We start from the raw sequence: 115,343 nt of genomic DNA, 5'->3' as shown, positions 1-115,343 counted from the left end.
CATTGCCTCGCCGCGCGCGACACTGGATACGGCCGATGTCTCCGGGCGGTATACCATCTCTTCTTGCTCACTCGATGAGCAATGAACGCAGCCAGCGTGATGCCCGCTCCGTCGATGAACATGTCGAAGATCCGTCCGTCCCGGCCGAAGAACGGCTGCAGCAGTTCCGTAAGGACAGCATACCCGGCCGCTAAAGCCACGCCCCGCCAGAACGCCCGCGGCGTACGGACTCCCGTTGCAGCAAGCAGCGTCAGGCCGAAGAAGCCGGAGAAATGGCCGATCTTCTGAATCAGGAAGGTCGGACGCTCATAGTAGCGAAAATCGCTGAGCAGCAGCAGATCGCTCATCTTCGGATGGCTGTGCCACTCAAAATGAACCATATGCTGCCGAAGCAGCAAGCTGAAGTTGGCCGTATTAATGCAGACGAACAGCCCGGCGCACCACAGCAATACAAGGACAATTCTCAATTTCAATTTGAACCTGCTTTCCGATTCGGTCCGCCGTCCAACACGCAACGCCAACTAGCCGAATCTCTTGCCTTTGTTACTATATATCCCCGTTTCAGACCGTTCCCAAACCAAGATCGAGCACGCAATCCGGCGCTTCGTACCGTTCGTCCACGACAGCGCTCGTCACGGGATAAGCGCGCAGCTGGAACGGCTCCAGCGGCTGTACGAACGTGCGCACTTGATTGTAATCCGCAAGCTCGGGATTAAGCCACGCCTCGACACCTTCCTCATCCAAGATGACCGGCAGCCGCTGCTGCCATGCCGCCATCGGTCCCGATGCGGGCATCGTCAAGATCGTGAAGGCGCGCTCCTCCACGCCTTTGGGATTGGTCCACGCGTCATAGATGCCGGCCATGCCGAACAGCGGCCGCCGGTCGACGACGATATGCATCGCGCTTGGCTCCTTGACCGATTCCTCTTGCTTCCATCCGAAAAATCCGGTGCACGGCACAACACAGCGGCGGCTGTTCAGCATCCGGTTGAAATACCGCTTCGAGCCTACCCGCTCGCCGTCTGCATTAATCGAGTCCTTCGCCCAGAACGGATAAAGCCCCCAACGCGCCTCTTCAATCGCACGCTGACGGAGCCGGTCATTCATTATAATCGTTACCGATTGCGTCGGCGCGATATTGAGACGGCTCGATACTTGCTTCTTAATCGCCCATACTTTGAATTGGTCCGCGACTTGCGTAATGTCCGACTTCAATGCGAATCTGTCCATCTCTAAGCCCCTGCCTTCTGGTCATGATACGGTAGCATTGGCAGAAACAGGAACAATTATGCATTGTAGAAGCTTCGCAAGAAGCAGCCGCCCGCATCTTACTTAAATGGTGAACCGCTTGCGGAACCGAAGCGGCGACAACCCCGTATGCTCCGCGAACAGACGGGAGAAGTGCGGCGTCTGCCGGAAGCCCGTTTCCTCGGCAACGCGCGCGATCGGCCAGTCCGTCTTAATAAGCAGCAGCTTCGATTGATCCAGACGATAATAGAGCAGAAATTGTTGCGGCGTGCAGCCGAACACTTCGGTCATGCAACGCGAAATATAGTTGGAATGGAGCCGAAGCGCTTCGCTGAGCATCGTATTGCTGACCGATGTCCGGTAATTCAGCTTCAAATAAGCAGCCGCCCGCTCTGCAACGGACACGGCCGCCTTCGCTTCATCCGAACGCCAGCCTTCGTCCAGCATCTGCAGCAGATGAAGAAACCGCTGCTGCCGTTCCCAGAACGCAGCATGCGAAGATCCGCTTGCCGCCTCGTGCAGGCCGGCGAACATCGCTCTCGCCTCGTCGGGGTAAGACACGGTCATATACTTCGGCAGACGAATCGCGTAATTGTAATAGTCGCCCCGCAGCGAACCCGGGTGCGTCCCCTCGGTCTCCTCCCATTGGCCAGGTGCTTGAAAATGCGTCCAGTCGAACACCGTCTCCTCCTCGCAAGGCTTGACGGAGTAATGCCAACGGTCGGGACGGAGAATTAGAATTTGGCCTGGACCCAACGACCATTGCCGGTCCTCTTCGCCAATGTGAAGGGTTCCGCTATGTACATAGAGCATGTCGAATACGCCGATATTCGCCCGGTTCGGGTGCTCCTCCCCAACCAAATATGTGACGCGGTTGGACTCGATAAAATAAGGAAGCGGCGGCGACAGAAAGGTAAGCAGTTGCTGATTCGTCATGTGTGAGCCGTCCTCTCCAAGTGTGTAAATATGCAAAAATAGCATTGCATAATTCGCTATTTTCCTACTATTCTATCAAATAAAATAGTGATGTAAAGGAATGATTTCTGCAAAATAACGCCGATTCCAAGAAGGAGAGCAGCTATTATGTCGACGAACCCGTCTTTTGCCGCTTCAAAGGCAGTGCCGCTCAGCAACGTCTCCATTCACGACCCGTTCTGGACCTATTACGCCGATCTGGCGCGCAATGTTGTCATCCCCTATCAATGGGAGGCGCTGAACGACCGCGTGGAAGGCGCAGAGCCTAGCCGGGCAATCCGCAATTTGCGGATTGCCGCCGGCTTGGAGCAAGGAGAATTCCAAGGCTTCGTCTTCCAGGACAGCGACATGTACAAGTGGCTCGAAGCCGTGAGCTACCGGCTTGCGACGCATCCGGATGCCAAGTGGGAAGCCGTAGCCGACGAGGCGATCGAGCTGCTGGAAGCCGCACAGCTGCCGGACGGCTATTTGAATTCGTATTACCAGATCAAGAACATCGACAAGCGCTGGACGAATCTATTGGATGCCCATGAGCTGTATTGCGCCGGACATCTAATCGAAGCGGCCGTCGCTTATGCAGCTGCGACGGGCAAGCGCAAGCTGCTCGACATTGCCTGCCGGTTCGTTCATCATATCGAGGAAGTGTTCGGAACGGGTACGGGGCAGATTCGCGGATACTGCGGCCATCAAGAGATCGAGCTGGCGCTGGTGAAGCTGTATCAGGCAACCGGCAGCGACCGCTATTTGAAGCTGGCGTCGTACTTCATCGACGAACGCGGCGCCGATACGTCATTCTTCATTCGCGAAGCGGAGAAACGCGGGTACACGTCGATCTGGTCGGAGCACCCCGATCTGCCTCATCCGGGCCGTAAGATCGACTTAAGCTATTTTCAAGCGCATGAACCGGTACGGCAGCAGAAGACGGCGGTCGGTCATTCCGTCCGCGCCGTCTATATGTATACGGCGATGGCCGATCTCGCCCGCTTGAACGACGATAAGCCGATGCTCGACGCGTGCCGAAATTTATGGAACGATATGACCCGCAAGCAAATGTACGTCACCGGGGGCATCGGCTCGACCCATCACGGCGAAGCCTTTTCCGCCAGCTATGATTTGCCTAACGATACCGCCTATGCGGAAACATGCGCATCGGTCGGCCTCGTCTTCTTCGCGAACCGAATGCTCCAACTGGAAGCCAAATCGGAATATGCGGACGTGCTGGAGCGTGCGCTCTATAACACGGTTATCGCCGGCATGGCGCTCGACGGCCGGAGCTATTTCTACGTCAATCCGCTCGAGGTATGGCCTCACGCCTGCCGCTGCAATCCGGGCAAGCACCACGTGAAGCCCGTCCGCCAGCAATGGTTCGGCTGCTCCTGCTGCCCGCCGAACGTCGCACGCCTGTTGACCTCGCTCGGTTCGTATATCTATACAACAGCCGAATCGAATCAAACGGTGTATACGCATCTCTATATCGGCAGCGAGGCAAACCTGCGGATCGCAGGTCAATCGTTCAAGCTGACGCAGACGTCCAGCTTGCCTTGGAGCGGTGCCGCCTCCTTCGCCGTCAGCGGGCTGGAGACGCACACTGCTTTCACGCTAGCCTTCCGCCTGCCGGCATGGTCGCAGGGCCAGCTGCCAACCGTCCTGCTGAACGGACAGCCGTATTCCTTCGATAAGGCGGACATTCACAACGGGTATATAAGAATCGAGCGCGAATGGAGTGCCGGCGATACGGTAGAGCTAGCCTTCGCCATGCCCGTCCTTCGTCTGCGGTCGCATGCCGAGCTGCGCTACAATGCGGGACGGCTCGCGCTTCAGCGCGGTCCGTTCGTCTACTGCTTCGAGCAGGAGGACAACGGCAACAACCTCGCCTCGCTGTCTATCGCAGCCGCAGGCGAGATAACACTCGAGCGGAACGATAAATTGCTTCCCGGCGTTATCACATTGTGCAGCGAAGGCTATCGCGATACGGCTGCCGTTGCCGACAACGAACTGTACAGCATGACGAATTTCGCAGAGCCGGAACGTACGATCATTCGTGCAGTGCCATACGCCCTCTGGGGCAATAGAACGCCGGGCGAAATGTCGGTCTGGCTTCGTTATCAACGCTAGCGCTATATCCGAACGAAAAAAAAGAGCCTGCCGGCAGACCCGGCAGGCAAGGCCGCAGCATGGCACACCGTGCCGCGGTCTTCTCATGAAAGGGGGTTGTATGACAAGAAACGCGATGCCCGTCGGTGATGCTGTCCCATGGCTCCCGCTACGACGCACTCGCCGTTGAATGGGCGGCCGTCCGCAAGCTCGGCATCATGAGCCAGAGCGGACAGTACCCGCCATTATTGTCGTATCCGGGCGGACAGGTGCAGCGCTTAGCCGCACTCCCGATTCGCTTACCCGGGCTCTCGAACCGTTGGAGACGAGAGCCGAATCCGCATGAATCTCCGACGCACACACGGCTGCGGCGTCGGGCTTGCTATCGTTGCGACTGGCCTTACTTAATAAGAAGACAGCTTCATCTGCTGAATGCCTTCGAACAGCGTCGCCATGTATAGATGCTCGCCGTCCGAGTCGATATCGGTTACCGGGAAGCCTGTCTTCACGGAGAACAACGTCATCTGTCCCTGCAAGAGGCCGATCCGGTATAAGCCTTTGTCCGTGCACGCGAACACGCTGCTGCCATGTCTCACAAGCGTGAACACGAGCCGGTTGCCGAACGTGACGACTTCGAAGCCGCCCCGCCTATTGCCGACGATCAGCTCTCCGCCCGCTCCGGCACCAAGCAAATGGCCCTTGTACACCGCAAGCGACGTCACTTCGGCCTTCAACGAGAACTCGCTCCATTCATCGACGAACCGGTCATACATCGCGATTCCGTGCTCGTGGCCGACAATCAGAAATTGCGGCAAATTAATAAAGTCATACACTTTACGGTCCGGGCATGCAACTCTGTGCCAGTCGTCTCCGCAGCTGTGATACAGTCCATAGTCGGTCGCCGCGAAGCTGCATGTGCCATACGTTTTATATTGATAGCAAGAGACCGCCAGCTCCGGCAGCTCCCACTTGCCGTCCTCATACTTATACAAGCCGTCATTCGTGCAAGCGTGCAGCTTGCCTTCCGCCGCGTGAAGCCGGTTCACGACGACATTGCCGCCGAGCTCCCCGCTTATATGCGTCCAGTCTCCTCCGCCGGCGCTCTGGTAGATCCCATTGCCTGGCGAAGCCGCGTATAGGATATCCTCGTCCATCCGGATCGATGAGAACGGGAACAGCATCCAATTCCACGGTTTATGCTTACTGGACGTTTCTTCACCATTCATTGTTTCTGCCTCCCGTCAGCCGACTGCCCTCAGTCGTATACCCCCTGCACTTTGATAATGGTTATCAATTAACTACTTTGAATGATAACGATTATCAATATCATTGTCAACCCCTCTATTGGAAAGCGTACCCCAGACAAAAAAATAACCGCTCTTGTCATCGGATTCTTCATCCGAACATGAACGGTAATAAGGGCTTTCATCTGCTATACTGTCGGCTGCCATACCGGGCATCCTCGTTATTCTACCGCGATATTCCCGATAGCGGCGCCGATCTTCGCGGCAATGTGCGTCAATAGCGGCACGACGAAGCCTGGCTCATGCATGACGTCGAACGAAATATCGAGGTATCCGATAATTCGGTTCGTATTGCCCGCGCGAACCGGGCAGCATACGCAGTTCCAGAGAGAGAACAAATTAATCGTGTGTTCTTCCCCCCGTACGACGACCGTCCGTCCCGTCGATTCTGCGAGCGATACCGCATTCAGTCCAAGCACCTTCTTCTCCATCAGCAATCCGGGTACAATGCCCGACCGCTGCGTAATCTCTACCATTGAAGGCGGACAAGCGGTAGCAAGCAGCATGCCCTTCACATCCGTCCAAATAAACAGATAGGGATGCGAGAACGAGCTTTCCAGCGATTCGGTCTCATTGCGGAATGCGCCAAGGAACGGAATATTGTCGACAAGAGCTTTCTCGAACCGGCTCTTATCCGCATAGGCGCCGGAATGGTTGCCGATGCCGGTCGGGTCCGGGACGAAGTCACCGTCAATCGCAGAGCTGTGAAAATGTAAAATATCTAACGGCTCCAAATCGGAAACTTCCATCCAACTACGGTTTAATCGTATACCGCGAAACAATTGATTTACCCCTCATCTCTGCGTCAAAGCCGACGCGTGCCTTCCATCTATGAGAGATTTTATCATATTCATCACAAAAGAACAGTAGTCTCTCTTCTGAAAATTAGCTGAGAGAAGCCATGGCCATAATACCTAGCCTCGCCATACGTAAGTCCCAACGGCGTGAGCCGGAAGAACCGCGCTGAATTGCCGGCCCTCGCACAGAATGCGGAATGGCTGCTCCGCTTCCGTCTGATTGATGATAACCGCTACAAGGCTGCCGTCCGGGTTGCGGAATGCGACGTTCGTCACCGTATCCGCCGAACCGTACGTGCTCTCGATTCGGAAAGCGCCGGCTTGAACGAATTTCGCGTATTGCCCGAGCAGGTAATACTCCGGCAACGTCCAGTACTGGTTCGGCTCCGCCGCATCCTGTACGAACATCGTCGGTCCCGGCGTGCCGACCCATTGATGCGTGCCGATCCGGCTGTCCAGCATCGTCACCCAAGCGTTATAGCTGCTGGCATAGTTGCGGAAATATTGAGCCATCCGGTCGGCTCCCGCCGTCCCCCATACTGCCCGCTCGGTCAAATAGATCGGTTTATCCGGATACGCCGCAGCCAGCTCGCTCATAATGGACGGCGGTCCCTCATAATCGTGCAGCGCCAGCCCGTCTACGACGGAGCGGCCTTCCGCATCTTTCATGATCGGCGAAATATACGACCAGGCATCGCTGAAATTATGATCGAAGATCCACAGCTTCGTCTTCAGCCCATGCGCCTCGAATTCCCGTTTAAGCGCAGCCGCAAGCTCCTTCTGCCTTGCCGGAGACATGTAGCAGCTCGGATAATCGATCTCGAGCAGCGGCTCGTTCTGCAGCGTCATTGCGTAGACCGGAATGCCATGCTGCTCATACGCTTGAATGGCCAGACGGTAATACTTTGCCAGCGCCTCGGTGTATTCGGCCCCTTCCTTCAAGCTTCCGCGCTTCAAGCTGCCGCTTGTCTTCATCCAAGCGGGCGGACTCCACGGCGAAGCGAAGAACACCGTATCCGGCGCCGCATGAATAAGCTCGCGAACCGTCGAGATGATGTTCAGATCGATATCTTTCTGAATCGAGAACCGCTTCATGTCGAAGTCGGTCTCGCCTTCCTCCAGATCGTTGTACGTATAGAACGGCTGCGCCGTGAAATCCGACGTTCCGATCGTGAGGCGGAACAAGTTGAAGCCGATCCCGCTCTCGCGGTCGGTAAGCTGGCGAATAATAGCTGCACGCTGCTCCGCGTCCATCTTCGACAGATTATAGATCGTCGTCTCTTCGAGCGATGTTCCGATACCGAGCATTTGCTGATACGTGTGGCCCGGCTTCACGATAATCGTCGTCGCCTCCGAAGGCTCAGGAGCCGCCAGCGCCAGATTCGGCTGCTGAGTCAGCGCATATTCGAGCGCATGCGGTCCTTCAAACCAGCTGCTTCCGCCAGGGGTAAGCTCAGAGCTTACCCATGCCTGAACTTCCTGCTGTTGCTGCAGCTGCGGTAATGAAGCAGATTTCGTCGTCGCCATTTGTTACCCTCCCAATCGATTCTAACCGGTTATTCGCCTGCATGGGCAGACAGGACGAACGTCGCTGCCGCTCCTGCGGGCAGCTTATAGGAGAACGACTTCTCTCCTAACGAGGCGCGAAGCTCCCGTTCTTCTGCTGCGCTGTTCATCGCGACCAACACAATCGAGCCGTCCGGGTTCTGGAACGCGACCTGCTCGATGCCTTCGCTGTCCGACGGGCCGGATTCAATCCGGTAGGCGCCGGAGCGAACGAACTTGCTTGCATGGCCGAACGAGTAATACTCCGTGTTATACGTCACATCGCCCGTCTGCTGATTGATCGTCACGACGCCGGTGCAATCCTGGCAGCCGCCGATCGTCGGGCCGTAGTTCTCGTCGAGCGCCATGTTCCACTTCAGAACGACCTTCGCCCAGTTGCGCGTCGCTCCGATGATCAAGTTATGCATATCCCACTTCAGATTGCCGCCGAACTCGGTGGCCCAGGCGCCGCCGGTGCTTTCGGTGAAATACAAGTTCTTGTCGGGATGCAGGTCGTGAACTTGGGACTGGCTGCCCACTTCGCCGGCATAGCCGTGGAACGCCGTTCCATCGATATACTTTCTCGCATCAAGATCGTTGAGCACAGTGATCGGATAATAAGGCTCATCCCAGTTATGGTCCCAGATGACGATCTTCGTCTTGATGCCGTTCTTCTCGAAGGCCGGTCCGAGATTGTTCTTAATAAATTCCGCTTGCTCGTAAGGCTCCATCCGCATGCCCGGGTAATTATCCGGCACGTAATGCGGTTCATTCTGCGGCGTAATGGCATCGAATGGAACGCCCTCCGCTTCGAACGCCTGAATCGTTTTCGTAAAGTAATCCGCATAAGGCCCGTATGCTTCTTGCTTCAAGCTGCCGCCGATCATCGAATCGCTCGTCTTCATCCATCCCGGCGCGCTCCAAGGACTGCCCATCAGCTTCAGGTCCGGATTAACTGCAAGCGCTTGTTTCAGCGTCGGGATAAGAAACTCCTTGTCGTGGTCGATTGAGAATTTCCCCAGCGATTCGTCGGTCTCGCCCGCCGGCATCTCATCATACGAGTACTGCGTCCGGGCAAAATCCGACGCACCGAGCGGAATGCGCATATAGCTGATGCCGATTCCCTGCTCGTGGTCGAACAGCTTGTTCATGAGCGTCATCCGCTGCTCCTCGCTAAGCTTGCTGCCGATCAGATAAGCCGACGAATCGGTCATCGAGGCGCCGAAGCCGTCCATCTGCTGATATTGCGTATTCGCGTCGAGGACGATATCTTCTTCGCCGCTCCCTTTGCTTGCCGTAAGCTTCACGTTCTCTTCCTGCGACAGCAGCTTGCTCTTATCCGCCGTCGTCAGCCACACCTGTACTTGATCTGCGCCCGACTTCGCCGAATCGCCTGCGTTCCCGCCGCTGCACGCCGCCGTCAATACCAGCAGCGCGCCAGCCAGCAGTCCGCTAACGGCTCTCTTCATAAAGCCCTCCTTGCCGCAGCTTGATGACGCCGCCATTCGCTCCCGTGATCGAGCCATAGTCAGAACGGATCTGCGCCGCGACCTGCTTCTCCGTCGCCCGGTCCATCTGGACGATGCCGAACGTATCGATCCAATTGTTGTGATTCACGTACCAATCATACATAATCCAAAAATCGATGCCCGCAACATAGCCTTCCGGTCTCCATGCGCCTGATTCCGTCACCGTCGCTTGCTCCATCAACGCCCGCATGGTGTCCTTGTATGTCTCCTCCTGCTTCTCTTCCTCCGAGTTCGCCCCAGCCGTCCAATGGCCGAACTCCGTATTCAGGACCGGTTTATCCGGATATATCCGGTGAGCTTCCTCCAGAAAATCACGCGTTCCTTCATAATAAGTACCGCCGTGAAAAATGCCGAAGTACATCGTCCATGCCGCCACGTCAAGCGGCGCCATCGACGGGTCGTGCGGCCCCGGTTGGTCTGCAGCCGAGCTTTGCGTAAGCAGACGCCCATCGTCATAGCTGCCGCGAAGGTCGGCAACCAGCCGCTCGTTATAGGCGAGGCGTTGCCAGACGTCCTTCGATTCATTCTGCGTGCTCCACATGATGACCGACGGCCGGTTGTATTGAGAGAACACCATTTCGCGCCACATTTGATCCGCCAGCCGCTTCTCGTTCTGTGCCTCATAATGTTCCGTCTCGAATTGCCACAGCGGGATCTCGCTCATCGCGAGCATTCCAAGCCGGTCGAGCAGCACATACGTATGAAGATGGTTCGGGTAATGGCCCGTTCTCACCATGTTGGCATTGAGCGCCTTGATCTGCTCCAGATCGGCGCGAATCCGGTCCCACGATGCCGTACGTCCGGTCTCCGGCCATTCCTCGTGACGGGCGATGCCAGCCAGGAAGACGGGAGACTCGTTCAGCATGATTTGCGTCCCTAGCGTCCGTATCGTCCGGATGCCGAACTGCGTGCATAACGTATCCTTCGTTGCTGCCGCGATTCTGCCCGTTGAAGCAATCAACTCGAACGACGCGACATACAGGTTCGGCTGCCACGCAGACCACAGCTTCGGATGGAGCACCGTAACCTCGAAGCGAACTACCCTTACTTGGCCCGGCTGCAGTGTAAGCGCGCTGCTTATGCCCCCCGTCGTTGCCGCTGGGATATCCGCTATTGTCGAGGCGATTGGCGACATGAGAAAATAGTCCGATTGCGAATCTGCTTCGAAGAAGCTGCCGTCCAGACGCACTTCCGCCGCCTCTTGGCCCCGGTTGTGAAGGACAACCGTCACCTGGAGCTTGCCGCTGGTATCAAGCGGCACGATGTCCGCCCGTATGATCGACGCCTTCGGCGCCGCCTCGATCCATAGATCTTGAATGATGCCCGTATAATTGAAGAAGTCCGTGCCGGCAACAGCCGGAATCGTATCCGCTCGGCTGCCCCATGGCGGATTATCCACTCGAATGCGAATGTCGTTCTCGCCTTCCCTCAACCATTCGGTCACCTCGAAGGCAAACGGCGTAAAGCCGCCTTCGTGATAGCCGATCCAGTGGCTGTTCACCCAAACGTCCGCAATGTAGCTGATCCCTAGCGCCTTGAACGTATACGCCAGAGTTCCGTCCAACCGGTCCAATTCGAATGTTCTTCGGTACCAGACCCCGTCCTCATACGTCTCGGCCGCCTTCGCAAGCGCGAGACCGCTAAGCTTGTTCTCCGGCAGCGGTACAGAGTGCGTCAACCATTGGTCAGCTCCGTCTCCCGATACATACTCTCCTTCCCGCTCGCTCAGCTCGCGCAGCCATTGTTCGCCGCGCGGGGCGAGCGAGAATGCGTGATCCATTGCTAGACGCTTCTTCTTCCATTCTCCATTCAATCGGATGACCGCCCGTTCCTGATCCTCGAATGACGGCACCGGCCCTCCATTCTGGAAGGGAATGCTCACGCCGTCTATCGTATTCAGACTCAATGTCGTTTTCAGCATGATTGCTCCCCTTTCGATTGAAAACAAACAGGAGGATGAGGACGCGCGCGCTGGCCCCTAATCGAGCAGCCGGCGCGCAAGTCTCTGAACATCCCCCTGGAGTTAGCAGCTTATCGCTTATTGAATTCCTTGTTCGTCGAAGCTTTTGTTCGCTTGTTCTTTGATGTAGTCCAATACGTCGTTCACGCCAGCTGATTCAAGCTGCTTGCGGTACGTTGCGATCGCTTTGTCTACGTCTGGAACAAGGCCCATCATGATGGGTTGGCCGTACTGCTGGATGACCGAGTTGACTGCCGCTTGCTGCGACTTCACTGGAGCATAATCCATCAGAACGCCTGCGAAAATGTTCGGTTTGCTTTGCGCTTTGAACTCTGTGAGCAGGCTGTCGAACTCCGGCCAGCCAGATGCTTGCTTCACGCGCTCCATCGACTCGACGCGGTAGCCCCAGCTTGCGATGCCGTAAGACGTATGAACTTTATCGTCTTTCGGCGTGCCTGCCGGCGGTTGAACGATATACTTGCTGTCCGCAGTGTCAACGGAGTAGTTCGTGCCTTCCAGACCATAGCTCATCAGGTCGTAGTACTTCGGATCGTTGCGCAGTTTGTCCAGAACCATCAGGGAACGCTCTGGATTCGGTGCGCTCTTCGGAATTGCCATAGCGTTGTTGACCGACAGCGTCGGCATCGTCAGGTTGTGGAAACGGCTGTACGGGAAGTAACCCATCTTGATGTCCGGATTCGTCGTTTTCAGACCCATGATGTAACCGCCTGCTCCTGGAGCGTTACGCCAGTACACGGCACCTTGGCCCGTCTTGATCGCGTCGCCAGCTTCTTTCTGGTTAGACAGCGTATCGGAATTCCAGAAGCCTTTGTCTTTCCATTCTTTCATTTTATGAGCCCATTGCTCGAACTCCGGCGTGAACGGATATGCGACAATATCGCGCGGCGTGTCGTACGATTTCGATACAACGACACCGCTGTCGCCGCCGATTTGTTGGAAGTTGTTAAACGCTTTGAACATCGTGAAAATTTCGTTGTACGCTTTACCGTTGATCGGCGTAATTTTCTTTCCGTTCTTGACGCCTTCGAGGTATGCTTCGATCGAATCGATGTCTGTGATTTGCGGCAGACCGAGCTCTTCTCTCCAGTCTTCGCGGTACACGATACCGTCCGGCGTATATTCCGGATACGTAGCCGGTACAGCATAGATGTTGCCTTTTACAGTCGCTTCTTTCCAATCTTGCTCCGGAACGCTCTTCCACGTTTCTGGCGCGTACGTCGGCAGCAAGTCGTTAAGCGGCAGGAATGCGCCTTGGTTCGCGAATTTGAAGTAATCCGCCCATGAGGAGGCGAAGATCATATCGATTTTCTCGCCGGAAGCGAGCAGCAGGTTGTACTTCGTCGTCCAGTCCGTCCACGTCGTGAAGTTCAGCTTCACCGTAACGTTGAGGTCCTTCTCCAGCATTTTGTTCCACTCTTCGACGACTTTAGGTGTGTCTTTATGCGCATCGCCGAGCAAATACCAGTTCAGTTGCACTTTCTTCGACGTGTCCGGCTTGCCGGCATCGGCCGTTTGCTCTTCGCCGCCCGTCTCCGTCTTCGTTTCCGTACCCGTATCGGACGACGTCTCTTTCTTGTCTGAACCGCCGCCTCCGCAAGCTGCAAGAATCGTAACCATCATCATGATTGCGACAAGCAGCGTGCTGAACGATCTTATCTGTCTCTTCATGCCCTTGACTCCTCCTTATAATAAGAAAGCATCTATGTTAGCCGGCTATGCCGGTTCTAACCTTTGACTGCGCCAATCGTAAGACCTTTAACGAAGAACCGTTGGACGAACGGATACAAGAAGATGATTGGGCCCGTTGCGATAACGGCAGCAGCCATTTTAAGCGTTTCGGCTGGTGCCTGGAAGTCCGGAGACAGGTTCCCGGCCACGCTCGTCTTAAGGACGGCTGCGCTGGCCAATATTTTATAGAGCAGGAACTGGAGCGGATATTTGTCTCCCGATGTGATGAACAGATTCGCAAGGAACCATTCGTTCCAGTAGCCCAGCGCCATGAACAAGCCGATTGTGGCCAGACCCGGCGTCGAGAGAGGAAGAATCAGCTTCAAGTAGATGGTGAACTCGCCTGCTCCATCGATCTTCGCCGATTCGGTGATCGACTCTGGAATCGATTTCATGAAGTTCTTCATAAGGATGATGTTCCAAGCGCTGAGAAGCCCAGGTAACAGCAGCGCAAGGTACGAGTCTTTCATGTCCAAATATTTGACCATCATGATATACCAAGGAATCAGGCCGCCGCTGAACAGAGTCGTGAAGTAGATGAAGAACGACAGCTTATCCCGATATTTAAAATCTTTGCGCGACAGGACGAAGCCTGCCATCGAAGTAAGGAATAAACCAAACAGCGTACCGATTAACGTGACGAGAACCGTCACCTTGTAGCCGTCCAAGATTTGCTTCGGATTGCTGAACGCCGCTTCATAGGCATCCAACGAGAACTTCTTCGGTATTAGCTTGAACCCTTCCGCGATAATCTCCATCTCTGACGTGAACGAGCCGGATACGATCAACAGGAAAGGCAGCAAGCACAGCAAGGCAAGGATCGTAATGATGATATAGCCGATCGCGTTAAAGACGACTGTCGATTTCTCCATTCTGATTTTCATGCCGATTCCCCCTAAGATTTTGCGGCAGCCGCACACACAGACTTACGGTGTGATGTGCAACACAAGCCGCATCGAAAGCATACGCTTAGAACAGCGCGTAATCACTGCGCACCTTCCGAATGATGTAGTTGACCGTAATGATAAGCACGAAGCCGAAGAACGATTGATAGAGACCGGCTGCCGTACCCATGCCGATATCGAAGTTAACAGCGAGCGAGCGGTATACGTACGTATCGATAATGTCCGTCGAGTTGTATAGAAGGCCGTTGTTGCCGATGACTTGGTAGAACAGGTCGAACTGGCCTTTCAGAATGCCGCCGAGGCTGAGCAGAATGAGCAGGATGAACGTCGGTACAAGCATTGGCATAATGATATGTCTGACGCGTTGGAAGATGTTCGCTCCGTCGATCTTCGCTGCCTCATGGTACTCGTCGCTAATGCTCATGATAGCCGCCAAGTAAATGACCGTACCGTATCCGAGACCTTTCCAGACGTGGAAGAAGACGATGATGTATTTCCATGGCGCCGTATGCACGTAGAAGTCATAAGTCGGCAAGCCCAGTTGAGACAGCATCGTGTTGACGACCCCGTTGTCGGAGTTGAACAAGTTGAACACGAAAGCGCCTACAAGGACGAACGAGACGAAGAACGGCAGGAACATGATCGACTGCGTCGTCTTCCTGAACAGCTTGCCCGGCAGCTCGCTTAAGAAAATCGCGCAAAGCAGCTGCAGGATGTTGCTGATGAGAATGAAGGCGATGTTGTAGAGCACCGTATTTTTGGTCAAGTTCCAGAGCACGCCTGAGTTGAACAGAAACTCAAAGTTTTTCATGCCGATGAATTCGCTGCCGAACAATCCCCCGTCAAAGCTGAACCGGGTAAAGGCGTAGTAGACGCCCACCATCGGAATGTATGAGAACACGATAAAGAATAATAAGGTTGGCGCAATCATGAGGAATAGAACTTTGTTCCGATTCATTTCCTGCAAGAAGCTTTTCATACCCGCACACCTCCGTAACGTCTCGTTAGAAATGTAATCGATTACTTTTTGCTTTCAAAAAAAAGGTTTACCCTGGTTCTGCACGTTCTTGCGTTTGACGCTCCCGCAAATGCGAGGATGATTCCCGGATAAGCAGCTTGGATTCGACTTTGAAATACCGTTTGTCCCCGAATTCGTTGTTGTTCATCTGGTCGATCAGCTTCTCTGTCAATAATGCACCCATCGTATACTTCGGCTGCTCTACCGTACTAAGACTCGGCGTTATGAATCTTGTGATCCGGATGTTGTCGACGCCGACGACTGCTATGTGGTCCGGCACTTGGATCGCCAATTCCTTGCAAGCCTTGTATACGCCAAGCGCCATCTCGTCGTTCGCAGCGAACACCGCTGTCAGATCGGCGTTGCGCCCGTGCAGCCTCAGAAACCCCCGGTAACCGCCCGACTCATTGAAGTCGCCGTTATCGATCAATTCAGGAATAAAAGGCATCCCTGCATCTCTAAGTGCTTTCATGTACCCTTCTAGCCGTTCATAGCTGTCGGTCGCATCCGCATAGCCGCTTAGAAACGCGATCTTCTCATGCCCTTGCTCGATCAAATGACTCACGACATCTTTGCCGATCTTCACGTTGTCGGTGAATGCGCACGGGATCTGCTCATGCTCGATGAACCGTCCGATGACCGCAACGCTGTAACCGTCTTCAACAAGCGCGATAATCTCTTTGTTCGTCATGACCGGCGTGACGAATATCATGCCGTCTACCGTCCGGTTCTGCAGCAGCGACACGTATTCAAGCTCTTTCGCCTTCTGGTTCTGCGCATCGCAGATGATGATGTTGTAATCCAGCGAATTGGCCATGTTCTCGATGCCTTTGACGATCTCCGCATAGTAGGATACTTCGATGTCTGCGACCACGACGCCAATCTTCATCGTTCTCTTGGACCGCAAGTTCTTCGCCATCGCGTTCGGCGTATAATTCATTTCCTCAATCGCTTGCTGGACCCGCTTCTTCGTCTTCTCTCGGACGAGGCCGCTCTGGTTCAGCACTCTGGACACCGTCGCAACGGAGACGCCTGCCCTCTTCGCTACGTCGATAATCTTACTGTCGCTCATCGCATCACTTTCTTTAGCCCGAATTTATACTCTGATATTAGCAACAACTGAAATCGATTTCAATAGCCAATTTCAAAAAATCTTCTTAGCGTTGTAGAAAACCTCTTTATTCAGTGCAAATAAAGCGGTTACACCAGGTATTCGACACAAGTTTAGGTTTTGCATTTATGAAATCGATACCATTTATAGTCGGATAAGGCGGATATCACACAACTCCTGTCGAGTGATTCGTACCGCGTCAAACGGCAGCCCCACGAGCCACTCTACCGCTATTACATCCCCCCGTCTCACACAGTTGCTTCGTCGCAGACACTAGGCGGCCGCTCTAACGAATCGTTGAAGCTCTATTTGGCTCAAAATCGGCATTTTCCAGCGCTAACGAATCCTATAAGCGCTATCTGACCGTAAATGGTGTGTCCTCACTCCGAATCGCCCAAATAAGGCTCGTGGAGTTCGTTAGCCGCAAATACAGGTTATTTTAGCTCAAATAACGCTTCTCAGGTTCTTTAGCGCTTCGAGCCGATACGGATGTTTGTTAGCGCGTCGTGCGAATTGATGCTGCTAAAGATCGGCAGCCGTACGTCCCACGATAGAGTAACTAACAGACCTCGTTCCACCAGTCCTCCGGAATGGCAGCAGCCGCATAACAAGAACTGCCGCCCCAGCCGGGACGGCAGTTTCCTCTTAACTATGTACGTTTGCGAGAATAGTTGGATGAGTCACGAATGATAAGTCTCGCATCGATTACGTATTTCGTCTGCCCGCTCTCCGACTGATCATTCAACTGATCGATCAGTTTCTCCGCGAGACACACTCCCATCTCGTACTTCGGCTGCTCTACTGTGCTAAGCGGGGGCAGCAAATATTGCGTAATCCGGTTATTGTCGACGCCGACTACAGACAGCTCCTCTGGAATGCGGATTCCCCGCTCCCGGCACGCCCGATAGACGCCCAGCGCCATCTCATCATTGGCCGAATAGACAGCCGTGAATGGCTCCTGGCGATCGAACAGCCGAATTGCCGCCGCATAGCCGCCGGCTTCCTCGAAATAACCGGAATCGATCAAGCCCGGCTTGAACGGAATCCGATTATCCTTCAGCGCCTTCAAATACCCTTCCATCCGCTCATAGTTCTCCATCGAATCGGAATAGCCGCCGATATAAGCAATCTGCTTGTGCCCTTGCTCGATCAGATGGCGAACGGCCATCTCCGAGAACTCCACGTTGTTCGTCTTGCAGCTAAGAATAGACTCGTTCTCGACTGCCCTGCCGATGACGCCGAGCGCGTACCCTTTCTGCGCATACTCCTCGATCACGTCGTCGCTGACGAGCGGTGTAACGAGAATCATGCCGTCGACCGTCCGGTTCGACAGCAGTCCGAGATACTCCATTTCCTTCTCCATCTCGTTGTCCGAGTCGCAGATGATGACTTTATACTTGCGCGCATACGCCGCATTCTCGACCCCTTTAATGATCTCCGAGAAGTACGAGACGATAATATCGGGCACGATAATGCCGATCGTCATTGTCCGTTGGGAACGCAAGTGCTTGGCCGCCGCGTTCGGATGATAGTCCATCTCTTCGATTGTTTTGAGCACCTTTTGTTTCGTTTTCTCCGACACAAGGCTGCTGTCGTTCAACACACGCGATACGGTAGCAGCCGAAACACCGGCCTTCTTGGCGACATCTACGATTTTATTGTCCACGATATGATCAACCTTGTCGTTTTTTCTAAATTATAGGCCTAAAATCTAGTGATATCAACATAGAGTCCCCAGACGGCCTGCTATTCACCCCCGGTACAACAAACGAGGGATTGCCACTTACGATTGACTCTTGCAGTGTATGGCGACCCATGATACACTGTTTCCATGATTTAGTGTATGGTCCGTAACCATACACACCAGACATTGTAGGACGAGGTGATTCGATGCCCCCCGACATCATATGGAACTTACAAGACTTTCAGATCGATCCCTCCCGTCCTCTGTATGAGCAATTCGTCGAGCAGATTAGAGCCATGATTGCCAAGGGACAGCTCGCTCCCGGCACTCGGCTGCCTTCGGTCAGAGAAACGGCCGCTTCCCTCCGGGTCAACCCGACGACGGTCATGAAAGCCTACCAGGAGCTGGAACGGCTGCGGCTCACCATTACGCACCGCGGCCAAGGCACTTTCGTCACCGACGAGGCGGACGCGATCCGGCAGTCGCGCCGGGAGCTGGCAAGAGGGGCAGTACGAAGAATGGAAGAGCTCGCCTCATCCATCGGCTTAACGCTTGAGGAATTGATCGCATTGGCGAATGAGGAGGAATGACCCATGAAGCAAATGCTTAATAGCTATGCCGACGCCGCGCATACACTGTCCGCCGACTCGGCACAACTGGCCGTCCGCTGCCGCGAGGTCAGCATGTCATTCAAGAAGAAGAACGTGCTGCACGGCGTCTCGTTCGAGATCAAGAGAGGTTCAATCGTTGGATTGCTCGGCCCGAACGGTGCCGGCAAGTCGACCTTAATGCGCATTCTGACCGGGTTGATGGAGCCGAGTGCAGGATCTGTCGAAGTGCTCGGCAGTAAGCCCTCGGTCGATACGCTCCGCGATCTTTCTTTTCTGCCGGACCGAGGACAGCTGCCGAACTGGCTGACCGCCGAGCAATGGCTCGGCTACGCGTCAGGCATTTACCCCGATTGGGACCGCTCGTTAGAAAATCAGTGGGTGCGCAAGTTGGAAGTCGATGTTTCACTGCGCATCGCCACACTCTCGCGGGGCCAAGAGGCTAGACTGCAGCTTCTCACCTGCCTGTCCCGGCGCGCGCCGCTCGTCATTCTTGACGAGCCTTTCACCGGTGTCGATCTGTTGTCCCGCGAGAACATTTCCTCTGCCATCGCCGACGAAGCTGCGGCCGGCGACCGGACGTTCTTGATCGCGACGCACGATATTCGGGAGATGGAATCGCTGTTCGACCGGATCCTGCTAATCGGCGACGGAACGATCAAGGGTGTCTATGATACAGAAGCTTTAAGGGCGCAAGGCCAATCCGTCGAATCCTGCTACAGGGAAGTGTTCGCATGAACCAGTACGAACGAAGCCGGCCTGGTCATTCCTTCGACGATCCATTGCTGAAGATGGAGATGCGGGCCTTCACCTCTTATATGCCGACATCGAAAAATTCGGCGGGCATCTGGGCCATTGGCACGCTTCTTGCCATTATCGTCTGCCGCCTTGCGTTTGCCGACCGGTATACGCCGGAGCAAATCTACCTTCTTGGCGCCGTATTGTTATGGATCGCCGCTTTTACGATTACCTTTACGCGCATCCTGATGCTGCCGCAAAATGCATTTCGTGAGTGGTGGCTGACGCTTCCGGTTCCGCGCGAGACGCTTGTTCATGCACGAATGCTGGGATCGCTGCCATTGACTGGCTGCTTCGCGGCCGCATTATGGCTGGTCGCGACCGTTCATAGCGTCCTCACGTCCGCTATCACCGATTCTCCGTTATATGCGGACGGCGACCGGATCATCGGGGCAGCGTTGGCCTATGCGGCGCTGTACGCCGCAATTACGATCTTGATTACGTTTATCGCGATGCTCGTCATGATCGCCATGCAAGGCTGGCGCCAATGGCTTTTGCCATTATTTTTCTCGATATGGTGCATCCCTACAGTCGGACTCGGTGTCCTATATATTACGCATCCGGATAGCCCTTGGCTTGCTGCCGGACGCGTATGGCTCTATTCGGCAGGTGCCTTCCTGCTTATCCCGCTCGTCCGCCGGCTATGTCTGAATCTGATTCCGAAATACGGGTTCGACTGGATTATCGCCAAGCGGTCGCTGCTGGGAGGACACGCCCTTCGAGCATCGTTCTTGTCATCCCGTACGAAAGCGCAGCGCCCGAATGCCCGCGGCTTCAAGAGTCTGTACGCGCTCGAGCGGTCCGTATTCCGCAACATCTCGGCCATTCGCTGGGTACGTATGGTATACGGCATCTTAGTGCTCGGCACGACGGCAGGCGGATTCATCACGCTGGAGGACGACAATTGGGTCCAACTGATCCGGGCACTCATCGTTATCCCAGGCATCTTCACAGTGACGATGCTCACCCTTCGCTTCAATCTTGATATTAACAAACGAAGGCTGGAGTGGGTGCTCACTTTCCCTTACAGCCGGCTCACCGTCATGCTGTCCCGGTTGCTGGCAGCTTGGGCAACGTCCGGCATCTGGCTCGGCGGCCTGGCCGGAGGGATGGCACTCGGTGCGGCAGCGCGCTACTTGTTCGTCCGCCCTGAGCATTTTGGCTCGCATACAGCCGTTCTATGCGGTGTGTATATGATCGCGATGTACTTCGTATACATCATCTCCAGCAGCCTTGCCAGCACGTTGACCTACGGATACGGAAACCGGCAATGGCTTGCATACGTCTCCATCCCGATCCTAATGTTGGCTTATATGGGTCCGATGCTTTTCAACCAATTCATCATGCCCGAATCGCTCATTCAGAGCGGCATTTCCGAGTCCAGATGGGTCGGATTGGCCCTATATGCCGTTATTGGCCTGCCTTTATCATGGGGAGCGTTCGTTCTCGGATCAAAAGGAATTGCCACTACCTTGTACATGATACAAGCGAGACAACGCAAACAAGGCATCAAAACGTTCGAATAACGGTACAGCAAGCTTGCGGGTTCAGCATGAGGACCGCAGGCTTGCCGGTTTCGAGCGGGACAGAGTTTTCGGACTTGACATCAGACTGCCGCCGCATGTATAACTTAAATATTCCGAAATTTCGATCAAATTCTATGACGGGAACAAGCTGCCCGCCCGCGCATTCCACAGAGAGTCGGCATACCGCTGCAAGCCGATGTGTGCGCCCGGAGATTAAGCATCCTCCCTGAGAAGACGCGCTGAGCCGCCGAATGGCGAGAACGGTAAGCGCGGACGGCTGTCCACCGTTACATGGAACGCGTATGAACACGTACGCGATAGAGCGCCGTCCCGGTCGGCGCGCAGTCCGCTTATGACGTCGAGCAGGCTGCGCAGGCAGATGATGCGGGCGGAATAAGGGTGGTAACGCGAGTACAAATCTCGTCCCTGTGAGGGACGGGATTTTTTTGTGTACAATGAAACTAGGAGTGCCTAGGAAAGAAAGGATGACTGCACATGACAATAGTTAATGGCTACGAGTCGCGACGCATCACACTCGAAGAAATCATGCAAGCCCACCTCCATCTGAAGGAGGTTGTCAACCGCACTCCGCTGCAGCACAGCCGTGTTTTATCCGAGAGATACGAATGCGAAGTGTACTTGAAACGAGAAGATCTCCAGATCGTCCGTTCGTTCAAAATACGCGGCGCCTACCATATGATCCGGTCGTTATCGCCTGAGCAGGTCGCGCAAGGCGTCATCTGCGCCAGCGCCGGCAACCACGCGCAAGGCGTTGCCTATTCGTGCCAGACGCTCGGCATTCCGGGCAAAATCTACATGCCGAGCACAACGCCTCGCCAGAAGGTCAAGCAAGTGAATTTCTTCGGCGGCGATCAAGTAGAGGTCGTCCTCGTCGGCGATACGTTCGACGACGCTTATGCTCAAGCGATCGCAGAGAGCAAGCGGACCGGCATGACATTCATTCATCCGTTCGACGATCCGAAGATCGTCGCCGGCAATGGCACGATCGGCCAAGAAATTATGGCAGCGGCAGAGAGCTCGCCGGACTATATTTTCCTCACGGTCGGCGGCGGCGGACTGGCTGCTGGTGTCGCCTCTTACGTGAAGGCAGTATCGCCAAACACGCGCATCATCGGCATTGAGCCGAAGGGCGCCCCTTCCCTTCGCCGGTCGCTCGACGAAGGCAAAGTGGTGGCGCTGGACGAAATCGACAAGTTCGTCGACGGCGCAGCGGTGAAACGGATCGGCGACCTGACCTTCGAGATATGCCGCGAGCTATTGGATGACGTGCTGCTTGTTCCGGAAGGCAAAGTATGCACGACGCTGCTTGATTTGTATAATGAGAATGCGATCGTAGCGGAGCCGGCAGGCGCGCTGCCGATTGCCGCACTCGACCTGTACCGGGACCAGATCAAAGGCAAGAGCGTCGTATGCATCGTCAGCGGCGGCAATAACGACGTCGACCGGATGCAGGAAATTAAAGAACGTTCGCTCATCTACGAAGGGCTTAAACACTATTTCATGGTTAATTTCCCACAGCGCGCCGGCGCTCTGCGCGAGTTTCTCGACGACGTGCTCGGCCCGAACGACGATATAACAAGATTCGAATATACGAAGCAGCACAACAAGGATAACGGGCCTGCGCTCGTCGGCATCGAGCTGAAGCAACGGGCCGACTACGCCCCGCTGATGGAGCGGATGTATGCCAAAGGACTGACGTTCTATGAACTGAACAAGGACCCGCTGCTGTTCAATCTGTTGATTTAATACGCAAGGAGGCGATGGCATGGCCTTAGACGATAACGGGCAGCACCGGGAGCAGCAGCCGTGCGAAGAACATGAGCGGCGGCAAAAGGCTGCTGGCTTCAGTGCGGCGGGCAATGTAACTAGCAGCGATTCAGCTAGCAATGCGGCGGACAGCGACAGGCTTGGGCAAGCTGCAGCGTACGCTGAGACCGCAGAGGACGCTGGCGTCTGCTGCGCGGCGGACTCCGCATGCATTGCCCTCGCGCCAGATGCTGATATCGACTGCTCGGCAGAAGCAGCTTCAAATGAAGCGAGCGCGCAGGACGCCTCAGGCGGCGGACTCGCGAATGCTTGCGCAGGCGGCGATACCGTCATCGCTCATCCCATTGGCGATGCGCACGGCCATCAGGAGTGTGAGGCCGCGCTTAAGGAAGGTGCGCTATCGAACTCCTCCGTCTCCGCTGCATTAATGGTGCCGAAGCATCGCGTTCAGGAGATGATTCTGCTCAAAATCATTGCTGAGACGCTGAATCAATCGAATGAGCTCTCCACTATGCTCCAGTCGGTGCTGGAGAAGCTAATGGAGCTTAGCGGACTGACGACCGGATGGATCTTCTTGTCGGAAAGCTATATGGACTTCTGCTCTGTCGCCGAGCAGAACCTCCCTCCCGCCTTGACCGGCAACGGCGGCAAACGAATGAACCACGGCTCCTGTTGGTGCCTGGACCGGTTCTGGGACGGACGGCTCGTCAATGCCATCAATATTTTGAATTGCAAACGGCTGGAAGATGCCGCAACTTTCCGCTGGGGCGATACTTACGGCATTACGCATCACGCCACCGTGCCGCTGCGAACGGGCAAGAAGCTCGTCGGTATTTTGAACGTCGCGGCGCCGGGCAAGACGCATTTTACGGACGATGAGCTGGCGCTTCTCCAATCGGTCGCCTTCCAGATCGGCGGCGCGATCGAGCGGATCCGGCTGTATGCGGCTGAGCAGCGTCGGGCCGAGCTGTTCGCGCGATTGGACGAATTCAGCCGGGCGCTCGGTTCACACAACGACGATTCCAGTGCCGAGCCGCTAATCGACTACGCGCTGCGGCTGATCAGCACGCTGTTCGCTTGGCCGGCTGCAGCGCTTTACGACGTGTCGGGCAATGAGCTTGCGCTGCGGGCCGTCTACTATAGCGATGAAGCTTGCACGATTCAGCAGCGTATTTCGTTAAAGCATGCAAGATGGTTAAGAGAAACCGCCCTGCGCCGGCAAGTGTCCGCCGCGACGCCCGAAGAGGCCGGCTGCCTGGCATTCAGCGACCGTACGCGCGGCAGTTCCAAAGCCCCTTATAAGCTGAGGACCGCTGCTGCCGTTCCGCTGCCGTTCGGCCGAACCGGCCTTGTGCTTGTCGTGGCCAGCGGCAAGCGCGATGCGATTACGCAAGCGGATTGGCCCGTGCTAGAAGCGATGGCCGAACATATCGCCGGAGCTCTCGACAGCGCGCTGCTGGCCGAACACCGCAGAGAGCTTGCCCGGATCGAGGAGCGCAACCGGCTGGCCCGCGATCTGCACGATTCCGTCAGCCAGTTGCTGTTCTCGCTGTCCATGACATCGCGGGGCGTCGAAGGCCTGCTGAGCGGCCCTTCGCCCGACACCGATGCGGCGCTCGCTGCCGTACGCGATATGCAGAGCCTGTCGCAGAGCGCGCTGAAAGAAATGCGGTCTCTCATTTTGCAGCTCCGCCCTTCCGATCTGCAGGCTGGTCTCGTGACCGCGCTGCGCGAGTATGGCGAGAAGCTTGGCCTTCGCGTTCTGACGAGTGTCGAAGGTGTCCGCGAGCTTCCCCGCGCGGCCGAGGATGCGCTGTGGCGCATCGGACAAGAGGCGCTTAACAATGTCAGCAAGCATTCCGGCATGAACTCGGCGGACATCTCGCTGACGTTATCGGACGGCGAAGCGGTGCTGCGCGTCAGCGACAACGGCAAAGGAATGCCGTCCGGCGCCTCGAAGAACCGGACTTCGGCTCCTCCGTCTTTCGGATTGTCCACGATGCGCGAGCGCGCGGAAGCGCTGGGCGGCACATTTTCGGCAACGGGCAGAAGAGCGGGCGGTACGCTCATCGAAGTGGTGATCCCGCTCCCTTCCGCTGCTATACGAACTGAGGTGAATTTGGAACGATGACGATCCGATTGCTGCTTGCCGATGATCACGCGATGGTGCGCAAAGGGCTGCAAATGTTTCTATCCATGCAAGCCGACCTTCAGGTAATCGGCGAAGCCTCGAACGGACAAGAGGCAATCGAGCGCACCGCAGAATTGTCGCCGGATATGATTTTGATGGATCTGCATATGCCTGTACTCGATGGCATTGAGGTAACGAGACGGCTGAAGCAGTCTCACCCTGACGTCAAGGTCATCGTGCTCACCTCGTTCTCGGACGAGGATCATGTCCTGCCTGCGATTCGGGCCGGAGCCAAAGGCTACCTGCTCAAAGATATCGAGCCCGACGAGCTCGTCCGCGCCATCAAGCGCGTGTGGCAAGGACAGGTCGAGCTCCATCCCGACGCCGCCGGCCGGTTGATGAGCCTGCTCGCCGCGCCGGAAGCAGCCGCTAAGCCTGACGCTCAGGACCCGGCCTCCCGGCTGTCCGATCTGACTAGGCGCGAGCTCGAGGTGCTGCGGCTCATTGCGTCTGGCATGAGCAACAAAGAAATCGGCGATTCGCTGACCATTACGGAGAAAACGGTCAAAACCCATGTCAGCCATGTGCTCGACAAGCTCGGATTCGCCGACCGGACGCAAGCGGCTATATTCGCAGTCAAGCACGGATTGGATCAGGCGACGTAATAGCTGGTGTATACAGAGCTGTTGGCTGCTCCTCGAACCTTAGGGTTGGGGAGCAGCCTTTTTTGTGCCCGCAAGCGTCCCCCGCTACAACTACAACCAAAGTCGTAGACCATCTGCAACCGAAGTCGAACATTCCAATTTTGTAAAATCCTCCTTATTCCCGACGAATTTCCTCTGTGATTTCGTTACGATTAAATCAACAAATTCAACTACACCCGCAACGAACAACAAACACCATTCAGCTATGACCCGCAAAAGCAAACGAATGCCATCCCTGGCAGTGCCCATATGAAGAAGGAGGCGTTTTATGATGAAAATTACAATTATCGCAGGCAGCAACCGGAAAGATGCTACGAGCACCCGCGCCGCGGAGTACGCAGCAGGCAGATTGACGCGGCAAGGCCATACCGTTCAATTGTTCGATCTCTACAAACAGCCGCTGCCAATGTACTCGCCGGACGCCGGGGCGGATGATTCTGCAGTGAAGCTGCAGCGCGCTATGCAAGAAGCGGATGCCGTTATTTTAACGACTCCCGAGTATCATGGCAGCATCTCCGGCGCTTTGAAAAATGCGCTCGACTACCTCGGCCAGTCTCATTTCAGCGGCAAAGCAGTGTTGTCCATCAGCTCGGCAGGCGGTCCGATTGGCGTCAGCTCGCTCCAGCAGTTGCAGGCGATTGTTCGCAACTTGCACGGGATCAATAGTCCGGAATGGATATCGATCGGCGGTGCTCAGCGCAGCCTATTCGAACAAAAGCCCGCCGATTATGAGCACAACAGCGGCATAACGGACCGCATTCACCGTGCTCTGGACGTATTCAGCGAGCTGGCCTCGCGTTTAACGGTTCCGCACCCGGCGCGCACGTCATAAATAGGTGCTTTCCGGCACCTATTCGGCTGCTTTCGCTCGCTTCAGGATTAAATAGGTGCTTTTTGGCACCTATTCGGCCGCTTTCGCTCGCTTCAGGCTTAAATAGGTGCTTTTCGGCACCTATTCGGCTACTTCTGCTCGCTTCAGGCTTAAATAGGTGCTTTCCGGCACCTATTGGGCTGTTCTTGCCCGCTCCCCTGCATCACAAAAAGCGCCCCATTTGCTGTATCAACAGCAAATGGGGCGCTTCATTACATCAAACGACCTTACCAAGCGTACGCTTTCGGTGCGGAGCCGCCCGGGCCCGGGAAAATTTCGTCGAGACGCTTCAGAGCCGCCTCGTCGAGCTTCACTTCTACCGCGCGCAGCGAGCGCTCGAACTGTTCAAGCGTCCGCACGCCGATGATCGGCGCGGTAACCGCCGGCTGCGCGAGCAGCCACGCGAGCGCCACGATATCTTCGCGCTCGCCGAGCTCGTCGCACAAGCCGCCGAACGCTTCAAGCTGAGCGGCGTGTTGCTCGAGCCGCTTCGCATCGCCGCTGCGCTTGCCGCCGCCTCCGCGGCGGGCGTTGCCGGCGAGCAGACCGCCGTCAAGAGGGCTCCATGGAATGATGCCGAGGCCGAGCGATTGTGCTGCCGGCAGCACTTCAAGCTCAGGCAGACGGCACAGCAAGTTATATTTGTGCTGCTCGCAGACGAGGCCGATGTTGCCGCGGGCTTTCGCCTCGCCTTGCGCAACGGCAATATCCCAGCCTGCGAAGTTGCTGGAGCCGACGTAGCCGATTTTGCCTTGCGCCGCTGCGATTTCGAATGCGCCCCACAGCTCGACCCAGCCTACGCTGCGGTCGATATGGTGCATTTGGTAAAGCTCGATATGATCCGTCTGCAGCCTTCTGAGCGAACCCTCGAGATGGCGGCGGATTTTATAAGCGGACAAGCCCGCTTCGCCGTTCGGACCGTCGAGCGGATCGCTCATGTCGCCATACATTTTGGTAGCAAGCACCGTGCGTTCGCGGCGGCCGCCGCCTTGCGCGAACCAGCGGCCGATAATTTCTTCGGTCCGCCCCGCATTTTCGCCCCAACCGTAAATATTAGCCGTGTCGAAGAAGTTGATGCCCGCATCAAGCGCAGCATCCATAATACGAAATGATTCCTGTTCATCCGTATCAACGCCAAAATTCATCGTGCCAAGGCACAAACGGCTGACACGCAGTCCGGACTTGCCAAGCTTGGTATATTCCATCGTCATTTCCTTCTCCCTTCAATCTACAAGACTATGATAGCTTGTACCGCCCTCTTACTTTATCACAGCAACGATACAAATCCATTACATCCTTGCATTCATGAAGTAATCATGAAGAGCATCTTGGATGCTCCAATGGCCCTTGTTCCTTAATGCTCCGATGACAAATGCACGCTATACTTCCGGGCAGGAGGTGTGTCGCATGCATTCCCCACAAATTCGGAAGCCTGGTCTAATCCGTGCCGCAGCGTCAGAGACATCCGTCCGGCGGGACCCGAAGCTGCTCATTATTTATGCATCTTACGGCGACGGGCATCTGCAAGCGGCGCGGGCAATCCGCGAAGCGCTGGAGCTGCAAGGGGTTCCAAGCCATTGCGTGAAACTCATCGACATTATGGCGAAGGCCAGTCCTCTTCTCAATGAGGTAACGAGACGCTTTTACACGCGCAGCTATTCGATGATGCCTTCTCTATACGGATGGGTGTACGACCGCACCCGGCCGATGAAGCATGACTCGCTGTTCGGCGGATGGCTTCATTCATTCGGCAAGGATACGATGCGGCGCTTGCTGCTCGCAGAGCAGCCGGATGCCGTCATTTATACGTTCCCGGCCTTCGCCGCTCCTTCCAATAGACGGCGCAGCCGGCTGCCCCGCGTTCCGGCAATGGCTGTCGTGACCGACTTCGATCTCCACTGCCGCTGGGTTCACCCGCATGTCGACCGCTACTATGTCGCGACGAACGACCTGAAGGCTGAACTCGTCAAGCTAGGCGTTGCCAGCCGTCGCATCATTGTGAGCGGTATTCCGGTCAAACGCGGCTTTACCCATTTTGCTGCCGATCATGCCTTGCTGCCAAGCCGCGACTTGAGCCTTCCTCCTAAGCCAATAACCGATCTTTACCGCCAATACAACATTCCCGAAGACCGTCCTCTCGTGCTCATCATGGCCGGAGCCCAGGGCGTCATGCCTGATGTTTCCGCCATTTGCAGCGCATTGCTTCGCCATCCCGATCTATCCATCGCATTAGTATGCGGCCGCAATACAGCTCTAGCAGATATGATGAGGGAGCGCTTCCTCTCCTCCCCGTCTGCGGAGAACGGCTTCGACCGTCTGCACATCTTCGGCTTTGTCGAGCCGATTCACGAACTGATGGCGCTGGCCGACTGCCTCATAACCAAGCCCGGTGGCATTACATTGTCAGAAGGGCTGGCAGCCGGACTTCCATTATTCATATATCGTCCAGTTCCCGGCCAAGAACGAAATAACGCGTTATACTTGCAGTCTCAAAGCGCTGCCTTCATTACCCATCATCCCGAAGAACTGAGCAACGCCGTCCAATCGCTGTTGTCCAACCCCGAACGCCTTCAATTCACTCAGGCTGCTTCAGCCGCGTTAGGACGGTCCGGCGCTGCCGATTCGATCGCTTTGGATATTTTGAGCCAATGCCCTATAATGGAACTGGAAGAGACATCCTCCACATCGCACATCGAAGGAGCTAACTGCCGTGACCGATAAAATCTTCCGGTGGTTCGAAGCGGAGACCGTTCTGTTCTCCGTCATTCTGTTTCTGGTTGAGTTCATTAGGGGCGCAGGCGTCATCAGTTTCATGCCCGTTTACGGCGAGAAATCGCTCGGCTTATCGCTGGACGTCATCGGCATTGCCGTCACCGCCCACTATTTAACGGATACCGCGCTCAAAATGATTATCGGCTACTTGCTCGACCGCATGTCTGCCCGTATCGTCGTGCAAGCCGGCTTGTTCCTGACGACAGCCGGAATCGCGATTCTGCCCTATGGGCAAAGCCCATGGCTGTTCATTACCGCTTCTGCCTTGTTCGGCATCGGCATCTCGCCGATCTGGATCGTCTGTCTGACCCGGGTGTCGAACGAACGGCGCGCGACGCAGATGGGATACTTGTATACGATATGGTTCGTCGGGCTTGGCGCCGGGCCGATCGCCGCGAACATTGTGCTCGATTACAGCATGTCGTGGACTTTTCTGCTGCTGCTGGTCATGTCTCTTGTTGCGTTCGCGCTATCGCTTTTTATGAAGCGCGGACGCGCGACAGGCGTTGCGACCATCCCCATCCAGCAGCAGTTGATCATTCTCCGGGAGAAGCTGCGCCAAATGCGGCTTCTCCTGCCCGGCATGATTCTGCAGACGACAGGTGCCAGCATGTTGGTGCCCGTGCTGCCCAGCTTCGCTTCCGATTCGCTCGGACTGACGGGAGCGCAGTATTCGCTGCTGCTCCTCGTAGGCGGAGGTTTCACCGTAGCCGCTCTCATGCCGCTCGGCCGGCTGTCTGACAAGCTCGGCGGCAAGAAATGGTTTCTCGTCTTCGGCTTCGCCGTCTTCGCGGTCACGCTGTACTCGCTAGCACTCGCGCCTCCCTTCGGCAGCTGTCTGCTGCTGGCAGCCGCGCTTGGCTTGTCGTACGCAGCCGTACTGCCAGCTTGGAACGCCCTGCTCGCGTCGTATGTACCGCCGAAGCAGCAAGGTCTTGGCTGGGGAATATTCTCCACTGTCGAAGGCATAGGCGTCATGATCGGCCCTGTCGTCGGAGGCATTATCGCCTCTAGGCTCGGACAGCCCTCCGTCGTCTGGTACAGCGCTGCGCTGTTCGGATTGATCGGATTGTTTTATCTATGGTTTCCGTTCCATAGTTTTACCGAGCATCGACCCCAATCCCGCCAGAAAGGCTAAGGTGAGCTTGCACGGATGAATGAATGGCAAGACTGGATACAGCAGCTCAAGTCGCTCGATCTGGACCATATCGAACGCACTTTGCGCAGTTACAAACAATTTGGCCCGCTTCCCGGGCTGCTCATGCCGATTGCGGAGGCGCTTATTCCAGCGCTTCCGCTTATCGTCATTGTCGCCGCCAACGCGAACATTTACGGCCTCTGGTACGGCTTCCTGCTGTCTTGGCTCGGCGCGACGATCGGCGCATCGATCGTATTCTGGATTGCCCGCAAACTTGGCGGAAGGCTCGGCCAATGGTTCCGGAAGCGTATTCCGCAGGCGCAAAAATTTTTCGACTGGATCGAAAACAAAGGCTTTACGCCTTTGTTTCTGCTCGCCTGCTTTCCATTCACCCCATCGGCACTCATCAACGTTGTCGCAGGATTGAGCTCGCTACGGTTCCGAACCTTTCTTATTGCAACGCTGCTCGGCAAATCCGTCATGATATTCAGCATCTCGATCGTCAGTGCGGACATTTCGAATCTCGCTCAGCAGCCTTGGCGCATTCTCGTGCTTGTGACCGTTCTAGCTGTTATGTGGCTCGGCGGCAAGCAGTTAGAGAACCGTTACCAACTTAAATAACTGGAGGCGCATCCTTTCATGGCGATGAGCATCAACTGGTATTCGACAGGAGCAACCGTCTTCGTCCTGCTCCTTGCATTCGCGCTGGTGGGAGCCATGTTCTTATTCGTCAAGCTGACGACCGACGATTCCGACCGGTTCAAGGAGCTGAAGGAAATGGTGGAGACCATCTTCGGCACGCCGGCGCATCTTCGCTCAAGCCCCCCTCCCGACAAATCAGCAGACGGCCTTAAAGAAACCGCTGCTCAATCGGCAGCAGCTCTCGAGGCTTTTGCAGAGCCTTGTCCGGCTTGCAGCGAAACGGTCACCGAGCAGCACCAGAATTGTCCTTCCTGCGGCCTTCGGCTCTTATAATTCAACCGCTCATAACATGACGCATTTCGTGGCAAACTGTTGAGGCAGCTTTGCGCATAGCCGGAACGACCGGCAGTGCCATCATGGAAGGAGATCATTGCGACATGGCCGAGAAAAATCCATCCAACAAACAAATCACAGCGAGCAAGCAGCAATCGCTCGCAGACCGTGGCCGCGCAAGCAAATCGGCAGCGAGCGAGCTTCAATCCGATGCCGACCGCGCGGCCGTGCCGAAGCACGGGCTGTGAATTACGCCCTGCGTATACTCGCCAAGCTGGTCGCGAGACTCTATGTGAGCGAGTAGCCGCATAACCGCGGCCCGCTAACCGGCTTTCATGCAGCATGAAGGAGGACAACCGTGTGAGCCCTGACAACAAGCATAATGAGATGGACCCGATATCCGGCGAGCAGGTCGAAGTAGAAGGCGTATACCGTAACGAATGGGGCCGTGAGGAGAAGATGGAGCGCGGTCAACTATTCCCGTCCGATCCGATACTTGGCAGCACCGAATGGGAACTGGTCGAGCTTGACTTTGACAATCATCACAAAGGCCATACCGACCCGCGTCTCGTGCCGCATGACGATGACGATAACCCGGAAGCGCATATGCAGCATCCTCGCCGCCATCCCGAAGATACGCGGACCGAGAAATAGCGGTGTACAAGCACATCTGCTTGTTCCGATGAACCGCAACTACAACAATAGCCCCGAACTTTCGCTCTGCCGATCTGCAGAACCGAATGTCCGGGGCTATTGCTATTATATTTATTACGCCCTTTACGCCTTTACGCTCTCGATGCTTTTGACTCTCTTGACGCTTTTGACGTTCTTACGCTCTCGATGCCTTTATGCTCTTGACGACTTGGACGCCCTTGACGCTTTTGACGCTTTTGACGCTTTTGACGCTTTTGACGCTTTTGACGCTTTTGACGCTTTGGACGCTCTTTACGCCCTTACGCTTTTGGTGCATTTATGCACAGTACTTAGTGCACGGGCGAAGCGCCGCGGCCACCGCTTTCGGATCGGACGTTCCCGCAGGGAACCGATCCCACGAAAGCGGTCCAGTCCGTCCTAATCATCGTGCGAGAAGCGATTGAACGCATGATTCCCATCTTGCCAACCACGCCAGCACGAGGCCGCTCCAACGCTCGAACCGCCAACCCCCTAAGGAAGTCGCATGCACGCTGTAGAGCGTGTACGATACAGGCGCGTTCCCGTATCGACGGGAACGCTGCCTATATCGTACGAAAGCGGCTCATAAACACCCATCTTCACACGAGTGCGCACCATTTCGAGGCCTCCAGGTGTCCAGAGGGCGGAGCCCTTTGGGGTCCCCCTTCCTGGGGGAAGGGGGATTTAGGGGGATAGGCGATTTACCGCCTCGCGCTGCAGCACTTGATCGATCAGCTTCTCCAGCCTTCGCAAGTGATAGGCATACTCGAACATCGCCGAGGCGACGAACATAAGCCTCTTGCGGCTGTCATCGGACTCTCCGAAGTAAACGGCGAACTGCGATGCGAGCCTTGCCTCTCTCGCTTCCTCCGGCTCGATGTCCGCGTTCGGCTTCATCTTTCCTTCGGACTTCAGCAATATTTGCTCATGATACTTCGTCAAATCCTCGATATGCCGGTCGAACCGGTGTGCCCATTCCTCTGCTTCCGGAGCGGCAAAATAATGCTCCTCTACCGCATCGAGCAGATCGCCGCCCTTTTGCAACACTTTAATCATCTGCTTCGATACGACAAGCTGCCGCACCCGGTTCGTTTTGCGCTGCGGCAGCACCGCACGTTCCTCTTCAAAGACGTTAAACCGGTCCTCCAGCTTGCGGAGCGTTGCTGCAAGCCGCTCCTTCTCGCTGTTGAACACCTGCTCCTTCATCTCGTTGGAGATCGCCGTCCGAAGCAGCAGCGACAGCTGATCGAACGCCTGATGCACCTGCTCCGAGAACTGCTTGCGGGGACGCGGCGGGAATACGGCGACATTGACGACGAACGCCGAACCCATGCCTGTCAGCACCATCAGGAACCGGTCCAGCGCGACCGTAAACCCTGCATTGTGCGCTTCCATAATCGCCACGACAGTGACCAGCGTCAGTCCTATTGTGCTCTCCATCTTCAGCTTAATGCTAAGAAGAATGACAAGTATACAGACGAGTCCGACCGCTATCGGCGTATGGCCGAACAGACGGACGGCCGCAAGCGCCACAGCAGCTCCGAGAATGTTCGTCTGCAATTGATCGCTTATTTGTTGCCAAGAGCGGTAAATAGAAGGTTGTATCGTAAATATTGAAGCCACCGCCGCAATAAGCGGCGAAGCGAAGCCGAGCAGCCCGCTGACGTATATCGCCAGCGCAACCGCCATGCCCGTCTTCAGTACGCGCGCGCCGATTGTCATCGGTTGCCCACCCCTTCGGCCGCTTGCAGCATGATTGACGTCGCAGCCATCTCCGCACCGTTAATCCATAATGCTATGCGATGCTCGCCTGGGAACAGCTTGCGGGTCGACAGCTCCCTCCATGCGTGCCGCTTCGAGCCTTGCAGCCGGAGCGTTCCCGCCGTGACGGGCTTGTCCGCCAGCAGAAACCGTTTATGAGACCGCTTGCCTGTCGGCCTTACATAATCGATGCTGTATTCCAGCCTTACGCGGTCTCCAGCGCCTTCCTGCGGAAGCTGAACGTCATAGCGCAGCAGTGTCTCGTCGCCGATGGCCGATTCCTTCCGGTTCGGCTCGAATTGATGAACATGCGCCGCCAGCGACTTCGAAGCAGTCCCCTCTTCTCCGCCTTCCTCACCGTAACCGAACAATGCCATCACGCCTGGCTCCGCTTGCTTCACAAGTGTCCGGCAGCCCTTCCGGACGATCCAATCGGTCAGCGGATGTGTCCCGAACCATCGCTTCGCGATGGCGACAACTACTGCAGGATTATCTTTGCTAATATCATTCAGATGATTGGCGACGCTCTTGCGCACATACAGCGATTTGTCCTGCCGCAGCTTCTCCAGAATCGGCAGCACTGGCGACGGATCGCGCTTCAGCAGCGGCAGCGCAGGCGCCCACGGCAGACGAGGACGGCAGCCTTCGCTTGCCAGGCGGCGCACATGCTCATCCTCGCTGTCCGCCCACTCCAGCATTGCCGCAAGCGTACGCTCCGATTGCTCAAGAATAAACGGCCGAATTGCGAACTCCGACGTCGAGCGGCTTGTGAACCGCTGCAGCATGCTCATCGACAGCTCCCAATGCGCCTCGTCTCTTCCGTACACCTCAATAAAATCCGGAAAGAACAAATACGCCAATCCGGTACACGGCTCGTCGATAGCACACAACACATCAAGCGCCTGTTCGTAACGCTCCGGCAGCGTGCGGCCAAGCGACAGCGTAATGCGTCTCATCCGGCCCTTAAGCTCTAGCTGCTCCCATCCGTCGCCGGTTACAAGATGTGTGAACCGGTCCGCGTCGAAAGAAGACCATGCGGATTGAACAAGCAACCCGAATTTATAAACAAAATCGCCGTCGTAAATATTTTTCAACGGCTCTGCCATGCGTAAATCCCCCTGCCTCTTAGCACCCATTTCATAGGAATGAACGCCCTGATTGTGATTCCGATTATACCGAACAATCGTTCCCTATGCAAAGCTATATCTGCTGCCCGGAACATAACAAAGCCCGGTTCGCTATAGAAGCGTACCGGGCTTGCAGCCAGCTTGCAAACACTAGCTGTAACGAGCGATAAGGTCTGCCAATTGATGTGCGATGGCATCCGGCCCTGCACTCAGCTGTGCGTTCGAGAACGTCACGCGGACGAACGTTTCGTCTGCATCCATCGCTTCAGCCAACCAGCCGCCGAACCCGCGCGCTTTGCGGTCGACCTGCAGCAGCAGCTCCAACTCATGGCCGCGGTTGAAGAACGTCAGCTCCAGCTCATCAAGACGTCCCCGGAATTGGCCGCCGGACGGAACGAATTCGAACTCTTGTACGAATGGCAGACGTCCGCCCAGACGCGAAGCATATTGGCATTCCGCCTCCCGGAGTCTGAACCCAAGCCGCGAGATCGCCTCCAACACTGTATGCTGTCCTTGCGATGGAGCCACTTCGATCCGGTCATTATCGCTAGGATCAACCGCATTGCGCACTTCGAGCTCCGTCTTAATCCACACCGGCGCACGGCCGATCGTCAGCGGCGTTTCGTTCGGAAGCAGGAACGAGAACGGCACTTCTTGGCGCTCATTCGGCTGCAGCGTGAACGGTCTTGTCACATGATAGCGGCCGATCTCCGCATGATGGCGGTGTTTATGATCATCTGTTTCTCGAATATACTCCGTCATAACGCTCAGTTCGATCGTCTCCACTTGTTGAGCTACGCTGCCGCCCTGCATTCTGACGACGCCGCGCACTTCTTCACCCGGTGAATAACGGGACTTCTCCAGAACTGTATCAATCTTCGCATTGCCGATCCCAATACTGGCCAAAAAACGGTTAAACATCAATACCGCCCTCCATTAACATCGATTATAGATTGTCATTACGAAGCGAAGCTGTATTCCGTTTCGAGAAATGTTTAAGAATTCCGCATCCGGGCATTCATTCCTGCCGTATCCCACGTAACGGACCGAAGTACGACGCCCGTAGCGGCTTGAGCCCTTCCGGCCAGCTTCTTCTCTTCGGAGCGGTCCGGCTTCGACGGAGCTGAATAAGGGAACGATATCGTGAACGTCGTCCCTTGACCGATCTCGCTGCTTGCATGAATTCTTCCCTGATGGTTATCTATAATTTTGTACGTCACCATAAGACCGAGCCCCGTTCCCTTGTCCTTCGTCGTATAGAACGGCTGGCCCATCTTGGCCATCTGTTCCTTCGGAATGCCGGGACCCTCGTCTGTAATGCGGGTTACGACATATTCGCCTTCCCGCAAGCTGTTAACCGTTATCGTACCGCCGTCGACCATGGCTTCGATCGCATTTTTCAAAACGTTGATGAATACTTGCTTGATCTGGTTCTCAACGCCGAATACCCATAGCGGCTCCTCGGCCGCATCGATGACGATCTCCGTATTATGCAGCGAAGCTTGCGCTTCCAGCAATATGACAATATCATCGAGCACGCGTCTTGCGTCATGGTACGTCAATTCATAAATTTGCGGCTTGGAGAGCATCAGCAGCTCACTAACAATGGATTCTATGCGGGTGAGCTCGGATTTCATGATTTCGTAATAATTTCTGCCGTTGCTTCTGCCGGACGAAATAAGCTGCAGAAAGCCTTTCAGCGACGTCAGCGGATTCCGGATCTCATGCGCGATTCCGGCTGCCAACTGACCGGCGACGTACAATTTCTCTGAGTTGATAAGCAGCTCCTCGTTCTTCTTCCGCTCCGAGATGTCGCGGACGATGATTTGAAAAGCCGGCCTGCCGGATAACGTCGTCGGTGCCAAGATGCCCTCGGTGTAAATCTTCTTCCCATCCACCGTGTACCACTCTAGTTCCACCGGACCATAAGTCTGGCCGGATTCAAGCGAATCAATCTGAAGGGCCATCTCTTCATGATGCTCAGGCAGCAGGAACTGATAGATCGATTGGCCGACCATTTCGTCCGCAGAAGTCGCATTGAATAACGCCAGCCCCGACCGGTTGACATACTCCCAATGATCGCCTTCAAGAATCGCAATCATGTCGATCGAATTCTCCACCAGAACCTTGTAACGCTGATCCGCTTGGCGGTACCGGCGGTCCGTTACTCGCGTCATCACACTGATGCCAAGAATAATAAGTGTAGCGACAGCCAGCACGATCGAAAGGATCATGTAATAATCGTTCAGCCTTTCGCTCGTCAGCAGCTCACTGTATATAATAACGACGCCTTTCATTCCGAGCATATGCATCATCATACAAGAACTGCCGAGCACAATGCTGGCAGGCCATACGGAGGCTTCTGGATTCATTTCATGCAGCAACAGGGCGATTGCGGAACCGATCAGCATGATCGCGAGCGATAATGTGAATAGAATGGGGTCGAACTGAATTGCTTCGACCGGACCGGACAAGCGGCTTAGATAGTGGAGCAAACTGCCGCCAGCGCTGAGCAACAGGGCAGCAAGCGTAAGACGTGCCGTGAAGTTCGAGATGCGTTCTGACCCAAGCGTTAGGAAGGAGAAATAAGAGCAGCCGACCGCTACGAGAAGCGTCAGCAGCATTTGAACATTAATAAAAGAATATTGATCGGTCGACAACAACGATAAGAAATGCATGGACCAGAAGCCTATGCCCATGACGGCGGAGCCGCCAAGCAGCCATACTTGCCTTCTTCTCTTCTGCTCTCTCTTCAAATGGCCGATCATTGTAAACATCGTAAACGACGAGAATACGATGATGACAAGCGCCAACACTAAAAAGACGAGCAGCTCGGTCCTTATGCTCATGCTTAGGTAATCGTTCATAATATAGAACCAAACCTTCTCTATTCGATCTCTTCGTCGTTTAGATTCGACAATTTACCTACAATTCCTTTTTTATTTGCCATAATTTTCATAGTTCCAAAGTCCTGATTGTCATAAATAGAACAAATGATAGGTGAAAGCAGACCGAGACCGCTGTTCGAATCCGGAGATTTGCGGGTATAATGTACTGAATTAAGTAGAAGGAGCGATAACAAATGAGTTCGTTATTGAAAGAATTTAAAGCGTTCGCCGTCAAAGGCAATGTCATCGATCTTGCAGTCGGTGTCATCATCGGCGGCGCATTCGGCAAAATCGTCACATCGATCGTCAACGACCTGATTATGCCGCCTATCGGCGTCTTGCTCGGCGGTATGAGCTTCAAGGATTTGTACATCAACCTTAAGGACATCGACAAAAGCGGCACGCTCCCGGACGGAATAACCCCACTTGACACGCTGTCGCTCGCACAAGCGCAGCAGAACGGCATTCCGGTGCTGGCATACGGCCAGTTCATTAACGTCGTGCTCGACTTCCTGATCGTTGCCGGATGTATTTTCTTCTTGGTCAAAGGCATAAACAGGCTTCAGCGCAAGCCTGAAGAGAAGCCAGCAGAGGCGTCCGAACCGACTGAGAAAGAATGTCCGTACTGCTTGTCGAGCGTCCCCGTCAAGGCGACGAGATGCAAGCACTGCACCTCCCATCTGGAAGAGACCGTACAAGCATAGAACGGCTTAAACCACAGTACATTCGATGCTGACCAAGGGGATGTGCCCATTGAAGGAAGAGTTGTTTGATATATTCGATGAGAATATGAATCCGGTCGGACAAGCTACGAGGGCCGAGACGCATAAGCACGGCTACTGGCATATGTCCTTTCATTGCTGGCTGACTCGCCGGGAAGGTGAACGGCAATATGTACGGTTTCAACAGCGCCAAATGTCGAAGGACACGAATCCTGGCTGTTACGATATTACAGCGGCCGGACATCTTGCCGCAGGGGAAACGATCGAAGACGGCGCCCGGGAGCTGGAGGAAGAACTCGGCATCGCCGTACCGTTCGAGACGCTCGTTCCGCTGTTTCAATGGCGGGAAGACGCAAGCGGCATCGTGAACGGCGTGCCGTTCATCGACCGGGAGTTCAACCATGTATACGGGCTCGTATGCGATACGCCAATGACCGAGATGAAGCTGCAGACCGACGAGGTAGCCGGTCTGTATGAGGCCGACCTGGCAGCGATGTTGGACTTGTTCGAAGGCCGGATTGCCGCTATCGAGGCGCAAGGCGTTCGTCCCGGCCATGACGGCTTGTCCATCCCGGCGGAGCCCGTCATCGTAGAAGCCTCGCATTTCGTGCCGCGGGACTCGGCCTACTATGCCAAAGTGCTTCGATTGCTCCGCGGCCTTACCTAAATCTTCAATCCACCGTGCGCAAGCTCGGCATCCGATTCTTGAACGAACGCGGCTTCAATCCGCGTTCGCAATCGGACGCCGGGCTTCTTGGCGCTGGCCAGTCGCACGCTCCCAGTTCGAGTACCAATTGTCGATCAGTCCATGAATGCTATAGAACACGGTGCTCCGAGGCGCGACGTCGAAGTCGTTAATTTCCGGTTCGCGGTAAATTCTAGCCGCTGTCTGGTGGATGCACGCGTGTACCTGGCTCGACTCGATGAAGCGGCCTAGCTCGTCGAGCGTAGAGAACGACTGCGGCTGATTCACGATCCGGGACTCGGCGGCCCTATTGTAGCAAGGCGCATTGCGGATCGCTTCAGGCACTTGAGGCCATGGCGCCACATAACGGTTATCGAGCCCCTCCTGCTCATACCAAGCAAGCGCCCTCCGAATGAACGAACGATGGAAGCGGAGGAACCGGTCCCCCCAGCCGACCGGCACGAACGTACCGTTCACATGATTGGCATGATGCCATATTCGATGCTCCTCCAGCAGCTGCGGCGGGAAATTAGGTATAAAAGGCATCGGTCGAATGCCTCCTTTCACATTAGCCTATCTCAGCCCATGCTGTAGCATATGCAACCGCGGCATCAGCCGTTCCACAATGAGAAACGGCCCCCGTAAGGGAGCCGCCGATCCTCTATTATATTGCCGGTATTACCACCAGTTCGACCATTCCGACCGGTTACGTTCGATGCAAATGTCGAAGTTGACTCGTACTTCATCTCTTCTGCCGAAGCGACAGCTAATGCGGACGCAATCGGCATCTCCCGAACGGAAGAACGTCACCACTTTGCAATCGCAGCCGCAATGCTTCAGAATCGCCTCAATTACGCATCTGTCGTGGCGGCGAACCGCTCTGACAAAGTCTTCCGCTACTCTCCTGTTCTCGAGCAGGCCAAAAATGCAACTGAGTACTTTGCCGGCATCCTGAACAGCATCGACGGCCCTCTCATCGCTGCGATTGCTACGGTGATCGCGGTCGCAGCCGCAAGAACGGGATCCCGTATCCGTCGTATGCTTCGTTACGCCTTGAAAGCGGACGTTCTTAATTTTCATTCCGCCTTTTCTCATGGACATTTATTTTCCTCCTTCCCTAATGCTCACCATATCCTATGTCGGGACGAGCGAAAGGTATGGACAAGAAACAGCCGTTATCCGTATATTGTTAGACCCGCGCCATTACAGAGCGGCTGGCGGCAGCCCGGCAACTGCGGAGAAGGATATATGCAAGAAAGGGATATCCGGGGCGCAGCCAAATGGCTGGATTACCGGATATCCCTTCTAAAACATCGTCATGATGCCTGACTAAGAGCCCTGCTTGCTCAGATCAGTCTGCGGCTTGCCCTGTCCGCCGCGGGCCGGCACGACCATTCTGTCGTTGCCCATGAAGAACACGGCGACGAGCGATAAGCCTGCCGGGATAAGCGCCCACAGGAACATGTGTGAGATCGAGGACGACAACGCATCGACGATTCTGTCCAGCACATCCTGCGGCATCTTCGCACGGTTCTCCGGCGACAGCAGCTGGCGAACATCGCCCATCTGCCCCTCGCCGACCGGCATGCCGCCGCCGAGCGATTCTTTCAGTTGATCCGTCAGCGAATTGCGTTGAATAATACCGAATACGGTCAAGCCCACCGTCATCCCGAGAGAACGGAGGAATGCCATCGTGGAGTTGGCCGAACCGCGCTGCCGGTAATCGAAATGATGGATAGCCGACATGCCCAGTACCGAGAAGGAGAAGCCGACGCCCAGCCCCGCTACGATCATGTAGACGGTCAGCAGCGCGCGCGGCGTATCCGGCGTAATCGTCCCCAGCAGCGCCGTACCGAGCACGAATACAACGGCTGAGAAAATCATGATGTTCCGGTAAGAGGTTCGCGCCGCCGACATGCCGCCGATCTGTGCGGCTACGACGGAGCCGACAGTCATCGGCAGCAGAATAAGCCCCGATTGCGTTGCTGTTCCGCCCGTCACCCCTTGAATGTAGATCGGAATATACATCGCGAATGAAATGAAGGCTGCGCCATACAGCAAGCCGATAACCGTACTCGCAGCGAACAGCCGCTTGCGGAACATGCTATACGCAATGATCGGCTCTTTCGCCTTCGTCTCCACATACAGGAACACGGCCATTAACAGCGCTGCTGCCGTGAATAATCCGATGATTTGTACAGAGTCCCAAGCGTACTGCTGCCCGCCCAGCTCCAGTGCGAACATGAGTGAGACGATCGAACCGACGAGCGTTGCCGCCCCCCACCAGTCGATCTGCTGCTTCTCATGCTGTGTCGATTCGCGGTAGAACAGATAGACGAGCGCCAGCGATGCGATGCCAAGCGGCAGGTTGATATAGAAAATCCAGCGCCAATCGATATGGTCGGTCAAATAGGCGCCCAGCAGCGGGCCGAACAAGCTGGATGTACCGAAGACGGCACCGAACAAGCCGCCCATGCCGCCGCGCTTCTCCGGCGGGAATACGTCGAACATAATCGTGAAAGCGATCGGCACGAGCGCGCCGCCGCCAATCCCTTGAATAGCTCTGTAGATGCTCAACTCGACGATATTATGCGCCGTTCCGCACAGAACGGACCCGAGCAGAAACAAGAAGATGCCTAGAACGAAAAATCGTTTACGCCCGTACATATCCGACAGCTTGCCGAATATCGGCATTGCGGCCATCTCTGTGACCAAATAGGCGGAAGTTACCCAGACAAATTTCTCGACGCCGCCGAGATCCGATACGATCGTAGCCATTGCAGTCGCTACAATCGTATTATCGATTGCAGCGACGAAGATGCCGAGCAGCAGTCCCGCTACGACAAGCCCTAGCTTGCTTTGTTGTTGTTGAAGCATAATGGCGTCTGACTCCTCTCTCATGTTTACAGTTGTACTTCTTCTCCAATCTTGGCGCTCCGCGCAACATGAAGCGACTGACTGTACTCGACGCGGCCGATGACGCATCCTGCACCGATATGAATCCGGTTGCCTCTTACAATATCGGCACGCGTATGCTCCAGATGAATGTCATCTCCCTCGATGAGAGCCGCTGACAGCTCGGTAGAGTGCCTCGGCTTCAACCACTCCTTCATCGCCGTTAACCGGCTTAGCCGGACATGAATGCGTCCTCCGCCGATCTCGTTCACCCGGCTCGGACCATACAGCCGAATGTCCGCTTGATCCGCGTTGACGAGCCCATTAACCTCTATCGCGCCTTGCAGCTTCAAATTATCCGTTTCCACAAATTCGCGCGCAGTAAGCTGTCCCACAATGTCGAGCTTTGCCGCGCGTACGCTGCCTTCAATCGTTAATTGGCCGAGCGTCTTCAAATGGCCCCCGCTCCATTCGCCTTTCACGGTCACATCGCCGCGCTGCTTGAACAGACCTGCCCTCACCGGCCCGAACACAGTGCAGTTGCCCGTGCACGTAAAAGTGTCACAGCCAAGCGCCCCCAGCACCTCGCCTTCGCCGACAATTCTTACACTCGTATATGCCCCGCCTCCAACGGACCCGTTACCGACGATATTCGCTCTTCCGCGATTCGGTTGTTCCATCATCGCTTCAGCACTCCCCTCTTCGTCTCTATTACTGCTGTTTCACGGTCTCCCTCACCTGTGCCGCATGATCGACGACAAGCTCAAGCTCGTATTCCACACGATCGACCTCGCAGCCCGGTCCGATGTAAACGCGGCGGCCGCGGACGACACTGGCGCGCGTCGCTTCGAGATGAACGTCGTCTCCCTCAATAACACCGGCTTGAAGTTGCGGCTCGAATGCCGGAATGATCCGGCTAAGCAGGCGGCTGGCACGGCTGCTTCTTGACCGCGTCACTCGGATCGTAGAGCCTCCCATTTCTCCCGCCTTGCATCTTCCATGCAAATCCACTTCAATCGTTCCTGCATTAAGAAGTCCGGCGATGCCGAACCCGCCGCGTACGATGACCTGCTCAGCCTCGCAATCGCCTTCTAAATTCAGCAGTCCGTGCAAAACAATCTCGTCGCTTACGAGCGAACCGCGCACGTTCACTTTACCGTCTATGTTGACCCGCTTGGCAATAATGCTGGCTTTGCCGTTCATGACACCGTTGATCGTCATTTGATCCGTATCGATGCTTCCGTTCATTCGGCTCATGCCGTTCAGCCGGAACGTCTCGCATTGAACATTACCGCTGACTCTCGCCAAGCCGTCGATCACCACATGCCGGTACTGTCCGCCGTACGCCTGGCCCATGCCTTTAACACTCAAATTTCCAAAGCTGCTCATATCGCTGTTCTTCATAACGCCGCTCCCCTTCCAGTCCGTTTAATAGGCGTACAGCTTCTTCTTGAACGCTTCAATCGCTTCATCCAAATGAATGGATGCAGCAATTGTTGTCCGCTCATCGGCATATAACCTTCCTCCGCCTGTATGCAATACCATTGAACTGCCGCTCTCCGTCCGCAATGCGACCAGCTCGCATAGCTTGCCTTCCAGCTTCGGAAGCTGTCCGCGAAGCAGGCGGACTAAAGCCCCGGTCTCCTGCTCGGTAATTTCTCCCCGAAGAAGCTGCGACATATGCTCGGCAACATACAAATAAAACGCTTGATCGAAAGGAAGCTGGCCGCTGTCTAGCGCAAGTCCGGCATGCCGGAGAATCATCTGCTCCGATACGAGGCCGCGCATGCGAAGCTCTTCTGCCCCAATCCGGATATCGGTCTGCAGCGGGGAAAGCGTGCCGGCGAGCTCATCCAACGACAGATCGTCCTTAAATTGCAATATATGACCGATCCGGGCTATAATGAGCGGCTTCGGAAAAAACGTCTCCTGCCCTGTGAACGTCGACTTACGGATGAACCATTCCTCTGGAATAAGCCGCTTCCTTTTCCACCGGTACAGCTGCCCGTAAGAGATATCCATTTGCTCCAGCAAATCTTTCTTGGATATAAGCTCCTGCTCCATCCGTTTCCCTCCTGCCACCTCGTAACATAACACTGTTACGCATTTGAAACCGACCGAAGAAGCTCTTCGTCTTCTTCTTCAGAACGATATTTCCATCTCATTCGTACCGCTTTCTTCAGTGTACACGATTCGGCATTCCGCTCTTAAGCGCCATCAGAATGAAACCCGCTCCGTCTTAGGACCGAGTCTAACACCATCCCGTATCCGAAAGAGGATTAAAACGCAAAAAACGCGATTCCCTAAGGAATCGCGTCTTAATTACAATAGTGGTGCTGATGAAGGGATTCGAACCCCCGACCTACGCATTACGAATGCGTTGCTCTACCAGCTGAGCTACATCAGCATGTCCGCCTTATTACGGGCGTTGTCGCATCAGCGACTTTTATAATATACCTCGCCAGCGAACGGAAGTCAATACTTTCTTCAAAATTAAAACTCGGCCTGCTGTTCAGGCTCCAACTTGATCGGCAGCCGGAGAATAAACGTACTGCCTTGTCCCTTCTCGCTGGAGAGCGACAATGAGCCGCCCAGCAGCCGGGCAAGCTGCAGACTGATCGACAGTCCGAGGCCGGTGCCGCCATACTTGCGGTTAATCGCTCCGTCTTCCTGCTGGAACGCCTCGAAGATCAGATGCTGCTTCTCCTCATCGATGCCAATGCCGGTATCTTCAACAGCAAGCGTAAGCCACTGCCCGGCTGCCGCATCCGGGCGGCGCTGCCGTTTCGCCGTCTCCGGCGGCAGTTCCTTGTGCCGTTCAACAGCCGTCTCGCCGGACGCTTCTCCGCGAGCGGCAACTGCAACTTCTTCCTTCGCAGCCGCTTCACTGCGCTTCAGTACCGAAATGGCGGGCATCATCGCCGCAGCATATACCCGCTTGCGAATCCGCCCTGTCGTCGTCTCGCCGGACCGGACAATAATGCCGGCATTGCTCGGACGCCCGCGGTACAGCGCCGACGTCCAATCGCGCAGTCTCCTCTTGGCCGCTGCATTCTCATGCTCGGCTGCCGACTCTACGCCTACCCGAAGCGTGATCGAGCCTTGATCTGTAAATTTGAACGCGTTAAACAGCAAGTTGCGCATAATCTGGTTCACCCGCAGCGCGTCCGTATACAGCGTGTCCGGCACATCTTCCGCGAACTCGACGTTGAAGGCAAGAGACTTCTGATCGGCAAGCGGTTGGAACATCGCCTGCATCATCTGAACAAGATCAAGCGAGGATATGGGCTCGATGACGATGTCCATTTTGCCCGCTTCAACTTTGGACAAATCCAATATGTCGTTGATCAGCTGCAGCAGATCGGTTCCGGCCGCATGAATGATTTCTCCGTACCGGACCTCGTCCATGCCGTACCGTTCATCGTCATTATCGCTGATGAGCTGCGACATGAGCAGAATGCTGTTCAAAGGCGTCTTCAGCTCATGCGACATATTCGCCAGAAACTCCGATTTGTACTTCGACGCCAGCATGAGCTGACGGGCCTTCTCCTCCAGATCGCGCTTCGCTTCCCGGAGCTCTTTGGTCTGCCTGCGCAGGATGATGTTCATGCCCCGAAGTTCATCGAGCCTCAGCTGCTCTTTATGAAAATCCCGGATCATAAAAACAAAAAAACCGCTGAGCAGCGCCGCCAGAGGCAGCGTAATCGGCGCAACCTCAATCCAATACACGTCGAATGGAATCGCGCCGAGTATCGAAATATCGAGCGTGTTGAGGACGTTGATCGAGACGACAGCAGCTGTCGCTTTCCAGACGAAGCGCCATGACTGCCTCTCCAGCCAGAAGTTGAGCACGGCAGCGAATAGGCCCAGCACCATCATATTAATGCAGCCTGCCCAGGATGACTCGTTCAAGCCGAATAGAAGTCTTCCGATGCCGATGCCGGACCCGATGGCAATAAACGTGATCGGACGGTTGAAGGCAAGTACCGCCATAATGAGCGGCACGAACCGGAGATCGAACAGCTGCGTATCACCGACACGAAGGCCGAAGAGCATCGTAACCCAGCCCGCCAGCGTAAACACGATGATCGACAGCCCGTACTTCATCCGTTTCGATAAGGTCGGAAACATATATTTGTAGCCGATGTTGAACAAATATGCGATCGTAATCAGTACGCATAAATTGATAAAAAACACTTCGGAGAACGCCACGCTGCACTCTTCCCCCTTGATTGCCGTTAATGCTGCTACTGCTTATTGTACACGATCGCCGACATTGAATCACCGCCGGGCTTCTGCCCGCATACGATAGAGCGACAGCATACCGCCGGGAGGGTGCCTTGTGGAGAAACCAGCAAAACACCATAAGCTCGAGAAAACCGAGAAGCATGACAAATTCGAGAAGCAGCACGAAAAGTATGAGCCTCAAGACAAGTATGATAAATACGAGAAACATGACAAGTACGACAAGTACGACAAATATGAGAAGTACGATCAGCATGACAAGTATGAGAAATATGACAAGTACGAGAAGCCGTACGAGAAGCAAGTTGCGATTCATGAGCAAAAAATATTGTATAAAGCCGACGCTCAGCATGTGAAGCATGTCAGAGACATCCGCAACAAAATTAATCCGATCTGCGGCAACTACATGCACCGTCATGTAGCGGTGGAAACCGTCGACGGCCATAAATATACAGGCGTAATCGTACACGTCGACGAGCGCTGCCTCTACCTGCAGTGCGCTTGGCAGGACCCGCGCGGCTTCATGCCGTACAATGCCATTCTGCCGCTCGTCTTGTTCGAGCTTCTCGTCATTGCGCTGCTGTAACAGCAGGCCAACACCAAATACCGTCATGCCGCCTCTTCGGCAGTCATGACGGTATTTGGGCATTCGATGCAGCTCACATAAACAAGGTTCAACCGCTAACCGCTAACAACCGCAGGGCAGCAAGGCCGGACGGCCAAGCCAGAACCCTTGGCCAAGCTTCACGCCAAGCTGGCGTGCCGTCACCCAATCCGTCTCCGTCTCGATTCCTTCCAGAATGAGCATCGAGTCTTCCTTGCACAGCTCCGCCATCAGATTGACGACGCGCTGCTTCTGGCCCGATTCCGACAACCCTTGTGCAAAATAACGGTCCAACTTCACAATATCCGGCTCAAGCTCGACAAACTTCCGGAGCGACGAGACACCTTCTCCCGTGTCGTCCAGTGCAATTCGAATTCCGCATTCCCGCAATAAGCCGGTTCCGCTCGCGAACTCCGGCGTATCCCACAAATGCATCTCTTCAGCCGATTCGTTCATCTCAACGACAAGACGGCCGAAGTACTGTACATAACGTTCCTCCATTCGTGATAAGAATGACGAGAATAAAGGGTTACCCAACGTTGAAGGAAGAAGGTTAACGAATAGCAGCTGCTCATGTGACGGGCCTTCTTCGCCAAAGAAAGACTCGATCGCCGATTGGAATGAGATCGTATCCAGTTGGAATAATTCACCATTAAGTCTAGCCGTCTGAAACAGCTCATATGGTCCGATGCCGGCCTTGCAGCGAATCAACGCCTCATAGCCGTACACCTTACCCGATTGTCCGTCCACGATCGGCTGGAAATGATGGAACAGTTCCTCATAATCGAACGACCTTAAAGCATTTGACATAGGCGCATACGTTCCTTTCTTCTGGTTGAACCAATTGTTCTCGTTTCCGCTTGCTTTGGCTCGAACTAGTTAACAAGTCCCTGATATCGATTACAAAAAGGAAACATGTTCCACGATAAATTCGACATCGATCGACGAAATCCTACTTTATACCCGTTTATTTTTTATTTTCCCCATATCAATAGTTTCTATATAGGATCAACAACCTAATTATAGGTCGTATAATGCAAAAAAAGCCGCTGATCCGATCCCTTGGGATTGAATCAGCGGCTTCTATTGACGAACAGTCAGAGCTATTGCTGCTCCGTATATTCCTCAAGCGTCAAGCCGGCGGTTTGAATCGCGGCAGCCGTATCCGTACCTACATAACGCAGATGCCATGCCTCATACTTGTAGCCGGTAACCTGCTCTTTGTTCTCAGGATAACGAATAATAAATCCGTACTCATAAGCGTGGTCCGCGAGCCAATTTGCTTCATCGGTTCCGGCGAAGCAATCTTCCGCGGCGCATTTGCCTGCCTTGCCGGATACGTCCATCGCCAGCCCCGTCTGATGCTCGCTGAAGCCCGGCCGTGCGCTGTAACGCGATGCTTGCTCTAATCCATCGCGCTCGACGTAATTGTTGAACAACGTCTTCTGGCGCGCTTCGGAGCGGTAACCGGATACGCCGGCCAGTTCGATGCCGTCCTTCTTCGCCGCGTCGAACAGCAGCTTAAGCGCATCCGCCGCTTCCCGGCGCATCTTGCGCTTGTCCGATTTCTCGCTGAAAATAAACGGAACATCCGGATAGACAAGATCATCCGGCTCGTATCCGGCAGGCAGCCGGTGCGACTTATTAACGAGCACCGTTACACGATTAGGCTGAGCTGCCGTCACGACAGCGTCGCCTTCATTCGCTGATGTACCGGAACCGCTGTTGCCCGAGTCCGTATTCGGCTTCGTATCTGCCGGCTTCGAGTCTTGTTGCTGGCCGGAAGCAGAATCCGGCTTCCCGCTTTCCTCCGCTGCTGATTGATCCGGCTTCTCTCCATCTGCCTTCACACCGTCTGTCGAACCGTCCGCTTGAGCAGGCTTGTCCGTTTCTTGGCCCTGTACTTCCGTAGATGCCGGCACTTCTCCGCTGTCTGCCGAAGACGTGCCTGTATCCGAATTACCCGTTACCACCATATACGTGCCGCCAATAACAATAGCCGCCCCGATCAGAGCGGCCCATATCCACTTGTTCATGAACTCTCCCCATTGTCTATGAAGTCTATGAATCTATCTGCATCATTAGACGACGAGTTTCGACAAAAAGTTTCGCCCAGAACGATTGAATATTATGGATTCCTTCAAACCGAAATCATTTTACTGGAGTGCCAGTTCGAGTTCCCTGTCGCTGCCTGAGGTTTGCAGGAAAAATGCCGCATCCTCTGCCGCTAGCTGCACCATGGCATCGACGCATGCCGGGTCAAAATGTTTGCCCCGCTCCGCTTGAATAATCGCCAGCGCCTCTTGATGAGACATCGCTTTGCGGTAGGAACGCGAAGAGGTCAGCGCATCGTAAACATCCGCTACGGCGGTCACTCTCGCAAGCAAAGGAATTCGATCGTGCTTCAGTCGGTCCGGATAGCCCGATCCGTCCCACCGTTCATGATGAGAGCGGATGACGGACAGCTCTTCAGTCATAAATCCGAGCCGCTTGCAAATGTCGTAACCGGAAACCGGATGCCGCTCGATAATCACTCTCTCCTGCTGCGTCAGCTTGCCCGGCTTGTTCAATATTTCGTCCGGCACCTTCAGCTTGCCGACATCATGAACGATGCCTCCAAGTGCAATCGCACGCAGCTGTTCGTTGTTGAGCCCGAGATGTTCGCCCAAGCGAAGAGCGTAGAGAGCAACGCGGTAGTTATGGCCCGCCGTATAGGCATCCCGCGATTCGGTTGCCATAATGATAGCGCGTACGTTCGGCGACAAGCAGGTCTCGATCCACTCGCGCGGATTCGCCCGGAACAACTGAAGGAGTGAAGAGCCAAGCGCATGCCGGTTCGAATAATGAAGCGTTAAGCCGATAAGCATAAGGACGACCGATATAAGCAGCGTGATGTGGTACATCCACCAGCTAATTTTCCAGGAGACGCCGGTTACCATTATAATTTGCGACACGATCAATAACCCGGAGCTGTGGACGAGCATAATATGCAGTTGCGATCCCCAAGCGAGATAAGCTTGCCAATATCTTCTCATCGTCCAAGCAGCAATAAACGCAATAACGACCGTCGTGATCGTCTTGAAGAGCGGACTAAACAATTGCTGATGGCCGAACCACGAAACATTATGGAACAATACATAGCAGACGGCGCCAAGAAGTGCGGTCCAAACGGGAAGCAGCATCACATTGCGGCGTGCGAGCAGCCGAATAAGCGTGCGGTCGCTGGACATCGAAGAGAGCCACAGCCAGAAAACGGACAGTAGGATGCTCATCTGCGCCGCCGCACTTGGCAAATTCGATACATGCATCAATAAACCGGGTGTTGCCAATCCGTGCAATATAAAAATTTCGGCAAGCGAAACATACGCCATCGCGATTAGCGTTACTTTGACATTACGCATGCGAATGCCGGCAATGCCGACGAACAATGCCATGACGAATGCCAAAACCGCGACTACGCTGACGATATAGAAGTGGCCGGCCGGCGTATGTACCGTCGCATCCATGGAGCCAAAGCTACGGAGAGTCCCATAGATGGCGAGCGGCAGCAGCAGCACGATCAGCAGCATGTTGCGAGTTCCCGCATGTTTCCGCAAAAGCTGGTTCCTCCTCACTCAGTAGGTCGACTCGTATTGTATAACCGTGAACATGCCTCCCGCAGGCGGCGTAAAATTGTTGGAGCTGTGGTGCGGAATATGGCAATGAAAAGGCCATCGCCCTGGATTGTCGGCAAGAAACTCGATATCTCTCGTCTCTCCTGAAGCAACGCTGACTGTATTCAAAAGAGGCCGGTTCGCCGGCTTCAGCGTATTGCCGTCCATTGCGCATAACGTAAATTGATGGCCGTGCATATGAATCGGATGCGCATTCATCCCCATGTTGCCTAGCCGGATGCGCACTTGCTCTCCCCACCTAACCTTCATCGGCGTGACCGCAGGGAAGCAGCGGCCGTTCATGGTGAAGAAATTGAACCCGTCGCTTAGCGGGTCGAGCTTATATCGCCCCTGCCGAAGCTCGCCCTTGGACAATCCGGCCAGCTTGAACTCCTGCAGCAAATACGCATAGTCATGCGCGATTCCGGTTTCGTTCGGATCCTTAATGACGAGCATTCCGCCAAGTCCGAGCCCCATCTGTCTGACGACATCGACATGCGAATGATACATATGCGTCCCGGGCCGGTTCACGATCTGAAACCGGTAATCATAATGCCCTCCGGGCGCTATCAGCGGTGTCGGCTCAATGCCAGGCACGCCGTCCATCGTATTCGGAACGTCCAAGCCGTGCCAATGCACGCTTGTCGGCACAGGAAGCCGATTCGTTACACGGAACATGACGTCGTCTCCGGTACGCACGACGATAAGCGGTCCGGGGATGCAGCCGTTGTACCCCCATCCTTCCATCCAAATGCCCGGCAGCAGCTCGGATATGACAGGTTCCGCTGTCAATTCGAACAACTTGACGCCGCCGTCAATCCGGCAAGGCAATACCGGCAAATCCGGAGCAACGATCATTCCGCATCCCTCCGTTTCTCGTGCATCCATACAGCAGCAGGATACCGTCAACGTGAAAGATATGCGTTCTATCTTGATTTATACCGGACTACGGGCTTGCCGTAAAGAGAAATTTTCCATTACGAAGGATAAATTCCGTCTGCCTGTCCGCTCTTGCATCAATCGTCTGTCACCTTCCCGGAATACGATATAGCAACTGGATGAATCGGTAGACGTGGACAGTGAATCGTGTGGTCCCCCCGTTCGTCCGAACCAACACGATCGAAAGGAGGCGAAAGGATGGACAACCCTTTCGTCATAACAGTACTTGGAAGCTCGGGGGGCGTCGCTCGGGCTCTAATAACGCTGTTTGAGCATTCTTTGCTGGACGAACAAGCCCCGCTGCATTCGGTTATCGCCAATTCCAAAATCCACGGAATCGACCGCGAACAAAAGCCCCGCAGCTACTACCGCAACTTTGCCCCTGTACTGACAGACTCTCATTTGAAGCTTCATCAACTGGATCTTACGGATGCCGAATCGTTGAAGCAGCATTGTGTCCGCACAAAAACTAGGCTCGTCATCGACTTGTCCTGGGCTGATACGCGGAGCATGATTGCGTGCTGCGACGAGCTCGGCATTAGCTACGTCAACACGGCTCTGGAAGACACAGAAGTGGACGAGATGCCCGAAGTAGAGATGACAAGCCTGCTTGAAAGAATCGACCGGTTCGAGGAAGCAGAAAGCAGCTTTAAGAACGTGAAAGCAATCGTCTGCTCTGGCATGAACCCCGGCGTCGTTCAATGGATGGCCGTGAAGCTGATGAAGGAGCGCCCGGACAAGCTGCCGCGCGCGATATATGTCGTCGAGAAGGACGATACCTTCTATGCCGATCCGTCGAAGGTCAAACCCGAAACGGTGTACGTCACATGGTCGCCGGAGTGCTTCCTTGAGGAAGCCGTCTCGAACTACCCGGTCTTCTCGATTGGCGATTCGACCTTCATGATCTACGATGATGTATATTCGCGGGAATATCATGTCAAGCTCGGCGATCTGTCCTTCACCGGCTGCCTGATGGCGCACGAGGAAACAATTGCTCTTGCAGATGATTACGAGGTGGAATCGGCCTTTATTTACCGGGTCAACGACTACACGACAGAGCAGATCCAGAATCATCTGGACGATACCGATGTCCTGTGGGATTATGACCAGAAGCTGCTTCATCCAGAGGACGGCGAACTGACAGGCTCCGATCTCGTTGGCGTGCTGCTGGTGTACGACGATTACGAGCGCTATATGTATAACGTCATCTCGAACAGCGAGGCTTACGCGAAATACAAATCGAACGCAACTTATGTACAAGTCGCTAGCGGAGCTTATGCGGCAGCTGCCGTACTGCTGCTGGATGGCGAATCGATTGCACCTGGCATCCATTGGATTCACGATTTGGTCGAGTCCGATGACAGCCGTTATGGCGACTACGCAACCTATTATCTGCGTGAATACGTTATCGGCACGAATGAACAGTCAATGGGGACGATTCTGCAACGGGAAGTTGACGACGAAGACGAAGACGAAGATGAAGACGATGATGCGGACGAGGACGTAAACGAGAACGTGGAGTAGTCCGTAAGCGGCTTGCCGCACTTATCAAATAAAAACCCGGCATTGCCGCTCTTTCGCTGGCTTCAGCGATGCGGTAATGCCGGGTCTTTTTATACGGAATTCCTATTTCGATTGCTGCGTTTGCAGCTGTTCCAGCTCCTGCGCAACCTTGTCGATCATTTGAATAAACGCCGACAGCTCTTGCGAACTCGCGGCTTGTCCGACCGCCAGCTGAAGAGTCTGCTTGCTGCCGTTCTCGACCTGCGCGAGCGATTTGTAGATGGAGCCCAATTTGGATTGAATCACATCCAGAGACTGCTTCGAGTTCGCAGCCAGCTTGCGGATTTCGTTCGCCACCACCGCGAAGCCGCGACCTTCGTCGCCTGCCCGAGCCGCTTCGATCGAAGCGTTCAAGCCGATGAGGTGCGTCTGGTCGGACACTTCCTTCATCGTTGAGCCGAGCTCGCCGATATCGTGTACCTGACGGTGAAGCTCCTGAACATGCTCATTCGAGCTGCGCTGCAAATCCGCCGTATGCAGTGCCGTCTCCGACATGCTGCGGCTGCTGTCATTCAGCTCTGCGATCATCGTCGTAAGCTCCTGAACCGCTGAATTGATCCGGACCAGCATATGCTCCTTCTCATCGGCCAACTGCTGGATTTTCCCCTTCTCGCCTTCTTCATACGCTTCCAGCACAAGCTGCGAATCGAAATTGAACATCTTGGTTAGCGCCAGTACAATAGCCGTCCAGTTCGCCGGCTCCGCTTGCTTGATTCGTCTCGTCGCCAAATCCAGGTAGAGCATATAAGTGCCGAGGTACCAGTTCGTCGTTAATCCGATGCGGGAATGGATACCCCCGATATGAATACGCCTCGCGATGAACGGCTCGTCAATGAGACCGTCCGTCAACGATTGAAAGTACCAACGTTGCGTTTCCTTCAATCTGTCCAGCGTGCTGTGCTTTTGAATAATAGCCGCAAGCTCCGGTTCCTGCAGCAGCCGTTCATACAGCTCGTCGACCACTTCGTTCGTAATGCTGCGGAATAGCGCTTGTTGATCATGCATGAGAGCCAGATCCTCTTCACCAATCCCGATATACGACAGCTGACGCCGTCTGCTGTCTGTCAACCGGATGCGCTGCTGTCCGCTTGCTGAGGCTCCCTTGATGTTTACATTCACTCCGAATTCCTCCAATTGAAATACATGATCTAAACCTATATATCGGAAAATTTCGGCCCTTGTTTAGATTGACAGCAGTCCGTATGTTATGCTTGTAATTGTCAAACTGGCAGGAAAAGATGACAGTCTTACGTTGAACGGAGGTCTACGAATGAGCGCTCACTATTCCATTCGCGAGTATCGCGAGCAATACGATATGATCCAGCTGTCCGAACAGCTGACGGCTTCATCTGTAACCCTATGCCCGGAACGGGGCGGCATTGCCATTAGCTGCAAGCTGAATGACACGGAGCTTTTTTACTTGGACGAGAGCACATTCTTGGACCCGAATGCCAACATCCGCGGCGGCAATCCGATACTGTTCCCGATCAGCGGGCAGCTGGCAAACAGCCAATATGAATGGAACGGCCAGACGTACAAGATGCGCAACCATGGCGTTGCCCGTACGTCCGCCTGGGAAACCGTCTCCCGCTCGGACGAAGGACAAGCCTCCGTCACGCTGCGGCTGACGAGCAATGCCTCGACCCGTGAATCGTATCCGTTCGACTTCGAACTCGATTTCACCTATTCGCTTCGCGGCGGTAAGCTCTATATCGAGCAGAGCTACCGCAATACCGGTTCCGAGCCCATGCCGATGTATCCCGGATTTCACCCCTATTTTACAGCCGAGGACAAAAATATCGCTTACGAAACCGACGCCTCGCGGTATATCGACTACAACGACATGATCGAGAAGCCGTTCACCGGCTCCATCGATCTAAGCGGCCTTGTCGAATCGGTTACGCTGCTCGATCCGGTCAGACCGGAAATTGCTTTCCCTGTCTCAGGCGGACATACCGTGCGCATGACGTACAGCAGCCATTTCAAATATGTCGTTCTATGGTCCGTAGAAGGCAAGCCCTTCATCTGTGTGGAGCCATGGATGGCGAAGACGGGCGAACTGAACGCCCAGCAAGAGCTTGTCATCGTACAGCCGGGAGAAACACTGCTCGCTGCGCTGACGATAGAATTGGCAGAGTAAGCTGGGCATTATAACGGAATCCGGCGAATAGAATTCGGTGCTTCAACCATAATAAGGACGGATCAATCCTATGCAAGGAGGCTTTATGCCATGAGTCCGTCCACTCCGCAGAAGCATCAGGTGCTTCCGCCGCAGCATCAGAACCGTCAGCCCGGCATCGAATCGGAGATGAATCCTCTCCCCGCCTTCGAATCACCGTCCTATAAACCCGCCGGCAAGCTTCAAGGCAAAGCCGCATTAATTACCGGCGGCGACAGCGGCATCGGCCGAGCAGCAGCCGTTGCCTTCGCGAAGGAAGGCGCCGATGTCGCCATCATCTATCTCGATGAACACAGCGATGCGCTCGCGACGAAGACGCTTATTGAAGGCGCAGGCCGCCGATGTCTGCTGCTGCCGGGAGACATCGGCGACGAATCATTCTGCAAGCAAGCAGTCGAGCAGACCAAAGAAACGCTCGGCGGCATCGATATACTCGTGAACAACTCGGCTGAGCAGCACCCGCTTCAGCAATTCGAGCAAATAACCGCCGAGCAGCTCGAGCGCACATTCAAGACGAACGTCTTCGGCATGTTCTATTTGACCAAAGCTGCCATTCCGCTGCTGAAGCCAGGTACCGCCATTATTAACACCGCATCGATAACCGCGTACAAAGGTAATCCGCTGCTCATCGACTACTCAGCGACCAAAGGCGCAATCGTCGCCTTCACGCGTTCGCTCGCCGTCCATCTGGTGGACCGCGGCATCCGTGTCAACGGCGTCGCGCCTGGTCCGGTCTGGACGCCGCTCATCCCGGCGTCCTTCGATGCCCAGCAAGTGTCCGAGTTCGGTTCGGACACGCCGATGAAGCGGCCCGGCCAGCCTTATGAGATGGCTGCCGCTTATGTCTATCTTGCCTGCGACGATTCCTCCTACATGACCGGCCAGATGATCCATCTGAACGGCGGTGAAATCGTCAACGGATAGCCGGCGGCGGATGCAGCAACATACAGACTGCCTATTATAAAAACGGGAGCCGATCTTAACGGATCGGCTCCCGTTTTGGTCATCTATCCTGTTACGCGAATATGAAAACACTGAGCTCCACGTCTTTGAACACGGCTCCGCCTTGATCGCTAGTTAACAGCATCGAGAAAATATTTTAACTACTAGTTAAATTTACCGCCTTTTAATTTGCAACAATCGTTCCTAAGTGCCCGTTTCATTAATTAATCTACATAGGAGGCCATCCACAATGAAACAATCCAAACAAAAGAAACGGAACAGTGTCATTGTCGCAGGAGTTCTTGTAATGGGTTTGGCATTGACCGGCTGTTCAGAAGCAAATGAACCTGTTGTTAAAAATAGTACTCCTTCTTCCAACGCGGTTAATACGATCGCCGCTGTTAAATACAATACGAATCCCGACGGCAGCTCCAAAATCATTGGATCCGAATTAGTCAAAGGATTCCGGTTTCCGGTTCAATCGCTTGGCGGACTTACGGACAAAGCAGATCTTATCGTTATCGGTACCGTAATCGATGAGGGGAAGAACGTTAAAGTCTCTTTATCCGATGGTTCGAGTACTGATTCGCTGCAAACCAAACTCAAAAGCAAAGGCGGAGAGTTTACCTTCGATGCGGCTCAACAAAAGGTTAAGATTCATGAAGTTCTGTACGGAAACCCTGACCTGAAAGAGATTACTTATAGCCAGCTTGGCGTTATCGGCAATGATGATGGTCAGACGAAAGTAAAACAGAATAAAAAATATTTGTTCGTGCTCAAGAAAGATCCAATCAGAGACGTATATGCATCCGTTTCGTTCGAAGAAGGCGTGTATTTGATCGACGAGAAGGACAAAGTAAAATCAATGTCAGCGAATCTTGAGTTGTCTAAATACGATACGTTGGATTTAAAAGTCCTGAAGGATGACCTGAAGAAAGCAAAAAAATAAAATTCCTCTTCAGCTCCGCCCGCAGGCGGGGCTTCTGCTCGTACGCCCCACGGCTTGTCCGCCAACCAAATTCTCTCTTCAGCCGAATGCGTTCAATATCGGTTCTTGTCACCGCTCTTAAATTCGGCTATAGTAATATTAACAACCGAAAGTTAAACCGATTAAACTTTCGTCTTTTAACAAGCCAATACCGTTTCGGCGCTCTCCGTATTTGTTTGTGATTGTACCGAACATCGGGATTTTTTTAACGATAAAAGTTAAACCGATTAAACTTTCGACAAGGAAGGAAATCCGCCCTCTGATGAAAATAAACATTCATGACGTCGCTCGCCGGTCGGGCTTGTCAGTCGTTACCGTATCGCGGGTGTTGAACGGCTCTGCTTCCGTGAGGGAGCGCAATCGGCAAAAGGTGCTCGATGCCGTGCAGGAGCTCGGATATCGGCCGCATTCCGCCGCACGCTCGCTGTCCAGCGGCAAGACCGGCATCATCGGCGTAATCGTCGGGACGCTTCAGGATACGTTCTTCGATACGATCGTACAGCAATTGAACGAAACGTTGGCGCACCATGGCTACTATCTCGCTCTCTCCGTTACTCACGGCGGTACGGACCATGACGGCGGGCACTATTTGATTCAAGAGGACCGAGTCGACGGCATCATCCTGCTGTCCCCTACGGAAGAGACGGCCAGGATTGCTGAATTGACCCGTCGCGGCATCCCTTACGTGCTCATTGATCACCAGCTTCCCGAACATGACGAATGGTCGGTTACCGTCAACAACTATACCGGAGGCCAAGCGGCCGCGCGGCACCTGCTTGAACTCGGCCACCGGTCCATTGCTCATCTGAGCGGCAGCGGGCTCTACCGCAGCACCCTTGAGCGGCGCAGCGGCTTCCTGGATGAAATGCACAGCGCAGGGGTCGAGCCCTTCGAACTGGTTGCAGGCGATTACGCCGTTCAATTCGGCTACGATACAGCACGAAGATGGATCGACGAACAACGTCTCCCTACCGCGGTCTTCGCCGGCGACGACCACATCGCCTTCGGCGTCATTAACGCCTTGACGGAGGCGGGCTTACGAGTGCCTGCCGACGTGTCGGTCGTCGGCTTCGACGATCAGTCGCTCGCTTCTCAGCTGCGGCCATATTTGACGACTGTGAAGCAGCCTGCGGCGGCAATCGGGGTCGCGGCCGCCGATATGCTGCTGTCCCGCATCGGCGGAGAAACCGTCAGCAGCCCAATCAAGCTGGAACCAGAGTTAATTATCCGGCAATCAGCGTCTATTCCGAGAAAGGAGCAAGGTCTATGAAATACTATCTAGGCATCGACAGCGGCGGCAGCAAAACATACGCCCTGCTGACCGATTCGCAAGGCAACGTTCTCGGCAAGGGCAAAGGGGGTCCCGGCAATCATCAGAACGGGCGGGATGAAGCGGCGCAAAGCATCCGCGAGGCGGCCGGGCAAGCGCTGCGGCAAGCCAGACTCCGTCATGACGAGATCGCTCATGTCTGCTTCGGCTTGGCAGGGGCAGACCGCGAGACCGATTACCGCATTCTTCGCCCGCTCGTCTCATCGCTTGGCTATCCCCGCTGGTCCATCGAGTGCGATACGCTGATCGGATTCCGTGCTGGTTCCTCGAAGCCGTACGGCATTGGCGTTATTGGCGGAACGGGAACGAACTGTGTCGGCATCAACGGTGACGGCGTACAATTTCAGTGCGGCGGCTTCAGCTACATGTACGGCGACTTCGGAGGCGGCGGTGCGCTTAACATCGAAGTATTCCGTTCCGTCATCCGGGCATGGGACGGCCGGGAGCAGCCTACGGCGCTCACGCCGCTGCTGCTCGAGTTGCTGAATTATCCAAGTGTCGAGGCGATGTACGACGACTTCCTCGATCACGATTTGTCCGTTCCGCTCGACGCAGCCCGACTTCTCTTCCCTGCCGCCTCGCAGGGCGACGCTGTCGCCATCGAGATCTTGACGAAACAAGGGATCGAATTCGGCAAGTCGGTTGCTTCCGTCGTACGCCGTCTTGGCATGCACGATGCGGCATTCGACGTCGTATTGGCCGGAAGCCTGCTGACGCGAGGCGATTCCGGCGGTTGGATTCGCGGGCCGATTGAGCAAGCGCTGCATGCAGAAGCGCCGAATGCGCAAGTCGTCACGTTAGCGACGGAGCCCGTCGTTGGCGCCGTATGGCGCGCGATGGAGGCGGACGGCCAAGCCGTCAATCCTGCCGCAGCGGCGGCTATGCGAAAGTTCAGTGACTTCGAGCTTATCCCGCTTTTGGCATCAACTACTACCGAACGGAAAGGATCTGGAGCGAATGACGAACAAGACGGGCACTAACGGACTCAAAATCGCGGTCATCGGAGGCGGCTCCTCATATACACCGGAGCTTGTGGAAGGATTCATTCAGCATTACGATCAGTTACCGGTCCGCGAGCTATGGCTGGTCGACATCGATGCCGGACTCCATAAATTAAACATTGTCGGCGCACTGGCGAAACGGATGGTCGAACGGTCGGGACTGCCCATTGCCGTCCACTTAACGACTGACCGCAGACGGGCGATCGAAGGCGCCGACTTCGTCAGCACGCAAATGCGCGTCGGCATGTTGGATGCGCGCGGCAGGGACGAGACGATCCCGCTCCGTTATGGCGTCATCGGCCAGGAGACGACCGGTCCGGGCGGCATGCTGAAGGCGCTTCGTACCATTCCGGTGCTGCTCGACATTTGCAAAGATATCGAGGAGCTTGCGCCGAACGCTTGGCTGCTTAATTTTACTAACCCTGCAGGCATGGTCACGGAAGCCATCCAACGCTACTCCAATGTGCGCAGCATCGGACTGTGCAATGCTCCGATCGGGCTGCTGAAATGGCTGTCGGGCAAGTACAGCGTACCTACCGACCGTATCTATGCTGAATTCGTCGGGTTGAATCATCTGCACTGGATTACGCGAGTCGAGGTCGACGGTGAAGAACAGATTGCCTCGCTGCTGCGTGATGATGACAGCTACAGCGCCAAGAACGTTCCGCAGCAGGGCTGGAACCCGGAATTTCTGCGGACGCTCGGCGCGCTTCCCTCTTACTATTTGAAATATTTCTACATGACGGATCAAATGCTGGCCGAGCAGCAAGCGGCACTGCTGAAGGACGGCATCCGCGCCGAGGTCGTCAAGCGCGTCGAAGACGAACTGTTCCAGCTGTATGCTGATCCGGCGCTCGCCGAGAAGCCGAAGCAGCTCGAGCTGCGCGGCGGTGCGTATTATTCCGAAGCTGCCGTCAATTTGATGGTATCGCTGTATAACGGCCGCAACGACATTCAGACGCTGAACGTCGCGAACCAAGGCGTGCTCGATTTTCTGCCGGACGATGCGTGCATTGAGGTCAACTGCGTCGTCACGAAGAGCGGTCCGATGCCGCTGCCGGTCAAGAACGTGCCGCTGCAGGCGAAAGGTCTCATTCATGCCGTCAAAACGTACGAGCAACTGGCTATTCAAGCAGCTGTTACCGGCGACCGTGGAACGGCGCTTCAGGCGATGGCTCATCATCCGCTCGTTCCGTCGGTCAACACCGCCGTGGCGCTGCTGGACGAGATGTTGGAAGCAAACCGTCCTTATTTGCCTCGTTTCTTCGCCTAACAATAAAGCCGTATACCAGCGACGATCCAATCGTCACTGGTATACGGCTTTTCTTTTCAAGCTACCACCTGCGGCGGTGGTCGCTGCGAAGATCCGGTCCCCCTAAGCTGGACAGACGTTCGCTTGCCTCTTTATAAATCCGGATAATATGCTGCACCTTGCTGAACTCCTCGTCGTCTGGACCATAGCCTTCCATAAACATTTTCTCAATAATGTCCTTGAATAGGTTAAGCCGGTCATCGATTATCATCTGTTCGTTGGCCACAATCTCCTCGAACGTATGCGATTCAATGTAGTCTTCGAGCGGATCTTGTTCATTGTCTTCGTCTAGGCGGGTTCGGTCTTGTCCATTCAGCCTGCCGCTTGCAGCCGCTTCTGCTTCCTGCAGATCAATAGAGGTCTGAAGCCCGGACAACGCAATATTCTCACGGGCGAGCATGAGATGAAAATCTTTGTTCCGCAGAAGTTCGGCAATGACGAGCCGGCACGTCTCCCGATTTCCAAGCAGTATGCCGTCGAACGGATGAAGTGTCCACCTTCCGTCCATGCAGTACAAATTGAAGTTGAACATGGCACTCCCGTACCGGTATTCGATCTGAATGTGCGAATCGTCAACGATTTCGAACGCGAAATCTAGCATGGCTCCGCTCCTTCCGGGCAAACTGTTTGTAAAATTATGACATACCTTACCTGACATCTTTACGCCGCTCCGGGCTATACGGTAAAGTATAGGAGCAATACATATTTAATGAACGGAGTGTCGCCATGAAGTTTATGCGCGAGAATAAATTGAATCTATGGCTTGGCGTTCTCGTTCTTGTGAACATCGCTATCGCTTTCGCCTACCTTCGCCTTAACCCCTAACCGCCTTATGCGGTCGACAACCGCTCTCCACGTACCCGTTCCGTGCAGACTAACGTTACTGGCAGCAAGAAAGGCTGGCCCGCAGCCGCGCATCGGCGTCTTACGGATCAGCCCTTCTTGGTGTGCTTGAACAAATGTGCATGAGCCGGATCGTTCAGCTCGGCAATCGCCTCTGCCCGTTCGCTGCTTGCCACAACGATCAGAATAACGATCAGGCAGCCTAGTACAATGGAGAGCACCATGAGCCTCCCTCATTTCGCCGACGGCTTTTAGGCCATTATATGTGCGAGTTCGGGCAAATATGACGGCTCATCGCGTCCGTGCGATGCCTAACTGTCAAGCTGTCAAGCTGACCTGTCTCTAGAGCACCGAGTTAGCCGAGCAGCGAGCTAAGCGCATTATCGGTCTGCGCCTGATTAAGCGCCGGGGTCGAAGACCCGTCCGAGCCATGGCCGAGACGGTTTGCCAGCTGCGTGTTGATCGTCGTCATTTTGTTCGTATAGTCGTTGCAGCTATCAATAATACGGCGGTTCGACTGCTCCGACATATCGATTGCAGCCATCAAATCGGTAATCGCCGAATTGACTGCTTCCATGGACATTGCAGGCTTAGCCAGCAAATCGTTCGTGCGCTCCGTCGTCTGGCGAAGCAGACGGGCGTTCTCTTGGAATTGGCTTTCAATCGTCTTGTTCGTCGCATCTACGGCGCTAATCACTTTCTCCTGGTCGTTCAAGGCAAGAGCGATCATCGCAGATACCGTGATCAAGTTCGACGTCTTATCGATCGCGTTATTGACCGAATCGATCAGCTTGTCGTTGTTATCGTTAATAATGTCGGTTGCCGCAATCGCTTGGTTGTATAGCATAATCATTTCGGTCATCGACTGAATGCGCGTAACGACCTTGCGCAATCCGCGCTCAAGCTGAGCCTTCCGTCCTTCGTTCTCCGGCCTAGCAATCTCTTGCTCGAACATCCCTTTCAGCTTCTCGCCGAACGCGATCTTCGTCTGCAGCGCATAGATCTGCTCCAGCGAGTTGCGCTTCAGCTGGCGCATGTTGACGATGCTTTCTTCCAGCGTATCCTTGCCGTCGCGAAGCGAGTTAATGATCACTTCGACGTTCGTTTTCACCGATTGGTACTTGTAAACGTAGTTTTTCAGCGGGCTCTTACGGATGAGCTTACCGATAAACCCGACGTTCTTGCTGCTTTGCAGCGATTCGCACTCACCGCGAAGCTTAAGTATATTGTTCGAAACTTCCGCGCGGCTTCCGCCCATCAGATCATTAACCGGACGGTCGAGCAGCTTCAGCGTCTGGCCTGCCTTCTCCTGCGTCTTCATCCCCAGCTTGCCAATCTCGTCCATCAATGAATCAAGCTGCACGGAATCGGTATTCGCCACTTGGCTGAACAAGCGGGATGCATCCTGCCTTACCTGCACTTCGTCTTCCTTCGTAAGCTGTACAAGTGGTGGTGTCGTCGACATCTTGTGTTCCTCCTTCGCGATTAAAGCTCGGACTGGTTGTAACGCTGATGGATCAGTTCCGCTTTCGATTGAAGCTCGATCAGATCCTTATGTTCAATCGTAGATACGATCGCCGATATTTTGGAATTGACGTCTTTCAATCCGTTCAAAAGCATCCGGCGGTTCTGCTGTTTCAGTTCTCCGCTAAGCCGGAGGAACGGGTTAATAACACCGTTCAGATCCTTCAGAATAAGCCGGCGGATCGTATGGTTGATGTTGTTATCGCCTAACTGGTCCAACAATGGGATAACACGCTGTACGCGGGCGAACAACGCCAGTGACTTGTCGACGATCTCGCTGTCCAGATTGTTCTTCTGGCCTTCCGAAATAATCATATCTTCAAGCACTTGCAAATACTCGACGACCGGACCGAACCCTTCCGGCAACTGCTGTTGCGGAGCTGGCGATCCTGCTTGCGGCTGACGCGTCTGCGACTGTGGTGCGGCATGAGGCGGTGCAGCGTTGAAGCTCGGTTGCGCTGCGCCTTGCGTGCGGTTCTGCGGCTGCAGCTGGTTCGGCAGCGGACCGCCGCTTACCGGGTAAGGCGCATTCTGGCCTGCCGGAGGGGCTGGCGGAATCCGCTTCGTCACGAGACTGCCGACGACGGCTCCAATTGCTGGGATAAACAACGACAACAGCTCTGGCAGCATAAAACTGGTAATAAGGGCAGCGACATAACCGACAGCGGCGCCGATCAGCGTATTTTTCACGGGCGTTTCCTCCAAATAACTTGTTGGTCTCTCTCTCACTATTGTAGAAATCGCCGTCAATGCTGTCAATGCGACCGGCTAATGCCGCATCGGCAACCCTCCCCGCCGCGCACATCGGCTGGTGCATCACTTCTAGTGTCACACCGGCACCTTTACCTCACTAACAGACGCTCTTGCATCACTTTTTGTGTCACAACAGCACCTTTACCTCGTTCCCGAACGCTGCTGCACCACTATCACTATCGCTATTATTAGCATTACCGGCTGACCGATTGACTAATACGTTGATCAAAAGTTTGCATCCGCATCGACAGCTCGATGTGGCTCGTCATAATGCCGTACTCCGGCACGAGCGGGCCGATCTTTCCGCCGAGCGCCGCCTTGACGCCCAAGTACGGAAAGTTAATGCCAGTCAGGCAAGTAGCATGCAATCCGCCGGACATGCGGGGATTGATCTCGAGCAGCTTCGGCACACCGCCGGTGCAGCGCATTTGGATATTGTAGTTGAAAGGAATCCGGTACGTCTCCGCCACACGATGAGCGATCGCAATCAGCTCGGCATCCTGCTCCAGCACACGCAGCCTGCCGTCGGCCTTCCGGCGCGGAACTGCTGCCAGCAGCGCGCCATCACGGTCAGCCAGACAATCAATGCTGTACTCCGGCCCTTCCAGCAGCTCCATGACCATCAATTCCGGGAAGCTTTCGACCCGCGATAAGATCGCATACGCTTCCTCGAACGTCAGCTCATTCGTGACGTAACCGAACAAATCGGCAAGCGCGTTCCGATTGTCGTTAAGGATGCGGAATCCGAGCCCGCCCTCCGAATCAGTTGGCTTGAAGCAGATACGGTACCCTTCCGACGTTAACCGTTCATACGCCCGCTTGAAGCCCTCCGCATCGGTCACCACTTCGTAGGCAGGCACCTCCATAATGCCCGTCCCGCGAACTTCCTCGTAGAACTTGTCCTTCACCGTCAGCTTCTCCAGCAGTTCCACGTCGCGGCAGACGGTCACGGTCGTGCCGATCTCGTCGAACCTGCCGATATTTCGAGCGATATCCAGCATCCGAAGCCGCGGAATGAAGACGTCGATCTCGTGCCCCCGGCAGAAATCGACGAGGAAATCGATGTACGCCGTTCCTTCCAGCACCGGCTCAGTCGTCGCATAATCGGCTGCCTGCAGCGCCATGTGGGTGGCATCAGGATGCGTCCCGTACAGCTTGAACTTCACGCCGTCCTCGTTATTGCGGATACTGTTCATGTAATGATAGGCGACGGAAAACCAGCGGTTAAAATAAACCCGTAATTCCTGCTTGTTCTTCATGACGATCGCTCCCCCTGCGATTAGTGGCTTCTAACGGTATGTATAGCCTATGGACCAGACCTCGACATACAGCGCCGAACAGCACGTTGCCGAAGTGCTGCCTTCGTTTCTGTCGTTACCGGCGATCTTATCCCGGTACTGTACCCGTCTTCCGCTTGCCTGCCGGCATAGACGCTTTATCCAGCTTCGACTGCGCGAAGGCAACAATATCCTCTCCCGCGAACAGCCCTGAACGCTCCGTGAAAGTCCAATGGCCCATCTGACCCGTCTCCTGATAGATGCGGTACAGCTCTCCATGTGCCGGAGCAACCGCATAATCGGCCGACTCCAGCAAGCTCCGGTCCAGCAAAGAGTCGCCTGAAGCAATCAGCTCCGCTTCCGGATGCCGGTGCCGGATATAAGCAACGGCATCCCGCTTATTCACGGCAGCCGGTACGATGTACACCTTGCGTCCCTGCACCGACAGCTCCCAGCCGAGCGCAGCAAGCTCCGCTGCACGTTCCCTCACCGCCTCAAGAGGCATCCGGTCGCGATCCATCAAATACACGTAGAACAAATCGTCACACAGCCGCTCATCCAGCACCCAGTCCGAACTAACGACCGGCGCGAACAGACGGCGCGCTTCATCCGGCGAGCATGCGCTTCCCCGCAGCCGCTCGGCGACCATCTTCCTCCACTGCATATCCGGTTCGCCGCCGACTAATACGTTGCCGCCATTGCTCGTAATGGCGTAGGACGGCACGATATGCCGCTGGAACACATCGATCCGGCGGTACTGCTCCATCGTGCGCGTCGTCACCGGTACGAACAGGAGCTTCCCCGACAGTTCCTTCAGCGCCGCCATTTCGGCATCAGACATAAAAGAGGCCGACTTGCCGCCGATCGTCTCGACGACGCTGATGCCCGCCGTATCTTCTGGAACGGCCATCGACCTCCTGGAGAAGATCAGCGTCATATCCAGATCGCTTGCATAGATCATAACTTACCTTAGCCCTCCTTCGGCGCCATCGGCTTTATAATGCCGCAGCAGGAGTAGGCGAGGCCCGGGAACTCCTCGACCGGAACGCCCCGCTCCTCAGCCAGCAGCAAAATATGCCGCAGATGCGGATTATCGAGACGGTCGACGAGCACCTTCCACGGAACCCGTCGCAGCAGTACCCTGCTTGTCTCCCCGACACCCGGCTTCACGAGATTCATGTCGGCAATGCCATAGGCAGACTGCACCTTCTCGATATCGGCCAGTCCCCGCCAGGTAGCCCGCTCCGCCTGTTCGCTTCCACTGGCCGCATTGCGCATTCTCTCATCCGCATCCAACGAAGCCGCTTCCGCCACTTCGTCCCAGTGCTGCTCAATCCGCTCCACGAACCGGTTCGACTGGTCGATATCCAGCCAATGACCATAATATTTAGCACCGTGAAAATCATCCGGCCCGATCAATCCCGGCTTCAACACCGTCCGGCTTACAAGCCCGGACACCGTCGCATTCAAGCATGCGCTCGGAATGAGATAATCTTCGCGCGTTCCGAACGTCTCCGAGCAATAGCCCGGATCGGCCAGCACCGCCAAATCGTCGTTCAACCGGATGCCATACCGCGACTCGAACTCCCGGCATGCTTCGATCAACGTACGCCGAATCGCTCCCTTGCCCGTCCATCCGTCGACGAACTGCAGGTCGGCATCTGCTCCATGCTGCTGCAATATATACAGCAATGCATTCTCATCAATGCCCTTGCCCCGAATGATCGAAATGCTATAGTGCGGGAGCGCTATGCCATACTGCCGCTCGATGTACCGCTTGATCAGCACGCCGACCGGCGTGCCTGCCCTCGCCAACGAGACGAGCACGCAGCGCAGTCCGCGTTTGCGGACGATTAGCTCCGCGACAGCCGCAACACCTTGCGCCACTAGCGCCGACGACTGCTCCAGCGTCTCGTGGAACAGACGCAAGTAACGATCTGACGGCTCGTACTCCGCCGGGAGCATCTCCGAATAATGCACGCCCGATTGAATCGCTTCTTCCTTGTCCTCCGTCGGCATTTCCAGCTTGGCATCCTGCAAATCCTTCAGCAGAAACGTCACATCGGAAGGCGCATAGCTGCCCATTGGATCCGGCGGTGCGATAATACGGTCGAACAACCGGCTTTCACCCTTTCGCCCGGCTCCCGCTGCCCCAACGCCTGTGCAGATAACGACATGGATCGTACCGCATTCGATTCCGCGGAACGCTTCCAGCAGAGATGACAGCCGGTCCAGAGACATTTCCCTCTCCAGCAAAATCATAACCTCATCGTACTTATAAGCACCGGTATTATATAAATAAAGACGGACGCTCGCATCATCCGGCGACAAGAACGTTATACCGTCGCGTACGGCATACTCCGGATTCGTCAGCGGGTGAATCGGACTTCGCGTCGTCGATTGATAATACACCTGTTCTCCAAGCTCGGCGGCCACCCGCATCGGCACATACATGAATTCGCCGGTGCCAACGACGAGTGTCCTTCCCCCGTCCCGGCGCAGCGGCCGAAGCTGCGCGGCAGCCCGGTGAATGGCTTGATCAGCCGCATCACGCTCGGAACCGTCAATGCCGAACCGGCCGGTCTGCCTCATATAAGGCGCATCATCGGTGCGGCCAGCCGAATCGGCCGATACGGCCGCCACCGGCTCAAACACGTCTTCGAGCCGATGCCAACGAACGGCCGGCCTTGCCGCAGGACGGTTCCCGGCCGGCTGCTCCGGCGCCTTCCCTTCCGGGAAAGCAGCGCCTTCGACCTTGATCGTGCCGCGATACAGACAGATCGTCTCGATCGAGATGCCGAATTCCTTCTCCATCGCAGCGAATGCCGCTTCCGCTTCTTCGCTGCGCCAATCGAGCAATGCGGCAACGATATAACGCTTGCGCGGAAACTTCGCATGCATGTCGCGGATCAAATTGAGCGTCGTCTTGCCGGTTGTCATCTCGTCATCGACGAAGACGACGGCATCGCCGTCGGTCAGGAAGCTTTGCTGCTCCGCATACCCCCGGTGAGCCGTCGCGTGCGAATGTTCCTCCTCGAACTGAAAGACAGGCTTCCGGTCTATAAGAAGCTCGCGTGTTGTATGCATATAGGCCGCCGGTTCCCCGATCGCCTCGAACATCGCATGCCCGAGCGCCGTCGCCGTCTCGGCGAAGCCAAGCAGTTTAACCGGCACCGGCAGGTTAAGCCTCTCCTTAATGAGCTGCCGATACATAGCCGGCGCTTCCGCCGGATCGGATAGTCCTCTCAATGTCGCTTGAAGCAGCGGCGACAGCTCCTCTTCCCGCTCTGGCTGCATATGGCGCGCGAGCAGAACGGCCAGCGCATAGCCGGCGAGCAGCGACGTATGCGGATCGATCGGGATATGTTTGCCGAGCAGCTTGCTGACGAACAGAAACGACCGTTTCGGATTGTTGCGCGCCGCCATGCCGAACAACTGGCGGATCGGCAAGCCGAACGGGTTGTCCTTCTCCGTTACGGTCACCTTCAAGCTGCCGGCAATGTTATAAACGTGCGTAGCCTTGCTCCCGGAATAAGGCTGTGTAGCGTTGTTGAACATTCAGCACCCCGTATATTTTCGCCCTCGTCACCATTTTCCTCGCCCAATGATAATGCGGCTTCATTTCGTTCATTTTGTTCGCGTACTCGCTCTTAATCACGCCAATGCTGCCATCGCTATTCGCGAGAATTGCGCATGCATCCGCGTATTCCTCATGCGTCACCGCGTACATCGCCTGCACCGGACGAAGCTGCGACGGATGAATCACCGTTTTGCCGATAATGCCGTTCTCCTTATCGAGCCATATCTCGCGCATAAAAGCGCTGAGACCGTCCTCCGTCCGGTAATGGTGATGAGGTAGTCCGAGCTCGGGGAGCAGCGTATCCCGCAGCACCGCATCCCGAAGCGGCGCCAGTGCGAAACGATCATACCCCGATTCAAAATACTCCCATACCGGTCCCGAAATGACATACCCGTCCTCCGCGCGGCCGAATACGTTCACGATATCGGCGATGCAATCGCGAATCGCGGCAATATCGTATACCGTCAACTCCGGAGAGCGCCTCAACCCGAACAAGCTGGAGAAATCGGTTGCCCCGATCCGAACATTCAGCACATATGGACGATAGCGGTCGAGCAGGCTCTTTGTATCAATCAGTACTTGATGCCGGGTCTCCCGGTAAATGATCGCAGCGGTCTCCAGCACCGGCATGCCGTATAACGGCGGCTCGCCTTGCTGCCTTCCGCGATTGAAGCAATCGAGAATCTCGAAATATAGACTGCCGTTATCCGGCGTAAACTTCGGAAAAACAAAGCCGGTCAATACGTGGGCCGAATCGTGCACCTGCTCAAGCAGCCGCTTCATCTGCTCCGCCGAGCGCACCCGGATGAACAGAAGGGGCAGACGGTCATGCATTAGCAAGCCGCTCTCCAGCGCCATCGCGATACGAGCCAAATGCTGCACAACGGCAGCTTCCGCCGCCTCGACCTGGAGGTCTCCGACCGCATCTTCAAGATCCATAATAGCTGTAATAAGTCCCTTTAATTTGCCTGTAATAATTTCGCTGGCGATCGTTGTTCTCGTCGCCGGCATATAGAGTGCCGCGCCTAATGCATACGCCAGCTCTTCCTTCGGCGATCGGTTCGTAAACGAGACGGGAGGGGAATAAAACAAATTCCGCTCTTCTTCTTCAGACAACTCTACAAAGTATCGCATAGCAACCGCTCCTCCCTTCTCCCCGGCATTGTCCGGAATCCCTGTTGCCCGCCAATACGAACGAATCCCTCCATGAGGAGGGATTCTATGTTCGTTATGAAAGAGCAGCCTGTTGCTTATCCTGCTGTTATGTGATTAAGCTTGTTCCTTCTCCCGCTTGCGGCGCATCATGCTGAGCACGATCGCACCGCCGAATACTACGATCATGGCAGCGAAGAACAGGTAATGCGAAATTTCGATATGGAACGCTCCGAGAAGCATCTTCACCGCGATAACCGCGATCAGGATGAACGCCGCTTTCTCCAGCTCTGGGAAACGCTCGATCAGCCTCAGGAATACTTGCGCGACGCCGCGCATCATCAGTACGCCAATAATGCCGCCCAAGAACAGTACCCATACTTCGTTGCTGATACCGAACGCCGCGATAACGCTGTCGATACTGAACGCGATATCCATCAACTCGACCATCAATACCGTCTTCCAGAAGCCATAGCCTTTATTGCTGCCTTCACCGTCATCCCCATGCTTGAATATCCCTTTGTAGGCGATGAACATGAGGTAAGCGGCGCCTAATATTTTGACAAGTGTAATCTTGACTAAGAACGTACCGAGACCGATCGCGAGGAACCGGAATATGTATGCGCCCAGCAAGCCGTAGAACAATGCCTTCTTCTGCTGTTCCTTCGGCAAATGGCGGACCATGACCGCAAGCACGAGCGCGTTATCGGCGGACAAAAGTCCTTCCAGAATAACGAGGCTTAGAATAATGCCCCAGCTCGCTGGACTGGAGAACGTCGCGGCCATATCTGCCCACGAGAAGAAATGCCCGTAGTTTTCTCCAATGTCATTGATAAAATCGGTGAACCAACCCATGAATACTGCCTCCATTAGTGTCGTTAGTAGAATTGTCTGCTTGCTGTATCCGTTACTGCTTGCTGCCGGCTACCCAGCGCATTCCCCAGCCGTAATCCTGATCGAGTTCGGAATGCTTGTTATAAAATTGAACGAGCCGCTCGATGCTGAACGTCTCATTGTTCACATTCTGGATCATCGCTATGGCGCACATGCCCTTACGGTTGTCGTACTCGTTCATATGCACGATAATGTCCGGACCGCCGCTCTGGCTGATCGTAACGACACCGTCCGCTTCCGACCAGTTCGCGACTCCCTCATAGATGAACGTGAAGACGAGAATACGTTCAATCTCGCTCACTTTGGCGCCATTGATGCGAATGTTCTCGCCCGTCTTTACCGTTCCGGTACGATCGTCGCCATCCAGCATAATGTACGGAGCTCTCGTGAGCGAGCCGAACGAATTGCCGAGCGCCTGCACGACGCCCTTGCGTCCGTCCTTCAGCTCGAACAGACAAGCGAGGTCGAGATCGATCGACCGGCCGCCTCGTCCGAACAACCCGCTCTTCCCCGTACGCTGATTCCAGTTCAGATTGACTAAAATCTCGCCGAGCGATCCTCCGGACGACTTCGTCAGGTTGATTCGGTCGCCTTTCTTCTTCAGCTCGATCTTCGTCAGATTCAGCTTGTGCGGTTCAGATGAAGATGAAGATGAAGACGATGACGTAAACGTAGACGAAGGCGGAGACGCAGATGCGTCACTGCTGCCGCGGGACGACTGCTGCGCAAGCGATATCGCCGAAGAGGACGTCCGCGGAGGCGTTGGAGCAGCCGGCGGCGGCACAGGAGCAGGAGTAGGAGCCGGCGTGGGCTTGTCCGAACCGGACGATCCTGCAGGCTCGTCCTTCACGACGATGCCGAAGTTTCCGCACAGAGCATTGAGCCCGCCCGAGAAGCCGGACCCGATCGCGTTGAACTTCCATTCGCCATTATATCGATATAACTCCCCGATGACGACTGCGTTCTCAACGGAGAAGTTGTTTCCAAGGTCATACCGGATCACTTCCTGACCGGTGGTCCCGTTCAGAAACCGGATATAGGCATCGTTCACTTGCTTGAAGCTCTGCCGTTCATTGTATAACGTAAGACTGAACGCGATTTTGTCCACTTGCGCCGGAGCCTTCTGCAGATCGATATCGAACGTCTTACGGTCGGTATTGCTCCCGTCCTCATAGCGGATAAATCCGTTCGAACGGTTGTTGTAGAAAATCAGGTCTTCATCTCTTGCCGTCATTCCATTAGCGCCTAATAGAAAGGCCGATGTGTCCAGCTCCACCTCTTGCGACGACGTCCATCCGATGCCGACGCTAAGCTTGGTCAAGCCGGGATTCGTTTTCGTTAAATCGAGCTTCTGCCCTTTCACTGCCGACACCGACATCCTAGTCACCCTTTGAACTTAATCGTGGATTAGGAGGAACAAGCCCGCTCTTGCGCGGGCCGCCACAGTACCTCACTTCAGCTAGCTTGCGTCCAAACCGTAGTTATTGCACAGAGCTGCCAATCCGCCAGCGAAACCGCTGCCGATCGCTTGGAACTTCCATTCTTCGCCATGGCGGTAAAATTCGCAGAATACGACCGCCGTCTCCGTCGAGAAATCCTCGCCGAGATCATAGCGCAGCACTTCGCGGTCCGACGAAGCGTCGACGACGCGTACGAATGCGTTGGAGACTTGTCCAAAATTCTGCTTGCGCGTCTCATAATCGTAGATCGTTACCGTAACGCCGATCCGGTGAATATTAGCCGGCACTTTGCTGAAGTCGATAGCCACTTGTTCATCGTCGCCGTCGCCTTCGCCCGTCCGGTTATCGCCCGCATGGACAACCGAGCCGTTGCCGCCCTGCTTATTATTATAGAAGACAAAATCATCGGCGCCTTTGGCCTTGCCGTCCTCATGGAGCAGGAATACGGAAGCGTCCAGGTCGAAATCAGCTCCGCCGTTATATTTGTTCGTGTCCCAGCCGAGACCGACTGTAACTTTCGTAAGACCCGGATTCGTCTTCGTTAGGTCTACGCGTTGTCCTTTGGAAAGTGAGATGCTCATGAATCAATCATCCTCTCCTCGTAAAATCGTGCGGCAGACAGCCGCCGGAGCGATCGTCTGCCGCACGGGCATTCTAAGTTTATTATTACAGGCCGTAGTCGCGAACCAAGCCGGCAAGACCATCCTTATAGCCGCTGCCGATTGCACTGAACTTCCATTCGCCGCTGTGGCGGTACAGCTCGCCGACGACAACGCCTGTCTCGATCGAGAAGTCTTCGCCAAGATCGAAGCGAATCAGTTCGTTGCCGCTGTTCTCATCCAGAATACGGACATATGCGCGGGATACTTGACCAAAGTTCTGGCTGCGCTCTACCGCTTCATAGATCGTAATCGTGAACGCGATTTTCTCCACGTTCGCCGGTACGTTAGCGAGGTCGATGTTGATTTGCTCGTCGTCGCCTTCGCCTGCGCCCGTACGGTTATCGCCCGTATGTACGACGGAACCGTTCTCGTTCTGGCGGTTATTGAAATAAATCAGGTTGCTTTCATTCTCGACCTTGCCTGCGGCGTTAGCCAAGAATACAGATACGTCGAGGTCAAAATCTTTGCCGCCGTCGTATTTGTTCGTATCCCATCCCAGACCAACCGTAATCTTCGTCAGTCCCGGGTTTGTTTTCGTCAGATCGACCTTCTGGCCTTTCGTCAAGCTGATAGCCATGGCGAACACCTCTTTCTGCCGGTCAGGCATTATATCAAGCTGAGCGAATCTTAACGATGCTCAGCCGCTAATTGGTTCACGTGCACAGCGTGCGTGCCTTCACCGATCGCTGCGAATTTCCATTCGCCGTCGTGACGGTAAATTTCGCCGCAGATCAATGCCGTCTTGCCTGCATAGCCTTCGCTCAAGTTGAAACGCACCAGCTCGCTGCCCGTCGTTCCGTCCATGACACGAATGTATGCGGATTGAATCATGCCGAAGTCTTGCTTACGGTTCACGCAGTCATAAATATTGACGACCGCGCGGATCTTGCTGACGTTCGCCGGAACTTTGGCCAGATCGATAAAAATTTGCTCGTCATCACCGTCTCCATCGCCTGTAAGGTTGTCACCGGAATGGATAACGGATTGGCAAGGGCTTTGTTTATTGTAGAAAGCAACAACATGATGATCATTGGTCAACTTCGAGTGCTCATTCAGCATAAGCACGGAAGCGTCGCAATCGATGTTGGCCTGCTTCTTCACGCCGAAGAAACCGCGCGATTGAACCGGATCCCAGCCGAGACCGACCGTAACCTTCGTTAATCCCGCTCTGCCTTTCGTAAGGTCAATCTTCTGACCTTTCACCAAACTGATCGACATAGCATGCTCACCTCCTTCCCACATGTATCCTGCATCGCAATCTTCCCCGAGCAAGCAGGACTAAAGCCTTGAATTTCCAGCCTCTAGCTCCCACTATACTCTAGTAACCTCCAAAAATCTACTTGCTTATACAAACATTTAGGCTCTTCAAATCGGTGCCGTCTCATACCTCTGCTTCCAAAAATTATTTAACCATAAAGGCGACGGTTCAACCGAAATCGGCTGTCTCATTAGACGAAGCGACCGCCTAATAAGTTACTGCCTGTATCCAATACGCCCATCATGCCAAAAGGATTCAAAAAAAGTAAAAAGAACGGCTGGCCGATGCCGAAGCATCGCCCGAGCCGTTCTGTAGCAGGCGATATTTACGCCAGTCTTAGCCAGCTTACGCGGATGTCGCCGGTCAACAGGAGATACACGTTGCGGCGTCCGGCCGCCCCTTGCAGCGCAGCATCGAATGTACTCCATTGCTGCACGCCCCCCGTCGGCGCCACATCAAGCGCCCCTGCAACCGGACCGTTCGGCGAATCGAGCCGAATCTCGATGCGGCCGCCTTGTTCGCTGCTTGCCGCACGCACTTCGAATGAGGATGCGCCGCTGTGAAGCTCCGCATCCATGAATGCGATCCAGCCGCTGTCGCCCGTCAGTTCTGCGCAGGCGAACCCTTCCTTGCTCTCGCCAAGGAAGACGCCTTCGTAATCGTCGAAGTTTTCCGCATTCGTCCGGATGCTCAGATCGCGAGGCGGTATCGTTTCTCCGTTAATCTGAACGGCAGCCTCCGCGCGGATGTCGCTTGAGGTGCTTCCGATCATGAGCGTATAGGTACCGGACTCGACTGCATATTTCTCCCGCGTTACGTCCCAGATTGCCAGTTCGGCCGCCGGCACCTTGAACGTGACGGTCTGCGCTTCGCCCGGCTGCAGTTCAATACGGCGGAAGCCATGCAGCTTTTTGATCGGCCGCTTCACACGGGATTGCCCTCCGCGCACATACAATTGGACGACCTCCTCGCCTGTTGCATGGCTCGTGTTCTCCACCCGGATCGACACAGCAACCTCCCCTTCAGCACCAATGACAGCCGCTTCAAGCTGCGGTTCGCCGTAAGCAAACGAGGAATACGATAAACCGTGGCCGAACGGATACAGCGGCGTATCCTCGAAGTACAAGTACGTGCGCTTGCTCTTCGCAATATCGTAATCCATAATGCCGGTCAGTTGGTCCTCGGAACGGTACCAGGTCATATTCAACCGGCCTGCCGGATTATAGTCGCCGAATAGGACGTCCGCCAGCGCATTGCCATGCTCTTGCCCGGAATGAGACGAATAGATAACGGCCGGAATATGCTCTTCAATCCAATTGAGCGTGAACGGATAGCCTCCCGTTACGACGACAACCGTATTCGGATTCGCTTCATAGACCGCTTTGACGAGACGTTCCTGCGCCTCGGCGAGCTCTAGACCCGGACGGTCGATTTCTTCCTTGCCGTTCACGAGCGGGTTGTTGCCGACGAAGACGACCGCGACTTCGGACTGCTTCGCCGCCTCGACCGCCGCTTGCAGACCGTTAAGAACGACTTCTTTCTCGAACAGCTCGGACGCCTTGTATGCGCGGGCAGGTTCGGCATCCTCGACTGTAAGCGAGCCATCCGCTGACGCGCCGACCGTCCGGTTGTTCCAAGTCGATATCGCCACGGCACCATCTTCCTGCGGCAGCAGGTGGAACACTTCCTTCACGAACCAGCCGAACACTTCGTCCGCCGAAGCCGTTACGTTCGTCTCGTCCGTCGTGACGTATTTGCCGCTGCTCTCCGCCTGAAGCGTCAGGCTGCCCCAGCCCCAATCGTCGAGCTTGAACGTTTCTGCGTTATCCTCATCAGCCGATGCCGCAAGCGGATGTCCTTCGCTGCCGGCAATCGCCACATACCGGCCGCTGTCCTTAGCGCGCAGCTTAATCCGGTCCATGCCGTCGGCGAAAGCGACCGTTGCGCCTTCCAGCTTCTTGCGGATCGCTTGAAGCGGCGTTACCTTGTACGGGAAAGTGCCAGAGTACCAGTCGCGGTACACAATATCGCCGAGCGGGCCGATGACGGCCGCTTTGCTCAGCTTGCTGGCATCAAGCGGCAGAATGCCGTCATTTTTAAGCAGGACGACATTTTTACGCGCAGCCTTGAGCGACAGAGCCTGATGCTGCGGAGCCATGAGCGACGACTCGCCGATCGCCGCATACGGCACCTGCTCTTGCGGATCGAATTCGCCAAGACGCATCCGGACTCGGAACGTATTGGACAACGCGCGGTCCAAATCCGATTCGGCAAGCAGCTCCTGCTCCAGCGCTTCGCGGATGGCATCCGTAACCGCCTTCGCCTCATCCGTAATGCTGTCAATGCCGGCCTTGATCGTGTCCGCTACAGCAAGCGCCATCGAGTCGTAATAGTGGTGATCCTTCACGATTCCAATCATATCGCCAGCGTCGCTAACGATAAAGCCGTCCATCCATTGCTCCTTCACCACGCTGTTAACCGTCTCATGCAGAAGCGCGGGCGTGCCATTGATCGAGTTGTATGCCGTCATCATCGACTGGGCGCCGCCCTTGACGAACGCCGGCTCGAACGCTTTGAAGTAATATTCGCGCATGCTGCGCGGATCGATACTCACCGAGCAGCTACCGCGGTTCATTTCATTGTTATTGCCCAGAAAATGCTTCAAAGAAGCAACCGCTTTCAAATATTTCGGATGATCGCCTTGAATGCCTTGCGTCATCGCAGCCGACAGCTCGCCCGTCAGATGCGGATCCTCGCCGTAAGCCTCTTCCGTCCGTCCCCAACGCGGATCCCGCTCCATATCGACAGTCGGCGCCCACAGCGTGAGGCCGTTCACCGCCGGATTACGCTTGTAGAACACTCGCGCCTCCGTCCCGATAACGTCGCCGACTTCCTTCATTAGATCTTGATCCCATGTGCATCCAAGGCCGATCGGCTGAGGGAACGAAGTCGCTTCTCCGAGCCAAGCAATGCCGTGCGCACCCTCGGTGCCATGCTTGTAAGCCCCAATACCGAGCCGCTCGACGGCGGTCATATATTGCGGCATCAGATTGATTTTCTCCTCCAGCGTCAACCGCGACACCAGATCCTGCACGCGTTCCTCAAGCGGCAGTTCCGGATTGCGGAACGGAAATTCGTAGTTCGTCATATCGTTTCCCCTTTATAATGAGTGGTTTCTTATTGCATGATGGCCTGAACACATCACGGACATATTGTCCGTTCGTTTAACCCAATCAAGCCGGTTCATCCGATCAAATCTCCACCCCATTATACCGACGGAAATGACATAAAACAATTACTAAAACGATTTCGGTAACGCTTACAATTGGGTTTTCACTGAATTTAGGGATTGTTCTTCTTTGTCGTTAAGGGGGATTTCATCCCCCTTCCTTCTCTTCAGCGGATAACGAACGGAAAAGGTGTCCCGTCTGCGTTTGCGTCTGCCGAACCACTTGCTTGCTCCATTGCATTTTATACAACGAGATGATCCCCGATCCTGCTAATCCCGTATTCTCATTGCATTCCATACAACGAACATCTGCCTATTAATGGCCAAAACCGCAAAAACAGCCGAGACCTCTGCTTTTCTGTTGTACAAAATGCAATGAGCCGAGCAATAAAACCGGCAGCGGCCGATTCCATTGTACGAATTACAACGAAGCCTCTTGGATGCCTATAGCGATTCGACTAATCGCTTAATAATAGGCACACATCCCCGGCGCAACCGGCGGCCGCGCCCGAATATACTATTTTATCCTGTATGCAAAAATACAACTGGACGACAGCGAGGGTTGCCGATGTCCGCTTATTTGAATTTGACTGAAGTACTCCTCACCATCGAAAAAGCTTTGCGCGAGCGCTCGCCCTTGTCGCTCGTTCGAGTCGGCGACGGCGAGAATATCGTGCTCGCTCAACGCTCCGTATGGAAGATGCGCAGAGTGCTCCGCGAGCGTTGGGCCATTAAAGCGAATAAAGGCGAGAAAGGCGTCACACTGCCGAACATCAAGCTTCGCAACGACCTTGTCCGCGCCATCCGAAGAGCATCGATCGTAGGCATTCTTCCGGCGGGCGACGATCAGATTAAAGCGCCGGCTTATTTGAAACGGCCGCTGACGAACAAGGTGTTTGCCCATTTCAAGCTGAAGCCGGCCGTCACCTGCCATGCGTGCGTGAACCGAATGATGCCGAGAACCCCGTTGTTCTGGGAAATTTTGCAGCGTCAACGCGTTCTGATCGTGACGAGATATCCGGAGCCGCTGAAGGCCGTACTCGAGAGCGACCCTTATTATCTTCACGTTACTCACACGGTTGCCTTCTCTCATTACGACCAGATGGATTCGGCCATGAAAGAAATTGCAGCCATCGACGATGAGTTCGATATCGCGCTGCTCTCCTGCGGCGTGAACGCCGTTGTGCTTGCTCCTCGAATCGCTGCCGCAACGGGGAAAGTCGCCATCGACTTCGGCAAAGGGCCCGAGCAAATTGGCGCCGCGGCACGAAAGCTCAAACGGCCTTGAGCGCCACAGGCTGCAGCATTTCCACTAGCTGTTGCAGCCGCGCGCTGTGTTGCTTCAGTGCTTCCGCAGTCTTCGGTTTAGCCCGTCGTTCCGTCGCCGAACCGCTCCAGCCTGCCGCTTCCGCGCAAGCCTCTCGTCGCATTGCGCGTATCGTATATTAACGCTGCCTTCATGACGATCCGTTCGATCGGCAGCGAGGAATGATTCGTATGGATAACAACGCAATCAGCGCCCGCAAGCACCTCATCCGTCAGATCGACGCCATGCAGTATTCCAGCGTCTTCGAGTCGGACAGAAGGAACGTAAGGATCATAATATTGGACAGAAGCACCTGCAAGAATCAGCATCCGCATTAAAGGCAAGGCACTCGATTCGCGCATATCGGCAACATCTTTCTTATACGTAACGCCGCATAGCAGAATCGACGCGCCAGCCAGCTTTTTACCCGGCTGAAGCAGCCTTTCGATCCGCCCTGCTATATAGTCGGGCATGGTATCATTCATATCCTTCGACAGCTCGATGAACCGGCTGTCTGTACCGGACTGGCGCGCCTTCCATTGCAAGTAAAGCGGATCGACCGGAATGCAGTGGCCGCCGATGCCCGGACCGGGGTAAAATGCATGGAAGCCGTATGGCTTCGTATCTGCTGCTTCGATCACTTCCCATACGTTCACCCCGAGTTGGTCGCACAGCATCGCAAACTCATTCATAAACGATATATTGATAAGCCGGAAGCTATTCTCCAGCAGCTTCGCTGCTTCTGCCGAGTCGGTCGACGACACAGGCACGACTTGCCGGAATACCCGGCCGTACAGATCGGCGACGCGGTTCAAGCAGCTTGCGGTAAGACCGCTGACGATTTTGGGAACTTCCTCGACCGTATAGCTTTGGTTGCCGGGATCGATCCGCTCAGGAGAGTAGGCCAAATGAAATTGAACTCCTGCCTGCAGCCCGCTCTGCTCCAGCAGAGGACGGACAATCTCCTTCGTCGTGCCCGGATATGTCGTACTTTCAAGCACTACAAGCTGGCCCTCGCGGAGAAACGGACGCAGGCTCCGGCACGTATCGGACACGTAACTTAAGTCCGGCGCATGGTCCTCCGTCAGCGGCGTCGGCACGCATAGCACGACCGCCTCCATTGTGGCTAACAGCGAATAGTCGTCGGATACCGTCAAGCCGCCCGAGAAGATCGCGGCTTCCAGTTCCTCATTGCTTATATCCTGAATGTAGCTTTTGGCCCCTCGCAGCATTTGCAGCTTACGACCATCGACTTCAATGCCTGTTACTCGAATTCCGCTGCGAACAAACGCCAATGCAAACGGCAATCCGACATAACCAAGTCCGATGACGCCGACCGACGCGGCCTGCCGATCCGTCTGGCTGCCCGCTCCCGTTAACGACGCCGCGTGCTCCTCCCTCACACTCCCGCCTCCCGATCAGATCATTCTCATGCTATCTATTAACTACTGTACGGACAAGAAGAGAGAATGCGCACGACCGATGTCGGGGACTATCAACCCATTTATTCGGAGAAACAAAGGAGAGATTGGTAGAGTGAGCGGCAGAAGCAAAAGTTCGGGTCAAAACATACTCAAAAACTCAAACAAGAGCTCTGGCAAGAGCTCCAGTCCAAGCACCAGCAAGGGCGGCAGCGAGGCATACGGTGTTACGATCATCACTCCTACTATACGTCCGCAATATATGAAACGGGTGCTCAGCAATTATGCGCGCCAGCAATGGGAGAACAAGGAGCTCATTATTGTATTGAACGGGAATCGAATGAACATGCAAAGGTATTTGCAAGCGGCCGAGCAATACTCTGGCATACATGTCATCCGGCTGCCCGCGAGCAGCACGCTCGGCGATTGCCTGAACGATGCCACCGCTATCGCTTGTTATCCGTACATTGCGAAATTCGACGACGACGATTATTACGGTCCCGGCTATCTGGCGGAAGCTATGGATACGTTCGAGAAGACAGGAGCTGACGTCGTTGGCAAAACCTCGTTCTTCTTCTACTTCCCTCACCGGCGCCAGCTGCTGCTAAGGGAGCGTCCGGTTCAGCCTTACGAGGAAACGAACCGGATTGCGGGCGCGACGATCATGTTCCGGCGAAACGTGCTGGAGACCGTCAGCTTCGGCAAGCGCAAGCAGGGCTCGGACGTACAGTTCATACAGGATTGTTTGCGCAGCGGACTGTCTGTCCGCACCTCCTCAGCGTACAACTTTGCCGCATTCCGCCGCGCGGACCGGCAATCACACACCTGGAAAGTGACCGAACGAAAGCTGTTCACCGATCCAAGGACGAAGGTCTTCCGCACGGATGATTATTGGAAAATCGTTGACCGCCAGCCGGAGCAGCTGCTGCAAACCAGCAGCCGCATCAAAGGCCCGCTGCTGCTGAAGCAGCATAGACAGCCTATAGCCGCTTCCAATCCTTACTGCCTGCGCCGCAGCGGTACCACACCGGCTCGGCGTGGTATAATGAAACGAACCTTACGAATGAACGATTGTCGACACCGTTGACGAAAGGACTTGCTTTCATGCTTTCATACAAATATACGATACCCGGGGCCATCCGCCCCATCTCCCCTGCCGGCAGGAACAGCAGCGCCGGCAAGGACGCTGAGGATAACCGCATGCCGGCGGCTGTCGATGCCCGGCGAGAAGCGTCCTTCTGGGAGGAGCTTGCCGAATTGAATGTTCAATTGAACGCCGACCAGATCGAGGCCGTCCGGCACGGTGACGGGCCGCTGCTGACCATTGCCGGAGCCGGCTCCGGCAAGACGACGACGCTTGCGTGCCGTGCCGCTTATCTCATCGGGGTCCGGGGCGTATCGCCTCGGCATTTGCTGCTCGTTACGTTCTCGCGGAAGGCAGCCGACGAGATGAAGCAGCGCCTTGCCGGCTTGCCGGGCATTTCGGCACGGGCAGCGCAAGCGATCGAAACGCGCACGTTCCATTCCTTCTGCCTGCTGATGCTCCGCCGCCGCGGCGTCACGGCTGCCCTTATCGGCGATGAAGGGCAACAGAGAATGACGGTCAAACGGCTGCTGCGGGAAGCCGGTTCGGTCAGCGATTACGAGCCGGAGACACTGCTCGCTCTGCTGTCTTCCTACAAATGCCGGCTGCTGACGGCAGAAGACTTGCCGGAAGCTTCGCCGTCAGAACGGGAAATCAAACGTGTCCTTATTCGATATGAGCAATGGAAACGAGACAACGGCTTGATCGATTTTGACGATTTGCTGCTGCTTGCCTACCGAATGCTGCTTTCGGAACCAGATCTTCTCGCCTCGCTGCAGGAACGGTTCCGGTACGTCATGGTGGACGAGTTCCAAGATACGAACACGGTCCAATACGAGATCGTCCGTCTTATTGCACAGGGGCAGCGCAATCTAATGGTCGTTGGCGACGACGATCAGACGATCTACTCCTTCAACGGCGCAAGCGCCGACGCCATTCTGTCGTTCGACAAGGTTTATCCGGATGCGAAGGTCGTCACTCTGCGCGTCAATTACCGTTCGAGTGCGGACATCGTCGGACTGGGCAACGCGATTATTCGCGGCAATAAGAACCGCAGGCCGAAGACGTTGACCGTACCGCAAGGCGAGGCTGCTCAGCCGGACGATAGGGCAGCGGCGGACAAGTCCGGCGAAGAGAGCGAGCTTGGCTTGTCCGGCAAGCCTATGTTCGCACGGCCAGCAACGCCGGAGGAAGAGGCTGCAGCCGTGACTGCTTCCATACGGAAGCTTGTCGAGTCCGGCCGATACCGCTGGGGCGACTTCGCCGTTCTATACCGTTCGGCAGGCAGCGGACGGGCGGCGACTGAGCATTTGCTGCAATCGGGCATTCCGGTCGAGGACCATAGCGACGGGCTCTCGTTCTACGACTCGCCGCTCATCCGGCCGGTAATGGCGCATCTCAAGCTCTCACTCAGCCACCGTGATAAGCAAGCAATTGAGGATATGCTTCCAACGCTGTACGTTAACCGGGAGGCAGCGATGAAATGGATCCGCGACAAGGACGCCGAGCAGGCAAAAAAATGGCCGCTTATCCATCTGACCTCCTTCTCCCGGCTTCAGCAGTTTCAGAAGGATGAAGTGCTGGAGCGGCTGCGGCTGATCAAAGCTGCGGTATCCCTCCGCCCGGCGGCGGCAATCCGGCGGATTCGGGAATCGTTCTTCGATAAATTCGCCGAGACGAACCGGGGCGGAACGCCGCATAAGGAAATGATGAAGGAGCTGCTCGACGAGCTGGAATCGTCTGCAGGCCGGTTCGAGACGGTGGAATCGTTCCTCGCTTTCGCAGAAGATATGGCGAAGCGGCAAGCCGAGGCGAAGCAGGCCGGCAGGCCGAACGGACGCCAAGCCGGGAGCAACCGGGGCGCACATGCAGACGGCGCCGCGGAACCGAACGGGAATGCGCCGGCCGCGCAATCTTCCTCTTCCGTCTCCTCCGATCAGGATAACGGACGCGTTCAGCTAATGACGGTTCACAAATCAAAAGGACTGGAGTTTCCGGTCGTGTTCGTCGTTGGCGCTTCCGAGGGCATTATGCCCCACCGCTCCGCCGTACAGCCGCAGCAGCCGAAGCAGACGGCATCCCGGGACGAGCTTGAACGGGAGAAGGAGGAAGCGCTCGAGGAAGAACGCCGGCTGTTGTATGTCGCCGTCACGCGGGCGCGGGAACGGCTGTATGTCAGCTCGCCCGCCTTCTTCCACGGGCAGAAGGCCGACATCTCACGCTTCCTTGCCGAAGCGGCGGGCGTCCGGACATCCGCCGCAAGCTCTCGAGCGGGCAGCAGCGGACGTTAATGAATAAAGGGGCACCAAGTCATGATGGAATGACTTGGTGCCCCTTTGCATTACAGGCTGAGAAGCCGGGAGATCCGGTCCGCCTTCGTAAAGGTGAAACTGCGTGTCCGGAACGATACGGTAAGCGGCTTGCTGCTTCGGTTGCCGAACGAATCGACGGCGTATATGCTCGCCGTATAATCCTGTTCCGGCTTCAGCCCTTTCAGCCGTGCCATAATCGATGCCGGAACCGGCCGCTTATAAAACTCGGAAAAAGCGCTCAGCTTAAGCGTGTTCTTCCGGCTTCCCTTCCGTTTCACTTCGATATCGTAAGCATGAACGAACAAATTGTCGTCCGCCTGATCGAATACGAGGCTTACCGCCGTCGCACTTATTGAATCCGCCACGACCGATGCAGCGGCGTCCGCCGGAAAAGCCGGCTTGATCCGATCGCGGTCATCCGTATAGACGAACGATTGCCGGCTTGCAGGATACGGAATAACCCAATCCTCACCTGTCCAATCGTTCCGGTGGAAATCCCGTCTTCGAACGGTCACTTTATCGCCGGTTACATACACGATGCAGCCTTGCGCGATATCATCGGACGGATGCTTTCCTTGCAACCTGCCCGGCTCCAGCTCGGGGTAACGAATCGACGAAGTGCCGACCGAAGTGAAGTGCCGCTGGTGAATCGTCCGCGGATCGTCGAGCATGTAATGCGAGTGCCCGGAGAACGTCACGGCCTGCGGATAGCGGGCAAGCGCGGCGTACAGCTGTGAATGGCTGCGCGTATGCCCCCACAAGTCGCTCCCGCTCACCGTTCCGCCAATGTGCTGGTGGAAGAAGACGAAGATCGGCTTGTCCGGGCTCGCATGCTCGGCCAGCCGATTCTCCAGCCATTTCAGCTGCGTACCGGACAGTCTGCCTCCGACCGTCTTGTTCTCGCTCCCGATGACGATAAAATGGTAGCCGTTTATCCACTTGTCATAATAGATGTCCGGCATTCCGGTTTTGTTGATAAACAGTCTTCTGCTTTTGACCGCTCTCGGATAACCCCAATAGTCATGGTTGCCGATCGTAAGCAGATGTTCGGCACCAGGCTGTCTGTAGCGGTTATAGATGCTCATGAACGTATCGTATTGAGAGGCTGTTCCGTCATTCGTCAAATCCCCTACGCTTGCCATCGCGTCGTATTGCGGCACGATCCGATTGATCTGCGCAAGTACGTCCTCGAATTTCGTCTCCGACTTGCCGCCTCTCCCGATGTGAATATCGCTTATGACGGGAAAGACGAGATTGTAGCCGTCGCTGCGTTTCACCGTGCTATAAGGATCAGCCGACGTGCCGGCTGATTGCTCTTCAACCGTTACGGTCGGCGCCGCCGCCGCAACCGCGAATATCATGCTGTGCATGACTAACAAGCCTGCCGTTAACCGGATCAGCCGCCGGAATCGTCTTTGCGTTTGCTTCGTCACGTAAGATACACCTTCCCCGTAACCTCAATGGCCGTGCCACGCAATTGCGTTCCTGTAGTATACATCGAAGCGGCTGGAAACATCCGTATCCCGTTCTATTGCTTGCGGACAAAGAGACGATGAGATTTAACAGCCTACGTATGATAACCGCGTACCGTGTGCCGGAAGGCGAATTCACCGGACAAGTGTGCCGCTACCGGCTTTCCGCCGTTCTTGCGTGCCCGCCCTTGCGCGAGTGCTCATGAAGCTCCGCATAATAACCCTGCTGCCCGATGAGCGACTCATGCGTTCCCTGCTCAGCGATCTCGCCGCTGCGCATCACGATGATCCGGTCCGCGTGCTGAATCGTAGACAGACGGTGAGCAATGACGAGCGTTGTCCGCCCTTCGGACACGACCTGCAGCGCCTGCTGAATAAGCCGTTCGGTGTGAGAATCCAGATTGGCCGTCGCCTCGTCGAGAATGAGGATACGCGGATGATGAACGACGATTCGGGCAAAAGACAGCAACTGCCGCTCGCCTGCCGACAATCCGCTGCCGCGTTCCGACAACAACGTATCGTACCCGTTCTTCAGCCTCATAATCATCGCATGAGCTCCGACAAGCCGGCAGGCTTCGATGGCCTGCTCGCGCGTGACCGTTGCATCAAACAATCTGACGTTGTCGATGATCGATCCGGAATACAAGAACGGCTCTTGCTGGACGAGCCCGACGATCCGGTGCAATTGCTGCTGCGGCAGCCGCCGCACGTCAATGCCGTCAATCGTAATGCTTCCGCTCTGCACATCGTAGAAACGGGCGAGCAAGTTGACGAGCGAGCTTTTACCCGCTCCGGTCGTGCCGACGATGCCGATAAATTCACCCGGCTTCACATGCAGATCAAGCCCGTGAAGGACATTCCGGCCTTCCTGGTAGGCGAATGTGACGCCGCGGAACTCAATCTCCCCTCGAATGTCGGCATGCTTAGGCTGAACCGTTCTATCCGCAGCCGGCTCCTGAACTTCAGGTTCGGTGCTGAATATGCGCCAAAGTCGCTCCACCGACACGAACGTCGATTGAAGCGTGTTCCACTGCTGCGTCATTTGGTTAATCGGCTGAAAGAACTGGCGGATATAATTGATAAAAGCGTACAACACGCCGAACTCCAGCGCATGATCAAGTACGGCCATGCCGCCGAGCCAGACAACGAGCGCGACCGCGACGTTGCCAAGCGTATCGTAGGTCCGGTTGAACGAAACCGAAGTCGTCACTTCCCGGATACTCTCGCGCAAATAGCTGGCGTTGCGGTCTTTGAACCGCCGCATTTGTTCCTTCTCCTGCCGGAATGCTTGCGTAAGGCTCATGCCGGACAAATTTTCCGCCACGAATGCAATGACGCGCGACAACTGCGACCTTGCGCGTTTATACGACTGCTGCAGAGCTCTCCGGAATACGACCGCAATGGCGATAATGACAGGGAACAGGAGCATGCATAGCGCAGCCAGCTTCGCATCGAGCGAGAACATGAACGCCACGACAAGAATCAGCATCAGCCCGTCGCGCACGAGACTGACAAGCACCTGGGTAAAAAACTGGCTGATCGTCTCCGTATCGCTCGACTCGTTCGTCACGAGACTGCCAATATGATGCCGGTCGAAGAAGGACATCGATTGGCCGGTAATATGTTGGAATAAATCGCCGCGCAGCCGGGCCACGATGCTTTGGCCGATTCGCTGAATGAGCACCGACTGCAGATAACCGAATCCGAAGCTGACAACCGCCATCAGCAAATAAATGGAGCCAAGCGTCATTAGACGCCTCATGCCGTGCTGACCGGTCAGCAGTCCGTCGTCGATCGCGATTTTGACCAAATACGGCTGCAGCAAATCGGCCGATATCGCCAGCAATGCGGAGCCGAATACGGCGGCGAACATCCAACGGTGCGGGCGGGCATAGCTTAGAAGCGCCCGAAAAGCAGCGCCTCGGCTCGGGGCGGCATTGCCCTTCGCTTCTCCGTCCGGCTTAGCGTCTTGCGGCGGCTGGCTGCTGGTCTGCTGCCGGCCCTTCCCCGGTTCGCTCTGTTTGCTGCTCTCCTTCGCCATCGTCTGCCCCCTCCTCTTGTATCGCCCGCAACGAGGCATATCGGCCGCCTAGTGCCGTAAGCTCATCATGCGTTCCTCTCTCGGCGATTCTTCCTTCTTCCAACACGATGATTTGATCCGCATGCTTCACGGCGCTAATCCGGTGGGCGATAACAATGGTCGTGTGCCCCGCCCGGCCTTCGCGCAACTGCTCGATGATTCGCGTTTCCGTCACGGCATCCACCGCACTGACGCTATCGTCAAGAATGAGCACGGGAGCAGCCTTGAATAGTCCCCGTGCAAGACTTGTTCGTTGACGCTGTCCTCCAGACAGCGTCAATCCCCGCTCGCCAAGCTTCGTATCGAAGCCGTCCGGGAACCCGATGATGCTGTCGTAGACCGCAGCCGATTTTGCCGCTGCTTCCACCCTTTGCCCGGTATCCGTGCGGTCTGCGAACGCAATATTGTCGCGAAGTGTCTCGCTGAACAGAAAGCCGTCCTGCGGAACGTAACCAATCCCCTCCCGCAGACTGGCCAGCGTTGCGGTGCGGATATCCGTGCCGTCGATCGCTATTGTGCCTGCCGGCGGCTCGTAGACACGGAGCAGCAGCTTAGCGAGCGTCGTCTTGCCGCTGCCTGTCCGTCCGACGATGCCAAGCGTCTCTCCTGCCCGGAGCATGAACGAGATGTCCTGCAGCGCCGGCCGCCTCGACTCTGGATAGCTGAACGTGAGCCGTTCGACGATGAGATCTGCTTCTTCGGTCTGCACCTCGACAGCGTCGTCCGCGTCTCTTACATCCGGCGTCTCGCCGAGAAGAGTATTCAATCGGTCCAGCGACGCTCTCGCCTGCTGCATCCGGTTAATGACGGTGCCAAATTGTTGAAGGGGTGTCATAACGACGCGCAAATACAATGTTAGCGCAACGAAAGCCCCTAGGGTGAGATGGCCATGGCTGGCCATATAGCCGCCGTATACTATTGCAACAACGAGCGACAGCGCGCCGGAGAATGGAATAGCCGATTGGAACAACGAAGACGTGCGAACGAGCCGCAGCTGCTTCTGCTTCACACGGTTAACGGATTCGCCGAACCGCTGCTGAGCCGTCCGTTCCGCCGCGAATGTCTTCGTCACGCGTATGCCGCCGAACTGTTCTTCCGCGGACGCGGTCATCCCGGCGATTGCCTCCTGCACTTCATGCGAACGACGCCGAATCATCGGCCCGAAGTAGACAACCATCACCGGAATGGCCAGCATCGGCGCGATACATGCGAGCATCAGTCTTGCCGGGATATCGGACGCTGCCATCATGACGACCGATGTGATGAACAGGAAGGTGGCGTTCGTCAATTGGTTGATTCCGCCGCAGATCGCTTCTCGAATGCTCGATACGTCGCTCAGAACGTAGCTGAGCCATTTGCCCACGCCATGCTTGGCGAAGTACGCCTCGCTCAATCGCGTGAACTGTGCAAACAGTTTCTCCCGAATCTCGGCTTCGAATCTTCTCCCCAGCCGATGGTTCAACAGCTGCCCCACGCCAAACAGCAGACCGTACGCGACGCCGATCACAAGCAGCTCGATGCTGTAAGCCACGACCGAATGCTTCGTCAGACCGCTTTGCTTCAATTCGTCCGTAAAACTGCCGAGCACTCTCGGATAAAAGGCGTAGATCATATTGCCCGCAGCCATAACAGCAACCGCCAGCGTATACAGCCACTTGTTCCGCCGAAAATAAGTGGCTAGCAGCGCAGTTCCTTTCATACACTCCCTCCGTTCATCGTGATGTGGTGTCCGTGTGAAGCTCGACCCTTTACCTTATGATGCGAGGCCGCTGATTAGGTTTCGAGCCATTCGAGAAACTCAATGCGGTTGCCGAAAGGGTCCTGGGTAAAAAATCGTCTGACTCCCTCTTCGGCGCGCACTTCATCGTCAATGATTACAACGTTGTTGTCGGCAAGGTGAACGCGCAGCTGTGCAATGCCGCTCACATGAAAAGCAGGATGCGCTTTCTTCGCCGGCACAAAATCGTTTTGGACGCCTATATGAACCTGATGCGTGCCGCATTGAAACCATACGCCGCCGCGCTTGCGCAAGCTTTCGGGCTTCGGAATTTCCTTCCAGCCTAGCAGCCCGGTGAAAAAGCTTCGCGCCTCCTCCTCGCGGCCTGCTGGTGCAGCTAATTGGACGTGGTCAATGCCATGATAATGGAATGTCATGCAGATGCCCTCCTCATTCGGATCGTTGTTTTACAGATCGTTGGTTTACAGGTCATTGTTTCACCATTCATTGTTTCATTAAGCGAAACACTGTTTCAAAATTACACACTTCCATTTTATAGGTCATACCGTCAGAAAGCTAGTATTATCTCCCTCTTTGTTCGAATTGCCTATCTATCTGCATGGCGGGCAAATGAATTAAGTAACTCCAAAGGTCTCTTCATCCTCCGTTCTCCCACCATTCCAGTCATTAAGAGTCCCCGAAGGTCTCTTACCCGCTCATTCGACCGCTACTTTCGCCTATTGCTGAGCATTAAGAGTCCTTTCTGGGGGCTTAATTGTTGTTACACCACGCGCCAATCAATTAAGTAACTCCAAAGGTCTCTTCATCCGCCGTTCTCCCGCCATTCCAGTCATTAAGAGTCCCCGAAGGTCTCTTATCAGCCGCTGCCCCCCGCCTCTGCCCGCCAATTAAAAAGCGTTTCGCCCGCGCCCCATCCGGCAATCGAATGAGTACGCAATGCGAAACGCTCTATTCCTTTATTCCGATTCCAACCCTGCCGCCGCTTCCATATCCGATGGCAGCAAGCGGAGGTCATGCAAGTAAGAGAGCAGCTGATCCATACTCATCGGGCGGCCGAAATAATAGCCCTGGATAATGGTGCAGCCTGCTTCGTTCAATAGTTTGACCTGGTCCAAGTCCTCGACGCCTTCCGCTACACTGTCGAGCCCGAGCTGCTGCGCCAGCGTGACGATCGTTTTGATGATCGCCCTCTTGGAAGGAATGTGGCTCTGGCTGATGAACATCCGGTCGATTTTGACGGCATCGAGCGGAATACGGTCCAGCGAGCCGAGCGACGAGTAACCCGAGCCGAAGTCGTCCATCGACACTTTGACGCCAAGATCCCGCAGCCGGTTCAATTGTCGGATGACTTCATCCATATCGTGAATGACGATCGTTTCCGTGATTTCGAGCTCCAGCCGCTCCGGCGCCAGTCCGAAGTCGAGCAAGCTCTCTTCGACCATGTCGAATAAGTTCTGGCTGTCGAACAGACGGACCGACGTATTCACCGAGACGGTCAATTGCCCGTATCCCGCCTTCTCCCACTGCATGCAGTCCCAGCACGCTTGACGCAGAACGAAGCGGGACAGCCCGACGATAAGCCCCGTCTCCTCGGCGATAGGAATAAACTCGGCCGGCGACACGAAGCCAAGCTTCGGATGCTTCCATCTGACCAGCGCCTCGAAGCCGACCGGACGAGCGAGCTGCGTATCCCATTTGGGCTGGTAGTGTACGCTGAACTGTCCGCCATATTCCATCGCGCTGCGCAAATCGTTCTCCAACTGCATGCGCCGAAGCTGCCGTTGCTGAATCTCCGGGTTGAACAGCTGGTAGCGGTTCCTCCCGCCGTTCTTCGCTTCGTACAGCGCCGTGTCGGACGTCCGGAGCAGCGCCGCGTGGTCGTTCCCATGCTCCGGATACATCGCAATTCCGATGCTGCAAGACACGAACAGCTCATTGCCGTCAATATAGAACGGCTGGCTGATCCGCGTCAGCAGCCGTTGCGCCAATTGCTCGGCTTTGTCCCGGTCGATGCCTTCCGCAAGCAGCAGAAATTCGTCGCCTCCAATTCGGAATACCATGATCCCGTCATTGGACATGGCGGCTAACCGGCGGCTAGCGTCCAAGACAAGCAGATCGCCTACGTCATGGCCAAGCGTATCGTTAATGGTCTTGAATTGATCAATATCGATGAACAGCACCGCGCCCCTGTCCGTCCGGTGGAGGAACGAGTTGAACCGTCTGCCAAGCTCATACCGGTTCGGCAGTCCGGTTAACTGATCCTGATAAGCCATCCGCTCAAGCACCGTCCGGTCGACATACGTCGCAGCCCAAGATACGGAAAGCAGCACGCCCATCGCCAGCGTAACCGCCCACAACAAATATTGGTTGGCCGAAGCCGACTCCGTCAAAGGACCCTCCGGACCGCACCAGAACGAAACGGACAGCATCCCCGTATAGTGCATGCCGCATACCGCGAGTCCCATCAAGACCGCCGCTGCCCACTTCCACGACTGGATGTACAATCCGCCCAGACCGCCCCGGAACCGGTTGAACAGCAGCAGCGCCGCATAAGAGACTACGATGGCCACAACGACCGACAATCCCCAATAGAACGGGTCGTAGCTCATCTTGCCGCCTGGAATTCGAATAGCTGACATGCCGATGTAGTGCATAGCTGCGATCCCGGCTCCCATGATGATGCCGCCGACCGCAAGCCGTCCGATATGAACATCCTCACGCTGCGTCAAATAAAAAGCGATAAACGAAGATAAAATGCCCGCAAGCATCGATAATGCCGTTGCCCCGACGTTATAGCTAACCGGCGCGTTCAAGTGGAATGCCAGCATGGCGACAAAATGCATCGACCATATCCCGCATCCCATCACGACAGCACCGGCTATGGACCAACCCCACCTGGACTTGCCACGCGCCTGCCAGACGCGCCCAGCCATATTAAGCGCCGAATAAGAAGATAAAATGGCGATAAGTATCGACAACAGTACGACCTCTGCGTTGTAAGTTCCCTGTAATAAAATCATGATGTTTCCTCCGATGCCCTCCGTGTCCGACCCGATAGTTCAGGTAAGATTATACACCTACTTCACCGGAGCTACATCCACATTTTATGACATTATGGCTAATTCGTATGGTACTAAGGTATCAGATCCAGCAGTCTTTGGTATTGATCCGCCGTGAGCAGTCGTTCCATAGCCTCATTCGGATCGCCTGCTGTCCGGATTTCAATAAGCCACCCTGCATCATAAGGCTGTTCGTTCACGGCTTCCGGCGTGGATTGCAAGCTTTGGTTGACCCGAACGACCGCGCCGTCGACCGGGCTGAACAGATCCGACACCGTCTTCACCGACTCGATCGTGCCGACCGGCTGCATCGCCGCCGCAGCCGCGCCGACGGCAGGAAGGTCGACATACACGATATCGCCTAGCAAACACTGCGCATGATCGGTAATCCCAACCCGAATCACGCCGTCGGCTGTCAGCACCGCCCATTCATGCTCCTCCGTATACCGCATTTCCGGTCTTACTTCGCTCATGTTCAACATCCTCCCCGCGTATGCATATACAACAGACTTTGCCGTCCTGCCATTCTTGCTCCTTAATCACTGATATGACGGACCAGCCGCTGATAGCCCTTCCCGATTCCTATCATCATCCGATATAGAATGAGGTGACCCACAATGGCCGTGCGCAAAAGAACGCCCCTCTATCCTCTCTACGCCCGGCATCAAGGTGCGCGGTGCGTAGACTTCGCGGGATGGGAGCTTCCCGTGCAATTCGCAGGCACGCTGAAGGAGCATGATGCTGTCCGGCAAGCCGCCGGGCTGTTCGACGTCTCTCACATGGGCCGCATGATCGTGACGGGACTGTTCGCAGAGACCTATCTGCAGCGTCTCACGACGAATGACATCGGCTCCTTGAAAGACGGCCGCGCCCAATATACGATGCTGTGCAATCCAGCCGGCGGAGTCATTGACGACCTGCTGGTATACCGCCTGACGGCGGATCAATATTTGCTCGTCGTGAATGCGGCGAACACGGCCGCCGATCTGGAATGGCTGCGCGAGCATTTGCTCGGCGATGTCATGCTGGAGGACGTGACCGAAGCGACCGCTTTGCTGGCTCTGCAAGGGCCGAACGCCCTGCAGGTTCTAACTGCTGCCTGCAGTACTGTGACAGCAGACGCAGCCAGTCATGCTGTCACGGAAGACACACCGAACACCGCGAGCGGAAGCCCAGTTGCCGTTCCAGCCAAGTTCATCCGTTCGATTGGCATCGGCACAGGCGCGAGCGCATGCACCGACGGTCCAGCTCAAGCGGCAGCCATTGCGAAGCTCGCTCCGTTCCAATTCCTATACGCCTGCAGCGTATGCGGCGTACCTGCTCTGATCTCCCGCACCGGTTACACCGGCGAGGACGGATTCGAGCTCTATACAACCGCAGGCGATGCACCTGCGCTCTGGTCCGGGCTGTTGCTGGCCGGCGAACAGCTCGACCTGCAGCCTGCCGGACTCGGCGCCCGCGATACGCTCCGGCTGGAGGCGAAGCTGCCGCTGCACGGGCACGAGCTGTCGGAGACGATTACGCCGATCGAAGCGGGACTGCGCGCCTTCGTTAAGTTTGACAAGGGCGACTTCATCGGACGCGGCGCCCTCCTCCGCCAGCTTGACGAAGGTCCGGCCCGACGGCTCGCCGGCATCGAGCTGACGGAGCGCGGCATCCCCCGCGCGGGCTGCGCTGTCTTTAAGGACGGCGCTCCGGCGGGCTTCGTCGCCTCCGGCACGCATTCGCCCACGCTGCGTCGCAACATCGGCCTGGCGCTGCTGGACGCAAGCTGCAGCGCCATCGGCACGGAGCTTACGGTCGACGTACGCGGAACGCTGCTGCGGGCGGTCGTCGTCCCGACGCCGTTCTACAGCCGGTCCCGCCCATCAACCGACGGAAGGTGATTGCCATGCAATACTCGCATCGTTATATCCCGATGACCGGGCAGGACGAGGCCGAAATGCTGCAAGCGATCGGCGTTGCCGATATCCAAGAGCTGTTCCGCGACATACCGGACTCGCTGCGGTATAACGGCGAACTCCCGGTCTCAGCGCCGCTCAATGAGCCCTCGTTATGGGCTCACCTGCAGGAGTTAGCCGCTCGCAATACGGCTGCCTCCCAATACGCCAGCTTTCTCGGCGCCGGCATATATGATCACTACATTCCGGCCGTAATCGGCCATCTTATATCCCGCTCCGAATTTTATACCGCCTATACGCCCTATCAGCCGGAAATCAGCCAAGGCGAGCTGCAGGCCATATTCGAGTTTCAATCGTATATATGCGAGTTGACGGGGATGTCTGTCGCCAACGCGAGCATGTACGACGGCTCGACGGCGCTCGCGGAAGCGGGTCTTCTCGCAGCCGGCGCAACGAAGCGCAGCCAACTCGCCGTCTCCCGCGGCGTCCATCCCGAGACGCGGGCGGTCATCCAGACGATGGCGCGCGGGCTTGGCATCGAAGTCTCGGAAGTGCCTTGCTCCGCCGCGGGTACGACCGATCACGCCCTGCTAGAGCAGGCGGTCAACGACCGGACAGCTGCCGTCATCGTCCAGTCGCCGAACTTCTTCGGCTGCATTGAGGATATTGCCGCGATGCAGCCGATAGCTCATGCTAGCGGCAGCCTGCTGGCCGTCAGCGTTAATCCGCTGTCGCTCGGCCTCCTGCAGCCGCCTGGCAAGCTCGGGGCTGACATCGTCGTCGGCGACGCCCAGCCGCTAGGCATCCCGCAGTCGTTCGGCGGGCCGACCTGCGGCTTCTTCGCCGTATCCGAGCCGCTCATGCGCCGCATGCCCGGCCGAATCGTCGGCCAGACGGTCGACCGAAGCGGCAAACGCGGCTTCGTGCTCACGCTTCAGGCCCGGGAGCAGCATATCCGGCGGGAGAAGGCGACGTCCAACATTTGTTCGAACCAAGCGCTTCTTGCCTTGTGCGCCGCCATCTACTTGTCCGTCATGGGCAAGCAGGGCCTACGGGAAACAGCACTGCTCAATATGCGCAAGGCGCACTATGCAGCGGACGCCATCGCTGCGCTTCCCGGCTATAGCACACCGTCAGCCGCTCCCTTCTTCAACGAATTTATGATCAAGCTGCCGGACTCGGTTTCCTGTTCAGACCTGAACCGGAGGCTGATGGCCGATAACATCATCGGCGGCTACGATATGGGCAGATCGTATCCCGAGCTTGCAGGCCACATGCTCCTGGCCATTACGGAGAAACGCTCGCGCTCCGATATCGACCGATTGGTCGCACGACTGGGGGAATTCCAATGACAACGAACCGTATACCGCCCCTTCCGGACGTTGACATGCCCTTCATCTTCGACTTAAGCCGGCCCGGCCGGATCGCCTGTTCCTTGCCGGCTTGTGATGTGCCAGAGCTGGCGCCGGAAGAGCGCATTCCAGCAGCGCTGCTTCGCACGGAACCAGCCTCCCTCCCCGAGGTATACGAGGTCGATGTCGTCCGCCACTATACCGCCTTATCGCGCCGCAACTTCGGCGTCGATAACGGCTTCTACCCGCTCGGCTCATGCACGATGAAATACAATCCGAAGCTGAACGAGGATGCGGCCAAGCTTCCCGGCTTCAGCGGCATTCATCCTTATCAGCAAGAAGATACCGTACAAGGCGCATTAGAGCTGCTCTACACGCTGCAGAACGACTTAGCCGCCATAACTGGCATGGACCGGATATCGCTGCAGCCAGCAGCTGGCGCTCATGGCGAATGGACCGGGCTGATGATGATTCGCGCCTATCATGAAAGCCGGGGCGAGCAGCGGACGAAAGTGCTTGTGCCGGATTCATCGCACGGCACGAACCCGGCAAGCGCTTCGGCTGCCGGGTATACGACCGTCACGCTGAAATCCGACGCGCGCGGCTTGGTCGATCTTGATGCGCTGCGCGCAGCGGTTGGTCCCGATACCGCCGCGCTTATGCTCACGAACCCGAACACGCTCGGCCTGTTCGAGGAGCATATTGCGGAAATAGCCGCCATCGTTCACGAGGCTGGCGGCCTGCTCTATTACGACGGAGCGAACGCCAACGCGATCATGGGCATCGCCCGCCCTGGCGACATGGGCTTCGATGTCGTGCACCTCAACCTGCACAAGACGATGAGCACGCCGCACGGCGGAGGCGGTCCAGGCGCCGGTCCCGTCGGCGTGAAATTGCTGCTCGAGTCTTTTCTCCCCGCACCGCTCATCAGCCAGCGAGCGGACGGGACATACTTCTTCGATGACGAGCGTCCCCATTCGATTGGCCGTGTTAAGCCGTTTCACGGCAACTTCGGCATTTTGCTTCGCGCCTATGCCTATATCCGCTCCTATGGCCCGTCTGGCCTGCGCCGCGTGTCGGAATGCGCCGTGCTGAACGCCAATTATATGCTCAGCAGACTGTCCGCCGCTTACGACGTGCCTTATCCTCGCATCTGCAAGCATGAATTCGTCTTGTCCGGCACGAGGCAAAAAGCGTTCGGAATCCGCACGCTCGACATCGCCAAACGGCTGCTCGACTTCGGCTTTCATCCTCCAACCGTCTACTTCCCCCTTATCGTAGAGGAAAGTATTATGATTGAGCCCACGGAGACCGAGAGCAAAGAAACGTTAGACCGGTTCATTGATGTGATGCTGCGTATCGCGTGGGAAGCCGAGCATGAGCCGGATACCGTGCTGCAGGCGCCAAGCCGAACGGAAACCGCCAGATTGGACGAAACGCTTGCCGCGCGCAAGCCTGTTCTCCATTGCGATTGCGGATAACGAATCATTTTTAGACAAAACTTTAGCGCCTTTATGGAAGCTTTCGAATATAATCAACCTATCCGTTTTCATTGGAAAAGTATGGTCGTTCGATCAGTCATTGCATCCATTCACAACCTGCTAGCAATACCGTCATTATATTCGAGTTGTATTTAGTCTCGTGAATCGATAAACTTATTACTTGGTTAACATATGATGACGGATAGATCGGAGTGGGGTCGGGTTGAGTCGGAATTGGAGCAAATGGCTGTTGAGTCCGTTCTTCGTATTCACAATATTTATTATCATTAAGTTCTATATGTCATGGGGGGTCATTTACGATACGGTATTCAGTTGGAAGCCTCTTCTAACGGAACTGCCGATCGTGTGGGCGATCTTCGCCATTATTGAACTGCTGGCTTCCAAACGAAAGTTGGGCATATATTTAGCCGTCAACTTGTTGTTAACGGGCGTTTACTTTGCAGTCATTATGTATTACAAATATTTTGGCATCATCGTCACGTATCACGCCTTAGCTCAGGTCGGTCAGGTCGGCGAAGTGAAGGGCAGCGTATTCCAGTTGATGCACGCGTCGTTCCTGCTCATCTTCATCGATCTTGTCTTGATCGGCCTGATGCTGACGTTCAGCCGCAAATCGCGCGTCTGGAACAAGATCGCGGGCGTCCAAGCATCTCGTCCGATCGCGGCAGGCCTGCTTGTCGTCGCAGCCGCCGCATCCGTCTTTACGATCGTGAAGCACGAGGGCGTCATCAACGAGGTGCGCCAGACGGAAGAGATGGGCATTATTAATTATGAGCTGTACAAAATCGTATCGACATCCGATATGGAACGGACCGTCGGTTCAACCGAAGTAACTCGCCAAACGATCGATTCGCTCAAAGGAATCGATACGACCGCCGAGCCGCGTCTCTTCGCCGCAGCGAAAGGCCGGAACGTCATCGTTATTCAGCTCGAAGCGTTCCAAAACTTTTTGATCGACTTAAACGTCGAAGGACAAGAAGTAACGCCGAACTTGAACAAGTTGAAAAAAGAAGCCGTTTATTTCAACCATATGTTCCAAATGGCCGGACAGGGCAACACATCGGATGCCGAGTTTCTGACGAACACTTCGTTCTACGTGCCGCCTGTTGGCGCTGCGACCGATGAATACGTCGATTATTCGCTTCCTTCGCTGCCGAAATATTTTAAGGACGCCGGTTATTTGACCGCAACGTTCCATACGAACGACGTCAAGTTCTGGAACCGCGATAAGCTGTATCAAGCGCTCGGCTTCGATTATTATTACGACAAGAGCTGGTACGGCACCGAAGATACGATCGCTTTCGGTTCGTCGGATAAGATTCTATACGATAAGGCGGTACAAGAGATTGCCGAGATCAACCGGACAGGGAAGCCGGTGTATGCGAACATGATCTCCATGTCGTCGCATCATCCGTTCAATTTCTTGCCGGAATCGATGCCTAAGCTGCCGCTGCCTGCACAATATGAGGACACATTCGCAGGCGACTACATTCAGTCGCAGCATTACACCGACGAGGCGCTTGGCCTTCTGATCAGCAAGCTGAAGGAATACGGCATTTGGGACAACACGATGCTCGTTATTTACGGCGACCACATGGGACTGCCGATTTATTCGCTGGACAATACAGACCGCGAGCTGCTGCAATCGGTTCTAGGACGGAAATATTCGTATACGGATATGCTTAACATTCCGCTGTTCGTCGTCGCACCAGGCGCGCTAACTCCAGAAGTCAGCCCGCAGACGGCAGGACAGATCGACATTTTGCCGACCATCGCCAATCTGGCTGGTCTACCGATTCGGGATCAGATTTATTTTGGCCAGGATCTGCTCAATCATTCGGCGAACCTGCTTCCAGAGCGGTACTATCTGCCTTCAGGCTCGTTCATTAACGATAAGAGCATTTTCGTGCCGGGCGAGCAGTTTAAGGATGGTATCGTCTACCCGCTGCCGGGCGATCCGCAGCAGGCGCCATATCCGCCGAAGGCCGATTTCGACCGTGCCCTCGAATTGCTTAAATTGTCTAACAGCTACGTGAAGTCGCTCCCTTCCGTTGCGAACGATGCGAAAGCACAGCCAGGAGCGAACCGCACCGCAACCGCAATACCGAAATAAAGGAGATGAATTGCAATATGCCAGTATGGGCTAAACGGCTGGACCGGGAGAAGCTTGCTTCTCTCGCGCCGCTGTTGTTGATGCTTGTCTTCCCTGTCCTCGGCTACTTATATAAAATGTTTAATCAGCCAACCGTCGAAGTTCATAGTCTCGTGACTTCTTTCGACCGGTCCACTCCGTTCGTGAAGGGATTCTTCCTTCCCTACTCGGTTTGGATCATCTACATTTACATTTGTCTTATTTATTTCTTCATCAAAGACCGTACATCGTATTACCGCGGCATTCTGATGTACACGCTGTGCGCCCTGAGCTGTTACATGATTTACTCGGTGTTCCAGACCACGGTTCCGCGTCCGGACATCGTCGGCAGCGACGTGTTCTCGCAGCTTGCCCGCTACGTCTATGAGCGGGACAAACCGTTCAACTGTTTCCCGAGCATTCACTGCTTCTCCAGCTACTTGATGATGCGGCTGCTTGCCGTAAGTCCTGCACGCAATAAGCTGAATCGGGTGCTCATCTACGGTATGTCGACGACGATCATCGCGTCCACGCTGCTTGTGAAACAGCATGTGGTATGGGATGTCGTCGGCGCGATCACGCTCGTTGAAGTGATGTATTTGCTTGTTATCGTTCTCCTGCCTCGCACGATCGGCATGAGACAGACGCAGCGCGGAGTGGATGCTTAACTCGGCAGTATCACGGCAATCTTTAACATTCATTGGGCTGTCCCCAAAATTTGGGGACGGCTCTTTTTATTTTAAATGTTCTGCTCAGGGCAACTGCGCAGGCGAATGTTCTTACGATCGCTGTTGTGCCCGGATTGTTTTGAACTTGTAATACCGCCTCAGCGGTACAATCCGGGCACAAAGGCGACCACTTCGTTTCTTCAGAATCATCCGCCTGCTCCGTTGCTCGGCAGTTATTTACACAGTAAACAGAACCAGAAAGAGCGACGCGGACCTGCGTTCACTCAAGGTGTTAACGACACAAATTGTGTCGATACAGCTCTAACCTGCGTTCATTCGTGCCGCTAACGACACAGATCGTGTCGCTACAGCTCCAACCCGCGTTCACTCATGCCGTTAACGACACAGATTGTGTCGCTACAGCTCCAACCCGCGTTCGCTCGAGACGTTAACGACACAGATTGTGTCGCTACAGCTCTAACCTGCGTCCGCTCGTGCCGTTAACGACACAGATTGTGTCGCAACAGCTCCAACCCGCGTTCGCTCGTGCCGCTAACGACACAGATTGTGTCGCTACAGCTCCAACCCGCGTTCGCTCGTGCCGTTAACGACACAGATTGTGTCGCTACAGATCAAATTAAGCCCTGGAAGCTTTGGAGCTACGCAAAGCCACGTTTTTAAGGCACTAAAATTTCAAGAACTGACTGATAGTGTATTCAGGCAGAATGCGAATAGTTGTACGGCACCCAAACTGCCTAGCAACGGAGCAGACGAATGATTCTGGAGGAGCGTCAGCGGTCGCCTTTGTCGCCGGATTGCTACCTATTAGCGATCTTATAAAATCAAAGCAATCCGGCGACAACAGCGATCGTAAGAACATTCGACTGCGCAGTTGCCTCTCAGCAGTTTATCTACAAATCAAAAAAACCTGCACAACTTGTGCAGGCTTGAATATCCGAATTGCTGAAACTTCTATTTCTTCTCAATCAACTTGAAATCGTCATAGTGGAACCCTGGCGCAACGACGCAGGAGACGAACACAGGCTCATCGCCAAGCGGACGCGCTTTCTGCCATACACGGGCAGGAACGAGCGCTTGCGGCTTCTGTCCGTTCGCCACGTCGGCGCCAACGATAATTTCCGTCTCCGTTCCTGGCTTATCGCCGTCTCCGCCGAGCGTCAGGAGCAGCGGGGAACCGGAATGCCACAGCCATAGCTCGTCCGACAATACCGTATGCCAAGCCGACTCTTCGCCCGGATGAAGTACGAAATAGATCGAGGTCGCCGAGAAACGCGGACCCGAATATTCGCCGCCTAGCGTCTCTTGCGGAATCGTAAACGACGCTTTCCACAGTTCTTTATACCAACCGCCTTCCACATGCGGCTCCAATCCCAGCTTCTCTACGAGAGGCGACAGTTCTCTCGTTGCTACCATCGTATTACTCATATTCCCCATCACCTATCCATTCGTCTCTATATACACAACAGCTACTAGTGTAGTCCGAATGTTTAATGATGTAAATGGATGATTATTAGCAGCCGGCAACGGCGGTTCATTCCGATTCGGATTCTGGTTCCGCCCCGGATTCCGAATCGGTCCCGGTATCGTGAAATGGCTCCAGCAGCTCCAACTGATCCGCAAGCTGTCCTGTAACCACCCTTTCGATGGCCGAAACGCTGGTGCGCGCGGAATCGTTCGTTTTGTAACGCCAGTCGACTTCCTTGTCCCATATCGAGCTTGCTGCCGTATCGAGCGGCGTTAACCGAATCGGGGTCAGCTTATCATACCATTTCGATAATTCAAGCGAATCGAGGTATCCCTGTTCCCGGTGCAGTTGATATTGAATATAGCTCCAAGCGGCTTCTTTGTTCTTGCTTTGCTTCGGAATCGCGCATATATAGCCGTTAATAATTCCGTATTGATTGAAAGGAAGGCGCGTCTTGCGCCACTGATCGGCCGTCTCCGGTGCCCATTGCTGGATACGGCTGTCTGCCCACTCCCCGCTGATGAACATCATCAACTCTCCGCTTCGAAGGGCCGACTGTCCTAATGCGTCCCATATGGAAGCCCCTAGCGGAAGCTTCGAGGCATAAGCCTCTTTCGCGAGGTTCATAGCCGTTATGAAGCCGCTGTTGTTGCGTGCATAAGTGCCGTCCGCATTAAAGAAGCCGTTAGACAACGTATAGGCGAGATAGGCCTCCGCCGGAGTCTGCATAATTCGTTCGCCGTGAGCAGCCAGTTCCTTCGCCATCGTCATCCATCGTTCCGGACTTTCCATATAAGCGCCTAACTCCTCCGGGTCATCCGGAAAGCCGTACTTCTTCATTAAATCCGCCCGGTAGAAGGTGACCCCAGCTTGTAAAATATGCGGCATAAACACCAACTTCGTTCCATCCAATGAACGAAATCGGTCCATATTCAATTTGGGAAAATAAACGTCCGCAGAGAACAACGCATTATACGGCGGCTTCGACAGATCCTCGAAGGTGTCATAATTCATTAGATCCTGAATGAGTCTGTAATCGAATTCAATTAAGTCGGGCGGATTGTTACTGTCGAGCGCCGCAAGAATCTCGTCCACTGAACCGCTAACGTTGCGCTGCCATTCCAGATTGGCATGCTTCACGTTCCTGAATTCGTTAGCGATGTATTCTTCGTGATCGTACGAGGTCAGAATCCGAATCGACGGTATGCCGTCCGCTCCGCCCTTATCCTCATGATCGTAAGCAAGCTGTCCGTCCGCAGGCGCCTCGCCGGTGCTGCAGCCCTGCAAGAGAAAGAGAAGCGACAACAGCGCCGGCATTATCCATTTCGTCCGCATCACACCGATCCCCCCTCTGCCATTCCACTCGGCTCATGCGTCTTCTGCGGGAACCAGCTGACGATTTCGGATGCCGGCACGGCTTGTCCATAATAATAGCCTTGCTGCAAGCGGCAGCCGATGTCACTTAGCGCTTGCGATTCTCCTATCGTCTCGACTCCTTCTGCCACGACGAGCCAATTGCGGGATTTGGACAACAGCATCATCGTCTCGATAATGGACAACTTGTCCGAATCCGTATGAAGTCCCTTTACGAATGTACGGTCAATCTTGAAGCCGTCAACCGGCAGCCGATTTAACATCCCTAGCGAAGAATATCCGGTACCGAAATCGTCGATCCAGACTTTCATGCCATGCCGCTTCAAACGATGCAGCTCCGCAATGACGCGTTCCGGCTGCTTCGCGAATACTTCCTCTGTGATTTCGACTTCCAGCAGGGCCGGTGGTGTTCCAGTCTCTTCCAGCAACTTCTCCAGGTAGCCGACGATGCCGTGCAACTGAATTTGTGTCGGCGACAAATTAATGGCCACCGGCACGGGCTCGTATCCCTGATCGAGCCAATCCTTCAACTGGCGGCAAGCCGCACTAGCCACCCACTCGCCGATCGGCTTCAGCAGTCCGCAGCTTTCGGCAATCGGGATGAAGCTTGCAGGCGAGACAAAGCCGAACTCTGGATGGAACCAACGAAGCAATGCCTCGATCGAGACGAGTTTCTCTCCGGCTTTGTCATAGATCGGCATATAGTACAGCTGCAGCTGCTGGCGGTCCACCGCTTTGCGCAGTTCGAACTCCAACCGCATCTGCTTCGACAGATCGGTATCCGGCGGCGAATAGAAACGGTAGCCGCACCCTCCGGCGCCTTTGGCTTCGTACATGGCGAAGTCCGCATTCTTGACGATCGTCTCCGCATCTTTGCCACTGATCGTCGACGAGCTGATCCCCATGCTAAGCGTGACGTATAATTCCTCATTTCCGATCTGGAAAGGCAACTCCATAATATCGAGCAGTTCGTCGGCAACTTCCCTCACGGTGTTGCGTCCCTGCACCGAGATCAGTACGAATTCATCTCCGCCAAGCCGGGCGATAAAAGCACGGTCGCCCACCGTTCGGATAAGCCGGTAAGAAACTTGCTGTAGCAGCAAATCGCCTACTGCATGCCCAAGCGTGTCGTTAATATGCTTGAACCGGTCGAGGTCGATGAAGACAACGTGAACGTCCTGATCCCGGTACGCCTCGTCCAGCGTACTCTGCAAATGCTCGTTGAAATGGCGTCTGTTCGGAAGGCCCGTCAAGGTATCGAAGTACGCTTGTTCCCTGGATTCCATGAACATCGCCCCGAGCTTCTCGGTCACGACACGGAAGTTGCCGACCAGCGAATTGATCTCCTCCAGCTTCGATTGCGGCCACTCCGGCGCGATCCCCGCCTTCACCTTATCCGGAATGCCTTCCGAGACGACGGTCAGTCTGCGAATCCCCGAGACGAAGAAGCGGTAAATAAGGAGCGCGAACATAGCGACAATAGCCGTAACATATAAGCAGCTCATCATCTGAGCGTTATAGACGCTGTATACTTCATTGCGGTAAGTATCGAGCGGTACCCGAACGAATAAATCGAACGTGCCGAGAGGAATCGGATAGATAAACGACATCTGCTTCCACTGCGAACCAGACTGCTCTCTGCCCGAGTTGCTTTCCATCGTCGGGCTCCACATTTTGCGTTCGGCGAAATACCCCTGCCAGTTGTTGACTTCAAGCCATTCCGGCATTTCCTCCGTTCCAACGGCGGTATGAAGCAATTCCGCTCCGCCGGGGAGCACAAGAACCGCTTCATAAGGATCGGACGCCAGAACATTATGCAGAAGACGCTTCATCTTCGCCTGTTCTAAGTAGCCGTTCAACCGGATTCCCCGCTGATCGGCAGGCGACATAAGCTTGACCGCATTTTGGACCGACTGGGTAGCCATGTCCGCTTTATTGTTAATTTCGCGCATAATCGTCTGCTGAAAGCTCTGTCCTCCGCTCACGATGAACAAAATGGAGGAACCAAGCATCGCAAATATCGTGATATGGACGAGCGCTTGCGAGAAACGAAGCGGACGGCTGCCGAGCACGCGTCCGTGTCCGAATATTCCAGGAGGCAAATAACTGGCGATCAGCTCCGCAATCAACGCATTACACAATCCGCCCGAAATCATCGTATAAGCAAAGAACAATGTCTCTTGGCTAAAAATACCGGCGTCCGCATTGGTTACATAATGGATCGGAGTGCCGAGCAGCAGCCAGTAAACGGCTCCGCCGCCGATCAATCCGAGCCGCGGCCAGCGCGAAGCAAGCGTAATAACGGAAATCACTTCCAACGTAAGCGACCCTAACGCAAGGGTTGGCTCATGAAAGACCATCAGCAGTCCGTGAACAGCGGCTAATAGGAGCATGCCAGCACGCCAGCCGAACCACGAGGCGGCAAGAAACAGCAGCGCCGAACCAAGCGAGAAGCTGATACCGAAAAACAGCTGAATAGGAAACGAATATGATACATAGGCCATAAGCCCTAGCGCCAGATAAAGGATGGTTGTCCATAATGACTTAAATACACGTATTTGATTGTTCATACTCGCTCCCCTTCTTGCTTCGCCGGTTGCCGAAAAAACGCTGTCATGAACAACGTTGGATGTATTATACATATGAGCATGAAGTCCTAATTAATTTCATCGGCTGCAAGGGTCGAATTATTCAGTGTTTCAATTGGAACTTCAAAAAACATTTTTGCAAACTTATTATAATTCAAATGTAACCGGAGTGGTTCAGCCTAACCAAAAAAAGACTGTCCGCCGAACCTCATCATTCGGCGAAACAGTCTTTTATTAATAAACCTTATTAAGCGAACTGCGCGTCTTCTGCAAGAAGCGGCCGAATGTTAACGGCGCATACTTTGAATCCGGGCATCCGGCATGTCGGATCAAGCGCCTGATTCGTAATTTTGTTCACGTTCTGAACGTCTCCCCAATGCATCGGCACGAATACCGTATCTTCGCGGATCGTCCGGGTAATTCGGCAGCGAACGACGATCTCGCCCCGCCGCGACGTCAGCACGGCCAACCGGCCGTCCGCAACGCCGAAGCGTCTGGCCGCGTTCGGATGAAGCTCGACGAACGACTCAATATCACGCGAGGCTAGCGTATGACTGCGACGGGTCTGAACCCCGGTCAAATAGTGGCTGAGCACGCGCCCCGTTGTCAAATAGATCGGATACTCCTCATCCGTCCGCTCATCAGGGAAATGGTTATCGACGACAACGATCTCCGCAAGACCATCGCTATGCGCGAAGGAGGAAGCGAACATTCGCCCGTCTCCTTGGCCGTCCGTTGACGGACAAGGCCAGTACACCCCTTCTTCCCGGCGAAGCCGATCATACGTTATGCCGTAATAATCGGCGATACCGCCTCGGCTGGCGAGGCGCAGCTCCTCGAAAATCTGCTCCACGTTCGCGTACGGGAAGTAACCGCCCCGTCCGACCGAATCCGCGATATCGCATAGAATGCGCCAATCGTGTCTTGCTTCGCCGGGAGCCGGACGGCTCGCGTCGCGAAGAAGAACGCGTCCTTCCAGATTCGTCAGCGTTCCCGCGTTCTCCAGATATGAGGTGACTGGCAGAATGAGGTCGGCAGACCTCGCGGTCTCGGACATGAACATATCGGCTACGACTAGAAATTCAAGACGCTCGATCGCCGCCTCAACCAGATTGGCGTTCGGGTTCGAGACGACCGGATTCGAGCCCATGACGAACAGCGCTTTAATTTCTCCGTCGTAGACCTTCTCCATCATTTCATATGCCGATACGCCTTTGCCGGGCAGTTCGCTCGGATCGACACCCCACACACCGGCAATGTACCTTCGGTGCTCTTCGTTCTCGATCAATCGGTAGCCCGGCAGCTGATCGGCCTTCTGTCCATGCTCGCGGCCGCCCTGTCCATTGCCCTGCCCCGTTACGGCGCCGTAGCCGCAGCCCGGCTTGCCGATCTTGCCGGTCAGAAGAACAAGATTAAGGAAGTTGCGCACCGCCATATAGCCGTCCGTCTGCTGCTCTACTCCTCTTGCCGTGAACACCATGCCAGTCTCCGCACGTCCGAAGGCGATCGCAGCGCGGCGGATCGAGTCGGCTGGCACTCCGGTCAGCAAGGCGATCTCCTCTAGCGATTGTGCGCCGATATGTGCGCGAAGCGCTTCGTAGCCTCTCGTCCGGGCACGGACGAAGGACTCGTCGACAAGCCCTTCGTCCAAGAGCGTCCTCAGCATCCCGTTCACAAGCGCCGCATCCATACCAGGCTTTACCTTCAAGTGCAGGTCTGCCAGCTTCGACGTTCCCGTCTCGCGCGGATCGATGACGATGATGAACGAGCCGTTCTCCTTCGCTTTCGTGAAGTACGGCGTCAGCGTCGGCTGGCAGTCGGCAATATTCGTACCCGCGAGCACGATGCACTTCGCGAGCGGAATATCGGACAACGGGTTCGTCAGTCCTCGGTCGATGCCGAACGTTTTGTTGCCGGCGGATGCGGCTGCGGACATGCAGAACCGGCCGTTGTAGTCGATATACTTCGTACGGAGCGCTACACGTGCGAACTTGCCGAGCAGATAAGCCGATTCGTTCGTCAATGATCCCCCGCCGTACAGACCGACGGCGTCGCGTCCGTACCGACCGGCAATCGACTGAAACCGTTCGGCGATTATCGTATTCGCTTCCTCCCACGTGATAGGATCGAACTGGCCGTTGCGCTTCGCCAGCGGGTATACGATGCGGTCATCGCTGACTGCGTGCTGATAAGCGTTCATTCCTTTGACGCATAATCGCCCTTCCGACGCCTTATTCATCCGAGGCTCAACGTCGTATTGGATGTCCGGCGCCGCCGCGCTTGACTGTATTGCAGCGGATGCCTCCACCACCGTCTCCGTCAGCTTCATCTTGCACTGCACACTGCAGAACGGACACTGCGTTTCCATAACGAGCGTCGTGGCTGAAGCTTCGCAAGACTGTTGATTAACTGGTGTATATTCCTTCATCGCTCATTCACCTCGCAACAGCCGTATGCTGCCCCGTTGGATTGTCACTCGACAGAGTATGGTTTGGTTCGTAATTAGAAGAAATAGATGAATCCCAATAAGCCGTTAATTCCGCTTCGGGCGGCTCAGCAATTCGTGCGAGCAGCGACCGGCGGCTGCGCGGATCAAGTAGCTGTTCGCGTACCGCTACAATGCCGTTCCTCTCCAGCCACTGCCATACCGGCTCGCCGTAATAGGCCTGTTCGGCGTATAGCCGCAGCAGCGCGGCGGCGGCAGACACCGCTTCCTCATCCTTCGGCTCGGTGAACAGCAGCTTCGCCTCTCTTACCTCCGGACCGGTACTGCCGCCCGCATACAGCTCCCAACCGCCCGGTGAGCCGACAAGTCCGACATCCCGGACGAGCGAGCCTGCCTTGTGCAGCGGACTTGCCGATACGCCAATACTTACAGCCGAAGGCAGCTGCAGTTGCTCCAGCCGGCGTTCCAGCGCGGCGCCTGCCGCAACAGAATCGCGGAATGCTCCGCGCTCATAGGCCGTACCGCCGCAGGTTACGACCGCCGTAACCGGCTTGCCGTAAGGCGCTTCGGCGTCAGGGAGTCCGAGCGCATCCGCAACGCCCGAGGCGCTTTGGGCGGACAGGCCGAGCAACTCCAGCCGCCCGTCGCCGCTAAGCTTGGCGAGCGGAACGCCATAGCGTTCGATTGCATCCGCAATTCGGCGCAATTGATCCGCCGTCGCAATTCCGCCATACAGGCGGGGCGAGACGGCAAATGTTCCGTTCGCAAGAGCCGAGTATGGCGATTGCGTTGCCGGAATTGCGCTTCCGGTCTGTCCTCCCGCTACCCCGATATAATAGCTGATAGCAGGCCGGCAGACGCTGCAGCCTGCCTGCGTGTGCCAACCGAGTGACACCATCGCTTCGGACGCGGTGGAATACCGCCCTGCCGCCACCGCTGCCTTCAGCTCTTCACGGCTCAGCGCCGTACAGCCGCATAACGGGATCTTCTGCGCTTCGTCCTCATCGCCGCTTTCCTGTACAGCCTGCAGCAGTGCCGTAACAAGCGGCTTGCAGCCTCCGCACGAGCTTGCCGCCCGCGTACATTCGCGCAACTGCTCGAACGTCTCCAATCCGTTATCTTTAATGGCTGATACAATTGCCCCTTTATTAACCCCATTACAAGAACAAATCGTTTCGGCGTCCGACAGTGAGCATACGTATTCAACGTCGCCGCCTCCGGCCGAGCGCCCCTGGGAAGCTGCATCCGCCTCCAGCACGGAAACGTCCGCCTCTTGCTTCACGTATCCCAGCAGCTTATTGCTGTCAGAGCTGTCGCCGAACAATACGGCGCCGACGATCTTGTTGTTGCGAATGCCGATCTTACGATAGGTGCGCCGTATGCCGTCATACGACTGCAGCATGGTCGACAGCTCCGAATCGTCGATATCGCCAGCCGAGAACACATCGACGCCGGATACTTTCAATTGGGAGTACAGGACCGAGCCTTCGTAGCCTTCTGTCCCCACACCGCATATCGAGCGGGCTAACACTTTGCCCTGTTCATAGAGCGGCGCGACGAGACCGTATACGATCCCGCGATGCTCTGCGCACTCCCCGACCGCATAAATGCCGGGCACGCTCGTTTCCATCGTGTCATTCACGACGATCGCCCGGTTCACTTCGATGCCGGAGTCTGCCGCCAGCTTAACGTTAGGCCGAATGCCAACGGCAATAACGACCAGGTCGACGGCGAGCTTCACACCATCGCTGAACTGGAGCCCTTCGACCCGCTTGCGGCCGAGAATGCGATCCGTCTTTTTGTCCAGCCAGAATCTCATCCCCTGACTCTCCAGCTCAGCCTGCAGCATGTCGGCTGCCCTTGCATCCAGTTGCCGGTTCATTAGATAACGCGTGTTATGAACGACATGCACTTCTTCCATCCCAAGGTTGAGCAGTCCGCGCGCCGCTTCAAGACCAAGCAAACCGCCGCCGATAACGGCAGCGCGCTTATATTCGCGGCTCGCTTCGATCATCGTCTTGCAATCCTTCATATCGCGGAATGCCGTAACGCCTGGCTTGTCGATTCCCGGCAGCGGCAGCATGAATGGCAAGGAGCCCGTGGCGATAATGAGCTTATCGTAATTCGTCCGGCGCCCTTGGTCCGTATGCACGACCCGATTCACCGTATCAATCTGCACAACCGTCTCACCCGTGTACAGCGTGATATCCCGGTCCTTATACCATTGCCAATCGTTAATCGTAATTTCGGATATCGGCGTATCGCCCTGCAGCACCTTCGACAACATAATCCGGTTATAGTTCGGATGCGGCTCGGAGCCGAAAATAGTAACGTCGAACATGTCCGGCTGCAAATTCAAAATTTCCTCGACGCAGCGAACGCCTGCCATCCCATTGCCGATTAGAACCAGCTTGCGTTTCGTCATTCCGTCCCCTCCAGCTTCATGATCGCGATGAGTCGGCCTCTTCAATCATGTTATTATATATAACATTACTAGATTATTGAGAAATGTTTAACGAATTTAACTTGTTATATATGTTAGGAAACATCACATTTACTCTACTGTACTCCACGCAGTCGGAACAATCAATAGCGAAAATGAATCCAAATACACGGAAGTTTTGCCGATTATTCATAGCGAATACGAAAAGTAGCATGTCATAATATCTGACGTAATCAAGAGAGCGATTTCAACCTAGCAGTTGTTAATCTTTTCTAGACGACATCTTACGAATCGATGGATCTTCGACGAATCGATCCGAATTCCGCTCGTTCGGGATGGATCGATTATTTCCTCGGAAATAGACAAGCCGTGACATCTTGTGCCGTACAAGCTCGTATCGTCGTCCATGCCTAATGACTATTTTTTCGATATAATAAAAGATATTAAATTCGGGCGAGGAGGCTGACAGGCACGATGGACGCCAATTCCATCTTCAATTCACAGCAGCACACCGCTAAGCAACCGTCTGCGGACACTTCCCGCTGCCCTTTGTGCGGACGGGATAACCGATGCGCATGCGCCGCCGCCGGATGTCCTGACGATGCCACGGGTTGCTGGTGCTTCACCGTCTCTATCCCAGAACAACTGCTGACTCGTATTCCGTCCGAGCTCCGCGGCAAGGCTTGCGTATGCCCGGCCTGTGTCGAAGCTTTTTACAAGGAGCAGCATTCATGAGATTAGAGAGACTGCTAGCGATTACGATGCTGCTGCTGAACCGCCGGCGTATCAGCGCCAAGGAATTGTCCGAGCGGTTCGAAGTATCGCTGCGTACGATCTACCGTGACGTGGACAGCATTAACCAAGCTGGAATTCCGGTCATTTCATATGCAGGCGCAACGGGCGGCTATGAGCTGATGGACCGGTACGGCATAGACCGCCAGCATATTTCGCTTGATGAACTTCAATCGATCATTATTGCACTTAACGGCGTACAAGGTATTATGGACGAACACCATGTCGCCGGACTGCTCGACAAAGTTGGCGCACTGCTGACCACGTCCGAACAAGGCGATGTCGAACGGATGTCCAATGCGTTCATGATCGATTTGAATCCTTGGCACAGTGCGGAAGATGAGCAGGACAGGCTCCATCAAATCCGGGTAGCGGCCCGCGACAGACGTGTCGTCGCGTTCGTCTATACCGACAATTACTCGCAAATGTCCGAGCGCCATGTCGAGCTGCATAGCATCGTGCTGAAAGGCTACGTCTGGTACGCTTACGGCTACTGCCGCCTTCGCGAAGATTTCCGGACGTTCCGGTTAAGCCGAATCCGCGATATCCAAGTGACGGATGAAACATTCGAGCCGAGAGAAGATAGGCCCCAGCAGCCGGATTTGCTTCGCCGTCATCCGGGGGAGCGCTCCCGTTACCCACTCATCGAGATGAAGCTCCGGTTCGCTCCCACTGCCCGCGCGCGGGTGCTCGACTTCTGCAGCAGCGACCAGATCGAGACCGAAACGAACGGTTATATGCGGGTGACGGCTAGCATGCCTGACGATCCATGGCTCATAGGCTTCCTGCTCTCCTTAGGCGCTAACGTCGAGATCCTCTCCCCTGTCCGTCTGTCCGAACGAGTCCAAGCCGAAGCCGCCAAAATTGTTGCGCTTTATTCGAAAGCCGGCAGCCTCCTAAGGTAAGGTTCGCTTACAAGAAACGCCATGCTCCACTCCCCTGTCGGGGAGAAGAGCATGGCGTTTTTTTGTAGTGCCTCCCGCGGCTCGGCGGAGCTGTAACGACACTTTCTGCGTCACACTATTATGGTTACCTCGCTCGCCGCGCTGCTGCATCACTTTTTGTGTCGCACGAGGGTCAGCGGCAGCTCGATGCATACGAATATCGCGATGGGAAGGCATGATCATGAATGTCCGCGGTTATAATCAAAAGTATTAGCCCGCGATAATCGAAAACATAACGCATACCGTTTCTCTCACCCGGCGAAGGAGCACGAACGATGAATGGGATAAAAGACGATCACCAGCCGAACAGAACCAGCAATTCTCTCGTCGACCAACACGATAGCGGCAGCAGCCGGAGCGACAACGGCGACAAAGAAAGAGACAGCGCCAGCAACTACGAACTTATCAGCCGCACCAGCACGAATGCCATCTCACCGATCGAGAATCCTCCGCATGCAGAGGTATCTGGATTGGGAGGCTGGCTTGCGTTTGTCCAGCTCGTATTGATCGTAACGTTAGCGTCGAACATCATTCAATTGTTCACCTATACGATTCCGTCTTTTCAGCCGGACGCCTGGAACCAATTGACGAAACCCAGTTCGGAATACTACCATCCAAAGCGGCAGTCAGCGCTGCTGTTCGATTGTGCCGCCACCCTTGCAGTAATCGCCTATGTTTCGTACATTCTCTTCCCCTTTTATCGAAGGAGACGTTCAACGCCGATGCTGATGATATTCCTATTCGCCGGCTCTATCGTGATCGGGATCGTTCGGTACTGGATTGCGCAGGACATTCCGGTTGTACCTGACGCCCCCGACTTGACCGGCAAGGACCTCCGGCAGACCGTTATATCCTCAGCCATATGGATCTGGTATTTCGCAGTATCGAAACGCGTACGCAATACCTTCATCCGATAAGCCGCAACGAATACAACTTCCCTTTACAGCACCTTCGACAAAAAACTTCTCGTCCTTTCTTCACGAGGCGCTTCCAGCAACTGCGCGGGGGTGCCTTCTTCCACGATGCGCCCCTGTTCCATGAACACGATCCGGTCGCCGACCTCCCGTGCGAATCCGATCTCATGCGTCACGACGACCATCGTCATCCCTTCCTCCGCCAGCTCGTTCATCACGTTAAGCACCTCTCCGACCATCTCCGGATCAAGCGCCGACGTCGGTTCATCGAACAGCATAAGCTTCGGTTCCATCGCAAGGGCGCGTGCAATCGCAACTCGCTGCATCTGTCCGCCCGACAGTGACGACGGCAATGCGTGCGATTTGTCTTCCAGCCCGACTTTGCCGAGCAAAGCCACCCCTTTACGCCTTGCCTGCTCCCGCGTTAACCCGCGCACCCGGACCGGCGCCAGCATAATGTTCTCGATGACACTCATGTGAGGAAACAAGTTGAACTGCTGAAACACCATCCCGATCTCTGCCCTCATGCGATGAAGAGCCGCGCCCGGCGAGGCGACAGCCGCACGGCCCGTTGCTTTCTCTCCGTTTCCCGTCAAAACAACGCCGTCTATGTACACCTCGCCCTGCTCCGGTGTCTCCAGTGCGTTCATGCATCGAAGCAGTGTCGACTTGCCGGAGCCGGATGGGCCGATCAGGACGACGACTTCCCTCGGCATGACGCGGAGCGTAATGCCGGACAGCACCATCGACTTGCCGAACGTTTTGCATACGCCGTTCAATTCCACCATCGCCGTCTGCCCAGCAGTCCAAGGCACCATCGCCTCACAGCCTCCTCTCCACATACACAAGCAGCTTATTCAGTACGTACGTCAGCACCAAATAAAGCAGCGCCGCCGTTAAGTACGGCTCCCACACGCGCATATACTGCCCCCGCATCGCATTGCTCCAATACATAATCTCGGGAGCTGCGATCAGCGCGACGAGCGAGGAGTCCTTGATCAACACAATAAATTCGTTGCCGAAAGCCGGTATCATCCGCTTCACCGCCTGCGGCAAGATGACATGCCGCATCGTCTGCCAAGGCGTCAGCCCCAGCGACAGCGCCGCTTCTCTCTGTCCGCGGTCGATCGATTGGATGCCTGCCCGGTAAATCTCCGCCGTATAGGCAGCTGAATTGAGCGACAAAGCCGTAATCGCAGCGACAACCGCATCCGTCCGGCCAAGGACGAGAGGCACGAGTCCGAAATGGACGATCAAGATTTGCACATACAGCGGCGTCCCCCGGAAAAAGTGGATGTACCCGTTCATCGGCCAGCTGAAATACGGCCGATGGGACATTTTGCCGAAGCCGACAGCCAGACCTAGAATGAGACCGATCACAATGGACACCGCTGACATCCATACCGTGAGCAGCATGCCGCGGGCCAAGAGCGGCGCATAGCGCCATACGATTTCGAATCGAAAATCCATCCTCGCCGCGACGCCCCTCTCCCTGGCACTCGTTCACTCTCCATCCCGCCGAACCCGCAATAGGCATGCGCTCCATCTGATCGCTCCGGCGCATGCCTGCCTGTTACTCCGGCTTCAGCAGCGGTGCCGTGTCCGGCTTCTTGCCCAGCCACTTCTCATAAATCGCCGCGTACTCACCGCTCTCGATCACTTTCTTGATCGCCGGATCGAGCTTCGCCTTCAGCTCGCTGTCCGTCGGCAGCAGAATGCCGTAAAATTCCGAAGCAAAATTCGTCCGGTCGACGATTCCTTCGTAATGCTTATCCGGGTTATTCCGTACATACTCGCCGACGACTGCGATATCCGCCACGACCGCATCAACGCCGTTATTATCCAATTCAAGCAGAGCTAGCGCGTTGCTGTCGAACCGTTTCAGGTCGGCGCTGCCCTGGCCCATAATGCCGCTCATCAGCGTGTCGGCCGTCGTCGCACCTTGGACAGCCACCTTTTTCCCCACCAGATCGGTTGCGCTCTTAATTCCGCTGCCTTCCTTCGTCAGAATCATATTCGTCGATTCAAAATAAGGCACCGTGAAGTCATAAGACTGCTCGCGGTCGGACGTAATCGACACTGCTGATATCGCAGCATCATACTCTCCGCCGCCGCCGTTCAGCAGACTGTTCATAAGCGCGTCCCAACCGACGTTGACCACTTTATAGGACAAGCCCGCTTCCTTCATGACCGCAGCGAGAAAATCGATGTCGAACCCGACGATTTGATCCTTGTCCATCATTTCCATAGGCGCATAAGACGCATCCGTTGCAATCTTGTACGTCTTCTCGCCCCCGTTCTTATCGTTCGAGCCGCAGCCGACAACCGCCGCAAGCAGAAGCACAGCCGCGGCTAGCATGAGCCATCTGTTTCGTTTCCCCATCGGATCAGCCTCCCCCCATCTATTCCTACTCATATGCTCATCCTTCTGCCGCATTCCTCTTTTAAGTTGAGTTGATTCTAGCAACGCCGCCGATGGGTGTAAACAAAATCGTCGGAATTTTGTGAACATTTATAACGGAAATGTGCCTCATGCTGAACACAAAATTCGAGCATAGTTCTCGATTCGGCACATACGATTATCCCGAACGAATAGGAGGGAAGCTTTGCATGAGCGAAATGATTGAAGTCGAACGCGGGGTCAAGCTATTCGTGACCGAGAACGGCACGGGCAAGCCCCTTGTCATGGTCCATGGCTGGCCGGTCCATCACGCGATGTACGAATATCAATCCAGCTGGCTGCCTGCGCACGGATTCCGCTGCATCCTGCTCGATCTGCGCGGTTTCGGCCATTCCGACAAGCCATGGTCTGGGTATAGCTATGACCGGCTTGCCGAAGATATTCATGTCATCGTCCAGAAGCTAAGACTTGACCGCTTCACGCTGCTCGGCTTCTCTATGGGCGGCGCGGTCGCGATTCGTTACGCAAGCCGGTATGGCGGACACGGTCTCGAGCGGCTCG

At 55.3% G+C, this 115,343-nt stretch carries 97 protein-coding genes, 1 tRNA gene and 1 pseudogene (1 of these 99 running past the window's edge); 36 read left to right on the top strand and 63 right to left on the bottom strand.

The window, feature by feature from the left end; genetic code table 11:
• The 3 genes from PKO01S_RS08610 to PKO01S_RS08600 all read right to left on the bottom strand — a co-directional run.
• On the bottom strand, positions 1 to 473 hold the 5' portion of the coding sequence (locus PKO01S_RS08610) for a VanZ family protein (RefSeq protein ID WP_164779538.1). The gene continues 1 nt to the left of window position 1, outside the view; 473 of the gene's 474 nt are visible here — the first part of the coding sequence; the start codon lies at positions 471 to 473; its stop codon straddles the left edge of the window (only 2 of its three bases are visible, at positions 1 to 2).
• A gap of 88 nt (positions 474 to 561) precedes the next feature.
• Positions 562 to 1,230, bottom strand: coding sequence for an SOS response-associated peptidase (locus tag PKO01S_RS08605; RefSeq protein ID WP_127530919.1), 669 nt, complete (start codon positions 1,228 to 1,230; stop codon positions 562 to 564).
• 102 nt (positions 1,231 to 1,332) lie between these two features.
• Positions 1,333 to 2,184 (bottom strand): helix-turn-helix transcriptional regulator, encoded by an 852-nt coding sequence (locus PKO01S_RS08600; RefSeq protein ID WP_127530918.1) that lies wholly within the window; start codon positions 2,182 to 2,184, stop codon positions 1,333 to 1,335.
• Between the two features lie 147 nt (positions 2,185 to 2,331).
• Here PKO01S_RS08600 and PKO01S_RS08595 point away from each other — a divergent pair, with 147 nt between their 5' ends.
• On the top strand, positions 2,332 to 4,338 hold the full coding sequence (locus PKO01S_RS08595; protein WP_127530917.1) for a glycoside hydrolase family 127 protein: 2,007 nt from the start codon (positions 2,332 to 2,334) through the stop codon (positions 4,336 to 4,338).
• A gap of 383 nt (positions 4,339 to 4,721) precedes the next feature.
• Here PKO01S_RS08595 and PKO01S_RS08590 read toward each other — a convergent pair whose 3' ends face one another.
• The 11 genes from PKO01S_RS08590 to PKO01S_RS08545 all read right to left on the bottom strand — a co-directional run bounded on the left by PKO01S_RS08590 (position 4,722) and on the right by PKO01S_RS08545 (position 17,901).
• A complete protein-coding gene (locus tag PKO01S_RS08590; RefSeq protein ID WP_127530916.1) occupies positions 4,722 to 5,543 on the bottom strand; it encodes a hypothetical protein in 822 nt (273 codons plus the stop codon).
• A gap of 72 nt (positions 5,544 to 5,615) precedes the next feature.
• The gene (locus PKO01S_RS28735; RefSeq protein WP_164779537.1) at positions 5,616 to 5,768 is read right to left on the bottom strand and encodes a hypothetical protein; all 153 of its coding nucleotides are present in this window, start codon (positions 5,766 to 5,768) and stop codon (positions 5,616 to 5,618) included.
• Positions 5,769 to 5,782: 14 nt separating this feature from the next.
• Positions 5,783 to 6,355 carry a hypothetical protein gene (locus PKO01S_RS08585; RefSeq protein WP_127530915.1) on the bottom strand — a complete coding sequence of 191 codons (573 nt, stop codon included), beginning with the start codon at positions 6,353 to 6,355 and terminating at the stop codon, positions 5,783 to 5,785.
• Positions 6,356 to 6,535: 180 nt separating this feature from the next.
• Positions 6,536 to 7,945 (bottom strand): glycoside hydrolase family 30 protein, encoded by a 1,410-nt coding sequence (locus PKO01S_RS08580; protein ID WP_127530914.1) that lies wholly within the window; start codon positions 7,943 to 7,945, stop codon positions 6,536 to 6,538.
• 29 nt (positions 7,946 to 7,974) lie between these two features.
• The gene (locus PKO01S_RS08575) at positions 7,975 to 9,432 is read right to left on the bottom strand and encodes a glycoside hydrolase family 30 protein (RefSeq protein ID WP_127530913.1); all 1,458 of its coding nucleotides are present in this window, start codon (positions 9,430 to 9,432) and stop codon (positions 7,975 to 7,977) included.
• Positions 9,416 to 11,413 carry a glycoside hydrolase family 2 protein gene (locus PKO01S_RS08570; protein WP_127530912.1) on the bottom strand — a complete coding sequence of 666 codons (1,998 nt, stop codon included), beginning with the start codon at positions 11,411 to 11,413 and terminating at the stop codon, positions 9,416 to 9,418. The genes PKO01S_RS08575 and PKO01S_RS08570 overlap by 17 nt, the downstream gene beginning before the upstream one ends.
• Positions 11,414 to 11,530: 117 nt before the next feature.
• On the bottom strand, positions 11,531 to 13,141 hold the full coding sequence (locus PKO01S_RS08565) for an extracellular solute-binding protein (RefSeq protein WP_127530911.1): 1,611 nt from the start codon (positions 13,139 to 13,141) through the stop codon (positions 11,531 to 11,533).
• A gap of 56 nt (positions 13,142 to 13,197) precedes the next feature.
• Entirely contained in the window at positions 13,198 to 14,085 is an 888-nt protein-coding gene (locus tag PKO01S_RS08560; RefSeq protein ID WP_127530910.1) for a carbohydrate ABC transporter permease, read from the bottom strand.
• Positions 14,086 to 14,170: 85 nt separating this feature from the next.
• Positions 14,171 to 15,085 (bottom strand): ABC transporter permease, encoded by a 915-nt coding sequence (locus PKO01S_RS08555; protein ID WP_127530909.1) that lies wholly within the window; start codon positions 15,083 to 15,085, stop codon positions 14,171 to 14,173.
• A gap of 67 nt (positions 15,086 to 15,152) precedes the next feature.
• Entirely contained in the window at positions 15,153 to 16,196 is a 1,044-nt protein-coding gene (locus PKO01S_RS08550) for a LacI family DNA-binding transcriptional regulator (RefSeq protein ID WP_127530908.1), read from the bottom strand.
• Between the two features lie 688 nt (positions 16,197 to 16,884).
• A complete protein-coding gene (locus tag PKO01S_RS08545; protein WP_127530907.1) occupies positions 16,885 to 17,901 on the bottom strand; it encodes a LacI family DNA-binding transcriptional regulator in 1,017 nt (338 codons plus the stop codon).
• 224 nt (positions 17,902 to 18,125) lie between these two features.
• Between PKO01S_RS08545 and PKO01S_RS08540 the strand changes: the two genes are divergently transcribed.
• The 3 genes from PKO01S_RS08540 to PKO01S_RS08530 are packed head-to-tail and all read left to right on the top strand — an operon-like array spanning position 18,126 to position 20,851.
• The gene (locus PKO01S_RS08540) at positions 18,126 to 18,509 is read left to right on the top strand and encodes a GntR family transcriptional regulator (RefSeq protein WP_127530906.1); all 384 of its coding nucleotides are present in this window, start codon (positions 18,126 to 18,128) and stop codon (positions 18,507 to 18,509) included.
• Between the two features lie 3 nt (positions 18,510 to 18,512).
• Positions 18,513 to 19,265 carry an ABC transporter ATP-binding protein gene (locus PKO01S_RS08535; RefSeq protein ID WP_127530905.1) on the top strand — a complete coding sequence of 251 codons (753 nt, stop codon included), beginning with the start codon at positions 18,513 to 18,515 and terminating at the stop codon, positions 19,263 to 19,265.
• Positions 19,262 to 20,851, top strand: a complete 1,590-nt coding sequence (locus PKO01S_RS08530) for a hypothetical protein (protein WP_127530904.1) — start codon at positions 19,262 to 19,264, stop codon at positions 20,849 to 20,851. Before PKO01S_RS08535 ends, PKO01S_RS08530 begins: the two co-directional genes overlap by 4 nt.
• A 213-nt stretch (positions 20,852 to 21,064) precedes the next feature.
• On the opposite strand, the gene PKO01S_RS08525 is transcribed toward PKO01S_RS08530, so the two are convergent.
• A complete protein-coding gene (locus PKO01S_RS08525; RefSeq protein WP_127530903.1) occupies positions 21,065 to 21,268 on the bottom strand; it encodes a hypothetical protein in 204 nt (67 codons plus the stop codon).
• A 78-nt stretch (positions 21,269 to 21,346) separates the two neighbouring features.
• Between PKO01S_RS08525 and ilvA the strand changes: the two genes are divergently transcribed.
• From ilvA to PKO01S_RS08505, 4 genes are all read left to right on the top strand, one after another.
• Complete coding sequence (ilvA, locus tag PKO01S_RS08520; protein WP_127530902.1) at positions 21,347 to 22,618, top strand: threonine ammonia-lyase IlvA; 1,272 nt, start codon at positions 21,347 to 21,349, stop codon at positions 22,616 to 22,618.
• 19 nt (positions 22,619 to 22,637) lie between these two features.
• On the top strand, positions 22,638 to 24,770 hold the full coding sequence (locus PKO01S_RS08515) for a GAF domain-containing sensor histidine kinase (protein ID WP_246070493.1): 2,133 nt from the start codon (positions 22,638 to 22,640) through the stop codon (positions 24,768 to 24,770).
• Positions 24,767 to 25,435, top strand: a complete 669-nt coding sequence (locus PKO01S_RS08510; RefSeq protein ID WP_127530901.1) for a response regulator — start codon at positions 24,767 to 24,769, stop codon at positions 25,433 to 25,435. The genes PKO01S_RS08515 and PKO01S_RS08510 overlap by 4 nt, the downstream gene beginning before the upstream one ends.
• 310 nt (positions 25,436 to 25,745) lie before the next feature.
• Positions 25,746 to 26,306, top strand: a complete 561-nt coding sequence (locus tag PKO01S_RS08505; protein WP_127530939.1) for an NADPH-dependent FMN reductase — start codon at positions 25,746 to 25,748, stop codon at positions 26,304 to 26,306.
• 266 nt (positions 26,307 to 26,572) lie between these two features.
• Here the strand turns inward: PKO01S_RS08505 and PKO01S_RS08500 are convergent, their stop codons facing one another.
• Positions 26,573 to 27,550 carry an aldo/keto reductase gene (locus PKO01S_RS08500; protein ID WP_127530900.1) on the bottom strand — a complete coding sequence of 326 codons (978 nt, stop codon included), beginning with the start codon at positions 27,548 to 27,550 and terminating at the stop codon, positions 26,573 to 26,575.
• Positions 27,551 to 27,752: 202 nt separating this feature from the next.
• On the opposite strand from PKO01S_RS08500, the gene PKO01S_RS08495 reads away from it, so the two are divergent.
• From PKO01S_RS08495 to PKO01S_RS08475, 6 genes are all read left to right on the top strand, one after another.
• A complete protein-coding gene (locus tag PKO01S_RS08495; RefSeq protein WP_164779536.1) occupies positions 27,753 to 29,066 on the top strand; it encodes an MGDG synthase family glycosyltransferase in 1,314 nt (437 codons plus the stop codon).
• Positions 29,056 to 30,255 carry an MFS transporter gene (locus PKO01S_RS08490; protein ID WP_246070492.1) on the top strand — a complete coding sequence of 400 codons (1,200 nt, stop codon included), beginning with the start codon at positions 29,056 to 29,058 and terminating at the stop codon, positions 30,253 to 30,255. The genes PKO01S_RS08495 and PKO01S_RS08490 overlap by 11 nt, the downstream gene beginning before the upstream one ends.
• A gap of 15 nt (positions 30,256 to 30,270) precedes the next feature.
• Positions 30,271 to 30,876, top strand: a complete 606-nt coding sequence (locus PKO01S_RS08485; protein ID WP_127530898.1) for a TVP38/TMEM64 family protein — start codon at positions 30,271 to 30,273, stop codon at positions 30,874 to 30,876.
• An 18-nt stretch (positions 30,877 to 30,894) separates the two neighbouring features.
• A complete protein-coding gene (locus PKO01S_RS08480) occupies positions 30,895 to 31,230 on the top strand; it encodes a hypothetical protein (protein ID WP_127530897.1) in 336 nt (111 codons plus the stop codon).
• A gap of 104 nt (positions 31,231 to 31,334) precedes the next feature.
• On the top strand, positions 31,335 to 31,478 hold the full coding sequence (locus PKO01S_RS28730) for a hypothetical protein (RefSeq protein WP_164779535.1): 144 nt from the start codon (positions 31,335 to 31,337) through the stop codon (positions 31,476 to 31,478).
• Positions 31,479 to 31,590: 112 nt separating this feature from the next.
• Positions 31,591 to 31,884: a transposase gene (locus PKO01S_RS08475; protein ID WP_164779534.1), complete on the top strand. Its 294-nt coding sequence runs from the start codon at positions 31,591 to 31,593 to the stop codon at positions 31,882 to 31,884.
• Between the two features lie 702 nt (positions 31,885 to 32,586).
• Here the strand turns inward: PKO01S_RS08475 and PKO01S_RS08465 are convergent.
• The 4 genes from PKO01S_RS08465 to PKO01S_RS08450 all read right to left on the bottom strand — a co-directional run bounded on the left by PKO01S_RS08465 (position 32,587) and on the right by PKO01S_RS08450 (position 37,639).
• Positions 32,587 to 33,624 carry an FUSC family protein gene (locus tag PKO01S_RS08465; RefSeq protein ID WP_127530894.1) on the bottom strand — a complete coding sequence of 346 codons (1,038 nt, stop codon included), beginning with the start codon at positions 33,622 to 33,624 and terminating at the stop codon, positions 32,587 to 32,589.
• Complete coding sequence (locus PKO01S_RS08460; protein WP_127530893.1) at positions 33,621 to 34,769, bottom strand: DNA alkylation repair protein; 1,149 nt, start codon at positions 34,767 to 34,769, stop codon at positions 33,621 to 33,623. The genes PKO01S_RS08465 and PKO01S_RS08460 overlap by 4 nt, the downstream gene beginning before the upstream one ends.
• Before the next feature lie 171 nt (positions 34,770 to 34,940).
• Positions 34,941 to 35,711: a sporulation protein gene (locus tag PKO01S_RS08455; protein WP_127530892.1), complete on the bottom strand. Its 771-nt coding sequence runs from the start codon at positions 35,709 to 35,711 to the stop codon at positions 34,941 to 34,943.
• Positions 35,712 to 35,785: 74 nt separating this feature from the next.
• Positions 35,786 to 37,639: an ATP-binding protein gene (locus tag PKO01S_RS08450; protein ID WP_164779533.1), complete on the bottom strand. Its 1,854-nt coding sequence runs from the start codon at positions 37,637 to 37,639 to the stop codon at positions 35,786 to 35,788.
• A gap of 233 nt (positions 37,640 to 37,872) precedes the next feature.
• Between PKO01S_RS08450 and mscL the strand changes: the two genes are divergently transcribed.
• Together mscL and PKO01S_RS08440 are read left to right on the top strand one after the other, a co-directional pair.
• Positions 37,873 to 38,382 carry a large conductance mechanosensitive channel protein MscL gene (mscL, locus tag PKO01S_RS08445; protein WP_127530890.1) on the top strand — a complete coding sequence of 170 codons (510 nt, stop codon included), beginning with the start codon at positions 37,873 to 37,875 and terminating at the stop codon, positions 38,380 to 38,382.
• Positions 38,383 to 38,422: 40 nt separating this feature from the next.
• Entirely contained in the window at positions 38,423 to 39,067 is a 645-nt protein-coding gene (locus tag PKO01S_RS08440) for an NUDIX hydrolase (protein WP_246070491.1), read from the top strand.
• Positions 39,068 to 39,121: 54 nt separating this feature from the next.
• Here PKO01S_RS08440 and PKO01S_RS08435 read toward each other — a convergent pair whose 3' ends face one another.
• The 8 genes from PKO01S_RS08435 to PKO01S_RS08400 form a co-directional block, all read right to left on the bottom strand.
• The gene (locus PKO01S_RS08435) at positions 39,122 to 39,631 is read right to left on the bottom strand and encodes a hypothetical protein (protein ID WP_127530888.1); all 510 of its coding nucleotides are present in this window, start codon (positions 39,629 to 39,631) and stop codon (positions 39,122 to 39,124) included.
• Between the two features lie 132 nt (positions 39,632 to 39,763).
• A complete protein-coding gene (locus PKO01S_RS08430) occupies positions 39,764 to 40,186 on the bottom strand; it encodes a hypothetical protein (protein WP_127530887.1) in 423 nt (140 codons plus the stop codon).
• Positions 40,187 to 40,414: 228 nt separating this feature from the next.
• The gene (locus PKO01S_RS08425; RefSeq protein ID WP_127530886.1) at positions 40,415 to 41,962 is read right to left on the bottom strand and encodes an MDR family MFS transporter; all 1,548 of its coding nucleotides are present in this window, start codon (positions 41,960 to 41,962) and stop codon (positions 40,415 to 40,417) included.
• Positions 41,963 to 41,988: 26 nt separating this feature from the next.
• A complete protein-coding gene (locus tag PKO01S_RS08420; RefSeq protein WP_127530885.1) occupies positions 41,989 to 42,663 on the bottom strand; it encodes a hypothetical protein in 675 nt (224 codons plus the stop codon).
• Positions 42,664 to 42,691: 28 nt separating this feature from the next.
• On the bottom strand, positions 42,692 to 43,384 hold the full coding sequence (locus PKO01S_RS08415; protein WP_127530884.1) for a polymer-forming cytoskeletal protein: 693 nt from the start codon (positions 43,382 to 43,384) through the stop codon (positions 42,692 to 42,694).
• A 24-nt stretch (positions 43,385 to 43,408) separates the two neighbouring features.
• Positions 43,409 to 44,044 carry a DUF4004 family protein gene (locus PKO01S_RS08410; protein WP_127530883.1) on the bottom strand — a complete coding sequence of 212 codons (636 nt, stop codon included), beginning with the start codon at positions 44,042 to 44,044 and terminating at the stop codon, positions 43,409 to 43,411.
• Between the two features lie 267 nt (positions 44,045 to 44,311).
• Positions 44,312 to 44,387 (bottom strand) — tRNA-Thr (locus PKO01S_RS08405).
• 86 nt (positions 44,388 to 44,473) lie between these two features.
• A complete protein-coding gene (locus tag PKO01S_RS08400; protein ID WP_127530882.1) occupies positions 44,474 to 46,192 on the bottom strand; it encodes an ATP-binding protein in 1,719 nt (572 codons plus the stop codon).
• Between the two features lie 130 nt (positions 46,193 to 46,322).
• Between PKO01S_RS08400 and PKO01S_RS08395 the strand changes: the two genes are divergently transcribed.
• On the top strand, positions 46,323 to 46,811 hold the full coding sequence (locus PKO01S_RS08395; RefSeq protein ID WP_127530881.1) for a hypothetical protein: 489 nt from the start codon (positions 46,323 to 46,325) through the stop codon (positions 46,809 to 46,811).
• Between the two features lie 102 nt (positions 46,812 to 46,913).
• On the opposite strand, the gene PKO01S_RS08390 is transcribed toward PKO01S_RS08395, so the two are convergent.
• The 4 genes from PKO01S_RS08390 to PKO01S_RS08375 form a co-directional block, all read right to left on the bottom strand.
• Positions 46,914 to 47,639 (bottom strand): EAL domain-containing protein, encoded by a 726-nt coding sequence (locus PKO01S_RS08390; RefSeq protein ID WP_127530880.1) that lies wholly within the window; start codon positions 47,637 to 47,639, stop codon positions 46,914 to 46,916.
• Positions 47,640 to 47,932: 293 nt separating this feature from the next.
• Positions 47,933 to 48,865, bottom strand: a complete 933-nt coding sequence (locus PKO01S_RS08385; RefSeq protein WP_246070490.1) for a M15 family metallopeptidase — start codon at positions 48,863 to 48,865, stop codon at positions 47,933 to 47,935.
• A 120-nt stretch (positions 48,866 to 48,985) separates the two neighbouring features.
• Positions 48,986 to 50,425, bottom strand: coding sequence for an HD-GYP domain-containing protein (locus PKO01S_RS08380; RefSeq protein WP_127530879.1), 1,440 nt, complete (start codon positions 50,423 to 50,425; stop codon positions 48,986 to 48,988).
• A gap of 18 nt (positions 50,426 to 50,443) precedes the next feature.
• Positions 50,444 to 51,340 carry a multicopper oxidase family protein gene (locus PKO01S_RS08375; RefSeq protein ID WP_127530878.1) on the bottom strand — a complete coding sequence of 299 codons (897 nt, stop codon included), beginning with the start codon at positions 51,338 to 51,340 and terminating at the stop codon, positions 50,444 to 50,446.
• 279 nt (positions 51,341 to 51,619) lie between these two features.
• Between PKO01S_RS08375 and PKO01S_RS08370 the strand changes: the two genes are divergently transcribed.
• The gene (locus PKO01S_RS08370) at positions 51,620 to 52,945 is read left to right on the top strand and encodes a saccharopine dehydrogenase NADP-binding domain-containing protein (RefSeq protein WP_127530877.1); all 1,326 of its coding nucleotides are present in this window, start codon (positions 51,620 to 51,622) and stop codon (positions 52,943 to 52,945) included.
• A 102-nt stretch (positions 52,946 to 53,047) separates the two neighbouring features.
• Here the strand turns inward: PKO01S_RS08370 and PKO01S_RS08365 are convergent, their stop codons facing one another.
• On the bottom strand, positions 53,048 to 54,103 hold the full coding sequence (locus tag PKO01S_RS08365) for a globin-coupled sensor protein (protein ID WP_127530876.1): 1,056 nt from the start codon (positions 54,101 to 54,103) through the stop codon (positions 53,048 to 53,050).
• Positions 54,104 to 54,254: 151 nt separating this feature from the next.
• Between PKO01S_RS08365 and PKO01S_RS08360 the strand changes: the two genes are divergently transcribed.
• From PKO01S_RS08360 to PKO01S_RS08335, 6 genes are all read left to right on the top strand, one after another.
• A complete protein-coding gene (locus PKO01S_RS08360) occupies positions 54,255 to 55,124 on the top strand; it encodes an aldose epimerase family protein (protein WP_127530875.1) in 870 nt (289 codons plus the stop codon).
• A gap of 90 nt (positions 55,125 to 55,214) precedes the next feature.
• Entirely contained in the window at positions 55,215 to 56,087 is an 873-nt protein-coding gene (locus PKO01S_RS08355) for an SDR family oxidoreductase (protein ID WP_127530874.1), read from the top strand.
• Between the two features lie 268 nt (positions 56,088 to 56,355).
• Positions 56,356 to 57,054, top strand: a complete 699-nt coding sequence (locus PKO01S_RS08350; protein WP_127530873.1) for a hypothetical protein — start codon at positions 56,356 to 56,358, stop codon at positions 57,052 to 57,054.
• Positions 57,055 to 57,355: 301 nt separating this feature from the next.
• Positions 57,356 to 58,363: a LacI family DNA-binding transcriptional regulator gene (locus tag PKO01S_RS08345; RefSeq protein WP_127530872.1), complete on the top strand. Its 1,008-nt coding sequence runs from the start codon at positions 57,356 to 57,358 to the stop codon at positions 58,361 to 58,363.
• The gene (locus tag PKO01S_RS08340) at positions 58,360 to 59,403 is read left to right on the top strand and encodes an N-acetylglucosamine kinase (RefSeq protein WP_127530871.1); all 1,044 of its coding nucleotides are present in this window, start codon (positions 58,360 to 58,362) and stop codon (positions 59,401 to 59,403) included. The genes PKO01S_RS08345 and PKO01S_RS08340 overlap by 4 nt, the downstream gene beginning before the upstream one ends.
• Complete coding sequence (locus PKO01S_RS08335; RefSeq protein ID WP_127530870.1) at positions 59,381 to 60,697, top strand: 6-phospho-beta-glucosidase; 1,317 nt, start codon at positions 59,381 to 59,383, stop codon at positions 60,695 to 60,697. The genes PKO01S_RS08340 and PKO01S_RS08335 overlap by 23 nt, the downstream gene beginning before the upstream one ends.
• Before the next feature lie 61 nt (positions 60,698 to 60,758).
• Here PKO01S_RS08335 and PKO01S_RS08330 read toward each other — a convergent pair whose 3' ends face one another.
• From PKO01S_RS08330 to PKO01S_RS08270, 15 genes and pseudogenes are all read right to left on the bottom strand, one after another.
• Entirely contained in the window at positions 60,759 to 61,337 is a 579-nt protein-coding gene (locus PKO01S_RS08330) for a hypothetical protein (RefSeq protein WP_127530869.1), read from the bottom strand.
• A 331-nt stretch (positions 61,338 to 61,668) separates the two neighbouring features.
• On the bottom strand, positions 61,669 to 61,803 hold the full coding sequence (locus tag PKO01S_RS29595) for a hypothetical protein (RefSeq protein ID WP_281278838.1): 135 nt from the start codon (positions 61,801 to 61,803) through the stop codon (positions 61,669 to 61,671).
• A 131-nt stretch (positions 61,804 to 61,934) separates the two neighbouring features.
• Positions 61,935 to 63,044 carry a toxic anion resistance protein gene (locus tag PKO01S_RS08325; RefSeq protein ID WP_127530868.1) on the bottom strand — a complete coding sequence of 370 codons (1,110 nt, stop codon included), beginning with the start codon at positions 63,042 to 63,044 and terminating at the stop codon, positions 61,935 to 61,937.
• Between the two features lie 20 nt (positions 63,045 to 63,064).
• On the bottom strand, positions 63,065 to 63,793 hold the full coding sequence (locus tag PKO01S_RS08320; protein ID WP_127530867.1) for a polyadenylate binding domain-containing protein: 729 nt from the start codon (positions 63,791 to 63,793) through the stop codon (positions 63,065 to 63,067).
• 257 nt (positions 63,794 to 64,050) lie between these two features.
• Positions 64,051 to 65,115, bottom strand: coding sequence for an ATP-grasp domain-containing protein (locus tag PKO01S_RS08315; protein WP_127530866.1), 1,065 nt, complete (start codon positions 65,113 to 65,115; stop codon positions 64,051 to 64,053).
• A 127-nt stretch (positions 65,116 to 65,242) separates the two neighbouring features.
• Positions 65,243 to 66,094 (bottom strand): HAD family hydrolase, encoded by an 852-nt coding sequence (locus PKO01S_RS08310; protein ID WP_127530865.1) that lies wholly within the window; start codon positions 66,092 to 66,094, stop codon positions 65,243 to 65,245.
• An 8-nt stretch (positions 66,095 to 66,102) separates the two neighbouring features.
• Positions 66,103 to 67,218, bottom strand: coding sequence for a cysteine protease StiP family protein (locus PKO01S_RS29315; protein ID WP_246070496.1), 1,116 nt, complete (start codon positions 67,216 to 67,218; stop codon positions 66,103 to 66,105).
• A 132-nt stretch (positions 67,219 to 67,350) separates the two neighbouring features.
• A pseudogene (locus tag PKO01S_RS29310) lies at positions 67,351 to 68,559 on the bottom strand (phosphoribosyltransferase family protein); the annotation flags it as partial.
• A 76-nt stretch (positions 68,560 to 68,635) separates the two neighbouring features.
• On the bottom strand, positions 68,636 to 69,847 hold the full coding sequence (locus PKO01S_RS08300) for an HpcH/HpaI aldolase/citrate lyase family protein (protein WP_127530863.1): 1,212 nt from the start codon (positions 69,845 to 69,847) through the stop codon (positions 68,636 to 68,638).
• A 135-nt stretch (positions 69,848 to 69,982) separates the two neighbouring features.
• On the bottom strand, positions 69,983 to 70,720 hold the full coding sequence (locus PKO01S_RS08295; RefSeq protein ID WP_127530862.1) for a TerC family protein: 738 nt from the start codon (positions 70,718 to 70,720) through the stop codon (positions 69,983 to 69,985).
• A 52-nt stretch (positions 70,721 to 70,772) separates the two neighbouring features.
• Positions 70,773 to 72,137 carry a TerD family protein gene (locus PKO01S_RS08290; protein ID WP_127530861.1) on the bottom strand — a complete coding sequence of 455 codons (1,365 nt, stop codon included), beginning with the start codon at positions 72,135 to 72,137 and terminating at the stop codon, positions 70,773 to 70,775.
• An 81-nt stretch (positions 72,138 to 72,218) separates the two neighbouring features.
• Complete coding sequence (locus PKO01S_RS08285; RefSeq protein WP_127530860.1) at positions 72,219 to 72,800, bottom strand: TerD family protein; 582 nt, start codon at positions 72,798 to 72,800, stop codon at positions 72,219 to 72,221.
• Between the two features lie 85 nt (positions 72,801 to 72,885).
• Positions 72,886 to 73,458 (bottom strand): TerD family protein, encoded by a 573-nt coding sequence (locus PKO01S_RS08280; protein WP_127530859.1) that lies wholly within the window; start codon positions 73,456 to 73,458, stop codon positions 72,886 to 72,888.
• Between the two features lie 50 nt (positions 73,459 to 73,508).
• Positions 73,509 to 74,099: a TerD family protein gene (locus PKO01S_RS08275; RefSeq protein ID WP_127530858.1), complete on the bottom strand. Its 591-nt coding sequence runs from the start codon at positions 74,097 to 74,099 to the stop codon at positions 73,509 to 73,511.
• Between the two features lie 365 nt (positions 74,100 to 74,464).
• Positions 74,465 to 77,287, bottom strand: coding sequence for a glycoside hydrolase family 3 protein (locus PKO01S_RS08270; RefSeq protein ID WP_127530857.1), 2,823 nt, complete (start codon positions 77,285 to 77,287; stop codon positions 74,465 to 74,467).
• A gap of 649 nt (positions 77,288 to 77,936) precedes the next feature.
• On the opposite strand from PKO01S_RS08270, the gene PKO01S_RS08265 reads away from it, so the two are divergent.
• Positions 77,937 to 78,656 (top strand): GT-D fold domain-containing glycosyltransferase, encoded by a 720-nt coding sequence (locus PKO01S_RS08265; RefSeq protein ID WP_174818558.1) that lies wholly within the window; start codon positions 77,937 to 77,939, stop codon positions 78,654 to 78,656.
• Between the two features lie 77 nt (positions 78,657 to 78,733).
• Here PKO01S_RS08265 and PKO01S_RS08260 read toward each other — a convergent pair whose 3' ends face one another.
• Positions 78,734 to 80,077 carry a nucleotide sugar dehydrogenase gene (locus tag PKO01S_RS08260; protein WP_127530855.1) on the bottom strand — a complete coding sequence of 448 codons (1,344 nt, stop codon included), beginning with the start codon at positions 80,075 to 80,077 and terminating at the stop codon, positions 78,734 to 78,736.
• 133 nt (positions 80,078 to 80,210) lie between these two features.
• Between PKO01S_RS08260 and PKO01S_RS08255 the strand changes: the two genes are divergently transcribed.
• Together PKO01S_RS08255 and PKO01S_RS08250 are read left to right on the top strand one after the other, a co-directional pair.
• Positions 80,211 to 81,182, top strand: coding sequence for a glycosyltransferase (locus tag PKO01S_RS08255; RefSeq protein ID WP_246070489.1), 972 nt, complete (start codon positions 80,211 to 80,213; stop codon positions 81,180 to 81,182).
• Positions 81,183 to 81,199: 17 nt separating this feature from the next.
• Positions 81,200 to 83,470 carry an ATP-dependent helicase gene (locus tag PKO01S_RS08250; protein ID WP_127530853.1) on the top strand — a complete coding sequence of 757 codons (2,271 nt, stop codon included), beginning with the start codon at positions 81,200 to 81,202 and terminating at the stop codon, positions 83,468 to 83,470.
• 50 nt (positions 83,471 to 83,520) lie between these two features.
• Here the strand turns inward: PKO01S_RS08250 and PKO01S_RS08245 are convergent, their stop codons facing one another.
• The 6 genes from PKO01S_RS08245 to gcvH form a co-directional block, all read right to left on the bottom strand.
• Positions 83,521 to 84,924 carry a metallophosphoesterase gene (locus PKO01S_RS08245; protein WP_127530852.1) on the bottom strand — a complete coding sequence of 468 codons (1,404 nt, stop codon included), beginning with the start codon at positions 84,922 to 84,924 and terminating at the stop codon, positions 83,521 to 83,523.
• Positions 84,925 to 85,117: 193 nt separating this feature from the next.
• The gene (locus PKO01S_RS08240) at positions 85,118 to 87,004 is read right to left on the bottom strand and encodes an ABC transporter ATP-binding protein (protein WP_127530851.1); all 1,887 of its coding nucleotides are present in this window, start codon (positions 87,002 to 87,004) and stop codon (positions 85,118 to 85,120) included.
• On the bottom strand, positions 86,925 to 88,742 hold the full coding sequence (locus PKO01S_RS08235) for an ABC transporter ATP-binding protein (RefSeq protein WP_127530850.1): 1,818 nt from the start codon (positions 88,740 to 88,742) through the stop codon (positions 86,925 to 86,927). Before PKO01S_RS08235 ends, PKO01S_RS08240 begins: the two co-directional genes overlap by 80 nt.
• A 74-nt stretch (positions 88,743 to 88,816) precedes the next feature.
• Positions 88,817 to 89,197 carry a VOC family protein gene (locus tag PKO01S_RS08230; RefSeq protein ID WP_127530849.1) on the bottom strand — a complete coding sequence of 127 codons (381 nt, stop codon included), beginning with the start codon at positions 89,195 to 89,197 and terminating at the stop codon, positions 88,817 to 88,819.
• Between the two features lie 540 nt (positions 89,198 to 89,737).
• Positions 89,738 to 91,801, bottom strand: coding sequence for a putative bifunctional diguanylate cyclase/phosphodiesterase (locus PKO01S_RS08225; RefSeq protein WP_127530848.1), 2,064 nt, complete (start codon positions 91,799 to 91,801; stop codon positions 89,738 to 89,740).
• A 113-nt stretch (positions 91,802 to 91,914) separates the two neighbouring features.
• Positions 91,915 to 92,313 carry a glycine cleavage system protein GcvH gene (gcvH, locus tag PKO01S_RS08220; RefSeq protein WP_127530847.1) on the bottom strand — a complete coding sequence of 133 codons (399 nt, stop codon included), beginning with the start codon at positions 92,311 to 92,313 and terminating at the stop codon, positions 91,915 to 91,917.
• A 144-nt stretch (positions 92,314 to 92,457) separates the two neighbouring features.
• Here gcvH and PKO01S_RS08215 point away from each other — a divergent pair, with 144 nt between their 5' ends.
• The 5 genes from PKO01S_RS08215 (at position 92,458) to PKO01S_RS08195 (ending at position 99,394) form a co-directional block, all read left to right on the top strand.
• On the top strand, positions 92,458 to 93,726 hold the full coding sequence (locus PKO01S_RS08215; RefSeq protein WP_127530846.1) for a glycine cleavage system aminomethyltransferase GcvT: 1,269 nt from the start codon (positions 92,458 to 92,460) through the stop codon (positions 93,724 to 93,726).
• A gap of 5 nt (positions 93,727 to 93,731) precedes the next feature.
• Positions 93,732 to 95,093, top strand: a complete 1,362-nt coding sequence (gcvPA, locus tag PKO01S_RS08210; protein ID WP_127530845.1) for an aminomethyl-transferring glycine dehydrogenase subunit GcvPA — start codon at positions 93,732 to 93,734, stop codon at positions 95,091 to 95,093.
• A complete protein-coding gene (gene gcvPB / locus PKO01S_RS08205; RefSeq protein ID WP_281278837.1) occupies positions 95,090 to 96,574 on the top strand; it encodes an aminomethyl-transferring glycine dehydrogenase subunit GcvPB in 1,485 nt (494 codons plus the stop codon). The genes gcvPA and gcvPB overlap by 4 nt, the downstream gene beginning before the upstream one ends.
• 223 nt (positions 96,575 to 96,797) lie before the next feature.
• Entirely contained in the window at positions 96,798 to 98,708 is a 1,911-nt protein-coding gene (locus PKO01S_RS08200; RefSeq protein WP_246070488.1) for an LTA synthase family protein, read from the top strand.
• A gap of 17 nt (positions 98,709 to 98,725) precedes the next feature.
• Positions 98,726 to 99,394, top strand: coding sequence for a phosphatase PAP2 family protein (locus PKO01S_RS08195; RefSeq protein WP_164779532.1), 669 nt, complete (start codon positions 98,726 to 98,728; stop codon positions 99,392 to 99,394).
• Between the two features lie 972 nt (positions 99,395 to 100,366).
• Here the strand turns inward: PKO01S_RS08195 and PKO01S_RS08190 are convergent.
• The 5 genes from PKO01S_RS08190 to nirB form a co-directional block, all read right to left on the bottom strand.
• Positions 100,367 to 100,840, bottom strand: coding sequence for a cupin domain-containing protein (locus PKO01S_RS08190; RefSeq protein WP_127530843.1), 474 nt, complete (start codon positions 100,838 to 100,840; stop codon positions 100,367 to 100,369).
• A gap of 106 nt (positions 100,841 to 100,946) precedes the next feature.
• On the bottom strand, positions 100,947 to 102,215 hold the full coding sequence (locus PKO01S_RS08185) for an ABC transporter substrate-binding protein (protein ID WP_127530842.1): 1,269 nt from the start codon (positions 102,213 to 102,215) through the stop codon (positions 100,947 to 100,949).
• Positions 102,215 to 104,824 carry an EAL domain-containing protein gene (locus PKO01S_RS08180; protein ID WP_164779531.1) on the bottom strand — a complete coding sequence of 870 codons (2,610 nt, stop codon included), beginning with the start codon at positions 104,822 to 104,824 and terminating at the stop codon, positions 102,215 to 102,217. The genes PKO01S_RS08185 and PKO01S_RS08180 overlap by 1 nt, the downstream gene beginning before the upstream one ends.
• 265 nt (positions 104,825 to 105,089) lie before the next feature.
• On the bottom strand, positions 105,090 to 107,270 hold the full coding sequence (nasC, locus tag PKO01S_RS08175) for an assimilatory nitrate reductase catalytic subunit NasC (RefSeq protein WP_127530840.1): 2,181 nt from the start codon (positions 107,268 to 107,270) through the stop codon (positions 105,090 to 105,092).
• Between the two features lie 7 nt (positions 107,271 to 107,277).
• A complete protein-coding gene (nirB, locus tag PKO01S_RS08170) occupies positions 107,278 to 109,713 on the bottom strand; it encodes a nitrite reductase large subunit NirB (protein ID WP_127530839.1) in 2,436 nt (811 codons plus the stop codon).
• A gap of 492 nt (positions 109,714 to 110,205) precedes the next feature.
• Here nirB and PKO01S_RS08165 point away from each other — a divergent pair, with 492 nt between their 5' ends.
• The 3 genes from PKO01S_RS08165 (at position 110,206) to PKO01S_RS08155 (ending at position 112,384) form a co-directional block, all read left to right on the top strand.
• Positions 110,206 to 110,466, top strand: a complete 261-nt coding sequence (locus PKO01S_RS08165) for a cysteine-rich CWC family protein (protein ID WP_127530838.1) — start codon at positions 110,206 to 110,208, stop codon at positions 110,464 to 110,466.
• Positions 110,463 to 111,428 carry a helix-turn-helix transcriptional regulator gene (locus PKO01S_RS08160; protein WP_127530837.1) on the top strand — a complete coding sequence of 322 codons (966 nt, stop codon included), beginning with the start codon at positions 110,463 to 110,465 and terminating at the stop codon, positions 111,426 to 111,428. The genes PKO01S_RS08165 and PKO01S_RS08160 overlap by 4 nt, the downstream gene beginning before the upstream one ends.
• Before the next feature lie 314 nt (positions 111,429 to 111,742).
• Entirely contained in the window at positions 111,743 to 112,384 is a 642-nt protein-coding gene (locus tag PKO01S_RS08155) for a DUF2569 domain-containing protein (RefSeq protein WP_127530836.1), read from the top strand.
• A 23-nt stretch (positions 112,385 to 112,407) separates the two neighbouring features.
• On the opposite strand, the gene PKO01S_RS08150 is transcribed toward PKO01S_RS08155, so the two are convergent.
• The 3 genes from PKO01S_RS08150 to PKO01S_RS08140 all read right to left on the bottom strand — a co-directional run bounded on the left by PKO01S_RS08150 (position 112,408) and on the right by PKO01S_RS08140 (position 114,764).
• A complete protein-coding gene (locus tag PKO01S_RS08150; protein WP_127530934.1) occupies positions 112,408 to 113,169 on the bottom strand; it encodes an amino acid ABC transporter ATP-binding protein in 762 nt (253 codons plus the stop codon).
• Positions 113,170 to 113,203: 34 nt separating this feature from the next.
• Positions 113,204 to 113,851 (bottom strand): amino acid ABC transporter permease, encoded by a 648-nt coding sequence (locus PKO01S_RS08145; RefSeq protein WP_127530835.1) that lies wholly within the window; start codon positions 113,849 to 113,851, stop codon positions 113,204 to 113,206.
• 103 nt (positions 113,852 to 113,954) lie between these two features.
• On the bottom strand, positions 113,955 to 114,764 hold the full coding sequence (locus PKO01S_RS08140) for a basic amino acid ABC transporter substrate-binding protein (protein ID WP_127530834.1): 810 nt from the start codon (positions 114,762 to 114,764) through the stop codon (positions 113,955 to 113,957).
• A 227-nt stretch (positions 114,765 to 114,991) separates the two neighbouring features.
• Here PKO01S_RS08140 and PKO01S_RS08135 point away from each other — a divergent pair.
• On the top strand, positions 114,992 to 115,343 hold a 352-nt coding region (locus PKO01S_RS08135; protein WP_164779530.1), incomplete at its 3' end, for an alpha/beta fold hydrolase.

The sequence above is a fragment of the Paenibacillus kobensis NBRC 15729 genome (genome assembly GCF_004000825.1).
GTDB classification, from domain to species: Bacteria; Bacillota; Bacilli; order Paenibacillales; family Paenibacillaceae; genus Paenibacillus_T; species Paenibacillus_T kobensis.
The sequence above is the reverse complement of the archived record's forward strand: the minus strand, read 5'-3'. Positions and strand labels throughout refer to the sequence as shown.

Bases quoted from the DNA above. Each gene is read 5' to 3' on its own strand.
- nasC (WP_127530840.1), bottom strand. From the start codon at position 107,270: ATGAAGGAATATACACCAGTTAATCAACAGTCTTGCGAAGCTTCAGCC.
- PKO01S_RS08480 (WP_127530897.1), top strand. From the start codon at position 30,895: ATGGCGATGAGCATCAACTGGTATTCGACAGGAGCAACCGTCTTCGTC.
- PKO01S_RS08510 (WP_127530901.1), top strand. From the start codon at position 24,767: ATGACGATCCGATTGCTGCTTGCCGATGATCACGCGATGGTGCGCAAA.
- mscL (WP_127530890.1), top strand. From the start codon at position 37,873: ATGAGTTCGTTATTGAAAGAATTTAAAGCGTTCGCCGTCAAAGGCAAT.
- PKO01S_RS08340 (WP_127530871.1), top strand. From the start codon at position 58,360: ATGAAATACTATCTAGGCATCGACAGCGGCGGCAGCAAAACATACGCC.
- PKO01S_RS08335 (WP_127530870.1), top strand. From the start codon at position 59,381: ATGACGAACAAGACGGGCACTAACGGACTCAAAATCGCGGTCATCGGA.
- PKO01S_RS08570 (WP_127530912.1), bottom strand. From the start codon at position 11,413: ATGCTGAAAACGACATTGAGTCTGAATACGATAGACGGCGTGAGCATT.
- PKO01S_RS08280 (WP_127530859.1), bottom strand. From the start codon at position 73,458: ATGGCTATCAGCTTGACGAAAGGCCAGAAGGTCGATCTGACGAAAACA.
- PKO01S_RS08225 (WP_127530848.1), bottom strand. From the start codon at position 91,801: ATGATTTTATTACAGGGAACTTACAACGCAGAGGTCGTACTGTTGTCG.
- PKO01S_RS08250 (WP_127530853.1), top strand. From the start codon at position 81,200: ATGCTTTCATACAAATATACGATACCCGGGGCCATCCGCCCCATCTCC.
- gcvPA (WP_127530845.1), top strand. From the start codon at position 93,732: ATGCAATACTCGCATCGTTATATCCCGATGACCGGGCAGGACGAGGCC.
- PKO01S_RS08165 (WP_127530838.1), top strand. From the start codon at position 110,206: ATGGACGCCAATTCCATCTTCAATTCACAGCAGCACACCGCTAAGCAA.
- PKO01S_RS08275 (WP_127530858.1), bottom strand. From the start codon at position 74,099: ATGTCGATCAGTTTGGTGAAAGGTCAGAAGATTGACCTTACGAAAGGC.
- PKO01S_RS08350 (WP_127530873.1), top strand. From the start codon at position 56,356: ATGAAACAATCCAAACAAAAGAAACGGAACAGTGTCATTGTCGCAGGA.
- PKO01S_RS08265 (WP_174818558.1), top strand. From the start codon at position 77,937: ATGTCCGCTTATTTGAATTTGACTGAAGTACTCCTCACCATCGAAAAA.
- PKO01S_RS08425 (WP_127530886.1), bottom strand. From the start codon at position 41,962: ATGCTTCAACAACAACAAAGCAAGCTAGGGCTTGTCGTAGCGGGACTG.
- PKO01S_RS08185 (WP_127530842.1), bottom strand. From the start codon at position 102,215: ATGCGGACGAAATGGATAATGCCGGCGCTGTTGTCGCTTCTCTTTCTC.
- PKO01S_RS08285 (WP_127530860.1), bottom strand. From the start codon at position 72,800: ATGAGCATCTCACTTTCCAAAGGACAACGCGTAGACCTAACGAAGACG.
- PKO01S_RS08560 (WP_127530910.1), bottom strand. From the start codon at position 14,085: ATGAAAATCAGAATGGAGAAATCGACAGTCGTCTTTAACGCGATCGGC.
- PKO01S_RS08230 (WP_127530849.1), bottom strand. From the start codon at position 89,197: ATGACATTCCATTATCATGGCATTGACCACGTCCAATTAGCTGCACCA.
- PKO01S_RS08290 (WP_127530861.1), bottom strand. From the start codon at position 72,137: ATGTCGGTGTCGGCAGTGAAAGGGCAGAAGCTCGATTTAACGAAAACG.
- PKO01S_RS08460 (WP_127530893.1), bottom strand. From the start codon at position 34,769: ATGGCAGAGCCGTTGAAAAATATTTACGACGGCGATTTTGTTTATAAA.
- PKO01S_RS08450 (WP_164779533.1), bottom strand. From the start codon at position 37,639: ATGAGCATAAGGACCGAGCTGCTCGTCTTTTTAGTGTTGGCGCTTGTC.
- PKO01S_RS08420 (WP_127530885.1), bottom strand. From the start codon at position 42,663: ATGATGGAACAACCGAATCGCGGAAGAGCGAATATCGTCGGTAACGGG.
- PKO01S_RS08505 (WP_127530939.1), top strand. From the start codon at position 25,746: ATGAAAATTACAATTATCGCAGGCAGCAACCGGAAAGATGCTACGAGC.
- PKO01S_RS08605 (WP_127530919.1), bottom strand. From the start codon at position 1,230: ATGGACAGATTCGCATTGAAGTCGGACATTACGCAAGTCGCGGACCAA.
- gcvH (WP_127530847.1), bottom strand. From the start codon at position 92,313: ATGAGCGAAGTAAGACCGGAAATGCGGTATACGGAGGAGCATGAATGG.
- PKO01S_RS28735 (WP_164779537.1), bottom strand. From the start codon at position 5,768: ATGGCAGCCGACAGTATAGCAGATGAAAGCCCTTATTACCGTTCATGT.
- PKO01S_RS08160 (WP_127530837.1), top strand. From the start codon at position 110,463: ATGAGATTAGAGAGACTGCTAGCGATTACGATGCTGCTGCTGAACCGC.
- PKO01S_RS08590 (WP_127530916.1), bottom strand. From the start codon at position 5,543: ATGAATGGTGAAGAAACGTCCAGTAAGCATAAACCGTGGAATTGGATG.
- PKO01S_RS08565 (WP_127530911.1), bottom strand. From the start codon at position 13,141: ATGAAGAGACAGATAAGATCGTTCAGCACGCTGCTTGTCGCAATCATG.
- PKO01S_RS08580 (WP_127530914.1), bottom strand. From the start codon at position 7,945: ATGGCGACGACGAAATCTGCTTCATTACCGCAGCTGCAGCAACAGCAG.
- PKO01S_RS08330 (WP_127530869.1), bottom strand. From the start codon at position 61,337: ATGCTAGATTTCGCGTTCGAAATCGTTGACGATTCGCACATTCAGATC.
- PKO01S_RS08600 (WP_127530918.1), bottom strand. From the start codon at position 2,184: ATGACGAATCAGCAACTGCTTACCTTTCTGTCGCCGCCGCTTCCTTAT.
- PKO01S_RS08180 (WP_164779531.1), bottom strand. From the start codon at position 104,824: ATGAACAATCAAATACGTGTATTTAAGTCATTATGGACAACCATCCTT.
- PKO01S_RS08455 (WP_127530892.1), bottom strand. From the start codon at position 35,711: ATGTTTAACCGTTTTTTGGCCAGTATTGGGATCGGCAATGCGAAGATT.
- PKO01S_RS08540 (WP_127530906.1), top strand. From the start codon at position 18,126: ATGCCCCCCGACATCATATGGAACTTACAAGACTTTCAGATCGATCCC.
- PKO01S_RS29595 (WP_281278838.1), bottom strand. From the start codon at position 61,803: ATGGTGCTCTCCATTGTACTAGGCTGCCTGATCGTTATTCTGATCGTT.
- PKO01S_RS29315 (WP_246070496.1), bottom strand. From the start codon at position 67,218: ATGGGCAGCTATGCGCCTTCCGATGTGACGTTTCTGCTGAAGGATTTG.
- PKO01S_RS08485 (WP_127530898.1), top strand. From the start codon at position 30,271: ATGAATGAATGGCAAGACTGGATACAGCAGCTCAAGTCGCTCGATCTG.
- nirB (WP_127530839.1), bottom strand. From the start codon at position 109,713: ATGACGAAACGCAAGCTGGTTCTAATCGGCAATGGGATGGCAGGCGTT.
- PKO01S_RS08465 (WP_127530894.1), bottom strand. From the start codon at position 33,624: ATGACAATCGGCGCGCGCGTACTGAAGACGGGCATGGCGGTTGCGCTG.
- gcvPB (WP_281278837.1), top strand. From the start codon at position 95,090: ATGACAACGAACCGTATACCGCCCCTTCCGGACGTTGACATGCCCTTC.
- PKO01S_RS08515 (WP_246070493.1), top strand. From the start codon at position 22,638: ATGGCCTTAGACGATAACGGGCAGCACCGGGAGCAGCAGCCGTGCGAA.
- PKO01S_RS28730 (WP_164779535.1), top strand. From the start codon at position 31,335: ATGGCCGAGAAAAATCCATCCAACAAACAAATCACAGCGAGCAAGCAG.
- PKO01S_RS08550 (WP_127530908.1), bottom strand. From the start codon at position 16,196: ATGAGCGACAGTAAGATTATCGACGTAGCGAAGAGGGCAGGCGTCTCC.
- PKO01S_RS08235 (WP_127530850.1), bottom strand. From the start codon at position 88,742: ATGAAAGGAACTGCGCTGCTAGCCACTTATTTTCGGCGGAACAAGTGG.
- PKO01S_RS08440 (WP_246070491.1), top strand. From the start codon at position 38,423: ATGTGCCCATTGAAGGAAGAGTTGTTTGATATATTCGATGAGAATATG.
- PKO01S_RS08190 (WP_127530843.1), bottom strand. From the start codon at position 100,840: ATGAGTAATACGATGGTAGCAACGAGAGAACTGTCGCCTCTCGTAGAG.
- PKO01S_RS08345 (WP_127530872.1), top strand. From the start codon at position 57,356: ATGAAAATAAACATTCATGACGTCGCTCGCCGGTCGGGCTTGTCAGTC.
- PKO01S_RS08375 (WP_127530878.1), bottom strand. From the start codon at position 51,340: ATGATCGTTGCTCCGGATTTGCCGGTATTGCCTTGCCGGATTGACGGC.
- PKO01S_RS08355 (WP_127530874.1), top strand. From the start codon at position 55,215: ATGAGTCCGTCCACTCCGCAGAAGCATCAGGTGCTTCCGCCGCAGCAT.
- PKO01S_RS08530 (WP_127530904.1), top strand. From the start codon at position 19,262: ATGAACCAGTACGAACGAAGCCGGCCTGGTCATTCCTTCGACGATCCA.
- PKO01S_RS08555 (WP_127530909.1), bottom strand. From the start codon at position 15,085: ATGAAAAGCTTCTTGCAGGAAATGAATCGGAACAAAGTTCTATTCCTC.
- PKO01S_RS08595 (WP_127530917.1), top strand. From the start codon at position 2,332: ATGTCGACGAACCCGTCTTTTGCCGCTTCAAAGGCAGTGCCGCTCAGC.
- PKO01S_RS08535 (WP_127530905.1), top strand. From the start codon at position 18,513: ATGAAGCAAATGCTTAATAGCTATGCCGACGCCGCGCATACACTGTCC.
- PKO01S_RS08435 (WP_127530888.1), bottom strand. From the start codon at position 39,631: ATGCCTTTTATACCTAATTTCCCGCCGCAGCTGCTGGAGGAGCATCGA.
- PKO01S_RS08415 (WP_127530884.1), bottom strand. From the start codon at position 43,384: ATGAAGAACAGCGATATGAGCAGCTTTGGAAATTTGAGTGTTAAAGGC.
- PKO01S_RS08575 (WP_127530913.1), bottom strand. From the start codon at position 9,432: ATGAAGAGAGCCGTTAGCGGACTGCTGGCTGGCGCGCTGCTGGTATTG.
- PKO01S_RS08360 (WP_127530875.1), top strand. From the start codon at position 54,255: ATGAGCGCTCACTATTCCATTCGCGAGTATCGCGAGCAATACGATATG.
- PKO01S_RS08300 (WP_127530863.1), bottom strand. From the start codon at position 69,847: ATGCGATACTTTGTAGAGTTGTCTGAAGAAGAAGAGCGGAATTTGTTT.
- PKO01S_RS08140 (WP_127530834.1), bottom strand. From the start codon at position 114,764: ATGGGGAAACGAAACAGATGGCTCATGCTAGCCGCGGCTGTGCTTCTG.
- PKO01S_RS08370 (WP_127530877.1), top strand. From the start codon at position 51,620: ATGGACAACCCTTTCGTCATAACAGTACTTGGAAGCTCGGGGGGCGTC.
- PKO01S_RS08325 (WP_127530868.1), bottom strand. From the start codon at position 63,044: ATGTCGACGACACCACCACTTGTACAGCTTACGAAGGAAGACGAAGTG.
- PKO01S_RS08240 (WP_127530851.1), bottom strand. From the start codon at position 87,004: ATGGCGAAGGAGAGCAGCAAACAGAGCGAACCGGGGAAGGGCCGGCAG.
- PKO01S_RS08270 (WP_127530857.1), bottom strand. From the start codon at position 77,287: ATGACGAACTACGAATTTCCGTTCCGCAATCCGGAACTGCCGCTTGAG.
- ilvA (WP_127530902.1), top strand. From the start codon at position 21,347: ATGACAATAGTTAATGGCTACGAGTCGCGACGCATCACACTCGAAGAA.
- PKO01S_RS08315 (WP_127530866.1), bottom strand. From the start codon at position 65,115: ATGAAGAACAAGCAGGAATTACGGGTTTATTTTAACCGCTGGTTTTCC.
- PKO01S_RS08495 (WP_164779536.1), top strand. From the start codon at position 27,753: ATGCATTCCCCACAAATTCGGAAGCCTGGTCTAATCCGTGCCGCAGCG.
- PKO01S_RS08500 (WP_127530900.1), bottom strand. From the start codon at position 27,550: ATGGAATATACCAAGCTTGGCAAGTCCGGACTGCGTGTCAGCCGTTTG.
- PKO01S_RS08150 (WP_127530934.1), bottom strand. From the start codon at position 113,169: ATGGTGGAATTGAACGGCGTATGCAAAACGTTCGGCAAGTCGATGGTG.
- PKO01S_RS08215 (WP_127530846.1), top strand. From the start codon at position 92,458: ATGGCCGTGCGCAAAAGAACGCCCCTCTATCCTCTCTACGCCCGGCAT.
- PKO01S_RS08195 (WP_164779532.1), top strand. From the start codon at position 98,726: ATGCCAGTATGGGCTAAACGGCTGGACCGGGAGAAGCTTGCTTCTCTC.
- PKO01S_RS08145 (WP_127530835.1), bottom strand. From the start codon at position 113,851: ATGGATTTTCGATTCGAAATCGTATGGCGCTATGCGCCGCTCTTGGCC.
- PKO01S_RS08385 (WP_246070490.1), bottom strand. From the start codon at position 48,865: ATGAACAAGTGGATATGGGCCGCTCTGATCGGGGCGGCTATTGTTATT.
- PKO01S_RS08155 (WP_127530836.1), top strand. From the start codon at position 111,743: ATGAATGGGATAAAAGACGATCACCAGCCGAACAGAACCAGCAATTCT.
- PKO01S_RS08310 (WP_127530865.1), bottom strand. From the start codon at position 66,094: ATGATCTATGCAAGCGATCTGGATATGACGCTGATCTTCTCCAGGAGG.
- PKO01S_RS08410 (WP_127530883.1), bottom strand. From the start codon at position 44,044: ATGGAGCAGGAGCTTATATCCAAGAAAGATTTGCTGGAGCAAATGGAT.
- PKO01S_RS08295 (WP_127530862.1), bottom strand. From the start codon at position 70,720: ATGGGTTGGTTCACCGATTTTATCAATGACATTGGAGAAAACTACGGG.
- PKO01S_RS08430 (WP_127530887.1), bottom strand. From the start codon at position 40,186: ATGTCCATGAGAAAAGGCGGAATGAAAATTAAGAACGTCCGCTTTCAA.
- PKO01S_RS08390 (WP_127530880.1), bottom strand. From the start codon at position 47,639: ATGTCAAATGCTTTAAGGTCGTTCGATTATGAGGAACTGTTCCATCAT.